General features: G+C 69.0%; 112 protein-coding genes, 2 tRNA genes and 2 riboswitches (1 of these 116 running past the window's edge). Of the genes, 62 read left to right on the top strand and 52 right to left on the bottom strand.

Going from position 1 to position 112,736, the window contains the following annotated elements; all coding sequences use genetic code 11:
* Positions 1-382 precede the first annotated feature (382 nt).
* The gene (locus tag PUT80_RS17785) at positions 383-577 is read left to right on the top strand and encodes a hypothetical protein (protein ID WP_037809354.1); all 195 of its coding nucleotides are present in this window, start codon (positions 383-385) and stop codon (positions 575-577) included.
* Here PUT80_RS17785 and PUT80_RS17790 read toward each other — a convergent pair whose 3' ends face one another.
* Positions 578-1,024 (bottom strand): nitroreductase family deazaflavin-dependent oxidoreductase, encoded by a 447-nt coding sequence (locus tag PUT80_RS17790; protein WP_238603890.1) that lies wholly within the window; start codon positions 1,022-1,024, stop codon positions 578-580.
* A 126-nt stretch (positions 1,025-1,150) separates the two neighbouring features.
* Here PUT80_RS17790 and PUT80_RS17795 point away from each other — a divergent pair, with 126 nt between their 5' ends.
* Complete coding sequence (locus PUT80_RS17795) at positions 1,151-1,831, top strand: TetR/AcrR family transcriptional regulator (RefSeq protein WP_238603889.1); 681 nt, start codon at positions 1,151-1,153, stop codon at positions 1,829-1,831.
* 46 nt (positions 1,832-1,877) lie between these two features.
* Positions 1,878-3,395 carry a 3-hydroxyacyl-CoA dehydrogenase gene (locus PUT80_RS17800; RefSeq protein ID WP_037808527.1) on the top strand — a complete coding sequence of 506 codons (1,518 nt, stop codon included), beginning with the start codon at positions 1,878-1,880 and terminating at the stop codon, positions 3,393-3,395.
* A gap of 413 nt (positions 3,396-3,808) precedes the next feature.
* Here PUT80_RS17800 and PUT80_RS17805 read toward each other — a convergent pair whose 3' ends face one another.
* The 4 genes from PUT80_RS17805 to PUT80_RS46290 form a co-directional block, all read right to left on the bottom strand.
* Entirely contained in the window at positions 3,809-4,783 is a 975-nt protein-coding gene (locus tag PUT80_RS17805; RefSeq protein WP_275292896.1) for a pyridoxal-phosphate dependent enzyme, read from the bottom strand.
* On the bottom strand, positions 4,780-5,631 hold the full coding sequence (gene folP / locus PUT80_RS17810; RefSeq protein ID WP_275292897.1) for a dihydropteroate synthase: 852 nt from the start codon (positions 5,629-5,631) through the stop codon (positions 4,780-4,782). Before folP ends, PUT80_RS17805 begins: the two co-directional genes overlap by 4 nt.
* A gap of 25 nt (positions 5,632-5,656) precedes the next feature.
* A riboswitch (ZMP/ZTP riboswitch) is annotated at positions 5,657-5,747 on the bottom strand.
* A 68-nt stretch (positions 5,748-5,815) separates the two neighbouring features.
* The gene (locus tag PUT80_RS17815; protein WP_275292898.1) at positions 5,816-8,959 is read right to left on the bottom strand and encodes a PQQ-dependent sugar dehydrogenase; all 3,144 of its coding nucleotides are present in this window, start codon (positions 8,957-8,959) and stop codon (positions 5,816-5,818) included.
* A gap of 92 nt (positions 8,960-9,051) precedes the next feature.
* Positions 9,052-9,369 carry a L,D-transpeptidase gene (locus tag PUT80_RS46290; RefSeq protein ID WP_199817306.1) on the bottom strand — a complete coding sequence of 106 codons (318 nt, stop codon included), beginning with the start codon at positions 9,367-9,369 and terminating at the stop codon, positions 9,052-9,054.
* Between PUT80_RS46290 and PUT80_RS46295 the strand changes: the two genes are divergently transcribed.
* Positions 9,362-9,880: a hypothetical protein gene (locus PUT80_RS46295; protein WP_199817307.1), complete on the top strand. Its 519-nt coding sequence runs from the start codon at positions 9,362-9,364 to the stop codon at positions 9,878-9,880. The genes PUT80_RS46290 and PUT80_RS46295 overlap by 8 nt on opposite strands.
* On the top strand, positions 9,877-10,395 hold the full coding sequence (locus PUT80_RS17825) for a hypothetical protein (protein WP_043834577.1): 519 nt from the start codon (positions 9,877-9,879) through the stop codon (positions 10,393-10,395). Before PUT80_RS46295 ends, PUT80_RS17825 begins: the two co-directional genes overlap by 4 nt.
* Here the strand turns inward: PUT80_RS17825 and PUT80_RS17830 are convergent.
* Both PUT80_RS17830 and PUT80_RS17835 read right to left on the bottom strand, forming a co-directional pair.
* Positions 10,379-11,272 (bottom strand): serine/threonine-protein kinase, encoded by an 894-nt coding sequence (locus PUT80_RS17830; RefSeq protein ID WP_037808537.1) that lies wholly within the window; start codon positions 11,270-11,272, stop codon positions 10,379-10,381. The two genes, PUT80_RS17825 and PUT80_RS17830, sit on opposite strands and share 17 nt — an antisense overlap.
* A 17-nt stretch (positions 11,273-11,289) precedes the next feature.
* Positions 11,290-13,032 carry an N-6 DNA methylase gene (locus PUT80_RS17835; protein WP_134727595.1) on the bottom strand — a complete coding sequence of 581 codons (1,743 nt, stop codon included), beginning with the start codon at positions 13,030-13,032 and terminating at the stop codon, positions 11,290-11,292.
* Positions 13,033-13,109: 77 nt separating this feature from the next.
* On the opposite strand from PUT80_RS17835, the gene PUT80_RS17840 reads away from it, so the two are divergent.
* A complete protein-coding gene (locus PUT80_RS17840) occupies positions 13,110-13,859 on the top strand; it encodes a protein phosphatase 2C domain-containing protein (protein ID WP_275292899.1) in 750 nt (249 codons plus the stop codon).
* A 63-nt stretch (positions 13,860-13,922) separates the two neighbouring features.
* Positions 13,923-14,007, top strand: a tRNA-Ser gene (locus PUT80_RS17845).
* A gap of 50 nt (positions 14,008-14,057) precedes the next feature.
* Here the strand turns inward: PUT80_RS17845 and PUT80_RS17850 are convergent.
* Positions 14,058-15,500, bottom strand: coding sequence for an MFS transporter (locus PUT80_RS17850; protein ID WP_275292900.1), 1,443 nt, complete (start codon positions 15,498-15,500; stop codon positions 14,058-14,060).
* Between the two features lie 128 nt (positions 15,501-15,628).
* Here PUT80_RS17850 and PUT80_RS17855 point away from each other — a divergent pair, with 128 nt between their 5' ends.
* From PUT80_RS17855 to PUT80_RS17880, 6 genes are all read left to right on the top strand, one after another.
* Entirely contained in the window at positions 15,629-16,387 is a 759-nt protein-coding gene (locus PUT80_RS17855) for a TetR/AcrR family transcriptional regulator (protein WP_275292901.1), read from the top strand.
* A gap of 42 nt (positions 16,388-16,429) precedes the next feature.
* The gene (locus PUT80_RS17860; RefSeq protein ID WP_037808544.1) at positions 16,430-16,807 is read left to right on the top strand and encodes a nuclear transport factor 2 family protein; all 378 of its coding nucleotides are present in this window, start codon (positions 16,430-16,432) and stop codon (positions 16,805-16,807) included.
* A 371-nt stretch (positions 16,808-17,178) separates the two neighbouring features.
* Complete coding sequence (locus tag PUT80_RS17865) at positions 17,179-17,439, top strand: hypothetical protein (RefSeq protein ID WP_009084635.1); 261 nt, start codon at positions 17,179-17,181, stop codon at positions 17,437-17,439.
* 5 nt (positions 17,440-17,444) lie between these two features.
* Positions 17,445-17,693 (top strand): hypothetical protein, encoded by a 249-nt coding sequence (locus tag PUT80_RS17870; RefSeq protein ID WP_043834588.1) that lies wholly within the window; start codon positions 17,445-17,447, stop codon positions 17,691-17,693.
* Between the two features lie 7 nt (positions 17,694-17,700).
* A complete protein-coding gene (locus tag PUT80_RS17875) occupies positions 17,701-20,451 on the top strand; it encodes an FtsK/SpoIIIE domain-containing protein (protein ID WP_275292902.1) in 2,751 nt (916 codons plus the stop codon).
* A complete protein-coding gene (locus PUT80_RS17880; RefSeq protein WP_037808549.1) occupies positions 20,448-20,819 on the top strand; it encodes a hypothetical protein in 372 nt (123 codons plus the stop codon). The genes PUT80_RS17875 and PUT80_RS17880 overlap by 4 nt, the downstream gene beginning before the upstream one ends.
* A gap of 382 nt (positions 20,820-21,201) precedes the next feature.
* Here the strand turns inward: PUT80_RS17880 and PUT80_RS17885 are convergent, their stop codons facing one another.
* Positions 21,202-23,703 (bottom strand): endonuclease/exonuclease/phosphatase family protein, encoded by a 2,502-nt coding sequence (locus tag PUT80_RS17885; RefSeq protein WP_343076890.1) that lies wholly within the window; start codon positions 23,701-23,703, stop codon positions 21,202-21,204.
* Positions 23,704-23,828: 125 nt separating this feature from the next.
* On the opposite strand from PUT80_RS17885, the gene PUT80_RS17890 reads away from it, so the two are divergent.
* A complete protein-coding gene (locus tag PUT80_RS17890) occupies positions 23,829-24,845 on the top strand; it encodes a CapA family protein (RefSeq protein ID WP_275292903.1) in 1,017 nt (338 codons plus the stop codon).
* Between the two features lie 377 nt (positions 24,846-25,222).
* Here the strand turns inward: PUT80_RS17890 and PUT80_RS17895 are convergent, their stop codons facing one another.
* Positions 25,223-25,930 (bottom strand): alpha/beta hydrolase, encoded by a 708-nt coding sequence (locus tag PUT80_RS17895; protein ID WP_275292904.1) that lies wholly within the window; start codon positions 25,928-25,930, stop codon positions 25,223-25,225.
* Positions 25,931-26,024: 94 nt separating this feature from the next.
* On the opposite strand from PUT80_RS17895, the gene PUT80_RS17900 reads away from it, so the two are divergent.
* On the top strand, positions 26,025-26,588 hold the full coding sequence (locus tag PUT80_RS17900) for a TetR/AcrR family transcriptional regulator (protein WP_275292905.1): 564 nt from the start codon (positions 26,025-26,027) through the stop codon (positions 26,586-26,588).
* 4 nt (positions 26,589-26,592) lie between these two features.
* Here the strand turns inward: PUT80_RS17900 and PUT80_RS17905 are convergent, their stop codons facing one another.
* Positions 26,593-27,519: a TauD/TfdA family dioxygenase gene (locus tag PUT80_RS17905; RefSeq protein WP_275292906.1), complete on the bottom strand. Its 927-nt coding sequence runs from the start codon at positions 27,517-27,519 to the stop codon at positions 26,593-26,595.
* 326 nt (positions 27,520-27,845) lie between these two features.
* Between PUT80_RS17905 and PUT80_RS17910 the strand changes: the two genes are divergently transcribed.
* Together PUT80_RS17910 and PUT80_RS17915 are read left to right on the top strand one after the other, a co-directional pair.
* A complete protein-coding gene (locus PUT80_RS17910) occupies positions 27,846-28,139 on the top strand; it encodes a hypothetical protein (protein ID WP_037808560.1) in 294 nt (97 codons plus the stop codon).
* Entirely contained in the window at positions 28,139-28,708 is a 570-nt protein-coding gene (locus tag PUT80_RS17915; RefSeq protein WP_037808561.1) for a hypothetical protein, read from the top strand. The genes PUT80_RS17910 and PUT80_RS17915 overlap by 1 nt, the downstream gene beginning before the upstream one ends.
* Before the next feature lie 154 nt (positions 28,709-28,862).
* Here the strand turns inward: PUT80_RS17915 and PUT80_RS17920 are convergent, their stop codons facing one another.
* The 4 genes from PUT80_RS17920 to PUT80_RS17935 all read right to left on the bottom strand — a co-directional run bounded on the left by PUT80_RS17920 (position 28,863) and on the right by PUT80_RS17935 (position 30,782).
* On the bottom strand, positions 28,863-29,498 hold the full coding sequence (locus tag PUT80_RS17920; protein WP_275292907.1) for an SAM-dependent methyltransferase: 636 nt from the start codon (positions 29,496-29,498) through the stop codon (positions 28,863-28,865).
* A 207-nt stretch (positions 29,499-29,705) separates the two neighbouring features.
* Positions 29,706-29,792 (bottom strand) — tRNA-Ser (locus PUT80_RS17925).
* A gap of 43 nt (positions 29,793-29,835) precedes the next feature.
* Entirely contained in the window at positions 29,836-30,276 is a 441-nt protein-coding gene (locus tag PUT80_RS17930; RefSeq protein ID WP_037808568.1) for a nucleoside deaminase, read from the bottom strand.
* Positions 30,277-30,299: 23 nt separating this feature from the next.
* The gene (locus PUT80_RS17935; protein WP_037354362.1) at positions 30,300-30,782 is read right to left on the bottom strand and encodes a tRNA adenosine deaminase-associated protein; all 483 of its coding nucleotides are present in this window, start codon (positions 30,780-30,782) and stop codon (positions 30,300-30,302) included.
* Positions 30,783-30,858: 76 nt separating this feature from the next.
* Between PUT80_RS17935 and PUT80_RS17940 the strand changes: the two genes are divergently transcribed.
* Positions 30,859-32,088 carry a M20 family metallopeptidase gene (locus PUT80_RS17940; RefSeq protein ID WP_275292908.1) on the top strand — a complete coding sequence of 410 codons (1,230 nt, stop codon included), beginning with the start codon at positions 30,859-30,861 and terminating at the stop codon, positions 32,086-32,088.
* Positions 32,089-32,460: 372 nt separating this feature from the next.
* Positions 32,461-33,363 carry a dihydrodipicolinate synthase family protein gene (locus PUT80_RS17945; protein ID WP_275292909.1) on the top strand — a complete coding sequence of 301 codons (903 nt, stop codon included), beginning with the start codon at positions 32,461-32,463 and terminating at the stop codon, positions 33,361-33,363.
* A 4-nt stretch (positions 33,364-33,367) separates the two neighbouring features.
* On the opposite strand, the gene PUT80_RS17950 is transcribed toward PUT80_RS17945, so the two are convergent.
* Entirely contained in the window at positions 33,368-34,333 is a 966-nt protein-coding gene (locus PUT80_RS17950) for an RNA polymerase subunit sigma-70 (RefSeq protein ID WP_275292910.1), read from the bottom strand.
* Between the two features lie 210 nt (positions 34,334-34,543).
* On the opposite strand from PUT80_RS17950, the gene lysA reads away from it, so the two are divergent.
* Positions 34,544-35,878, top strand: a complete 1,335-nt coding sequence (gene lysA, locus PUT80_RS17955) for a diaminopimelate decarboxylase (protein ID WP_275292911.1) — start codon at positions 34,544-34,546, stop codon at positions 35,876-35,878.
* On the opposite strand, the gene PUT80_RS17960 is transcribed toward lysA, so the two are convergent.
* Complete coding sequence (locus PUT80_RS17960) at positions 35,875-37,401, bottom strand: APC family permease (RefSeq protein WP_275292912.1); 1,527 nt, start codon at positions 37,399-37,401, stop codon at positions 35,875-35,877. The genes lysA and PUT80_RS17960 overlap by 4 nt on opposite strands.
* A 180-nt stretch (positions 37,402-37,581) precedes the next feature.
* Here PUT80_RS17960 and PUT80_RS17965 point away from each other — a divergent pair, with 180 nt between their 5' ends.
* Positions 37,582-38,079, top strand: a complete 498-nt coding sequence (locus PUT80_RS17965) for an Lrp/AsnC family transcriptional regulator (RefSeq protein ID WP_009084674.1) — start codon at positions 37,582-37,584, stop codon at positions 38,077-38,079.
* 1,294 nt (positions 38,080-39,373) lie between these two features.
* Here PUT80_RS17965 and PUT80_RS17970 read toward each other — a convergent pair.
* Both PUT80_RS17970 and PUT80_RS17975 read right to left on the bottom strand, forming a co-directional pair.
* Entirely contained in the window at positions 39,374-41,203 is a 1,830-nt protein-coding gene (locus PUT80_RS17970) for a LamG-like jellyroll fold domain-containing protein (protein WP_275292913.1), read from the bottom strand.
* Between the two features lie 124 nt (positions 41,204-41,327).
* A complete protein-coding gene (locus PUT80_RS17975; RefSeq protein WP_275292953.1) occupies positions 41,328-41,867 on the bottom strand; it encodes a DUF6328 family protein in 540 nt (179 codons plus the stop codon).
* A gap of 810 nt (positions 41,868-42,677) precedes the next feature.
* Between PUT80_RS17975 and PUT80_RS17980 the strand changes: the two genes are divergently transcribed.
* A complete protein-coding gene (locus PUT80_RS17980; protein ID WP_275292914.1) occupies positions 42,678-43,265 on the top strand; it encodes a superoxide dismutase in 588 nt (195 codons plus the stop codon).
* A gap of 14 nt (positions 43,266-43,279) precedes the next feature.
* On the opposite strand, the gene PUT80_RS17985 is transcribed toward PUT80_RS17980, so the two are convergent.
* Positions 43,280-43,681 carry a TIGR03667 family PPOX class F420-dependent oxidoreductase gene (locus tag PUT80_RS17985; RefSeq protein WP_037808590.1) on the bottom strand — a complete coding sequence of 134 codons (402 nt, stop codon included), beginning with the start codon at positions 43,679-43,681 and terminating at the stop codon, positions 43,280-43,282.
* Positions 43,682-43,862: 181 nt separating this feature from the next.
* Positions 43,863-46,355, bottom strand: a complete 2,493-nt coding sequence (locus PUT80_RS17990) for a DUF2339 domain-containing protein (protein ID WP_275292915.1) — start codon at positions 46,353-46,355, stop codon at positions 43,863-43,865.
* A gap of 95 nt (positions 46,356-46,450) precedes the next feature.
* Here PUT80_RS17990 and dusB point away from each other — a divergent pair, with 95 nt between their 5' ends.
* The gene (gene dusB / locus PUT80_RS17995) at positions 46,451-47,623 is read left to right on the top strand and encodes a tRNA dihydrouridine synthase DusB (protein ID WP_275292916.1); all 1,173 of its coding nucleotides are present in this window, start codon (positions 46,451-46,453) and stop codon (positions 47,621-47,623) included.
* 220 nt (positions 47,624-47,843) lie between these two features.
* On the opposite strand, the gene PUT80_RS18000 is transcribed toward dusB, so the two are convergent.
* The gene (locus PUT80_RS18000) at positions 47,844-48,263 is read right to left on the bottom strand and encodes an Hsp20/alpha crystallin family protein (RefSeq protein ID WP_275292917.1); all 420 of its coding nucleotides are present in this window, start codon (positions 48,261-48,263) and stop codon (positions 47,844-47,846) included.
* A gap of 165 nt (positions 48,264-48,428) precedes the next feature.
* Here PUT80_RS18000 and PUT80_RS18005 point away from each other — a divergent pair, with 165 nt between their 5' ends.
* The 4 genes from PUT80_RS18005 to PUT80_RS18020 all read left to right on the top strand — a co-directional run bounded on the left by PUT80_RS18005 (position 48,429) and on the right by PUT80_RS18020 (position 52,489).
* On the top strand, positions 48,429-49,262 hold the full coding sequence (locus PUT80_RS18005; RefSeq protein WP_134662108.1) for an alpha/beta hydrolase: 834 nt from the start codon (positions 48,429-48,431) through the stop codon (positions 49,260-49,262).
* 148 nt (positions 49,263-49,410) lie between these two features.
* Complete coding sequence (gene idi / locus PUT80_RS18010) at positions 49,411-49,974, top strand: isopentenyl-diphosphate Delta-isomerase (protein WP_275292918.1); 564 nt, start codon at positions 49,411-49,413, stop codon at positions 49,972-49,974.
* A gap of 114 nt (positions 49,975-50,088) precedes the next feature.
* Complete coding sequence (locus PUT80_RS18015) at positions 50,089-50,748, top strand: GGDEF domain-containing protein (RefSeq protein WP_051172550.1); 660 nt, start codon at positions 50,089-50,091, stop codon at positions 50,746-50,748.
* Positions 50,749-52,162: 1,414 nt separating this feature from the next.
* The gene (locus tag PUT80_RS18020; RefSeq protein ID WP_275292919.1) at positions 52,163-52,489 is read left to right on the top strand and encodes a hypothetical protein; all 327 of its coding nucleotides are present in this window, start codon (positions 52,163-52,165) and stop codon (positions 52,487-52,489) included.
* Between the two features lie 1,070 nt (positions 52,490-53,559).
* Here PUT80_RS18020 and PUT80_RS18025 read toward each other — a convergent pair.
* Positions 53,560-54,186 carry a hypothetical protein gene (locus PUT80_RS18025; protein WP_275292920.1) on the bottom strand — a complete coding sequence of 209 codons (627 nt, stop codon included), beginning with the start codon at positions 54,184-54,186 and terminating at the stop codon, positions 53,560-53,562.
* Between PUT80_RS18025 and PUT80_RS18030 the strand changes: the two genes are divergently transcribed.
* Together PUT80_RS18030 and phoU are read left to right on the top strand one after the other, a co-directional pair.
* Complete coding sequence (locus tag PUT80_RS18030; RefSeq protein WP_240691208.1) at positions 54,127-55,497, top strand: LCP family protein; 1,371 nt, start codon at positions 54,127-54,129, stop codon at positions 55,495-55,497. The genes PUT80_RS18025 and PUT80_RS18030 overlap by 60 nt on opposite strands.
* A gap of 84 nt (positions 55,498-55,581) precedes the next feature.
* Complete coding sequence (phoU, locus tag PUT80_RS18035; RefSeq protein ID WP_037808604.1) at positions 55,582-56,256, top strand: phosphate signaling complex protein PhoU; 675 nt, start codon at positions 55,582-55,584, stop codon at positions 56,254-56,256.
* 114 nt (positions 56,257-56,370) lie between these two features.
* Here the strand turns inward: phoU and pstB are convergent, their stop codons facing one another.
* The 6 genes from pstB to PUT80_RS18065 form a co-directional block, all read right to left on the bottom strand.
* Positions 56,371-57,147 (bottom strand): phosphate ABC transporter ATP-binding protein PstB, encoded by a 777-nt coding sequence (gene pstB, locus PUT80_RS18040; RefSeq protein WP_009084706.1) that lies wholly within the window; start codon positions 57,145-57,147, stop codon positions 56,371-56,373.
* 3 nt (positions 57,148-57,150) lie between these two features.
* Positions 57,151-58,065, bottom strand: a complete 915-nt coding sequence (gene pstA, locus PUT80_RS18045; RefSeq protein ID WP_037808607.1) for a phosphate ABC transporter permease PstA — start codon at positions 58,063-58,065, stop codon at positions 57,151-57,153.
* A 2-nt stretch (positions 58,066-58,067) separates the two neighbouring features.
* Positions 58,068-58,988: a phosphate ABC transporter permease subunit PstC gene (gene pstC / locus PUT80_RS18050; protein ID WP_275292954.1), complete on the bottom strand. Its 921-nt coding sequence runs from the start codon at positions 58,986-58,988 to the stop codon at positions 58,068-58,070.
* Positions 58,989-59,176: 188 nt separating this feature from the next.
* Positions 59,177-60,307 carry a phosphate ABC transporter substrate-binding protein PstS gene (pstS, locus tag PUT80_RS18055; protein WP_275292921.1) on the bottom strand — a complete coding sequence of 377 codons (1,131 nt, stop codon included), beginning with the start codon at positions 60,305-60,307 and terminating at the stop codon, positions 59,177-59,179.
* Between the two features lie 239 nt (positions 60,308-60,546).
* Positions 60,547-61,446: a mycothiol synthase gene (gene mshD, locus PUT80_RS18060; protein WP_275292922.1), complete on the bottom strand. Its 900-nt coding sequence runs from the start codon at positions 61,444-61,446 to the stop codon at positions 60,547-60,549.
* 22 nt (positions 61,447-61,468) lie between these two features.
* Positions 61,469-62,200, bottom strand: a complete 732-nt coding sequence (locus tag PUT80_RS18065; RefSeq protein ID WP_037809366.1) for a response regulator transcription factor — start codon at positions 62,198-62,200, stop codon at positions 61,469-61,471.
* Between the two features lie 174 nt (positions 62,201-62,374).
* On the opposite strand from PUT80_RS18065, the gene PUT80_RS18070 reads away from it, so the two are divergent.
* The 10 genes from PUT80_RS18070 to PUT80_RS18115 all read left to right on the top strand — a co-directional run bounded on the left by PUT80_RS18070 (position 62,375) and on the right by PUT80_RS18115 (position 69,937).
* Entirely contained in the window at positions 62,375-63,277 is a 903-nt protein-coding gene (locus tag PUT80_RS18070; RefSeq protein WP_158691452.1) for a DUF2993 domain-containing protein, read from the top strand.
* A 5-nt stretch (positions 63,278-63,282) separates the two neighbouring features.
* Entirely contained in the window at positions 63,283-63,717 is a 435-nt protein-coding gene (locus PUT80_RS18075) for a thioredoxin domain-containing protein (protein ID WP_275292923.1), read from the top strand.
* Positions 63,718-64,282: 565 nt separating this feature from the next.
* Positions 64,283-64,717, top strand: coding sequence for a DUF4395 domain-containing protein (locus PUT80_RS18080; protein WP_037808616.1), 435 nt, complete (start codon positions 64,283-64,285; stop codon positions 64,715-64,717).
* A 28-nt stretch (positions 64,718-64,745) separates the two neighbouring features.
* Positions 64,746-65,582, top strand: coding sequence for a sulfurtransferase (locus PUT80_RS18085; RefSeq protein WP_037808618.1), 837 nt, complete (start codon positions 64,746-64,748; stop codon positions 65,580-65,582).
* The gene (locus tag PUT80_RS18090; protein ID WP_037808620.1) at positions 65,582-65,887 is read left to right on the top strand and encodes a DUF1416 domain-containing protein; all 306 of its coding nucleotides are present in this window, start codon (positions 65,582-65,584) and stop codon (positions 65,885-65,887) included. Before PUT80_RS18085 ends, PUT80_RS18090 begins: the two co-directional genes overlap by 1 nt.
* A gap of 100 nt (positions 65,888-65,987) precedes the next feature.
* A complete protein-coding gene (locus PUT80_RS18095; RefSeq protein ID WP_275292924.1) occupies positions 65,988-67,322 on the top strand; it encodes an MFS transporter in 1,335 nt (444 codons plus the stop codon).
* A 129-nt stretch (positions 67,323-67,451) separates the two neighbouring features.
* Complete coding sequence (locus PUT80_RS18100) at positions 67,452-68,063, top strand: FABP family protein (RefSeq protein WP_037808622.1); 612 nt, start codon at positions 67,452-67,454, stop codon at positions 68,061-68,063.
* Between the two features lie 16 nt (positions 68,064-68,079).
* Positions 68,080-68,682 (top strand): allophanate hydrolase subunit 1, encoded by a 603-nt coding sequence (locus PUT80_RS18105; RefSeq protein WP_275292925.1) that lies wholly within the window; start codon positions 68,080-68,082, stop codon positions 68,680-68,682.
* A complete protein-coding gene (locus tag PUT80_RS18110) occupies positions 68,682-69,533 on the top strand; it encodes a biotin-dependent carboxyltransferase family protein (protein WP_275292926.1) in 852 nt (283 codons plus the stop codon). The genes PUT80_RS18105 and PUT80_RS18110 overlap by 1 nt, the downstream gene beginning before the upstream one ends.
* A gap of 2 nt (positions 69,534-69,535) precedes the next feature.
* A complete protein-coding gene (locus PUT80_RS18115) occupies positions 69,536-69,937 on the top strand; it encodes a hypothetical protein (RefSeq protein WP_037808627.1) in 402 nt (133 codons plus the stop codon).
* A gap of 45 nt (positions 69,938-69,982) precedes the next feature.
* On the opposite strand, the gene PUT80_RS18120 is transcribed toward PUT80_RS18115, so the two are convergent.
* Positions 69,983-70,828 carry an aminodeoxychorismate lyase gene (locus PUT80_RS18120; protein ID WP_037808628.1) on the bottom strand — a complete coding sequence of 282 codons (846 nt, stop codon included), beginning with the start codon at positions 70,826-70,828 and terminating at the stop codon, positions 69,983-69,985.
* 31 nt (positions 70,829-70,859) lie between these two features.
* Between PUT80_RS18120 and PUT80_RS18125 the strand changes: the two genes are divergently transcribed.
* The 3 genes from PUT80_RS18125 to PUT80_RS18135 are packed head-to-tail and all read left to right on the top strand — an operon-like array spanning position 70,860 to position 73,535.
* Positions 70,860-71,981 carry a folate-binding protein YgfZ gene (locus PUT80_RS18125; protein ID WP_037808630.1) on the top strand — a complete coding sequence of 374 codons (1,122 nt, stop codon included), beginning with the start codon at positions 70,860-70,862 and terminating at the stop codon, positions 71,979-71,981.
* Between the two features lie 49 nt (positions 71,982-72,030).
* Positions 72,031-72,594 (top strand): hypothetical protein, encoded by a 564-nt coding sequence (locus PUT80_RS18130; protein WP_037809370.1) that lies wholly within the window; start codon positions 72,031-72,033, stop codon positions 72,592-72,594.
* Positions 72,591-73,535, top strand: coding sequence for an asparaginase (locus PUT80_RS18135; RefSeq protein ID WP_134727620.1), 945 nt, complete (start codon positions 72,591-72,593; stop codon positions 73,533-73,535). Before PUT80_RS18130 ends, PUT80_RS18135 begins: the two co-directional genes overlap by 4 nt.
* Here the strand turns inward: PUT80_RS18135 and PUT80_RS18140 are convergent.
* Positions 73,516-74,412: a hypothetical protein gene (locus PUT80_RS18140; protein ID WP_238603863.1), complete on the bottom strand. Its 897-nt coding sequence runs from the start codon at positions 74,410-74,412 to the stop codon at positions 73,516-73,518. The two genes, PUT80_RS18135 and PUT80_RS18140, sit on opposite strands and share 20 nt — an antisense overlap.
* Positions 74,413-74,619: 207 nt before the next feature.
* On the opposite strand from PUT80_RS18140, the gene PUT80_RS18145 reads away from it, so the two are divergent.
* The 3 genes from PUT80_RS18145 to PUT80_RS18155 all read left to right on the top strand — a co-directional run bounded on the left by PUT80_RS18145 (position 74,620) and on the right by PUT80_RS18155 (position 76,675).
* Complete coding sequence (locus tag PUT80_RS18145) at positions 74,620-74,802, top strand: DUF3073 domain-containing protein (protein ID WP_037716129.1); 183 nt, start codon at positions 74,620-74,622, stop codon at positions 74,800-74,802.
* Between the two features lie 110 nt (positions 74,803-74,912).
* On the top strand, positions 74,913-75,773 hold the full coding sequence (locus PUT80_RS18150) for a 3-hydroxybutyryl-CoA dehydrogenase (protein ID WP_078870267.1): 861 nt from the start codon (positions 74,913-74,915) through the stop codon (positions 75,771-75,773).
* A gap of 68 nt (positions 75,774-75,841) precedes the next feature.
* The gene (locus tag PUT80_RS18155; protein ID WP_275292927.1) at positions 75,842-76,675 is read left to right on the top strand and encodes an alpha/beta hydrolase; all 834 of its coding nucleotides are present in this window, start codon (positions 75,842-75,844) and stop codon (positions 76,673-76,675) included.
* Here PUT80_RS18155 and PUT80_RS18160 read toward each other — a convergent pair.
* The 4 genes from PUT80_RS18160 to PUT80_RS18175 are packed head-to-tail and all read right to left on the bottom strand — an operon-like array spanning position 76,668 to position 80,761.
* Positions 76,668-77,453 carry an ECF transporter S component gene (locus PUT80_RS18160; protein WP_134727624.1) on the bottom strand — a complete coding sequence of 262 codons (786 nt, stop codon included), beginning with the start codon at positions 77,451-77,453 and terminating at the stop codon, positions 76,668-76,670. The genes PUT80_RS18155 and PUT80_RS18160 overlap by 8 nt on opposite strands.
* On the bottom strand, positions 77,450-79,048 hold the full coding sequence (locus PUT80_RS18165) for an ABC transporter ATP-binding protein (RefSeq protein ID WP_037808643.1): 1,599 nt from the start codon (positions 79,046-79,048) through the stop codon (positions 77,450-77,452). The genes PUT80_RS18160 and PUT80_RS18165 overlap by 4 nt, the downstream gene beginning before the upstream one ends.
* Positions 79,045-80,124 carry a CbiQ family ECF transporter T component gene (locus tag PUT80_RS18170; protein ID WP_106961381.1) on the bottom strand — a complete coding sequence of 360 codons (1,080 nt, stop codon included), beginning with the start codon at positions 80,122-80,124 and terminating at the stop codon, positions 79,045-79,047. Before PUT80_RS18170 ends, PUT80_RS18165 begins: the two co-directional genes overlap by 4 nt.
* On the bottom strand, positions 80,111-80,761 hold the full coding sequence (locus PUT80_RS18175) for a hypothetical protein (protein WP_037808649.1): 651 nt from the start codon (positions 80,759-80,761) through the stop codon (positions 80,111-80,113). The genes PUT80_RS18170 and PUT80_RS18175 overlap by 14 nt, the downstream gene beginning before the upstream one ends.
* A gap of 12 nt (positions 80,762-80,773) precedes the next feature.
* Positions 80,774-80,904: riboswitch (cobalamin riboswitch) on the bottom strand.
* Between the two features lie 47 nt (positions 80,905-80,951).
* Here PUT80_RS18175 and PUT80_RS18180 point away from each other — a divergent pair.
* Together PUT80_RS18180 and PUT80_RS18185 are read left to right on the top strand one after the other, a co-directional pair.
* Entirely contained in the window at positions 80,952-81,848 is an 897-nt protein-coding gene (locus tag PUT80_RS18180; protein WP_275292928.1) for a Gfo/Idh/MocA family oxidoreductase, read from the top strand.
* 182 nt (positions 81,849-82,030) lie between these two features.
* Positions 82,031-82,762 (top strand): GNAT family N-acetyltransferase, encoded by a 732-nt coding sequence (locus tag PUT80_RS18185; protein WP_275292929.1) that lies wholly within the window; start codon positions 82,031-82,033, stop codon positions 82,760-82,762.
* Here the strand turns inward: PUT80_RS18185 and arfB are convergent.
* The 4 genes from arfB to PUT80_RS18205 all read right to left on the bottom strand — a co-directional run bounded on the left by arfB (position 82,759) and on the right by PUT80_RS18205 (position 86,464).
* The gene (arfB, locus tag PUT80_RS18190; protein ID WP_238603856.1) at positions 82,759-83,187 is read right to left on the bottom strand and encodes an alternative ribosome rescue aminoacyl-tRNA hydrolase ArfB; all 429 of its coding nucleotides are present in this window, start codon (positions 83,185-83,187) and stop codon (positions 82,759-82,761) included. The two genes, PUT80_RS18185 and arfB, sit on opposite strands and share 4 nt — an antisense overlap.
* Before the next feature lie 33 nt (positions 83,188-83,220).
* A complete protein-coding gene (gene purM / locus PUT80_RS18195) occupies positions 83,221-84,291 on the bottom strand; it encodes a phosphoribosylformylglycinamidine cyclo-ligase (protein WP_037808659.1) in 1,071 nt (356 codons plus the stop codon).
* Between the two features lie 31 nt (positions 84,292-84,322).
* On the bottom strand, positions 84,323-85,861 hold the full coding sequence (gene purF / locus PUT80_RS18200) for an amidophosphoribosyltransferase (RefSeq protein WP_037808661.1): 1,539 nt from the start codon (positions 85,859-85,861) through the stop codon (positions 84,323-84,325).
* Between the two features lie 120 nt (positions 85,862-85,981).
* Complete coding sequence (locus PUT80_RS18205) at positions 85,982-86,464, bottom strand: MarR family transcriptional regulator (RefSeq protein WP_275292930.1); 483 nt, start codon at positions 86,462-86,464, stop codon at positions 85,982-85,984.
* 81 nt (positions 86,465-86,545) lie between these two features.
* Between PUT80_RS18205 and PUT80_RS18210 the strand changes: the two genes are divergently transcribed.
* Positions 86,546-86,839: a DUF1330 domain-containing protein gene (locus PUT80_RS18210; protein ID WP_134662128.1), complete on the top strand. Its 294-nt coding sequence runs from the start codon at positions 86,546-86,548 to the stop codon at positions 86,837-86,839.
* Between the two features lie 108 nt (positions 86,840-86,947).
* Here the strand turns inward: PUT80_RS18210 and PUT80_RS18215 are convergent, their stop codons facing one another.
* The 4 genes from PUT80_RS18215 to PUT80_RS18230 all read right to left on the bottom strand — a co-directional run bounded on the left by PUT80_RS18215 (position 86,948) and on the right by PUT80_RS18230 (position 89,480).
* On the bottom strand, positions 86,948-87,340 hold the full coding sequence (locus PUT80_RS18215; protein ID WP_037808664.1) for a hypothetical protein: 393 nt from the start codon (positions 87,338-87,340) through the stop codon (positions 86,948-86,950).
* Positions 87,327-87,566 carry a DUF397 domain-containing protein gene (locus tag PUT80_RS18220; RefSeq protein ID WP_020664000.1) on the bottom strand — a complete coding sequence of 80 codons (240 nt, stop codon included), beginning with the start codon at positions 87,564-87,566 and terminating at the stop codon, positions 87,327-87,329. Before PUT80_RS18220 ends, PUT80_RS18215 begins: the two co-directional genes overlap by 14 nt.
* A gap of 486 nt (positions 87,567-88,052) precedes the next feature.
* Positions 88,053-88,931 (bottom strand): helix-turn-helix transcriptional regulator, encoded by an 879-nt coding sequence (locus PUT80_RS18225; RefSeq protein WP_043834668.1) that lies wholly within the window; start codon positions 88,929-88,931, stop codon positions 88,053-88,055.
* Positions 88,932-89,099: 168 nt separating this feature from the next.
* Positions 89,100-89,480, bottom strand: coding sequence for a sterol carrier family protein (locus PUT80_RS18230; protein WP_238603854.1), 381 nt, complete (start codon positions 89,478-89,480; stop codon positions 89,100-89,102).
* A 59-nt stretch (positions 89,481-89,539) separates the two neighbouring features.
* On the opposite strand from PUT80_RS18230, the gene PUT80_RS18235 reads away from it, so the two are divergent.
* The gene (locus tag PUT80_RS18235) at positions 89,540-90,193 is read left to right on the top strand and encodes a type VII secretion system-associated protein (protein WP_037808668.1); all 654 of its coding nucleotides are present in this window, start codon (positions 89,540-89,542) and stop codon (positions 90,191-90,193) included.
* Between the two features lie 149 nt (positions 90,194-90,342).
* A complete protein-coding gene (locus PUT80_RS18240; protein ID WP_308196581.1) occupies positions 90,343-91,101 on the top strand; it encodes a lysozyme in 759 nt (252 codons plus the stop codon).
* A 46-nt stretch (positions 91,102-91,147) separates the two neighbouring features.
* Here PUT80_RS18240 and PUT80_RS18245 read toward each other — a convergent pair whose 3' ends face one another.
* Positions 91,148-91,282, bottom strand: coding sequence for a hypothetical protein (locus PUT80_RS18245; RefSeq protein ID WP_255443103.1), 135 nt, complete (start codon positions 91,280-91,282; stop codon positions 91,148-91,150).
* Here PUT80_RS18245 and PUT80_RS18250 point away from each other — a divergent pair.
* The 4 genes from PUT80_RS18250 (at position 91,275) to PUT80_RS18265 (ending at position 94,807) form a co-directional block, all read left to right on the top strand.
* Positions 91,275-92,165: a lysozyme gene (locus tag PUT80_RS18250; RefSeq protein ID WP_275292931.1), complete on the top strand. Its 891-nt coding sequence runs from the start codon at positions 91,275-91,277 to the stop codon at positions 92,163-92,165. The two genes, PUT80_RS18245 and PUT80_RS18250, sit on opposite strands and share 8 nt — an antisense overlap.
* Positions 92,166-92,354: 189 nt before the next feature.
* Positions 92,355-93,188: a hypothetical protein gene (locus PUT80_RS18255; protein WP_275292932.1), complete on the top strand. Its 834-nt coding sequence runs from the start codon at positions 92,355-92,357 to the stop codon at positions 93,186-93,188.
* A gap of 4 nt (positions 93,189-93,192) precedes the next feature.
* Positions 93,193-94,128 carry a pentapeptide repeat-containing protein gene (locus PUT80_RS18260; RefSeq protein WP_037808679.1) on the top strand — a complete coding sequence of 312 codons (936 nt, stop codon included), beginning with the start codon at positions 93,193-93,195 and terminating at the stop codon, positions 94,126-94,128.
* Positions 94,129-94,144: 16 nt separating this feature from the next.
* Positions 94,145-94,807 (top strand): nitroreductase, encoded by a 663-nt coding sequence (locus tag PUT80_RS18265; protein ID WP_037808682.1) that lies wholly within the window; start codon positions 94,145-94,147, stop codon positions 94,805-94,807.
* A 36-nt stretch (positions 94,808-94,843) separates the two neighbouring features.
* Here the strand turns inward: PUT80_RS18265 and purL are convergent, their stop codons facing one another.
* Positions 94,844-97,150: a phosphoribosylformylglycinamidine synthase subunit PurL gene (gene purL, locus PUT80_RS18270; RefSeq protein ID WP_037808684.1), complete on the bottom strand. Its 2,307-nt coding sequence runs from the start codon at positions 97,148-97,150 to the stop codon at positions 94,844-94,846.
* A 109-nt stretch (positions 97,151-97,259) separates the two neighbouring features.
* On the opposite strand from purL, the gene PUT80_RS18275 reads away from it, so the two are divergent.
* From PUT80_RS18275 to PUT80_RS18290, 4 genes are all read left to right on the top strand, one after another.
* The gene (locus PUT80_RS18275; protein WP_238603850.1) at positions 97,260-98,894 is read left to right on the top strand and encodes an ABC transporter ATP-binding protein; all 1,635 of its coding nucleotides are present in this window, start codon (positions 97,260-97,262) and stop codon (positions 98,892-98,894) included.
* Positions 98,891-100,633, top strand: coding sequence for an ABC transporter ATP-binding protein (locus PUT80_RS18280; protein WP_275292933.1), 1,743 nt, complete (start codon positions 98,891-98,893; stop codon positions 100,631-100,633). Before PUT80_RS18275 ends, PUT80_RS18280 begins: the two co-directional genes overlap by 4 nt.
* Positions 100,634-100,740: 107 nt before the next feature.
* Positions 100,741-102,090: a PQQ-binding-like beta-propeller repeat protein gene (locus tag PUT80_RS18285; RefSeq protein WP_275292934.1), complete on the top strand. Its 1,350-nt coding sequence runs from the start codon at positions 100,741-100,743 to the stop codon at positions 102,088-102,090.
* Positions 102,091-102,192: 102 nt separating this feature from the next.
* Entirely contained in the window at positions 102,193-102,612 is a 420-nt protein-coding gene (locus PUT80_RS18290; RefSeq protein ID WP_037808689.1) for a pyridoxamine 5'-phosphate oxidase family protein, read from the top strand.
* A gap of 50 nt (positions 102,613-102,662) precedes the next feature.
* On the opposite strand, the gene purQ is transcribed toward PUT80_RS18290, so the two are convergent.
* Positions 102,663-103,340: a phosphoribosylformylglycinamidine synthase subunit PurQ gene (gene purQ, locus PUT80_RS18295; protein ID WP_037808690.1), complete on the bottom strand. Its 678-nt coding sequence runs from the start codon at positions 103,338-103,340 to the stop codon at positions 102,663-102,665.
* Positions 103,337-103,576, bottom strand: a complete 240-nt coding sequence (gene purS, locus PUT80_RS18300; RefSeq protein ID WP_037808692.1) for a phosphoribosylformylglycinamidine synthase subunit PurS — start codon at positions 103,574-103,576, stop codon at positions 103,337-103,339. The genes purQ and purS overlap by 4 nt, the downstream gene beginning before the upstream one ends.
* Positions 103,577-104,019: 443 nt before the next feature.
* On the opposite strand from purS, the gene PUT80_RS18305 reads away from it, so the two are divergent.
* The gene (locus PUT80_RS18305) at positions 104,020-105,600 is read left to right on the top strand and encodes a GMC family oxidoreductase N-terminal domain-containing protein (protein WP_275292935.1); all 1,581 of its coding nucleotides are present in this window, start codon (positions 104,020-104,022) and stop codon (positions 105,598-105,600) included.
* Complete coding sequence (locus PUT80_RS18310) at positions 105,597-106,409, top strand: class I SAM-dependent methyltransferase (RefSeq protein WP_037808699.1); 813 nt, start codon at positions 105,597-105,599, stop codon at positions 106,407-106,409. The genes PUT80_RS18305 and PUT80_RS18310 overlap by 4 nt, the downstream gene beginning before the upstream one ends.
* On the opposite strand, the gene PUT80_RS18315 is transcribed toward PUT80_RS18310, so the two are convergent.
* Positions 106,406-107,590 (bottom strand): glycosyltransferase 87 family protein, encoded by a 1,185-nt coding sequence (locus PUT80_RS18315; protein ID WP_275292936.1) that lies wholly within the window; start codon positions 107,588-107,590, stop codon positions 106,406-106,408. The genes PUT80_RS18310 and PUT80_RS18315 overlap by 4 nt on opposite strands.
* 98 nt (positions 107,591-107,688) lie before the next feature.
* Between PUT80_RS18315 and PUT80_RS18320 the strand changes: the two genes are divergently transcribed.
* On the top strand, positions 107,689-108,024 hold the full coding sequence (locus PUT80_RS18320; protein WP_275292937.1) for a hypothetical protein: 336 nt from the start codon (positions 107,689-107,691) through the stop codon (positions 108,022-108,024).
* A gap of 4 nt (positions 108,025-108,028) precedes the next feature.
* Here the strand turns inward: PUT80_RS18320 and PUT80_RS18325 are convergent, their stop codons facing one another.
* The gene (locus tag PUT80_RS18325; protein WP_134727638.1) at positions 108,029-109,192 is read right to left on the bottom strand and encodes a lactate 2-monooxygenase; all 1,164 of its coding nucleotides are present in this window, start codon (positions 109,190-109,192) and stop codon (positions 108,029-108,031) included.
* Positions 109,193-109,201: 9 nt separating this feature from the next.
* Positions 109,202-110,698, bottom strand: coding sequence for an aldehyde dehydrogenase family protein (locus PUT80_RS18330; RefSeq protein WP_275292938.1), 1,497 nt, complete (start codon positions 110,696-110,698; stop codon positions 109,202-109,204).
* A 199-nt stretch (positions 110,699-110,897) separates the two neighbouring features.
* Between PUT80_RS18330 and PUT80_RS18335 the strand changes: the two genes are divergently transcribed.
* Positions 110,898-111,539, top strand: a complete 642-nt coding sequence (locus PUT80_RS18335; protein ID WP_037808710.1) for an MBL fold metallo-hydrolase — start codon at positions 110,898-110,900, stop codon at positions 111,537-111,539.
* On the opposite strand, the gene PUT80_RS18340 is transcribed toward PUT80_RS18335, so the two are convergent.
* A complete protein-coding gene (locus PUT80_RS18340; RefSeq protein ID WP_275292939.1) occupies positions 111,536-112,240 on the bottom strand; it encodes a DUF2334 domain-containing protein in 705 nt (234 codons plus the stop codon). The genes PUT80_RS18335 and PUT80_RS18340 overlap by 4 nt on opposite strands.
* Before the next feature lie 89 nt (positions 112,241-112,329).
* A protein-coding gene (locus PUT80_RS18345) for a methyltransferase domain-containing protein (protein WP_275292940.1) crosses the window boundary here: on the bottom strand, positions 112,330-112,736 show its 3' end. It continues 454 nt past the right edge of the window; 407 of the gene's 861 nt are visible here — the last part of the coding sequence; its start codon lies off the right edge, out of view — the gene reads right to left on this strand; the stop codon is at positions 112,330-112,332.

A 112,736-nucleotide genomic window follows, 5' to 3' on the forward strand; every position in this document is an offset into this window, starting at 1 on the left:
ACCCCGAAGTTTGATTGTGCTGACGGTTCGGGGGTGCTTGTCAAGGCGGGAAAGATGCCTTGACAAGCACCCCCGAACCGCAGATGAGCTTCGTATCGGGGTTGGGGGAGGGCTGGGCGCCTCGCTCGTTGGGTGCACCGGTGCGGTTTTTTGGGGTGGGTGCCTCGACCGTTGGGAGCACCGGCTGCGGTTTGGGCGGAGGTGGGGCTTGCGCCCCAATGTGGCATTGGGTGCGTCAGATGCACCCAATGTGGCGTTCGGTGCGTCAGATGCACCCAATGCCACATTGGGGGCGCATCCGGGGCCGGGGCTGGGCTGGGCGGGTCGCGAGGGGGAACCTTGAGACACTCCTCAAGAGGGTCCGTCTAGCTAGGAGATGCTCGTGAAGCGGTGGATCACGCTGGCGTGCGGTGTGGTGCTGGTGCTGGTCGGCGCGGTGTGGGTGCTGCAGGGCGTCGGGGTGCTGACCGGCAGTTTCATGACCGGCCAGAAGCTCTGGTTCCTGATCGGGCTGGTCGCGTTTCTCGTCGGCGTGGTTCTCGTCGCGGCCACCACGTTCCGGAAACGCGTGCGCTGATCACCGGGTGAAGATCTCGAACACCGGGTAGCCGGGGGCGATCTCCAGCAGCTTCTCTTCCGGCGCCTTCGCGTCCACGCCCTCGAAGAACGTGCCGACCTCGAATGCCCAGCGCTTGAGGTACGAGCGCAGGATGGCGGGCTTCTCCTCGTCGGACAGCTCGCGGTAGGTGAACGTCTCGGTGCGGCGGCCGACGGTCAGCTGGCCCTCGCCCGCGGCGCGCAGGTTCCGCACCCACTGGGTTTCGCCGCGTGCGGCCACCAGGTACTGCTTGCCCTCGAACGGCAGCAGGTTCACCGGCACCTCGCGCAGTTCGCCGGACTTGCGGCCGCGGACGCCCAGTACCCGGCTGCCCCAGACGCTGAGGCCGCGCTTGGTGAGCCAGCGGACGCAGCCGTTGAACGCCGCGGTCGCCTTGCCCGGTTCGAGGTAGCGGGTGCTGGTCATGGGGTCCTCCTCGGTTTGCGAGAGCGGTGCTCTCTGTTGTGAACAGTGAACACCCGCAGACCATCTCACGTCAAGAGCAGTGCTCTCGATTTTGCGCATCGCTCTCGTTCGAGGCACACTGATCGCATGACTGCCGCACCCCGGACCGCCCGCGAGCGGGTTCGTGCCGAGCTGACCCGTGAGATCAAGGACGAGGCCCGCCGTCAGCTGGCCGACGTCGGCGCGCACGGGCTTTCCCTGCGTGCGGTCTCCCGTGAGCTGGGGATGGTCTCGTCGGCGCTGTACCGGTACTTCCCGAGCCGCGATCACCTGCTCACCGCGCTGATCGTCGACGCGTACAACGCCGTCGGCGAGGCCGCCGAACAGGCCGACCCGCACACCGGCGACCCGCGCGAACGCTGGCGGGCCATCTGGCGCGCGACCCGCGACTGGGCCCGCGCGAACCCGCACGAATACGCGCTCATCTACGGGTCGCCGATCCCCGGTTACCAGGCTCCGCAGGACACCGTCGGCCCCGCCGGGCGAGTGGCCTTCGCGCTGGTCGCGGTGCTGCGCGACGCCCATCCGCACGAGCCGGCGGTCACCGCGCCGATGTCGGAGGAACTGCGCGCGCAGGCCGACCAGCTCAGCCGGACTCTGGACCTCGACGCGCCGGCCGAGGTCGTCATGCGCGCCATCGCCGCCTGGACCCAGCTGTTCGGCGCGCTCAATTTCGAGCTGTTCGGCCAGTACGTCGGCAGCGTCGACCCGGCGGACGCGTACTTCGAACACCTCGTCGGGCAGATGGCGGACTTCGTCGGTCTGTAGTCCGGGGTAAGTTCGCCGTGGCGCCAAAGCGAAAGGCAGGTTCGACGTGACGGGATGGGCCGGACGGGTCGGCAGGATCCGCGTGATCGGCACCGGGGTGATGGGACGCGGCATCGTCCAGCTCGCCGCGACCGGCGGGGTCACCGTGGAACTCGCGGACGTGCAGCCGGAAGCGGTCGCCGCGGCGATCGACCACGTCGGCGCGATGGTCGACCGGCTGGTCGCCAAGGAGAAGCTGAGCGAGGAGAAGGGCCGTGCGGCGAAGGAACGCCTCGTCCCGGTCGACGGCCCGCTTGCCCCCGCCGACGGGGTGGACCTGGTGATCGAAGCCGTCCGCGAAGACCTCGACACGAAGCAGACGCTCTTCGCCGGGCTCGAGAAGATCTGCGGCCCCGAAACGATCTTCGCGACCAACACCAGCTCGCTGTCGGTCACCCAAATCGCCGCCGGGCTCGCTGACCCGACGCGGATGATCGGCCTGCACTTCTTCAACCCGGTCCCGCTCATGCGCCTGGTCGAGGTCATCCCCGGCGCGCGCACCGCCGACTGGCTGCCCGGTGAAGCCCTCGAACTCGTCCGCGGCTGGGGCCACGAGCCGGTGCTGGCGAAGGACGCCCCCGGCTTCCTCGTCAACCACGCGGGCCGCGGCCTGAACACCGAGGCGCTGCAGATTCTTTCCGAATCCCTCGCCGCCCCCGCCGAGATCGACCGCATCGCACGCGACGTCCTCGGCCTCAAACTTGGCCCGTTCGAGCTGCTGGACCTCACCGGTTTGGACGTCTCGCACGCGGTGCTGGAAAGCATCTGGAGCGGCTTCCACTCCGAACCGCGCCTGCGCCCGTCGTGGCTCACCCGCCCGCGCGTCGCCGCCGGGCTCTTCGGCCGCAAAACCGGCGAAGGCTTCTACCGCTATGTCGACGGAAAACAAGAGGTCCCGCCGGAGCCCACCGCTCCGCCCGCCCCGACCATGCCGGTCTACGCCGCCGACGAACGCCTCGGCCGTCTCCTGTCCGCAGCGGGCGTCGACGTCGTCCCGGACGCCTATCCCGACACGGTTCTCCTGGTGACCCTGCGCGGAGAGTCCACTGTGGACGCTGCGCGGCAACTGGAACTGCCCGCCGCGCGCGTCGTCGGAATCGACGCCCTCGGCTACGAATCGCGCTTCACCATGTCCGTCCACCCCGGACTGGACCCGCACTACGGCCGCGCCGCCTGGGGTGCCCTGGCCGCTACCGGAACCCCGGTGACGGTCGTCCGCGACGGTGCCGCCCCCATCGCGCAACGCCTCCTGGCCTCGATCATCAACACGGCTTGCTACATCGCCGACCAGGGTCTCGCGGCCCCCGCCGACATCGACACCGCGGTGCGCCTTGGCCTGGGCTACCCCCGCGGCCCCCTGGCATGGGGCGATTTGGTCGGCCCGGAAAAGGTCCTGCGCATCCTGAACGGCCTCCTGCGCGGCACCGGGGATCCGCGCTACCGCCCGAGCAGCTGGCTGACCGAACGGGTGGCGCTGGGTCTGCCACTCGCCTCCACCGGCACCCGTCCGGCTGATCTGGCCTGAGTTTTTGTCGGTGGTGCGCAGTAGCTTTTCGGCATGACTGCCACCATCGATCTCACCCTGGACTGCACCAACGCACAACTCCTCGCGGGTTTCTGGAAAACGGCACTCAGCTATGTCGACGAACCTCCGCCGCCACAAGGGGACCAGGCCCCGGCTGGCGGCCCTGGATCAAAGCCGAGGCTGGACGCCTGGGGTCGGCGGGCGGGAGATTCTGGCGGAATTCGAGGGGCGCCATGTGGTGATGGCGGATCCGGAGGGGAGCGAGTTCTGCGTCGCGGCGGTCTCGGCTTAGGTTGTCGAGCTGCTTCGGCTTAGGTTGTGCCGCAACGAAATCTGCCGCAACGGGTCTTCCACATGCCACTATGCCGTCGCAGAATCCCTTCGCCGCCACGGAAACCGTCTCCGGAAAACCGTCAAGACCTGTGCTCGGGAGCCGCCCCGATCCAACGGCGGTAAGCGGCTTCATCGACGTTGCTCCCGCAGACGATCGTGACCACGTGCCGTCCAGCGAAGCGGTCGCGGTTTTCGAGGATCGCGGCCACGCCGAGCGCGGCTGAGGGTTCGACGACGAGTCCGGCGCGCTCGAACAGCAGCCGCATGCCAGTGATGATCGACGCCTCCTGAACCAGGACGGCGTCGTCGGCAACGAGAAGGAGGTCATTCAGCACCGCTGGAATAGGAAAGCGGCCCGCGACGCCGTCGGCGATGGTGTCGGTCGAGTCGGTTGAGACGACGCGCTGCTGGTGCCAGGAGCGCGTCATCGCCGGTGCGCCCAGTGGCTGGACGCAGATCACCTCGACCTCGGGCGCGCGCTCCTTGAGCACGTGCCCCACGCCGGTGGCCAGTGCCCCGCCGCCCAAAGCGATCAGTACGGCATCGAACGTGGGCAGGGTGTCCGCCAGTTCCAGGCCGATGGTTGCCGCGCCTTCGCAGGTCTCGAGGTCCAGGCTGTCTTCGACCAGCCGGATGCCGTCGCGCCGTGCGATGGCTGCTGCTCGTTCGCGTGCCGTTTCGATGTCGCCGTCCACCAGTTCCAGCCGGGCGTCCAGCGCGCGGATGCGCTCGAGCTTGGCGGCGGGTGCGAAGCGGGAGGCCACCACGGTCACGTCGAGTCCTCGGTCGCGGCCGGACCAGGCGAGGGCTTGGCCGAGGTTTCCCGCGCTCGCGCACACGACAGCGGAGGCGTGGTTGTCGGCGAGTGCGCTGGCGACGACTTCGGTGCCGCGCGCCTTGAAGCTCCGGACCGGGTTCGCCGTTTCGAGCTTGATGCTCACCGCGCAGCCGAGGTCGCGTTCCAGCGCTTCGCAACGGAACAGCGGAGAGTCGAGAAAAGCTGGATCGATCCGCTTGCGAGCAGCCCGGATCCGAGCAGTGTCGAGGCGCGTCATCGGCTGGCTCCTGCGTACTGGTCTAGAGCGGTGAGGACGGTGAGCGCGTCCCGCAGCGCTGCGACGTCGTGCGTCCGGATGAAATCGACGCTGTGGCTGGCGGCATAAAGCTCCGCGGCGAGGCTGGCCGGACCGATCTCCGACAGCTCGCGTCCGGTGATCGCGCGCAGGAACGACTTCCGGGACGGCGAAACCATGATCGGAACACCGAATCTGGTCCGGATCGCGCGGAGTGCCGCCAGGACAGCCAGCGACGGTTCCGGCGTGGCGCCGAGAAAGTAGCCGAGCCCGGGGTCGATGATCAGCCGTTCGCGGTCGATGCCCGCCGCTTCGAGCGCGGTCAGCCGCTGGTCGAAGAACTGCTCCAGCGCCGTCAGCACCGCCTGTGGATCGGTGCGCACCTTGGTCGCGGGCCCCCGCCGCTGCACCGAGTGCATGACGACGAGGCGGCATCCGGTACCAGCCAGCTCCGCGTACCGTTCAGGGTCCGGAAATCCCTGGATGTCATTGAGAAACGCGGCACCGCGAGCAGCGGCGAACAGGTGGGTCCGGGGTTGGAACGAGTCGACCGACACCGGGATGCCGTCGGTGACCAGGTGGTCCAGGACCAGGTCCAGCCGCCGGATCTCCTCGTCGGCGGTCACCGGCTCGGCACCCGGATGACTGGCAGCCGGACCGAGTTCGACGACGTCCGCACCCGCCGCCAGCAATCGGCGAGCGTGCGCGAGTGCGTTCGCCGGGGTCAGGAATCTGCCGCCGTCGGAGAACGAGTCCGCGCTGACGTTCACGATTCCCACCAGCCGCGGCCGGTGCCAGGACGCTTCCGAAAAAGCCAGAGCTTGAACCATCGCCGTGTCTCCCGGATCTCGATCCCACAAGAGCCCAGGCGTACGGCACGACGTCACGTGGACGAGGTCGCTCCCCGATGGTGATCCATCTTCACACGCCAGTCACGACCTGCGGACACAGTAACAAGAAACTCCGGTGCGGAGCTACCGCCGGCGAGGACACCGACGGCAGCCCCGAGCCGACTCACCACCGGTAATTCGTGGTCACTCCATACCGGTAAATCACATAACCGCCCTGGAAATCGCTTCGGGCCCCGCCGGTGATCGGGTATTCATCCGAGGTGGGCAACCCCAAATATCCCCACTCCCAGCCCAGCGCGGCCCACCGCTTGCGAATCTCCCCCTGCACCATATGCGCCCCGGTACGCGGGCTCCAGTAAATCGACCCGCCGCCGTTGAAGTGGTTGTACCGCGCGATCCCGTTAGGCGTACCGGTTTCATCGGTAGTCGGGTAACCGAGACCTCGCTCCCAGCCGAGAGCAGCCCACTTGTCCCGAATCGCCCCGCCGATCTGATGCGCCCCAGTGGACGGCGTCCAGTAGATCGACCCGCCCACCGTGAAGTGGTTGTACCGGCCGACCCGGTCTGGCGTCGCGGACTCGTCCGTGGTCGGGTAACCAAGACCCCGCTCCCAACCCAGCGAAGCCCACTTGTCCCGAATCGCCCCACCAATCTGGTGCGCACCGGTAGACGGCGTCCAGTAGATCGACCCACCCACTGTGAAGTGGTTGTACCGCCCCACTCCGTCCGGCGTCGCAGACTCATCCGTAGTCGGGTAGCCAAGCCCCCGCTCCCAACCCAACGAAGCCCACTTGTCCCGGATAGCCCCGCCGATCTGATGCGCACCGCCGGTAGGCGTCCAATAAATCGAGCCACTGGTGAAGTGGTTGTACCGCCCGACCCCGTCGGGAGTCCCGGACTCGTCGGTGGTCGGATACCCCACCCCGCGTTCCCAGCCGAGAGCGGCCCACTTGACCAGAATCTGTCCCTGTACCGAATGCGCCCCGGTGGACGGCGTCCAGAAAATAGCCGCGGCCTGGCTTCCCGGCGTGCCGATCAAATGGTTGTACCGGCCCACCCCGTCCGCGGTCCGGGTCTCGTCGGTCGTCGGCGGTCCGTACACCTGATGCCCGCCGATCGCGAGATACCGGGCCAGGATCTCCCCGCCGATCTCATGCACCCCGGTAGCCGCGGACCAGTACAACCGCCCATTCGCATACGGCCGATACCGCACCGGCCCGTCAACGACCTCAGGACCCGTCGGCGCGCCGATCGAACTCCGCAACTCCGGCTCAGCCGCATACCGCTGATCGATCGCCGTCAGGTAGTTGGCGGTCAGTGTCATATCACCAGCGCCGACAGTGATCGACCACGAAGAGGTAGCCGGACCGCCCTGCCAACCGGTGAACTTGGAGACCCCGTCGGTGCCAACCAACGCAGCAGTCACGTCAAAGGTCGCACCCTCAGTGACCATCGCACTGCTGACGCCGCCCTCGCTCGGGATGCTCAACGCGGCCGGCTGCGTGCCCACCAACGTCAACCGATGCTGGCGCGGGTAAGCGACATACGTCTTGCTCGCCTGCACCCCGGCGCTGTCCGTGACCGTCGCGGTGAATTCCATCCGCGAGTCCGTGTGATCGGTAAACGGAACCGTCAACGTCGGCCCCGTCGCACCGTCGCTGGGATGCACGTGGCAGGCGCCGAGATCCGGACAGTGCCGAATCAACGACGTCCACGTGACGGGAAGCTCGCCATCCTCTGCGTCAGTCGCCTTGGCGGACAACGAAACCTGCTCACCCACCGCAAAAGTCTTGTCCGGCGCGGACAAATCCAGCACCGGCGAGTGGTTGCCCGGGGCGACAGCGATCTTCACGGTCCCAACACCGCCAAGCGGATCCGAAACCGTCAACGTCGCGGTGAACGAAGCGCCATCCCCGTACTGATGGCTGGCCTGAACCCCGGTGCCGGTGCTGCCGTCGCCGAAGTCCCAGGAATAGGTGAGCGGATCGCCGTCAGCGTCGGTCGAATCGTTGGCGGCAAAGGAAACCGTGCGAGTATCCGGATCCGTCGAGGAAGTAGCCTTCGCCACCGGCAGAGCGTTGTTCGTCGAGTAGCTCAACCGCCGCAGTACGCCGGAGTTGAGGTCAGTGAAGACGATGTCCCCGTTGGGCGCAGCGGAAATCCGGGTAACCCCGCCGACATTCTGGAACGGCGCGGGACTCGTGGGCGCCTGCGTGAGCTTGCCCTGCGCGTCGTACCGCAGCGTCCAGATCTTCTGCCCCGCGTAGTCCCCGAAGAAGTACGCACCCTGGTAAGCGGCCGGATAAGTCGTGCCGCCATACACAATCCCGCCGGTGACACTGTTGCCCTGCGCCGGGCCGGTCCCGTGCTGGTAATCCCACAACGGCGGCGTGTTCACCGCCACGGCACAACGCGCGTCAGCCGAATAGCCCGGCGTCGGGTGGTTCCCCTCGTAGCAAGGCCAGGCGAGATTCGCGCCCGGCTGCACGACGTCCACCTCTTCCCACGTGTACCAGCCGACATCGCCGACCACCGGCAGCCCGCTCTTCGGGTCGAGACTGAACCGGAACGGGTTGCGGAATCCGCTCGCGAACACCTTGCTGCGAGCGGAATCCGGCGCGGCCGCGTTGTAGTACGGATTGCTCGGTACGCCCTTGCCGTCCGCGGTGAGGTGCAGAATCTTGCCGAACGGCGAATCGAGGTCTTGCGCGACGAAGGCGACCGGGTTGGTCTTGCCCGCGTCGCCGTTGTCTCCGACGGAGTACCAGAGCGTGCCGTCCGGCGCGGGGTAAACCGTGTCGAGGCCGTGGATGTAATACGGACTGCCGGGCAGGTCGAAAATCACCTTCTCGCCGGTCAGTCCGGACGGATGTCCCGCGCCGTCGAGCTGCACGGTGAACTTCGCGGCGCGCATCGTGTACTGACCGTTGCCGAGCGAGACCGAGCGGTTCAGGTACACCTGGTGCGAGGTGCTGTAGTCGGGCGCGAGCGCGATGCTCGTGAGGCCCATGTCGCCCTGCGTCTCGACCGGGAAGGTCGCGATCCGCGTCGGCGCGCCTCCGCCCGCGGCCGGGACCCAGTTGACGACGCCGGACTTGCCAAGCGCCAGCACGCTATCGTCGGGCAGCCAGGCGAAGTCGGTGAATTCGTACTGCCCGAGCCCGGTGGGCAGGTCCCGCAAAGCGAACCCCGGCGGCAGCGCCGGGGTATCGGCTGCTGCCGCCGGGGCTACGGCGGTGATCGCGGTGGGGACAGCGACGACCGCTAATGCGGCCACCACCAGGGAACGGAGCTTGCGCCAGGCCATTCGGGACCCCTTTCTCAGCGACCGGTAATCGCTCAGAAGGGGGACGAAGTTGCCTCTATCGGGTGATATTTATTCGACCGTGACGCGGTCGGTCAGGGCACGACCTGGACCACGTCGCCAATGTGCAGGGTGTTGAAGAACCGCAGCGACGACGTCGCCGACAGGTGGATGCAGCCGTGCGAGTACACCTTCAGGCTGCCGGTGTGGAAGGCGTCGCCCGGGTAGAAGAAGACCGAGTTCGGCATCGGCGCGTTGTCGAACTGCTTGCTCAGGTGCAGCTTTTCCTTGGACAGCACATGGAACGTGCCAGTCGGGGTCGCGTGCCCCTTGCGTCCGGGCAGCATCGAGACGGGGCCGTAGATCACCTTGCCGTCCTGCAGCAGCCAGGCGCGGTGCGCGGAAATGTCCACGCAGGCGCTGGTGCCCGAAGCGGCGGCGGCCGCGGCGCACGGGACGTCGGCGGTGCTCGGCTCCGGGTCGGCCTTCGGCTTGGGAGCGGGCTTCGGCGTCGGTTTCGGAGTCGGCTTCGCGCTGGTGCTCGCCGGGCTGCTGCTGGTCGCCGGGGCAGAACTGCTGGTCGGCGCACTGGAGGACGAGACGGGCACGCTCGCCGCCGCGGGCACCGCGCCGCCGCCGGCAGCCGATCCGGCCGTGCTGCCGGAGCACGCCACGAGCCCGAAAGCCGCGGCCAGCGCCGCCATCCCCACCAGAACCCTCTTCACGATCCGGTACCCCCGCGTTCGGTCGGGTCGCATTCGGCAGGACCCGTATCACCCGAATAGACGACCATCACCCCTTCGTGGTTGCTCGGCAATGGTCACGATCCGGCTTCTCCACCCCGGGGTTGAGCCGCGGATCCACCTGGCCCCAGCCCGTACGCCGACGAAACCCGCATCAATTCCGGCGAGGCTGGAAGCATGAACCTCGGCCCGCTCACCATCGTTCTCTATGCCGCGATCGCAGCGCTCGTCCTGTACCGGGTCGTCTACCGGCAGTGGCGCGGCACGCTCCTCAGCCGCAAGCGTCTGCTGACGCTGCCGTTCATCCTGACCGCGATCGGCGTGTTCTCCGCCGCCACCGCGTTGCAAAGCGCGACCGCGACGGAGTACGCGCTGCTGGCTGGCGACGTCGTGGTCCTCGGACTGCTTGGCGTCCTGCGAAGCTCCACTTCGGTCCTCAGTGCGCGCGAAGGCACGACGTTCGTGAAGGGCACTCCGCTCACTCTGGTGCTGTGGTTCGCGACCATCGGCGTACGCGTCGCCTTCTCCTTCATCGGAGCCGCGCTCGGTGTCAGCAACACCGTGACGTCCTCGACGATCATGCTCACGATCGGCGTCAGCATCGGCGTACAGAACGCCTTCACCTACTACCGCATTCAGAAGCGCGGTCTGCCGCTCTCGGAGCAGACGCCGACAAGCATCAGCGCTCGCCGCTAAGCCCCACCATGCGCGCGTACATCCTCGAAGGACTCAACACCGTCGCCGGATGCAGGAATCCCGGCAACGGCGGCAAGTCCCGCGCGAAAGGCACAAGATGCGCGTACAGCACCTCCGCCCCAGACGGCCGCACCGAAGGATCCTTCGCGAGCGTCGCAGCGAGAAGCGTATTCAACTCCCGAGGCACCCCGGGCACGACCGGCGCTGGTTCCTTCACCTGCTTGTCGAAGACCGCGTACGCCGTCGGCCCGGTGAAGACCGGACGGCCGGTGAGCATCTCGTGCAATACGCAGCCGAGCGCGTACAGGTCGCTTCGCGGCTCCGCGTGCCCACGCTGGATCTGCTCCGGAGCCATGTACGACGGCGTCCCCAACAGCTGCCCCGCGCGCGTGAAGCGAGCAGTGTCGGCTTCGCGCAACACAGCGAGCCCGAAGTCCATCACCTTCACACTGCCGTCCGGACAGAGCATCAGGTTGGCCGGCTTGAGGTCACGGTGACAGACCGCGCGAGCGTGCGCCGCCGCCAGGACCGCGGCCGCTTGCGCCGCGATCGCCGCCGCCCAGGACACCGGCAGCGGACCGTGTTCGGCGAGCAGATCGTCCAGCGTCACGCCTTCGACGAACTGCATGACCTGGAACAACCGGTCGTCATGGGCACCGAAGTCGTAGAGCGTGGGCGCGCCGGGATGGTCGAGCGTCGCGAGGATCCGCGCTTCCCGGGCGAAGCGTTCCTCCAGCTCTTCGTCGCCGCCAGGAAGCCGAAGCAGCTTGATCGCGACCTGCCTGCCGAGCCGCCGGTCGAGCCCGCGGTGCACTGAACCCATGCCGCCCCGCCCGAGCGGCAGATCGTCGACCTCGTAGCGGTCCGCGATCAGCATGGGCCCCCTCACAGCGCTCACCCGCCACCGGGCTTCAGCCGTCCTTCGGCGAGTGCGGCAAAGCCTAGCCGCACCAGGTCGCGGCCGATTTCCGCGGTTTGCCGCAGTGCCCGGTCGAAGTCGGCGAGCGCGCGGAAAGCGACGCCGTACGCACGCTGCGTTTCGAGCGGATGCCGCGGCACCTTCAGCCGCCGCGCGTCGATCCGGGTCGACGCGCTGTGCACCGGGAAGTCCGCGGCGCGCAGGCATCCGGCGAGGAACTGCGGGTCGAGCCGCTCCGGATCCACGCGATAACGGGAAAGCGCGGGCCCGAGCCGCACCGGCGCTCCACTGTGGACGATCACCGCGCCGGTGACCGACGCGACCACGTCCCCCTCCTGGGCGAGCACCGCCGCCGGATCCGGCGCGGCGTGCCCGGTCGGCGGGCCGCCGATGAGGACGTCGTCGGTGGTCAGCACGGGTTCGTCGCCGTCAGCGGTACGCGGCGGCGCGTGCGTGATCCGCAGCGCGCCCGCCTTCACCAGCTCGCCGACGGTCGTGTGCGCCGTTTCGCCGGACGCCGGTTCCAGCTTGGGCAGCTCAATCCCGATCTGCCCGAAAACCCGTTGCGCGGCAAGGAAAGCCTCGCCGGAATCGCTCTCACCGGGACGGCCGGACGGACTCAGGTCGACGTCGTCGTCGAGCACGTCGATGATGCGTTCGCCGGTGTCCGGATCGGCCAGGAAGTCCTGCCACACCTGCTCGACGTCGTCCGCGGTGGTGTCGGCGATCAGCACCGTCGCCGGCGCGCGCTGCTCCGGCTCCGGGCGCGTGAGCAGCCAGAGATCGGTGCCCGGCGCGAGCGTGCACACCGCGCGCAACGCGCCCGCCCGAAGCAGGTTGGCCCGGATGCGTTTCCCGCTCCGCCGCCCGGCCGCCGCTCCCGGCATCAGCACCGCGACCGCGCCACCGGGTTTCACGTGCGCGAGGCAGTGCTGCACCCACGCGAGCTCCGACTCGCCCCGCGGCGGCAACCCGTACTCCCAGCGCGCGTCGCCGACGAGTTCCTCGTGCCCCCAGCCGCGTTCGTTGAACGGCGGATCGCACAGCACGACGTCGGCTAGCCGGTCCGCGAAAGCGTCCGCGCGCAACGCGTCCGAGGCGTGCACCTCGGTGTCCGCGCCGTGCAGCCGCAGCCGGATGCCCGCGATCCGCGCGGTGTCCGGGTCGACGTCCTGTCCTCGCGCCCGGGTCGCCGCGGCGGCCAGCAACAGTGACCCGAACCCGCACGCCGGGTCGAGCACCGTGGCCCCCTTCGCGCCGGTCAGCCGCACCATCAGGTCGGCGTACGCAGTGGGCGTCGTGGAGAGCCGGCGGGCGTGTGCTTCGAAGAAACGGTCGCAGAGCTGCTCGAACGTCTCCGCCGCGCCTTCGCTCGCGGCGAGCTGCGAGATCAACGCCAGCAACCCCGGATCGTCCGGCCCCTCAGCGTCGTCCGCGAGGTACTCGCCGACCGCCGCCAACCGCGCGCCGAGATCGAGGTCGTCGCCGAGCGCACGCAGCCGTTGCCAAGCTTCGTCGATCGGCGCCAGCTCGAACGGACGACCGCGCCCGCGCAGCCACGCCTGCACCTCCGGAAGCGAAAACAACGGGCTGGACGCCGTGCCGCCCACCGGTTTGGGAAAATCGTCATGGCGCCGCCGCCAGTTGCTCACCGCCGCCCGGCGCACGCCCGCCAGGCGCGCGATGTCGGCCGCACTCACCGCCGCGTCGTCTGCCATATCGAGCACGATAGCCGACGACAGCGGTTTCCATCGTTTTGCTTGTTAACTCAGTCAACCAATGGTTTTATGGGGGCATGGCCACCGAGCAGACCCGGTTCATCCTGCGCTACTCCGCAGGCTCGGACCAAGGGCGACGACGCACCAACAACGAGGACTCCGTCTACGCCAGCGGGCGGATGCTCGTGGTGGCCGACGGGATCGGCGGCCAGCCGCACGGCGAGGTGGCCAGCTCGACCGCGGTCAGCGTGCTGGCCTCGATGGACGCGGAGCTGCGCACGCTCGACCTCACCGCGCACAACCTGTCGAACCTGCTCTCCGACGGCGTCCGCCGGGTCGCCGAGCAGCTCGCGCAGGTGGCCGAGGAAACCCCCGCGACGCACGGCATGGGCACCACGCTGACCACGCTGCTGTTCGACGGCACCCACTTCGCCGCGGCGCACGTCGGCGACTCTCGCGGCTACCTCCTGCGCGACGGCGAACTGCAGCGCATCACGCGCGACCACACCCTGGCACAGGCCCTGGTCGAAGACGGCACCATCAGCGCCGCCGACGCCGACCACCACCCGCGCGGCTCGATGCTGATGAAGGCGCTCCTGAGCACCGGCTCGGCCGAACCGGACGTCTGGGAATTCACCCCGCAAGCAGGCGACCGCTACCTGCTCTGCTCCGACGGCCTCACCGCGGGCGCCAGCGAACCGGCCATCCAGGACGTCCTCTCCGACGGCACCCCCGAGGAAATCGTCCCCCGCCTCATCACACTGGCCAACGAGGGCGGCGGCCCGGACAACATCACCATCGTGGTCGCCGACGTCGTGCCGGCCTGAGTCCGTCGCCGCAGGTCGGACCACCTGCGGAAGGCCGGAGGGCCATCCGGTATTCTTCCCCACGGAGGATTGGCCGAGCGGCCTAAGGCGCACGCTTGGAAAGCGTGTTGGGTTCACGCCCTCGCAGGTTCGAATCCTGTATCCTCCGCTGCAACACCACGAAGGTCCCGTCCGCACTGCGGCCGGGACCTTCGTCGTTCAGCGGGTGCGAGCGATCACCAAAGCCGCGCCGGCGGTCAGCGCCGCACACACCGCCGCCGCCACTCGGGTTTCCGTACTGAAGGCCGCGAAAGCCGCCTCGCGCAGTGCGTCGCCTGGCGGGAGCTTTGCCGCGGACTCCAAGGTTTTCCCGGAATCGGACGGCATCGCCGCGCGGTAGACGGCCGCGCCGAGGCTGCCCAGCAGGGCGATTCCCATCGCGCCGCCGAACTCCGCTGACGTCTCCGCCATCGCCGACGCCATCCCGGCTCGCTCCGGGGGCGCGGCGGACAGGATCACGTCCGTCACCACCGCCGCGACTCCGGCGATGCCGAGCGACACCACCGTGAGCGCCGCGATGAAGTACCCGATTCCGGGCGGCGGCAGCGTCAGCAGGACGAACCCCGCCGCGGCCACCAGCAGGCTGATCGTCATCACGCGCGGTTTGCCGATCCGGCCGGCCAAGGTGGCGGCCGCCCCGATCCCGACCGGCATCACGGCGAAGGTCGGCAGCGACCACAGCGCCGACTCCAGCGGGCTCATTCCCCGCACGACCTGGAGGTACTGCCAGGTGAACAGGTTGAACCCGACCAGCGCGAACGTCGCCAGCAGGTCGATCAGCAACGGCACCGCGAACGCACGCGACCGCACCAGCGCGAGGTCGATCAGCGGACGCGCAGCGGTGCGCTGGCGGCGTACGAAAGCCACGCCTACGGCGAGACCGGCGACGCAGCTCGCGATCGACAGCCAGTCGAAACCGTGCGCGGCGATTTGCTTGACGCCGTAAACGATTCCGAGCACGGAGACGATCGACAGCACCGCGCCGAGCAGGTCGAACCGACCCGTCGCGGGGGTGCGGTGTTCCGGCAGCAACAGCGGACCGAGCGCCAGCAGGAGAACCATCACCGGCACGTTGATCAGGAACACCGAACCCCAGAGGAAGTGCTGGAGCAGCAGGCCGCCGATGATCGGCCCCAGCACGGCGCCACCCGCGAACCCTGCCGTCCACAGTCCGACGGCGGTGGCGCGCTGCCGGTCGTCGTGGAACATGCCGCGGATCAACGCGAGCGTGGACGGCGCGAGCGTCGCACCGGCGATGCCAAGCAGCATCCGGGCGACGATGAGCGTGGTCGGCGTGGCGGCGAAGGCGGCGAGGACCGACGCGCCGCCGAACGCCGCCGCTCCGGCGAGCAGCAACCGGCGACGGCCGATCCGGTCGCCAAGCGTGCCCATCGTGATGAGCAGGCCGGCCAGCAGGAAGCCGTACGAGTCCATGATCCAGAGCAGCTGCGAACCGCTCGGCTCCAGATCGGCGGTCAGCGACGGCATGGCCACGAACATCACTGACATGTCCATCGACGCCAGCACACACGGCAGCAGCAGGACCGCCAGTCCGGCCCATTCCCGTGGACCGGCTTTCGCGGGGGTGGTTTCTTCGAGCATGCGTACAAAGTACGCATGCTCGCCGCCGCGCTTCAAAGTCTTTTATCCAGCACCTTTACCGCGCACCTGACCGACGGGCTAGACTTTCCGCACGCTCGGTCGACGTGTGACGAAAAGAGGTGCATCGAGTGAAGTGCGGGTCCTGCGGAAAGCCGCTCGCCGCTCCGGACCGGGGCCGCCCGCGGCAGTACTGCTCAAGGGCCTGCCAGGCGAAGGCGTACCGGGCGCGCAAGGCGGAGTCCGAGGACAACCACGGCCACATGACCGTCGACCGGATCGTCCGAGCGGGGATCGCGGTCGCGGACGCCGAGGGGCTCGAAGCCTTGTCGATGCGCCGGGTGGCGGCGGAACTCGGTGCCGGAACCATGGCGCTTTACCGACATGTCGCGTCCAAAGACGACCTGGTGGCGTTGATGGTCGAAGCGGCGCTCACTGAGGTCCCGCTGCCGGAAACCCCGCCGCGCGACTGGCGCGACGGGCTCGAGCGCGCCGCCTTCCTCGACTGGGACCTCTACCACCGGCACCCGTGGATCCTGGCGAAAGTGCTGGTGACGACCCGAACCCACGACAGCCCCGCCCTTTCCGCGGGCAGCGAGCACGCGTTCGCCTCCTTCGACGGCCTCGATCTCGACCCAGCCGACGCGTTCCGGTACATGTTCCTGTTCGCCTCGTACGTGCAAGGCGTGGCGCTCACCTACGTCAGCGACGTGGAGGCCGAACGCCGCGGCGCACCGGCGCACAACCCGAGCTTCGCCGACTACCCGCGGCTCGGCAGCGCGATGCGGTCGATGGCCGAGCCGTGGGACCTGGACGAACTGTTCGCGTCCGGGCTTTCCGGTGTCCTGGACGGGATCGCGGCCGATCTGGCGCGCCAGGGAATCCGCTGACGGCGCGCCGTCCCACCCCTCGGACGCTGGCAGACTTCGTTCATGGACCACAGCGCCGCGCAAGAGTTCGCCGACCACTGGGCAAAGGCTTGGAACGCCCACGATCTCGACGCCCTGATGACCCACTTCGCCGAGGACGTGACCTTCCGGTCCCCGGTCGCGGTCCAGGTGATCGGCGGCGACGGCGTGCTCCGCGGCAAAGCGGCGCTGCGCGCGTACTGGGCCGAAGGGCTCCGCCGGATTCCCGATCTCCGCTTCGAGGTCGTCGGCGTCTACGTCGGACTCGGCGCGCTCGTCATCAACTACCGCAACCAGAAGGGCGGACTGGTCAACGAGGTCCTGGTCTTCGACGGCCCGCTCGTCGTCGAGGGCTACGGCACTTACCTCGGCGACGACCCGAATCCGGCAGGCGCTCGCTGAACCGGGCGGCGGGCCGTCGCTGTCCGCAACCGCGGCAGGGGCTGGGATCGGCCGAACGGTCCTACCCGCTAGGCTTCGCCGCAGACTTCATCGCAGCCGTCCGGAGAGGTTTCCCGGTGTCACGAATACCGTTTTGACCTGGGCGTTGGCCGGCGCACCCATCCCGATAACCCGCAGGTCAGAAGGCTGAAACGCGGGTTTCGGGCCCCGCGTGCGCACCCGATGAGCCGACGCCCGACAGGCCCCGGACTGCCGACCGCGTCCGGGGCTTTGTCGATTCTCCCGTTCCCACTTACTTACCGAAGACACCTGATCACGCTAAGTTTGTATGTGGTCGTTTCAGCCCACGACGCACCGAGGAGCCCGCCCCCATGGCCGGAGTGGAAGAGATCCGCGCTGGTATCGCGCTCGCGAACGAGAAGGCGTCCGCGAGCATCGCCGCGCTGCAGCAGGCAGCGCAGGCACTCGAAGAAGCACAGCTGTCGCTGTCCCAAGCCACCCAGGGCAGCAGCCAGCACGAGGTGAACCAGGCGCACGGCCTGCTCGCCGAAGCGCTGCAAGGGATCACCGGCATGCAGAGCACCATCCAGGCCGGCATCTCGTCGGCCGACTCCTACTCGGCGCGGCTTTAACGCCGATGTCGGGGCTCGCCGAAATCCACCAGTTGCTCACCGCCGCGCGAGCGGGGGTCGGCGACGGACGGGCGCATGCCGAGCGGGCGCAAGCTCTGCTCGGCGACGCCCGGCGCGCACTCGTCGACGCGCAAGCCAAGGCAGATCCGTGGCTGCCGCAGCAGTTGGCGCAGGCCGACGAGGCACTCGAGCACCTCCTCACCCGTTTAGCCGCCGCCGACGAATTAGTGGGCGGCTACCAGTCACGCCTGTAGGGATGAGATGGCCAGCAAGTCAGCCGAGCAACGCAACCGTGTGCAAACCGCCCTCGACCGGGTCCGGCACCAGATCGGGCTCGTGCTCGGGGCCGCGGCGGGCGCGCGCGAAATGGCCGAGGCCGAGGTGGCGCGGCTGACGCTGGAACAGGAGATCGTCCGGGTCGGCATGGACCACGCCGATCCGGCGCAGCAGACGGAGTGGGCCAGGCATCCGGCGGCGCACGAGGTGTTCGCCGCGCTCGGCGGCACCCGCGCCGCCTTCTACACCGACTGGAGCGCCGGTCCCGGCGAACTGCGCGACCTCGTCGCCGCGCACGCGCCGGGCCCGGCCGGGCGGCCGCCGAGCGAATGGCTCGGCCGCGTCGGCACGAATCCCGGCGTCACCGCGCCCGGGCTGTGGCGGGTCGGTTCGGCCACCGCGGCCGGACGCGACATCTCGCGCACGTTCGACGTCGCCGTGCCGCTGCTGGACGAATCGCATCTGGCCATCACGTCCGCGCCGAAAACGCGGCCGGTGGTGGACGGGATCGTGCAGGGCCTGCTGATGCGCGTGCTGTCGGCGTTCGAGCCCGGCGCGGTGAAAATCCACCTGTGGGACGTCGGGCAGCTCACCGCGATCCTGCCGGACCTGTACCCGCTCAGCCGCACCAGCGCACTGTCGCTCTACGACCCGACGCGGCTGGAGGACCTGCTCGACGAGCTCGCCGGGCACATCCGCCGGATCCACGCCACCGGCATGCAGGCGGGCCACACCTCGTTGCGGGAGCTGCGAAAAGCCACCAACCAGCGGTTGGAGCCGTACCGGATCGCGGTGCTGTACGGCAACGGCGAAACCCTCGACGCAGAACGCGCGCGCGACCTCAAACGCGTGGCCAGCGGCGCGCTCGCGGCGGGGATCTGCCTGATCCTGGTGGACGTGCCCACCGCGGTGAGCGCGTCGATCGAAACGCTCAGCCTGCTGGACGAACGCCGCGCGGTCAGCAGCATGACCGGCAGCGACCTGGTCGTGGACCTGGATCCGTCGATGCCGTCCGGGCAGGTCATCCGCGCCGCGAACCGGATCGCCGAAGCACTGATCTCGAAGCAGGGCGGCCCACGATCGTTCGCCGATCTGATGCCCGCTGAGATCGGCCAGGAAAGCTCCGCGCGGGAACTGCGCGCGCCGATCGGGTTCCACGAGGGCGAAGCCGTCGAAGTCGTGATCGGCGACGCGAGCCCGCACGCGCTCATCGGCGGCCCGAGCGGTTCCGGGAAAACGAACTTCCTGTACGCGTTGCTGGGCAGTCTCGCCGCGCGCTACACGCCGGACGAACTGGCGTTGTACCTGCTGGACTTCAAGGAAGGTGTCTCGTTCGCCGGTCTCGCTCCCGGTCGTAAGGACTCCAGCTGGCTGCCGCACGCGAAACTGGTGGGCGTCAACGTCAACACCGACCGCGAATTCGGGTTGGCGCTGCTGCGTTTCCTCGCCGACGAACTGCGCCGCCGTTCCGCCGCGGCCAAGGAACACGAGGTCACGAACCTGGCCGACCTGCGAGAACAGGATCCGGGCGGACACTGGCCGCGGATCGTCGCGGTGATCGACGAGTTCCAGTACCTCTTCGCCGGACGCGACCAGGTCACCGCACAGGCCACGCAATTGCTCGAAGACATCGCCCGGCGCGGACGCTCGCAAGGCATCCACCTGGTGCTGGCGAGCCAAGACGTCGCCGGGATCGAAGCGTTTTGGGGCAAACCCGCGGTCTTCGAGCAGTGCACGCTGCGCATCGCGATGCCGAAGGCGCGCCGGGTCCTCGCGGAAACGAACACCGCGGCCGTATCCGCACCCAAGTGGCACGCGGTGATCAACCACGATTCCGGTGTCGCACACGGAAACCAGCTCGCACACGTGCCGGATGCGAGCAGTCGCAACGTTTTCGTGAACCTGCAGCAAAAGCTGTGGGAACTCTACGCTGGCCGATTCACCCGGCCACGCCTGTTCGACGGTGCGCATTCGCCGGTGCTGGAACAGTTCCCGGCTTATATGGAACTCAAGCCGAGCCCCCAGCCGCGAGCGATCCTCGGCCAGTCGATCGACGTCACCGAAGCCGCGTGCGGTGTCGAACTCCCCCGGGTACCCGGCCGGAACATCGCCGTACTAGGCGGCGCGACCGCGGAAGCGTTGTCCATTATGGACTCCGCCGCTCGATCGCTTTCCCGGCAAATGGAACTCGGGCAGGTCGAGTTTCTGTTGCATTGCCCCATCGTGGCGAGTTCCCCGGCAGTGTTGGACTTGAAGAGCCGGCTGGAAGTCGAGGGGCACATCGCGACGCTCACCGAAGACCTTTCCACCGAGCTGGAATCGATCGTCGAATCACTTTCCACGACGACGCCGCGCATCCTGCTGCTGTACGGAGTGGACGCCGCGTTGCCTTCGTTGGAGGCAAAGGCCGTCGGACAGTTGAAGAGCGGCCTCGACCATCTGCGCACGCTGCTGAAAAACGGCCCCGCGCATGGCGTGCACACCATCGGCTGGTGGCGCAGTACCGCGCGGCTCAAGGACACCCTCGGCTTCGGCGGCACGGACGACATCGGCACCTGGGCCGCACTGGACGTCCAGGGCAATGACCTGTCACCGTTCGCCGCGGGCCAGGTCGTGCATTGGTCGCCCCGACCGGGCCGAGCGTTGTTCTTCGACCGCACCACGCACGGGGCCCCGGAAGTCATCATCCCGTTCCAGCGCCCAGAAACCGAGCCGACCGCGGGAGGCACGCCGTGACCGAGGGAACCACCAGCCCCGCAATGCGGTACAAGGAAATCGTAGGCCTGGCCCGCGGTTCAGCGGACAGCCTGCGCGCGTGGGAGCTGGCGCGTGCGGACGAAATCGAACGCCAACTGGCAGACGCGCACGCGGCGGTGGCTGCCGCGCAGGATCGGGAGGAGAAAACCCGAGAGCGCGCCAACCGGTGGTGGAAGATGGCGCTGCACAACGTTTCGAGGCTGAGTTTTGTGGAGGCGCTGGACGACCCGCAGCCGGTGACTACTGCTCGGCCGCAGTATTTGGACCGGTATTTGGAAGAGGTCAAGCCGAGTTATCAGGAACTGGTACAGGCGGTGCTGGGGCTTGGCTGGCGAGCGAAGCGTTAAGCCGCAAGGGGTTGGTGCCCTTGGCTGGTGAAAGGCCGGGGGTGTTCAGCTTCGACTGAAACCCAATCGGCCAGTCCGTTCTCCGGGCCAGAGTCGGGACGGCTCGGCTAGCTTCAAACGGCGTGGGAGGCGCGCCACTCACGGTCCGGATCACCAGGTCGACCCCGAAGTCAGGAGGTCGGCTTGGAACCGCGTGCAGCCGCCCCAGGAGGTGTCGCACGCGAGGCCGGGTCACTCTGACGGTGAAGACCTTCGCGGCAAAGCGCCGCCCCAGGATCTTCCCAGGATCTTCCCAAGATCGCCGAAGCTCTCAATCCACCCAGCAAAAAAAAGCCGTGAGGGGAACCCTGACGGAACCAGGACTCCCCTCACAGCCAACTACCTACGCCGTCCGGTGGAACCACCGGTCAAGCTGGTCCAGCACATCATTCGCGAAATCCGCGAACGGATTCCCCGCCGAAGGCCGGAACCGCACCACCTGTGGGTCATGGTCGCTAGCCTGGTCAGCGAACTCCGCATTCACATGCACCACGTCATAATCCACCCCACGCGGCGCGGCCGACGCCAGAATATGGTCCAGCACCTGCGACTGGCCCTCGTACACGTAGCTGTACCGCTCAGCCGGCGGCAGCGTCGAGATCAGGTCCTTCAACAACCCACCCGACGTCAGCTTCGCCAGCGCGGGCGAGAACTGGTAGTCGTTCAGGTCGCCAGCCACCACGACGTTCGCCCGCGGGTCCGCGTTCAGCAGTTGCGAGACGAATCCCTGCAGCACCGTCGCCTGCTTCTGCCGCTGCACCTCGGAGCTGCGCGTCGGCGGCTGGTAGCGGCCGTGTGTCGGCTGGTCGCCGCCCTTGGAGTTGAAGTGGTTGGCCAGCACGAAAACCGTGCGTCCGCGGAACACGAACTCGCCCGCCAGCGGCTTGCGGCTGTCCTCCCACGCGTCGTTGCCCGGGTCGACCCGGCCCGGCGACTGCGTCAGGTGCGCCTTGCCGTGGTCGGAAACCACGCCTACCGAAGACGTCGGGCTGCCGCCCGGGCGATCCACAAAGGACACACGCGACGGGTTGAGCAGGAAGCCGACGCGGATGTTGCCGCCCGGTTGTCCGCCGTCCTCGTCGTTCACCGGGTCGATCTGCCGCCACTGGTACTGCGGGCCGCCGGCGGCGACGATCGCGTCGGTGAACTTCTTCAGCGTCGCGTCGGCGTCGACGGTTCCGTCGTCCGTCGCGCCGCTGTTGTCCTGGATTTCTTCCAGGGTAACGATGTCCGGCGTCGCGAGGTTGTCGACGATGCCGTGCGCGAGCTGCGCGTACTTGGTGTCCGAATCGGACGGTGCGAGGTTCTCGACGTTGTACGTCGCCACCGCGAGCTCGCCCGGACGCTGCTTACGCGTGGTTTCCTTCTGCAGCTTGTTGTCCTTGGCCGCACCCAGCTTCGACGCGAACAGCGTGTACCCGCCGAAGTTGCTGTACTCCACCGGGCCGGAGGTTACGCCGGTGAGCACGTCGCCGGTGTTGACCTTCGGCGTCGCCTGCTGCGCGGACGGAATGATCGACTGGACCTTCAGCACGCCGGTGTTGATCTTGTCGTAGCCGAGGTAAACCGTGCCGCCGCGCGGAGTCGGGTTCTGCTGCGGCTTCGTGGTCACGTAAAGCTCGCCGTACTTGTTGCTCGGGCCGACCACGCGTGCGTCGGAAACCTGGACGATCTCGCTTTCGTGCGATTCCCAGAAGTCCAGCGCGTACTTCGACGGTTCGAGCGGCAACGGTTCGATGTTGCCGCCCGCGTTGGGAGCCAGCACATCCGGCACCTGGTCCGGCGTCAGCACGGTCGGGGCGGGCAGCGGGTTGCCCGAAGAGCCGACCGTCCACTGTGCACTCGTCAGCTCGGTGAGCGACTGGTAGTTCGAGGTCGCGGGCGCGTCCGGGTAGTACTCCTTGACCTTGCCCTGCGCGGTGACCGCGTCGCCGACCGCCACCGCCGGGGTCGTCGATCCGGTGAACACGAACAGGCCCTCGCTGGTGCGCGGGTCGCTGTCGGGATGCGGGTCGGTGATCCAGAATCCGCGCGCCGAGCCGAAGCTCCGCACCGCGGTGACGATGCCGGTGACGTCCTCGACCTGCTTGTCCTTGAACGGCGAGATCCGCGTCGTGCCCTGGATGTCGTGGATCTTCGCCGGAACACCCGGTTCGCCCGGCTGCGTACCGGTGGTCTCGCCCTTGGTGTTGGTGGGCGTCGGGTCGCCGACGGCGAAATCCGCGCTGTTGTCGTCGGTGTCGGCGAGGGTCGCCGCCCGCGCGACCGAGGTCGTGTTCGACGCCGCGGCGGCCGGGTTTCCTTCGCGGACAACGGCATCGCCGAAGCCGACGAGGTCCTTGACGCGGCTGTCCGCCAGGCAATCCGCGGCGGTCTTGCAGGTCAGCGGCGCGCTGTCGGACACGAGCGCGACCGTCCCCGCGGTCGCGGACATCGCGATGCCCCCGGTCGCGTCAGGCGTCGGCAGCGCGACCGTGCCGCCGTTCCCCTTCCCCTCCGCGACGAGGTAGCGGCCCTTCGGCGCGACGGACCCGGCGAGCGGCGTGACCTGCCACTTGCTCGACGCGCTCGCCGAAGCGGGCAGGTACTGGACGCTGTACCCGTCGAGCGCGACGGGCGCGCCGCCGTGGTTGGCCAGCTCGATGAAGTCGTTGGTCAGCGTGGCGCCGGAATTGCCGCCACCGCCGTAGACCTCGGCGATCAGGGCGTCCGCGCTTGGCGCTGCCGAAGCGGGCGCGGCCAGTCCGCCCAGCGCGAGAGCAGCTGCGGAGACGGCAACCGCGCCTCTGGTCAGTCTTGCCCCACCGGCGCTGCGGCCCCCGGCGGGACGACGGGATATGGTCACCCTGAGTCCCCTCTGCATGTCAACGGTCGAGGCATCGTCCCCCGAACAAGCGAAGCAGAGGAAGACGAAAGGGCAACGATTCGTAACGAGCTGGAGGGATTTCCTCCTTTGGACGGGTTGACGCAATGATCACGCTCGTACTCGGCGGAGACGTCAACCTGCAGGGCCGCGCGAAGCCGGAAACGGCGTTCGACCCGTTGACCTCGCTGCTCACCGGCGCCGACGTGCGGTTCGTGAATCTCGAAGGACCGCTGTCCGGCTCGACCGGCATGGACATCCCGCACAAACCGAACTGGCGGCACTCGCCGCCGGAGATGGTCGCCGCGCTGACCGCCGCCGAGATCGACGTCGTGTCCGTCGCCAACAACGTCACCTACCCGCCGGCCGCGGCGATGGCGAGCCTCGCCGTGCTGGACCGCGCCGGAATCGCGCATTGCGGCGCGGGCTCGAACCTCGCCGAGGCGCACGCGCCGGCGGTCCTCGAACGACCCGGCGGCCGGATCGCGTTCCTCGCCTACACGTCGCTGTGCTGGCCCGTCGGGCAGGAAGCGACGGAGGACTCGGCGGGTGTCGCCGCGGCGGGCGCTTACACGTCGTACCAACCGGATCCGCGCGTCCTGGACGTCCCCGGCCGCCCGCCGATCGTGCACACCACGCCGGTCCGCCGCGACCTGGAGCTGCTGCTCGCCGACATCCGCCGCGCCCGCGCCGAGGCCGACCACGTCGTGGTGTCGATGCACTGGGGCCTCCCCGGCGACGAGCTGGCCGAATACCAGGTGACCTACGCGCACGCGATCATCGACGCCGGTGCCGACCTGGTCGTCGGACACGGACCGCACATCGTGCAGCCGGTCGAGGTGTATCGCGGCCGCCCGATCCTCTACAGCCTCGGCAACCTCGTCTTCGACTGGCCCGCCATGCGCGACCGGCACCGCGACGGCCTGCTCGCCGGGTGCGTCGTCGGCGAGCAGATGCGGGTCGAATTAGTGCCGATCCGCCGCGACGAAGACAACGAATGCGTACCGTTGACGGGAGACGACGCCGACGCGGCACTGCAGCGGTTCGTGGAGCTGTCCGCTCGCCGCGGCACCAAGGTGACAGTCAGTGACGGCTTCGCGACAGTCGAAGGACTTCGCGGCTAGACCGCTGGTCCCGCCGTCACCCGGACGGCGCATCTGCCTTAAATGCAGCTCAAGCCCGGGGTCGACTGGTACCGGGCGGGAGTACCTTACCGATGAGCGCGGAAACTGTGGCCCAGACCACTTTCGGGCCGCCCCGCCGCTCACGGGTAGCACCTCGCGGGGGAGGCGACACGGTCACGTGGGGGTTGACCGTCGTCGAGTGCGCAGGTGTCACCACCCGGGAAAACAGCCGCGGGCGCGGGACTTTCCGCTTCGCCCGCGACCGCGGCTCCACGGATTTGCCCCGGGGAAGCCTCGCGAGTGGCGAGGCGCCGCCTTGACCGCGCGGGGGAGCGCGGGAGGGGGAGGAAGGCGGCCCGCCTCGCCACTCGCGAGCATTAACCGCTGACGAGGGCCGTCGCGACGCCGTCGACCGCCCGCGCGCAACTCTCGCCGTGGGTGAGCGGCAGGTAGTGGCCCGCCCCCGGCACGATCTGCAGCGCCCCGTCCTGGCACGCAGCCAAAAACCGCCGCTCGCCGAGGCGGAAGTGGTCGTGGCGGCCGTTCAGCAGCAGTACCCGCCCCGGGTACCGGGCGAGGTCGGCGAGCGGGTCCATCCCGGCGGCCGCCTCCATCACGTCCGGGATGACTTCGGAAGCGATTCCCGCGGCGACGACCGGCTCGGCGACTTCCGCGGGGAGAACCCGGCGGAGGAGCCACGCGCTGAAGGAAGCGCCGTCGTCCGCGGTCGTCGCCAGCCCGCGGCGCGCGAACCGGAATCCGCCGCGCAGCACCGAACTCGGCTGGAGCGAACATCCGGCCCCCACCAGGGAAACGACCCGATCCGGATGCCGGGCCGCGGTCGCGATCGAGACGTAGCCGCCGAGCGAATGGCCCACCAGAACCGCGCGGCCGCCGACCTCGTCGATGGCCTCGGCGACCGCGTCGACCGCGCCGTCGAGAGTGAACTTCTCCCCGCGCCGCGTGCCGTGCCCAGGCAGGTCCGGCGCGGCGACTCGACCGCGGGCCAGGCGTTTCTGCTGCTGCCAGCACGCCCCGGACAACCGGATGCCGTGCACGAAAACCACCGGGAGCACGTCGCTCATGTCTCCGCCTTCCACCCAGGAATGCAACGGACCGTTGCATTGCACCGGTCTACCAAATGCAACGCACCGTTGCAAACCTGGTTAGGATCGAGCCATGGACCGGACCGCCACCCGCCCGCGCAAGGCGGACGCCATCTTCTCCGCGACCCTCGCGCTGCTGGCCGAACGCGGGTACGACGCACTGACGATCGAAGCGGTCGCCGCGCGGGCCGGGGTGCACAAAACGACGATCTACCGCACGTGGGCGACCAAGGACGAGGTCCTCGCGGACGCACTCGTGCAGGCCCCGGAACTCGCCTTCGCGATTCCCGACACCGGTTCCCTGCGCGGCGATCTCCTCGAACTGGCAAAGCAGATCCACCGCCTGCTGTCCGATCCGGCGAACCGGCGCGTCATCACGGCCGTCGTCTCCGCGCTGCCGGACCGGCCCGCCACCGCCGAGGCCGCCGGACGGTTCTTCGCCGACCGCCTCGGCCGCGAGCAGGCCGTCTTCGACCGGGCTCACGACCGAGGCGAACTCGCCGACGCAGCGGATTCGGAGATGATCATGGATCTGCTGGGCGGAAACCTCTGGTTCCACACTCTGATCCGGGCGAAATCCGCCAACGCCGCCTACCTCGAGCGACTTGTCGACACCGTGCTCACCGGGGTGTCGTGAGCGGTCAGTACGGCCGGTCCCCGACGATCGCGACGCGCTCGGCGATCCGGACGTGCGGGTGGTAGTCGTTGACCGCGTAGTGCTGGGTCGCGCGGTTGTCCCAGAACGCCACCGAATCCGGCTCCCAGCGGAACCGCACCTGGAACTCCGGCGTGTGCGCCTGGAGGAACAGATACCGCAGCAGCCGGTCGCTTTCGGCGCGGTCGAGGCCGGTGATGTGCGTGGTGAACGCCTGGTTCACGAACAACGTCCGCCGTCCGGTCTCCGGATGGGTCCGCACCACCGGGTGCTCGACCGGCGGGTACGCGTCCTGCCACTGGGCCAGCAGGTCCGGGTCGGTGAACCGGTCGAAACCGGGGACGAAATCGTGCACCGCGGTGAGGCCGTCGATCCGCTCGCGGACGTCGGCGGGCAGGTTGTCGTAGGCGGCGGCCATGTCGGCCCACATCGTGTCGCCGCCGATCGGCGGGACCTCGACCAGCCGCAACACCGAACCGAGCGCCGGATTCGGCCGCCAGGTGACGTCGGTGTGCCAGATGTTTTCGTACCCGGGCATCCCGGCGGTGCGAGTGAACCGCACGACCTGGTCGGAATCTCCGCGCGCGATGAACGGGTTGGTCTCCAGTTCGCCCCAGTTCGCGGCGAACGCGCGCTGCTGCTGCGACGTGATGCGCTGGTCGCGGAAGAACAGCACCTTCCACTCCAGCAACGCGCGGTTCAGCTCGGCACGCAACCGCGGCGACACGGGTGCGCCGAGGTCCACTCCGGAGATTTCCGCGCCGATCACCCGTCCGAGCGGACGCAGGGTGAAAAGCTCGTAGGGACGTTCTTCGACTCCGTCCGGAAGGCGGCGCAGCACGCGCGGCCCTTCGAGGATCCCGTCGTCCGGGGTGACGGACGAGCGCAGGCGGGCAGGCAGGTCTACAGACATGGGGGTACTCCCGGAAGAATAGGTGAATTTCGGCTACAGCAGCGGAAAATCGCCTACGCGGGAGGAGAGCCGAGACGACCGCGACGCCTCAGGAGAGCGGCCACGCCCTCGCCGTCCGACCGCGCCGGGGCACGGCCGGCTTGCGGCACTACCCGGTTCTCTGGCATGACTCCAATTCTGGCCGGGTTCGGTTGCGTGGGTCAAGGATCTCCACGATGTGGAATCGTCGCACGCCCGGCCGAGTGACCCGGGCGGCCTCGATGGGGTTAGATCTCTGGAGAGGGTGACGGGCCGCGGTTCGCGCTCTCCCGGAAGCGGAGGTCCCGATGGCAGGTTCGACGAGCGAGCGGCTCAACGCCGCCGCGGACGCGCTCGATCGAGCGGCTGCCGACGCGGACCGTGCCGCGGGCCGGTTCGCCGAAGCCCGTCTCGAATCGACGCCGTGGGGCATTTCCGCGCCCGCGCGGGAAATCGCCGCCCGGTGGGAGGCCGCGCTCGCCGCGCGGGACGTCGACGCGCGCATGCTCGGCGACGCGACGTCCGACCTCGCCGGCCAGCTGCGGATGGCCGCCCGCGGCCACCACCACCGCCCGACGATCGCGACGGCGCTGCTGAGTTGATGCCGTTCCTCCACCCGGCGCTGGAAAACGCGGCCGCCGGACTGGCTTCCTTGAGTGCCGCGGCCGCCGCGATCGGCGCACCGGACCCGGTCGCCGCGCTGCGCCAGATCGACTGTTCCCCGCAGACGATCCGCGAATCCGCGCGCACGCTGTCGGGCGGACGCGACGTGCTGGTGATGGCCCGGCTGGAGTTCGAACGCGGGGCGCACAGCGCGGAACGCAAATGGGGCGGCGAACCGGCCGCGCAGTTCCGGGGCAGTGCGGACGAACTGGACGCGCACTACCGGCAGGCCGCCGAGGCTGCCGCACGGACAGCGTCAGTCGGCCTGGATCTGGCGGATTTGCTTGACCGGCTGGCAGATCAGACGGCGGCGCGAGTCATGCTGATCGCCGAAGGAGTGACCCCAGCGGCCGTCGCGCTGCTGGCGGGCGACCGATCCGCGGAGCCGGCGGTGCGGGAGGCATGCGGGACCATCGCGGAAGCGGTCGCGCGCGGCGTCGCAACCATAGGAGAGGCAACGACTTTCCTCGACGCTTTCGGCACACCGGTGTTGCAGGAAGAGAATTAACGGGTCGCGGTCACGAATCCGCCGCGCGTACGGTGCAGCGGCTCGCGTCCATATTGGACGGAAAGTTCCGCGACCGTAACGGTTTCCGGCCGCCAGCCGTGCTCGGCGAGCCACTTCGGAGCGTCCCCCGCGAGACCGCCGCGCCAAAGCGCCGTCACCTCGCTGCCGAATTGACGCGCCCGCTCCAGCAGCCCGTCCTGATCACCGTCCGGCCGGTGTTCGAACGAAACCCGGCTGCCCGGCGCGGACAACTCGGTGACCGCCGTGAGCATCCGCTCCGCCTCGTCCCGGCTGAGGTAGACGAGCAGCCCTTCAGCGAGCCAGACGGTCGGCTGATCCGGGTCGAATCCGTTGTTTTCAAGGCAGCGACCCAGTCGTCGCGCAGATCCACCGGAACCGTCGTGCGCTGGCACCGAGGCCGCGCGCCTTTTTCGGACAGCACGGTTTCCTTGAACGCGAGCACGTCGGGCAGATCGACCTCGAACACGCGCGCCCCGTCGGGCCAGTCGAGCCGGAACGCGCGAGCGTCGAGACCGGCCGCGAGAAGCACCGTCTGGGTCCCGCCGGAAACGAAGTCGTCGAAGAACCGGGTGCGGATCGCGACCTGGTGCGCGAAGACCATCCCCAGCTCGTGGTGACGTTCCCGGCCCTCGAAGATCGCGCGGCCGGCGTGGAAGAACGCGCCCGCGTAGGGATCGTCGAACAGCCGATCCGGCCGCCCGCTCTCCAACGCCCGAAGCCCAGCAACCCCAACCGCGGTCTTGCCGACCGGCGGAAGCTCCTCGCTCATGCGTCCACGCTACTGCGGCATCGCCGCTTTGACGGCCGCGACCAGCTCCCGCACCTTCTTCCGGTCGGAGGAGCTGTACGAACCCCGGCCGGAGTGCCCATAAGGAAAGGCGACCACCACGGCGGGGGTCCGGGGGTTGGACCCCCAGAAACGAAGCGAGCGGGCTATGTCGACGCTTCCTGTCGACATAGCCCGCTCACTTGAGAGCGGTGGCGGTGGGATTTGAACCCACGGACGGGATTAACCGTCACACGATTTCGAGTCGTGCTCCTTCGGCCGCTCGGACACGCCACCGCCGAGAACAATACCGGACCCTCTTCGCGGCTTGCGGCGGGGTCTACTCGGCCCCCAGCCGGCGGTCCGCGAAGTACGCCTCGAGCAGGGCAGCGCAGTCGCTTTCGAGCACTCCGCCGTGGACTTCCGGCCGGTGGTTGAGGCGGCGGTCGCGCACGACGTCCCACAGCGACGACACCGCGCCCGTCTTGGGTTCCCAAGCCCCGAACACCAACCGCTCGACGCGGGCGAGCACGAGCGCGCCGGCGCACATCGTGCAGGGCTCCAGCGTGACCGCGAGCGTGCAGCCCTCCAGCCGCCAGCCGTCGCCGAACTCGCGGGCCGCCGCGCGCAGCGCGAGGATCTCCGCGTGCGCGGTGGGGTCAGCCAGCTCGACCCGCGCGTTGCGAGCCGCGGCCAGGGGGCGCCCGTCGGGGTCGAAGACGACCGCGCCGATGGGCACGTCGGCACCGGGGGCGCGAGCCGCGTCCAGCGCGGCCCGCACGGCTTCGGTGTCGTCCGGCCGTCTCAGAGCTGGTCCAGCAGTTTCGAGAACTCGGCCTCGAACCCGCACCGCTGGGCGATCATCTGGAGCTGTTCGTCCGGGTAGAGGTCGACCTCCCCGACGATCACTTCCAGTTCGCCGCCGGGCAGGCCGAGGTCGGCCAGGATCTCGAGGTCGCCCTCGGGCCAGACGGCGTCGTCGTCCTCGTCGGGCGGGTCGACGCGCAGGACGTCGAGGACGTCCGCCGCGATGTCGTAGTCGAGCGCCGCGGCGGCGTCCGACAGCAGCAGCGACGGACCCCTCGGGCTCGGCCGGACGATCACGAAGAACTCGTCGTCGACGGCCAGCAGGCCGAACGCCGCTCCGGTCGACCGGAGCTTGCCCAGCTCGGTGATCGCCGCATCCAGCTCTGTGAGCGCCGAGGAATCGAGCGCACTGCACCGCCACCGACCGTCTTCACGGACCACAGCTATCGCGAAGCCCGTGACCGGCTCTTGCACCGCCATGCGCACACCGTATTCCGCCTCGCTGGCGAACGCACGCACGGTGCGCCCGAAGCGTGCGAGGTGCCACTATCGAGCCATGACCGGACCCACCGACCTCCCCACCCTGCCCGGCAACCGGCACGCCGGGCTGCTCGACGCCGCGCGGCAGCTCCAGGACCGGACTGTCGAGCTTCGCCGCGCTGTGCACCGGCATCCCGAACAGGGCTTGCAGCTGCCGCGCACCCAGGCGGCAATCCGCGCCGCGCTGGCCGACCTGCCGATCGAACTCACCGACGGCCGCTCCACGACGTCGCTCACCGGCGTCCTGCGCGGCGCCCGTCCCGGCCCGGCCGTGCTGCTGCGGGCGGACATGGACGCGCTGCCGCTCACCGAGGACACCGGCTTGGAGTTCTCGTCCGAGATCGACGGTTCGATGCACGCCTGCGGACACGACACGCACGTCGCGATGCTCGCCTCCGCGGCGCGGCTGCTGTCCGAGCGGGTCGACGACCTGGCGGGCTCGATCGTGTTCATGTTCCAGCCCGGCGAGGAGGGCATGCACGGCGCGCGGCACATGATCCACGAGGGAGTGCTGGACGCGGCGGGCACGCGCGTCACGCGCGCCTTCGGCCTGCACACGATCGCCAACAGCCCGAGCGGCGTCCTGCAGGTGCGCGGCGGTCCGATGATGGCGTCGGCCGACACGTTCAGCGTCGAGGTCACCGGCCGCGGCGGCCACGGCTCGGCCCCGCACGACGCGATCGACCCCGTCCCCGCCGCGGCGGCGATGGTCAGCGCGCTCCAGACGATGGTCACGCGCCGGATCAGCGTCTTCGACCCGGCGGTGGTCTCGGTGACCCGCATCCAGGCCGGGACGACGACGAACATCATCCCGGAGACGGCGGTGCTCGAGGGGACCATTCGCACCCTGTCGGAGTCGACGCGGTCCTTCATCCGCGAGGAACTGCCGAAGGTGTGCGAGGCGGTCGGAGCGGCACACGGCTGCCGCGTATCGGCCGGCGTGGACCCGGGCTACCCGACGACGGTCAACGACCCGGCAGTGGCGGCCGAGGTGTTGTCGCTGGGTGCGGACGTGCTGGGCGAGGACAACGTCGAGGAGCTGACCACGCCGATCATGGGCGCGGAAGACTTCTCGTATGTCCTGCAACGGATTCCGGGCGCGTTCGCGTTCATCGGCGCCCGCGAGCCGGGAGCGGACCCGGCGACCACCGAGGACAACCACTCGAACCGGGTGAAGTTCCACGAACCGGCGATGGCCGCCGGGGTGGCCATGTACACGGCGTTCGCATTGGACGCCCTGCGCTGAGGGTTTCGGCACGCCCCTTTCGCTGGGGGCGTGCCGACTCAGGCTGCTTGCGCGAGGAAGACGAACTCGCGTTCTGTCGGGGCTTGCCGGAACGTGTACGTGATGCGAAATGAGGCGAGCGGCAGCCGCACGTCGGTGACCTCGACTCGTTGCTCCGCCGACCTGACCCCGGCACCTCGCGGGTGCGCAGCGGCACGTCCCAGGTCCCACGCGCGGTAATCCGGTCGTCGGCCAGCGGTACCTAGCTTTGCCAGGCCAGACCGCCCTTCAGCGCCGATCTAGGACGCATATCCCAAAGATCAGGACGATCGTCCTGGCTACTCGTGTTACCCTCCGACTGTCGAGACATCATATATCAGATCGGATCTGCTCGTGGCGTTCGAGAAACAGCGACAGCGGCTCGCCGGCGTGGTGGCGATCCCGGTGACTCCCTTTACCGCGGCCGGGGACGTGGACGCCGAGACGTACGAGCGGCTAGTCGAACGGCTCGTGCTGAGCGGCATCGAGGTCGTCACCCCGAACGGCAACACCGGCGAGTTCTACGCGCTCGAAGAGCAAGAAACGCGACAGTGTCTCGAAGTCACCACGAAGGCCGCGCGCGAGGCGAGCGTCCTCGCAGGCGTCGGCCATGACGTGCGTACAGCCGTGAAGGCCGCGAAGCACGCGCGCGCATCCGGAGCGGACATGGTGATGATCCATCAGCCCGTGCACCCGTACGTATCGCGCGCGGGCTGGATCGACTACCACCGCGCTATCGCGAACGAAGTGCCCGAACTCGGGGTTGTCCTGTACGTGCGCAACCCCGCCATCGAGGGTGCGGACCTGGCACAGCTCGCCGACGTCGCGCCGAACGTAATCGGCGTGAAGTACGCGGTGCCGGATCCGGTGCGCTTCCGCACTGTCGCGCGCGACGCGGGGTACGAGCGCTTCGTGTGGATCGCCGGTCTCGCCGAACTGTCCGCCCCTGGGTACTTCGCAGTCGGCGCGACGGGCTTCACCTCCGGCTTGGTGAACGTCGCGCCGCAGATCTCGTTCGACCTGTTCCGCCGTCTCCGCAACCACGACTTCGACGGCGCGATGGAAATCTGGGACCGCATCCGCCCGTTCGAGGAGATGCGCGCCGCGCACGGGAACGCCAACAACGTCAGCGTGGTCAAGGACGCCCTCTCGCAGCTCAGCCTGTGCCGCCCCGACGTACGGCCGCCGAGCAGGCTGCTGACCGCGGGCGAACGGGACCAGCTGTTCGGAATCCTGTCCGCGTGGGGGCTTTCGTAACGTCTCAGGCGAGCGCAGGCGGGAGGTCGAAAACCGGGAAGACTTCCGAGCCGAAGGTGGTCACCTCCGCGACACGGCCGCCGTCGAGCCGCAGCGTCACCAGGCCGAAGGCCCGGAACTCGCCGACTGTGCGCGCGTACGTGGCGAGCGCGGGCAGACCGTTCGCGCGGGTCTCGACAACACGGAACTCGGCAGCGTCGCCACCACGCAACGCCGGTGCCCAGCCCGCGAGCACGGTGTCCCGCCCCGCGTACCAAGTCGGTTCCGACCCCATGTGCCCGCCAGCGCCGGGAGCGTGACTGCAACGCACGTCTTCGCGCAACAGTTCAGCGAAGGCCACTTCGTCGTGCTCTACGAGCGCTTTGACGTACTTCGCGACAACAGCGCGTTCCTCATCGCTCCCGGACGCAGACGCCCACTCCGTACGTCGCGTAGGCAGGTGCTCCTGCAACTCGGCCCGCGCGCGCAGCACATTGCTGTTCACCGACGCAGGCGTCGTACCGAGCGCTGAAGCCGTCTCACGCGCGGACCAGCCGAGTACGTCGCGAAGCACCAACGCAGCCCGCTGTCGCGGCGAAAGATGCTGAATGGCGGCGAGGAACGCCAACTCCACCGTCTCAAGCGCGACGACGACAGTGTCCGGCTGAAGCGCACTGTCGGGCGCAGGCTGCAGCCAGGGAACTGCGACGTCGGGACGCGGCGCGAGGTCGGAGTCGTGCGCAACTGGCAGATCGAGCATCGGCAGCTCGCGCGGGTGCGCTTCGAGATGGTCGAGACACGCGTTGGTCGCGATCCGGTACAGCCACGCCCGCAGGCTCGCACGGCCCGCGTACGTCGAACGGCCGCGCCACGCGCGCAGCATAGTCTCCTGGACCAGGTCTTCCGCCTCGTCGAACGAGCCCAGCATCCGGTAGCAGTGCACCCGCAGCTCGTGCCGGTACAGCTCGGTCTCGCTCGCGAAGTCCGTCATCTGTTCAACCATGTCCGATAAGACGGCGGATCCCCCGAAAACTCAGCAAAGCCCAGCTCAACCGGGGTGTGGCGGAAGTTACTCGCGCGTTAAGAACGCGTCAGCACGGCCGCCCGGACCGTCAGGGGCCCGTTTCCGGGACGTTCCGGTCGGGGGTCGGCGCAGTGTGCTGGCGATGTTCGCCGCGATCGACATCGACCGGAGGTAACCGTGACGCTCAGCGAGCTGCTCCCGAGTCTCGGCTGCGAGGCCGCCGACCATCTGGAATCGGGACTCTGGCCGCAAGGCACGAAGCTCGGCGAAGGCGGTGAACTGCTCTTCGCCGGCGCGCCCGTCAGCCACCTGGCCGCGCGCTTCGGTACGCCCGCCTACCTCCTCGACGAGGAACAGGTGCGCGAAACAGCCCGCGCGTACCGCCGTGCGCTGCCGGAGGCCGACGTCGCCTTCGCGAGCAAGGCGCTCTGTACGCGAGCAGTGTTGCGTTGGGTCGCCGAAGAAGGACTGTCGCTCGACACCTGCTCCGCTGGAGAGATCGCCGTCGCGCGCGCTGTCGGTTTTCCCGCGGAGCGCATTCTGTTGCACGGCAACGCGAAGACCCCGGAGGACCTGAAAGCCGCGCTGCAGTACGGCGTCGGTCGCATCGTCCTCGATTCTCTCGACGAAGTCGAACAGCTCGGCGCGCTCGCGCATGGCGCACAACGCGTCCTTATCCGCGTCACGCCCGGCGTCAGCGGCGACACGCACGCCGCGATCACGACCGGCACCGAAGGACAGAAGTTCGGCTTCTCGCTACGCCCCGACGTACGCGACAACGTCGACCGCGCTGTCGCAGCAGTGCTTTCACAGCCAAGCCTGCAACTAACCGGACTGCACTGCCACATCGGCTCGCAAGTGTCCCGTGTGGACCGTTACGAGGAAGCCGCGCGACGGATGGTCGAAGTGCTCGTCCGTATCCGCGACATGTACGGAATCACGTTGCGCGACTTGGATCTCGGCGGCGGCCACGCGGTGCCGTACGCCGACCGCGAAGCGTCCTTCGACCTCGACGGGTACGCACGCCGTCTCCGCGTCGCACTGAGCTACGAATGCTCGTCACACGACTTCCCCTTGCCGCGCCTGACAATCGAGCCCGGCCGCGCGATCGTCGGGCCGGCCGGAATCACCGTCTACCGCGTGTGCGCTGTGAAGCGCGGCGCGCGCACCTTCGTCGCTGTCGACGGCGGCATGAGCGACAACCCCCGCCCCGCGCTGTACGGCGCGCGCTACACCGCGCGTCTCGTCGGCCGTCGCACGAAGGCCGCGCGTACGCCGATGACGGTGGTCGGACGACACTGCGAGTCCGGCGACGTACTGGCGGCCGTCTGTCTGCCCGACGACATCCACGTCGGCGATCTGTTGGCCGTGCCGTGCACCGGCGCGTACCACCACTCGCTGGCGTCGAACTACAACGTCGTCGGCCGCCCACCGCTCGTCGGCGTCCGCGACGGGCACGCCACGCTCCTCGTACGCCGCGAAACCGAAGAAGACCTGCTTCGCCGCTGCTAGCTTTCGATGGTCTGACCGCCGCGGGCAACGGCGCCGCGCGTCAGACGTCGCCCGGCGAAGAAGTCACGGCAGGCACGTTGCACGGCGAACATCAACGGGAAGCCCACGAGTATCGCCACGACACCGATCACCGCGACGCCGCCGATGCCGAACACAGTGGTCTCACCGGCGTCAGGCTTCGCGTACGCGATCGCCGCGAGCACCAGTACCGCCAGGAAGAACACGCCGCCTACGAAGGGCAGTAAGCCGCGAAGCAGGAAATTGCGCACGCTCGACCACAGTGTCCGGCGAAACACCCACACGCACGCGAGCGCCGTCACCGTGAACTCGATCGCGATCGTGAGCCCGACCGCGTCGACCGAGTCCGCGAGCACATTCCGGCTCCACAACGCCAGCAGCACGTACAAGGCGAGCGACACCAGCCCGAACGCCCAAGTGGTTACCGACGGCGTCTGGTACTTCGGATGCACGCGGCCGAACACCTTGGGCAGCGCGCCGTGGCTGGCCATCGACAGCGTGGTGCGCGCGGCCGGCATGATCGTCGCTTGGCTCGTGGCCGCGCCGCTGGTCAGCACCGACACGATCAGCAGCACCCCCATGACCTTGCCGAATCCGGACGTCCCGAACACCGCGCCGCCCAGCCCAGCGAGCACGTCCTCGGCGTTCGCCTCGTTGGCCAGCCCGATCCCGTGCTCGCCGACGCCCGCGAAGGCCAGCGCAGCGACGGTCACCAGCAGGTAGTTGAGCACCAGCAGCACGGTCGACAGAATCGCCGCCCGGCCCGGCGCGTGCCGCGGATCAGCCGATTCCTCGTTCACCGAAAGCGAACTTTCCCAGCCCCAGTAGATGAAGACCGCGAGCAGCACCGCCGACACCGCCGTCCCGACGCTCACTCCGCTCGGCCACAGCCAGTCCCACCGCGGCGTGGTCGCTTGCGGGCCCGCAGTGCCGCTGTAGACGCGCGTGAGCGCTACGACGGAAAAGATCACCAGGACGGCGAGTTCGATGCCGAGGAGGATCCACTGCGCCCGCGCGGACACCTCGATGCCGCGGTAGCAGAGCCAGCAGAGCGCGAGCAGCCACGCAGCCCCGATCGCGGTCGTCACCGCGCGGTTGTTCGCGAGGTCGTCTAGACCAAACAGCAGCAGCGTGTACCGGCCGGTCAGCGCGGATTGACTGGACATCACCAGCAACTGCTCCACCAGGACGACCCAGCCGGTCATCCAGCCGACGCGACTGCCGAACGCGCGGGTGGCCCAGGTGAAGTTGGTGCCGCAATCGGGTTCGGCCGCATTCAGTTCCCGGAAGGCAAAAGCGACGAACAGCACCGGCACGAACGACAGGAGCACGAACGCGGCGGCTTTGAACCCCGTTCCGGCGAGCACGATGAACCCGAGCGTCGCGGCGATCGAGTAGGCCGGGGCGGTCGAAGACATCCCGATCACCGTCGAGGACACCATGCCCAGCGCGTTCGAACGGAGCCCCTTGGCCGGCACCACAGGCGCGGCGACGGCTTCGGTCATTGGAATATTCCTCCTCAAGATCGGCGGTTCGCGACCGTACCCGCTGTTTGCCGGAGCCAGAACGGGGCCCGCATGTCCGCCATCTGGAGAAGAAAACGGGAAAGGGTCTCCTGCTCTCCGGCTCCTGCCGATACGCTGCGCGTCTGACGAATCACATGCCGAAACACAGGGAGGGACGGCATGGGTGACGAAAACCGTACGAAAATCGAGGAACCGCGTGCTCCGAGAGCGCTAGACGGGACCGACCGGACGCTCATCACGCTGTTACAGGAAGACGGCAGGGCGTCCTTCACCGCACTGGCCAAGGCGGTAGGTCTTTCGGAGGGCGCGGTGCGGCAGCGAGTACAACGGCTGCTGCGAGAGGAAATGGTGCAGATAGTCGCCGTGACCTCACCAGAACACGTCGACCTGACCCGAAGGGCGATGGTCGGCATCACGGTGGACGGAGACGCCCGCGAAGTGGCCCAGCAACTGGCCAAGGTCGCCGACGTACACCAGGTGGCCCTCTGCTCAGGCCGCTTCGACCTGCTGGCAGAACTGCTCTGCCGCGACGACGACCACCTCCTGTCCGTACTCGGCGACGAGGTACGGCCCATCGCGGGCGTCGTCTCGACGGAGCTGTTCGTGTACCTGAAGCTCGCGAAACAGGACTATTCGTGGGGACGGCTCACCGCCTGATCCACGGTTTCGCGGCTGGGTGCTGGGCTGGGTTTCGCGGCTGGGTCCGCGGTCGGGTTTCGCGGCTGGGTGCTGGCTAGGTTCATGGGCTGGCGTGCTCAGGCTGAGTTCTCGGTGGGGTTCTCGGTCTGAGGTGCCGCTCACGCCTCCGGCGCGGCGGCGACTGGGCCAGACGCCGACTGGGCCCTTGAGCTGGGCTTTTGACCTTGACTCGCGGGTTGGCGTATCCGGATCGGGTTGCTCGGGCGATGCCCTTGGGCTCCTTGGAGCCCTTGGGCCAGCGCGGTCGCCCCCGTCGGACCGGTTCAGGCTGGCCCCTGGACTGGACCGGCTGCTCCTTGGACTGGGCCACCTCGGTTCCGCGGCACGCTCCCCGTTCGCGGCGCGTGTCCCGGCCTCGCTTGGCCGATTCCGAAACTGACCAAGGCGGAACATCCAGGCGTTGGACACCGGAGTCCCGGTGCCAGCATCAGCGCTGGCCCCAGTTTCGGAATCCCGGCACGAACGTCAGTCCCGGCAACGAGCTCCACCCGAACCATCCGCCCTGGCACCCGGCTACGGCCGAAACGCCAGTCCGGCACGGTTCCACTGCTGGCCCAGCAACGGCGCTGGCCAGCACGGGCTTCCCCGTTCCAGCAACGACGCTGCCCAACGGGCGAAGCGGGCCTGACCAGTTCCGGCAACGCAGCCGGTCCCGACAACGGTCCGGCTCGACCACCGGTTCCAGCACCCGTGCTGATCCCGGCAACGAACTCCAACCACGCCACCAGCACCTGGCAACGAGTTCCGAGCCACCGATCAGCATCCACGCCGAACCCGGCACAAGTCACCGGCATCCGGGCCAACCAGGCAACGGAACTCCGACCCAGCATCGCCGCTGGTCCAGGAGCCCCAGCCCAGGCAACGGTCCAGCGCTGCCGCTGCCCCGCACACCGACGTTCCCTGCCCCAGTCCCCGGCAAGGGAACGCTCGCCCGCGGCATGCCTCGTCCCGCTCACCGGCACAGCACCGCCCTCGGCGAAATTCCCGGATCCAGCACCCACCCTGAACGAATTCCGACCGTTCCGATACTACTTCAAAATGACTATTACCCCGTCCCCCGATTAGACCGACTGGCGGAAGCCGTCAGTTTCGCCAATACCCCCGAACGGCCGCACTGGCAGAATGTGCCCACCGCGCAATCGGAATAACGCGTCAGAGATTCCCGATCGTCACACCGCCGGCAAGCCGGTCGCGGATCCAGTCCCCGGCCAGCACCCTCCGCAATTGCCGAGCAGCCAATCGGCACCGCTTATCAGCCCAGCAGAAATTCCCGCGGCGCCAGCGCCCGGTCGACCACGCGGGCCTCGCCGATCTCGCCGTAGAAGCTGCGCTCCACCTTGCCCCGGTACGACGACGCGCCGACCAGCCAGCTGCCGCCCGGGTTCGCGAGGCCGATCGCCGGAGTCTTGGGGTTGCGCAGCAGCGGGCAGCCGTCGACGTAGAGTGTGCTGCGCCGTCCGTCGTTGACGACCGCGACGTGCCACCACTTCGCCAACGGCAGCTCGTGGCCCCAGTTGGTCGAAATCCCGTTCTGGTTCAACGGGAACACCGCCCACTGCAGTTCTGCACCGTCCGAGACGCTGAACGTCGCGGCCGATTCGTTGGGGTCGTCGCCGGACTTCCCGGCCGCGCCGCCGTTGCCGAGGCGCGCGAAGATGCCGCACCAGCCGTGGGTGCCGTCGCGGAAGTCTTCGGGCAGCCGGATGAACGCTTCGACGGTGTAGCCGCGTTGGAAGGTCAGGTTGTTCATCGGCGCACTGTCGACGGTCTGGAGGTACGCGCCGCGGCCAGGGTTGCGCGCGCCGTCGAAGCGAAGGCTCGCCCGCGACGGTTGGCGGGGCGAGAAATCCGCCGAGTAAGTCAACGCGTCAGGCCCGCTGCCCGGCACGGTCGCGCGGCGCAGATCGTTCCCGCGGCCGGTGAGGTCCTTGATCAGCGCGTTGTCCGGAACCGGAGCCCCCGCACGGCCGCCCTCGAACCGCCAGTACGCGACGGTACCCGGCACAAGCTGCGGTTTCACCGGACGGGCCGGCGGCACTGGAACGGGCGCGAAACCGGCGAACCGCTTGTCGAAGTCGATGTCGATGCTGAAGTAGTCGACGTCTGTGCTGCGCTCGGCCTCGATGCGCTCGAGTTCGGTGAGGTCGCGCCGATCGTCGAGCCACGGCGAGAAGGTGCGGACGTCGATCACCCCGCGGGCGACGTCGAACTGGTACAGCCGGATCATGCCGCTGCCGCCGTAGTAGCGGTCCTGGTAGTTCGTGAGGTGCAGGTGCACGTCGTGGCCGGCGGCGTTGCGCTTCACCATCCGGCTCGGCGGCCAGTAGTGACCGTTGAGGGTCAGGAAGATCTGGTCGCTTTCGTTGACGAACTCGTCCCAGACCTGCTTGCCGAAGTCCGACAGGAACGCCTTGCCCTGCTCGTCGGAGTTGACCAGCTCGTGGATCGTCAGGATCGCGGGCATCTTCGGGTGCTGCGCGAGAACCTGCTTAGCCCACGCGAACCCGCCCGATGACGGACGCCAGTCCATAGCAAGCACCAGCCATTCCCGGCCGGCGGCCCGGAACACGTGGTAGGTGTTGTAGCCGTCCTTTGAGGAGCCGCGGAACGTCGGCGAATTCCGCTGCCGCTGCGGCCCGAACGCGTCGAGGTAGGGCGTCCGCCCGCGCTGGTCGTCGGTGGAGCCGTCGATGTCGTGGTTGCCCGCGAGAGTGCTGTACGGAAACCGGAACCGGTCGAGCACCTGGAACGACCGGCTGATGCCAGCGAACTCCCGGGCCTGCCCGTTCTGCGTGAGATCGCCGAGGTGCGCGAGGAAGACAACGTTGTCGTCGTGCCCGTGGCGCAGCAGGTACGACAACGAGGCGTCCACCGGCGTCGAGTCGCCCCGGTCCTCGTCAAACAGGTACTGGGTGTCCGGCATGACCGCGATCGTGAACCGCGGGCTGTCACCGTCCGGCCGCCGAGCGACACTGGGATCAGCCGCGGCGATCCCGTTCAGGCCAGGAAGCGCGGACACCGCCGCACCAGCGCCGAGAATTCCGGCACCGCGCAGGAAGTTCCGCCGTGAAGAGTCAGTCACGAGCAGGAAGCTACGGGCCGGTCCCGACCGCTACGGCAACAATTGCCGACGGCTCGATGAACAGCTCCATGTCCCCGGCGTTTCTGTCCTGCGCAGGACAAACGGAAGGCTGCGCTGGTTCCGCTCAGTGACCGTCGCGTCGCCTTTGGTCGCCGACGAGCATGCCCGGCACCGCGAACCACAGCAGCCCGAACAGCAAGATCGCCATCCCGCCGACGAGCCCCATCGCAACCGGTCCGAAAGAGACCTTCGCGATCAGCGCGACAGTCACCGTGATCGCCGCGGCAAGACACCCGAACCCAACAAGCACGACCCGGTTGCCGACCCGCAGGATCTGCTCCCGCCGCCCAGTCCGGAACAGCATCCGGTGCCACGCCGCAGGCGCGATCAGCAACGCCGTCGCCGCGACAGTCAGCAACACCGCGAGCAGGTGCAGCGTCTTCTCGAACCCGCTGGCGTCGTGAAACCGACCCGTGAAGACCACCGACAACAGGAACCCGAACAGGATCTGCACGCCCGCCTGCGCGACCCGCAGCTCCTGCAGCAGCTCGCCGACGTTCCGCTGCAACATCTGGTTCCGCGTCTCGCCGGTGTGCTCGACGTCGTCGCCGACGTCCGCCGATCCCTCGACGTCCGCTGTCCCGGTGGCCTGCGCCGGACCGATCGCCTTCGCCAGTCCGCCGGGTTGCGCCGACTCGCTGGGTTGCGGCGATCCGGCGACCTGCGCCGATTCACCAGCCTGAGCGCGCCCGCTGGATTGCACCGGTCCGCCGCTGCCCGCCAGCCCGCCGCCGGTCGGTCCACCGCCGTCCGATCCACTGCCAGCCAGTCCACCGTCGCCTGATCCGCCGCCAGCCGACCCGCCGCTGCCAGCCTGCCCGCTGGCGTCCGCCGGTCGACCGCTCTCCGACGCCCCACTGGTCTCGGCCGGTCCGCTGGCACCCGCCGACTCGTGGTCGTCCGGGCGACGGCCGTCAAACCCCATGGCGCTGTTCGGGTCGTCAGGCATGTCAGGCTCCACCGGTGCTCGCCAAAGCACCGCCGGGCAAGTCCGACGCTGCCACGCTGCCAAGTACCCACCGCGTCAAGGCCCGAAAACTCACCACGCCAGCCGGACGACCTTCACGTCCACCGCAACGACCTCCCAACTCCACCGGCTCGCTAGCCGCTCTCGTACGCGGAGCGTGCCTCGAACCGCACCAGCGCGCCTCAGAGCCTCACCGCGACGAGCATCAGCACCAGGCTTGACCTCACCGCGGTGCATCCAGACAGCACTCCGCACCCGGCCTGGCCCACGCCTGACCTGCACTCGCCCGGTCCGGACAGAGTCTGAATCCGGCTGATCCCGACGCTGTCCCACCCGGCAACCCCACGCACCTCACGCCCGAGGAAAGCCGTCCCGAGATCCGGGCAACCTCCACACGTTCGAGTGGAGAACATGGCACGGCACGCGCCGACTGGTTAGAGAAGTTTCATGCGTTTCATCCCTAAACTCCTTTCCGCGGCCTTCGCCGCTGGTCTCTCCGTCACAAGCCTCTCGGCCACCTCCGCCGCAGCCACTCCAGCTACGGACTCTCCTCTGCACTTCACCGCTGCCCACGGCACATTCGCGGCGTACGTACCGGGCAGCCATGCCGTCACCTACCGTCCGGATCTCGTGCCCGTCGGCGCCAAGGCGCACGTCTCCGCCCTGTCCGCCGGTCGCGTCGGCACCACCACCGTGCTGGTGATCAGCGGCCTCCTGCCGCAGCACGAATACGGTGCACACGCGCACGTCAACTCTTGCGGCGCCACCGGTGACGCCGCGGGCGGACACTTCCAGTACGTGCCGGACCCGGTGAAGCCTTCGGTGGATCCGGCCTACGCCAACCCGCGCAACGAGATCTGGCTCGACTTCAGCACCAACCGCTCAGGCATCGGTCATGCAACCTCCGTTGTGGACTGGACATTCGACGGACGACGGGCGAAGTCCGTGGTGATCCACGAAACCCACACCCACACCAACCCCGGGCACGCCGGCACCGCGGGTGGACGGCTGGCCTGCCTCGACGTCGACTTCTGAAACAGGAGCTGCCCTCAGAACCCCCAGGACTTCTCCGGCACGATCCGGATCCGCACGGAGTAGTCGGCGTCGAAGGCAGCTGGATCGGCGAATCCGATGCCGGCGTAATGCCGCTGGTACTTCGCCAGGTAGCCAGGTGCTTCGGAGGCTTTGGCCTCGTCGACCTGCGCACGTCCGTTGACGACGATGATGCTCCCGCCGTGTTCGTCGCTGTTCAGGTGGAAACTCACCTCCGGATTGGCGGCGAGATGCCGGAGTTTGGCCGTGCCGGGCCGACTGAAGACCACGATGTCCTCGCCGTCGAGCACGAACCAGACCGGCCGCGGCGCGGGGCGTCCGCTGGGAGTCACCGTGGTGAGCCAGGCGACGGATTCACCTGCGCGTTCAATGAGTTTCGGGTCGTGGGTGTAGGTCATGGTCGGATACCTCCTCGGTAGGTTTCCCAGGTAACCACGAGCCACCGACAGTTCTGCCCCGCCGACCTTCGCGAGCCGTCTCAAGCCGCTTCCCGACACGGCTCAGTTTTGTTGCTGCACAAGGAAAAACCCCGATCCGAGGTCAATCTCGTTTCCCCGGATCGGGGGACTTCTCGCAAGTTCAGCGCGACGCGACAACCCGCGCGTACCGGGCGCCCGCCACAAGCAGGATCACACCGGCGCCGAGGAACGCGCCCACGCGAGCCAACCCGTCCAGCGTGGCAAGGTCGAATAACACGAGCTTCGCGACGGCAGCGGCCACCAGCACCAGCCCGGTAATCCGCAACGCGACCACCTTGATCCCGCGCAGGAGAAGGACGAACGCCACCACCGTCCAGGAAACCGTGACGAGCGTGTGGCCAACCAGGAATCCGCCACGACCAGGGGCTACGAGCATGGACGCGGTGAGCACCAGTCCGGCAGCGCCGTAGAGCGCGCACAATCCGGCAGGCAGCCAAGGCGCAAGACTGGCCGACTTCACCACGTTGAGCTGAATTGCCGCCCACGGCAAGGCAATCGCCGCAGCGAGCAGAAGGACAGCCGAGACCAGCGCGGTCAGGAGAAGATCTCGCGGATGCCAATTCGGGAGGATCAGCAGCGCCGGTGTCACGTCCGACCCGAGCGCGAACAGCCCGCCGATCACCGCGAAGACGAGAGAACCGCCTAGCGCGAAACGGTTTCGAGTGAACTTCGCCGCGAACGCGAGCACAACTGCCTCGCCAAGCAGGACAGCTCCGCCATCGAACTGCGTGACGGTCGCCTGCATCGCGGCGACAAGACCAGCGATCCCTGCGACAGTACCGGAATTCCCTCGAACGATGATCCAGGTCGCGATGAGCACGACCGCCGTTCCGCCCGCGAGAAGCACAGATTCCGGCCGGTGCAGCATCAGCGCGGCGACCAGGATCGGCAGCGGGGAAACAGCCAGGACGGACAGCGAGTAAGGCTCATTGTCGTTGCGCCGCAACGAGACCAGCGCTGCCGCCGCGCTGACCACGCCGGCGGCGATAACTGCCCACACCGGCAACGTGCGCAGTCCGGTACCGATCAACGCCGTTGTCAAGGGAGGAATGGCCGCAGTAAACGAAAGGGGCCACCATGACCGTCGAAGCTGGACAGGGACGGTCGCGATCTGGATCATGAGAAGGAACGTCACGAGTTCATCGGTGAAGCCCCGGGTGATCAGGGGCGCACACACTCCGCATCCTCCCACCACGGCAATCGCCAAGAGAGAGGAATCCCATTTGACCGCAAGCACAAGTCCGCCCACCGCGATCGCCAAGCCGACCGCGAGTCCGGCGGGAACCGGCAGGAAATCGTACAAGGAGGTGGCAGCGACAGTGTCGAGGTAGAGCGTCGCGATCCCAGTGGCGACAAGGGCGAATGCTCCCGTGCGCGCCGCCGGCTTGCGGTGCAGCCAAGCGCCCGCGCCGACCAGGATCCCACCGAACGCAGCGCCGACCGCCACTCGCGGCAACGGAGCGAGCCAGCCGCGCTGGATGGCCAAGATCAGCAGCAGAACGACCCCGAGCAACGTCACGGCACCGCCAACCCACGCCAGAAGGCGCGAACCCGCGCCTTCGCGGCCGAGTCGCTCACGAAGCGTCGGAGGCGGGATGTAGGGCGGCTGTCCGTATGGCAGCTGGCCATACGGCGGCTGTTGGGCGGTTGCCTGCGGGTGTCCTTGGGCGGACTGGTCGGCGGTGGGCTGTCCGTGGCCCGGGTGGGCGGCGGAGTGTCCGGCTCCGGCATCGCCAGCGGCGGGTTGCCCGGTCCCGGGGTGCGGCGTCGACGGGTGGGTCGCGCTGGACATCGGCTGGGCGGAATACGGGGCTGCGTAAGGGTTGTACGGGTAGTAGCCCGGGCGCGGGTAGTACGGCACCCCGTGCGCGGCCGAGTAGGCCGGGTACGCGTACGGGCCCTGCGCAGCTTGGTAGCCCGGGGCGGGCGAGTGGCCAGGGGCAGCGGGATAGCTGTGGCCAGGCGCAGGAGGTTGGCCAGGTCCGGCGGGGTGTCCCGACACGGCAGCATTGCCAGGTTCGGCAAACGGGCTCGACTCGGCAGGGCGACCTGACGCGGACGGCTCGCCCGGCGCGGCAGTCTGGTCCGACGCGGCGGCGGCCTGATGCGGTGTGGCGGCGGTCTGGTCCGGCGCAGTAGCGGTTTGGCGCGGCCCGGCGGGTTGGCCCGGCGCAGTGGCGACCTGATCCGGCGCAGTGGCGGTCTGGTCCGGTGCGGCGGAAGAGACTGCCTTGTCGGCATGGCCCGGCGCGGCCGCCTGGTCAGAGCCGACGGCTGCTGCGGCCGCCTGGTCGGAGCCGACGGCTGGCATGGCCGGGTAGCCGGAGCTGACAGGCTGAGTACTGCCAGGCGGGTAGTCCGCCGGTGACGCCTCCGCAGTCCGCGCTGCCGGCTCGGCGTCGCCGCCCGGTTGGCCCGTCGTCGGCTGGGAGTCCGCGGGCGCGTCCTGAGCGGGCGCCTCGTCGGGCTGGTCGGTGGCCGGCTCGGGCTGGGGGCGTACCGCGCGGAGTTCCGCGCCTACGTGGGTCAGGCGGCGGCCGAGGTCGTCCAGTTCGCCGGCCAGGCGGTGGAGCGTTGCAGCTTCCGTGGTCATACCGGACAGCCTGGGCGAAACGGCACGATGATCGGATCCGTAGCACTACTCAAAGGCTGGACACGAGATGGTCTCGCGGCCACCGACCTGCCCGGATGCGTGTGCCGTACGTCACGGGCGACAATGGAAGAGTGACTGCCACGTTGAGCGCGCCCACGTTGAAGATCGGCCCCTACCAGGTCGATCCTCCCGTCGTGCTCGCTCCGATGGCGGGGATCACCAACGTGGCGTTCCGGCAGCTCTGCCAGGAGTACGGCGCTGGCATCTACGTGTGCGAGATGATCACCGCCCGCGCGGTCGTCGAGCGGCACCCCGGCACGATGCACATGATGACCTTCGGCGAGAACGAAAAGCCGAGGTCCATGCAGCTGTACGGGGTCGACCCGAAGACGATGGCCGAGGCGGTCCGGATCATCGTCGGCGAGGGGCTCGCGGACCACGTGGATTCGAACTTCGGCTGTCCCGTCGCGAAGGTGACGCGGAAGGGCGGCGGCGCGGCGTTGCCGTTCAAGCGACGGCTGTTCGCGGACATCGTGCGCGAGTCGGCGAAGGCGGCGGCTGAGGGCGGTGTTCCGTTCACCGTGAAGTTCCGCGTCGGCATCGACGATGACCACCAGACCTTCCTCGACGCCGGGCGCATCGCCGAAGCCGAGGGTGCGGCTGCTGTCAGCTTGCACGCGCGCACGGCCGCGCAGCGCTACTCCGGTCAGGCCGACTGGTCGAAGATCGCGGCGCTGAAAGAGGCGGTCACCAGCATCCCGGTGCTGGGCAACGGCGACATCTTCAGCGCGGACGACGCACTCCGCATGGTCGCCGAGACCGGCTGCGACGGGGTGGTCGTCGGGCGCGGCTGCCTCGGCCGGCCGTGGCTGTTCGGCGAGCTGGAAGCCGCCTTCCAAGGTCGGGAGATTCCGGAGGGGCCGAACCTCGGAGAAGTCGCGCGCGTCCTGCGGCGGCACACGGAACTGCTGATCGAGCACGACGGCCCGGACAAGGCCATGCGCGACATCCGCAAGCACATGGCCTGGTACCTGATGGGCTTCCCGGTCGGCTCCGAACTCCGCCGCGGCTTCGCGATGGTGACGAGCTTGAACCAGCTCGACGACCTGATCGCGCAGCTGGACCACGACGCTCCGTTCCCGACCGCCGCGACCGGACCGCGCGGGCGGCAGGGCTCGCCGGGCAAGGTGACGCTCCCGCACGGCTGGCTCGACGACCCGGACGACGATTGCGTCCCCGAGGCCGAAGACATGCACTCCGGCGGCTGATCACGGCCGGGCCAGGGCGACGCCGAGCTTCATCGACATCTACCCGACGAGCGCTTGGAGCTCGATCACGGGTGTGCGCGCTCGGCGCGGAGTACTTCGTGCACGCAAACGGCAGCCAGCTGAGTCGAAAACTCACAGCTGACCTGCGCAGATAGCAACTGTCCCCAGGTTATCCACAACCCACTGTGGACAACCTGGGGACAACTTGGGTACAGCCGACTCAGGCGTTGATCTCCTGCGGCGCACCGCCGACAGTGATCTTGCGCGGCTGAGCCTTCTCGGCGACCGGAATGCGCAGCGTCAGCACGCCGTCGACGTAGTCCGCGGCGATCCGCGTGGTGTCGAGCGTGTCGCCGAGGAACAGCTGGCGCGAGAACTTGCCGCGCGGCCGCTCGGACACCTGGACCTGTGCGTCCTCGACCGCGACCGGCGTGCGCTCGGCGCGGACGGTGAGCACGTTGCGCTCGACGCTCACGTCGATGGAGTCGCGGGTGATCCCCGGGAGGTCGAACTGGATGACGTACTCGTCGCCGGCGCGGTAGGCGTCCATCGGGACGGAGCGCGGCGCGGTGCCCTGACCGCCGAAGAACTGCTGGGTCAGACGGTCGAACTGGGCGAACGGGTCGGTGCGGATCAGCATTGTCGAATCCCCTTTCGGACAACTGCGGCCAGCTGCTGGGGCGCTGACCAAGCCTTGCAAAGTTGCCAACGTGCGACTCAACTTATTTGTTCCCGTGTAGCTCACATCACAGAGCTGGCGCGAGACCGGCCAAAACTGTCGGTGCCGGTCCGTAGAGTGCGTCTCGTGATCGACCAGCTGACCATCCCGACCGACGCGGGATCCTTCGACGCCATCGCCGCCGGCCCTGAAGACGGCCGCCCGGTACTGCTGCTGCACGGCTTTCCCCAGGCCGCCGTGGAGTGGGAGCACCAGGTGGCGACACTCGGCGTGCTCGGCTACCGCGCGATCGCGCCGGATCAACGCGGGTATTCGCCGGACGTGCGGCCCGAGCGCCCGGAGGAATACGGCATCACGACGCTGGTGTCCGATGTCGTCGCCATGGCCGACACGCTCGGCTGGAGCAAGTTCGACCTGGTCGGCCACGACTGGGGCGGCGCGGTCGCTTGGTGGACGGCCGACGAGCACCCAGAGCGCCTGCGCAGCGTCACCGTGGTGTCCACGCCGCACCCGGGCGCGCTCGCCGAGGCGATGCGGACGGACGAGGATCAGCACCTGCGGTCGGCCTACATGACGGAATGGCGCCAGACGCCCGCGACCGAGCGCCGCATGCTGGCCGACAACGCCAAGGCGCTGCGCGACATCTTCGACCGGCGCATCCCGCCGAGCAAGATCGACGAGTACGTGCAGCGGCTGTCCGAGCCAGGCGCGCTCACCGCGGCGCTGAACTGGTATCGAGCAGGCCGTCCGGGCGGGAAGATCGGCAAGGTCTCGGTGCCGGCGATGTACGTGTGGTCCACAGAGGACGTCGCCTTCGGTTCCACCGCCGCGCTCGACACGGCGAATTGGTGCACCGGGCCGTACCGGTTCGAGATGCTGGAGGAGGTGTCGCACTGGGTAGCGGAGGAAGCGCCGGAGGCATTGACCTCGCTGATCGTCGAGCATCTCGGCAGCCGGTGACACCGGGTTTCGCCTGCGTCGCCGTTCGGTTGGGTGTCCGATGGGCGGGAGATTCGAGCGGTCCGTGAAGGCCTGACACTCGAATCGGGCGAAACGGCCACCCGGCTCGCGGTATCGGCCGGTTCGTGCGTGGTGTTCAGTATCCGGAGTGGACACCAGCACTGAAGCCGAAACCGAACGCGTCGTCTTCGTGACCGAGGACGGCGTGCCGACCGGGGAGACCGGGCCGAAGCTCGCCAGTCACCACGCGGAGACGCGGCTGCACCTCGCGTTCTCCTGCTACGTCCTGCGCCGTTCGGACAACGCCCTGCTGATCACCCAGCGAGCGCTGCACAAGAAGGTGTGGCCTGGCGTGTGGACCAACAGCGTGTGCGGTCACCCGGCACCCGCCGAAGCGCTGGAGAGCGCCGTACGCCGGCGGGCTTCGTACGAGCTCGGACTCTCCGAACTCGACGACCTCGAGTGCGTGCTGCCCACGTACCGCTACCGCACGCCGCCCTTCCAGGGGATCGTGGAGAACGAGTTCTGTCCGGTGTTCGCCGCCTGGACGGACGTCGATCCGCGGCCGAATCCGGAAGAAGTAGGCGGCTGGCGGTGGATTTCCTGGGCCGATTACACACAGTGGATCACGGATCCGACGACTGACGCGAGTTACTGGGCACGTGATCAATTCGCGCAGCTCAAGGACAAAAAGCCCTTCTCCGCGCTCTGAGCGAAGAACTGCGCTGCGTGACATCAGCGGAAGTCCGTCGTCCACTTGAGCGAAATTCACCTTCGAACGTACCGATGACTCAAGCCACCGCTCCTTTACGACGAAAACGATGGAGTGGCGGAGGTCAGAGTGTCGGCGGACGACGAGCTCGGAACGGGGGAGACCGCGCCCGACTTGCTCACGTTGCACGAGTCCATCGCGGACCTGTTCGCGACGCGCGGCGACTGGCGGCGGGCCTACCGGCACCTGCGCTCCGCGCTCGACATCGCGCGGGCGGGCAGCCTGCGCGACCCGCTCACCTCGAGCTACAACCGCCGGTACCTCGACCAGCGACTGCCTGAACTGCCCGCGGCGGTGGCCGTCGCCCTGGTCGACCTCGACCGGTTCAAGTCCGTGAACGATACGTACGGTCACCTTCTCGGCGACCGCGTCCTCTGCCGGGTCGCCGATCTCCTGCAAGAGGGACTGCCCGCCGATGCGTTCTGCGCACGGTACGGCGGCGAGGAATTCGCTCTTGTCCTGCCGGGAATCGATCACCGGGGCGCCGTCCGGGTCGCCGACGCCGCGCGCCGTCGGGTCGCCCGTCACCCCTGGTCAGAACTCCGGCCAGGCCTGCGGGTTACGATCAGCGTCGGCCTCGCACACGGCACCGAATCCGGGCCGCGTCAGCTCCATCGAGCCGACAATCTCCTTTACGCCGCGAAGCGGGCAGGACGCAACAAGGTCGCTTTCCACGACCGCGAGACCGCGCAGGTAATTACGCACTCTGAGTAACGCACGTCTGCGATTACTCCATTCACTGAACCCGATCTTCACCTGTTCGTCCGCTTCAGTGCGCCTTAGGGCGACGCATGGTGAAGAAATTCGCGGGAGGGTGTCGTCACGAACGGCGGGTATCCGTACGATAACGAAAAGCTCCCCCGGTACGACGAGTCCTGGGAGACCCGGCGAAGCCGCCGGGTGTTCAAAGGTAAGCCGCCCCAGCCTGGCGCCTGACGTGCGAGAGGAGACCGAGTGCCCGACGAGCGCAACACCCCCGGCACCGGTCGCCATTCCGACACCACGGCTCGCCCCCGCGGCGGACGTCGCCGTTCGATGGACACTCACGGCGGCATCAGCGTGTCCGACGTGGTCGCGCGGCACACCGGCGAACGACCCGCCTTCACCGAGGACCCCGGAACACGGCATGCGGAGCCGGTGAGCCGGCTCGCGGAACCGGGCACCCGCCGCGCAGAACCCGGCCGTCGCCGCGCGGACGCCGAGCGCCCTGAGCCGGGGCGTCGCCGAGCGGAGCCGGACGCCGGTTCTCCGGGGACGAACGGCCGCGCTGGGTTGCCCGCCGATCCGGGTCGACGGCGGGCGAATGGGCACGCCAACGGGGTCGGCAGCAGGCATGCTGGGCCGGGAGACGGCTCGGATCTGGGTGGCCTGGCGAATGGGCAGGTCAATGGGGTTGGCGGGCGGCACGGCGAACCTGCGGAAGGCGACGCTGCGCCAGCCGGTGGACGAGCGAACGGGCACGTCAACGGGGGCGGCAACCGCCACGGTGAGGCGGTTGGCGGAGAAACCGGCTCGATCGGCAGGCGGGCCAAGCGACACAGCGAGCCCGCGGACGACGCGCCGGTTGACGGACGCGCGAACGGGCACGCCAACGGAATCGGTGGGCGGCACGGTGAGCCTGCCGACGACGCCGCATCAGCTGGTGGATGGGCCAACGGGGTCGGGAGCCGGCATAGCGAACCGGCGGATGGCGACGTCGCATCAACTGGCGGGCGGAGGAACGGGCACGCCAACGGAGCAGGCAGTCGGCACGGCGAACCAGCGGACGGCGACATCCCATCAACTGGCGGGCGGGCGAACGGGCACGCCAACGGAGCAGGACCTGCGGATGGCGACGTCGCGCTAACTGGCGGATGGGCGAACGGACACGCCGGCGAAGTCGGCAGCAGGCACGGCGAGTCTGTCGGGAACGACGCTGATTCGGTCGGCAGGCGCGCGAACGGCCGAGGCAGCCGACGTGGCGGGGCGGCAGAAGACGATGCCGGATCGGCTGGCGGGAATGGGCGGGTCAATGGTCTCGGCGGTGTCGGCAATCGGCACAGCCGAGAGGTAGCTGACGGTCCCGAGCGCACCGGAGTTAGCGGACCGGCGGATGACGTACCCGCGCTGGGGAGCCCGAACGGGGGCGGTGACCGGCGCAGTGGCGACGCTGGTCTTTCTGGCGGACGTCGAGGCGGTTCGGACGTCGACAGCGGTGCCGGGCCTGCGCGAGTGGGTGGGCGGGCGCTTTTTGGCGGAGCGGTACCGGACGGCGTCGGCGACCCGGATGGTTCTGGCAGGCGGCGGGAGCAGGTCGAGTCGGGGGAAGGGCTTGGCGAAAGTGGCTACCCGGCACCTGGTGGTCGGCGGGCTCGACCAGTCGACGGCCGCGGGGAGACCCGGCATGCCGCGCCGGATTCTGAGCTTGGTGATTCTCGGACTGGTCGTCGCGGTGGCCAGGAGGCCGAGGACGTAGCTGGCCGTCGCGGGGGGCCCGGCGGGTCTCCGGCGATGGGGGCTGGTGGGCCTGAAGCTTCGGCGGTGGAATCGCACGGTTGGGCGGGCGAACCGCGGGTGCGTCGTGCGGTCGAGTTTGGGCAGGGGCCGGTAGGCGGGCAGCCTGGGAGTGCCGAGGGTGTCTCTCCGGAACTGGAGGCGCGGCCGCGGCGTCGGCGGGCGGACGGGCTTCCGCCTCGGCCTCGGCAAGGGGGCGGCGTTCCGGTTTCGCCGGAGCCGCCTGGGCCTCGGCGTCCGCACGGTGCGGAGAGCGCTCCTGGGCGGGCTGAAGCGGACGGGCTGCGCGGGCCGGACTCGCCTGGGCTGGAATTGGACGGGCCTGATTCCGCTGGGCCTGCAGCGCAGCGGAGGTCCGTCGAGCAAGGGCGGCGGATAACTGATTCGGCGGCGCTTCCGATCGAACCCGACGGGCAGCGAGCGCCGGGGCAGGACTCTGGCGGGCATCGGGTGCCTGGGCCGGAATCGGGCGGGCCGCGAAGGCCTGGTCCGCCGAGGCGACGGGCGGCTGGGCCTGAAGCCGCCGGACTGCCGATGGCTGGGCCTGAGGCGGCGCTGCCGATCGAGCCTGACGGGCCGCGCGCGACTGGGCAGGATTCCGGTGGGCACCGCGTGCCGGGGCCGAACACGCCTCGTCGACGGGTGGCGGGTCCTGGACCGGCTGGGCGGCGACCCGACCTCGACGGAGTGCCTGGCGGGGCGGAACCCGAGGACGAACTTGAGCGGACGCAGCTAAGTCCGGCGCTTGAGCCGGATCGGGTGCGGGGCAAGCAGGCTGAGCCTGGGCGCAACGGACAGGCTCCGCGGCGTGGGCGAGGTGGCGCGCCCGACGGGCCGGGGTTGGTTGCGGCTCAGGGGCTTGAGCAGACCCAGCTCAGCCCTGCGCTGGACGGTGACGACGCCGGTTCCGGACGTTCGCGTCGGCCGGAACGTCCGCGGCGCGGGCCTGCGCCGGATGGTGGTCGGAACGCAGCGCAGGGCCTTGAGCGGACTCAGCTCAGCCCCGCGCTGGACGGCGGCCGCGTCGCAGCGCTAGAGGGCGGCCGGAACGCAGCACAGGGCCCGGAACGAACTCAGCTCAACCCTGCGCTGGATGGTGCCCGCGGTGCGGCGCAAGGCCCGGAACGAACCCAGCTCAACCCGGCCCGCGACGGTCGCGGCGCAGGAGTACAAGGCCCTCAGCAAGAGGGCGTCCGAAACAAAACCCAAGACCCCGAACGAACCCAACTCAGCCCAGCCCTCGACGGTGACCTGGACAACGAACGTCCGCAGCGCGGCCGCCCCCGTCGCAGGCCCGGGCCGAATGGTCGGCCGCAGGGTGGTCCGGAGGCCGAGCGGACTCAGCTCAGCCCAGCCGTAGACGGAAAGCAGCCGCTCGCAGCGGATCGGACGCAGTTCACCCCGGTAAAGGGGATCGGGCTCGGCACCGTAGCGGCCGAGGACGCCGAGCAGACGCAGCTCAGTCCGGCGGCGAAACCCGCCGTTGATCCGGAGCGTACTCAGCTGAGTCAGGCCGTCGAGGGGCCGAATGGCAAGCGGCCTCGGCGGACCCCGGCTCGGCCGGCCGCGGCGGTTCGGGCGGAGATGGATCCGCTCACCATGACCGACGAGATGGAGGCGATCGACGAGGCGACTCAGTACCGTCGCAAGATCGATCACAGTCTCGCTCGGTTCTCCGCCGCGCATGATGACGCCGCCGCTGAGGAAGCGAAGCGTCGGGAGCGGCGGGAGCGGCTCACTACCCGGTCGATGGCTTTGTTCGAGCAGACTCGGACTGCGTTGCAGCGGGTGGTATTGCTCGACAAGGAAGAGGAAGAAGAGCAGCCTGCCGAAAAGCCGGAGCAGACTCGGCTGCAGGAGAAGAAACAGCGGCATACCGCGCGCAACGTCCGGATCGGGCGGATTGCGTTGATCGTGGTTGTCGCGCTCATCTTCATTGGCACGGGCGTCGCGTGGGGTGCGGTTACCTGGTTTGACGCCAAATTCGCTCAGGTGTCCGCGCTGGACGAAAACTCCTCAGACATCCAGAACGCCGACGCGCAGGCCAACGACGAGAACTTCCTCATGGTCGGCTCCGATTCCCGCGACGGCGCATCGTCTGAAGAAAATGTCGGGGACGCGTCCAATATCCCGGGCGCGCGGTCGGACACGGTGATGGTGGCGCACGTTCCCGCGGACCGGAAGCGGGTCGTGGTCGTTTCGTTCCCGCGAGACCTGGAAATCGACCGGCCGGATTGCAACCGGTGGGATCCGGCGAAATCGCAGACTACCGACGAGGTCGTGCGCGAGCAGAAGATCGCCAAGCTCAACACTGCCTACGCGGTCGGCGGCCCGCAATGCATGACGAAGGTGATCCAGAAAATCACCGGGCTGCGGATCAACCACTTCGTCGGCATCGATTTCAACGGGTTCAAGGAAATGGTCGACGCGGTGCACGGGGTGACCGTGCACAACGAGAAACCGATCGTCGACACCACGCTCGGCAAGGTGCTGCTCGAAACCGGCGACGTGACCATTACCGGCGACCAGGCACTGAGTTACGTGCGCGCCCGGCACGTCGTCGGCGACCCGACCTCCGACTACGGCCGGATCAAGCGGCAGCAGGCGTTCATCGGGGCGCTGCTGAAGAAGGTCATGTCTTCGGATGTCGTGCTGGATCCCGGGAAACTGTCCGGCTTCATCACCGCGTTCGCGCACGCCACGTTCGGTGACAACCTCGGCGTGCAGCAGATGATGACGCTCGCGCAATCGATGCGCGGGCTCGACCCGGCCAACATCAACTTCCTGACCGTGCCCACCGTCGGCCTGCCGAACAAGCGCGGCAACGAAGTTCTGGTCCAGGAAAAGACCAAGAGCCTCTTCGACGCGTTGCGCGACAACACTCCGCTGCCGGGCAACCAGCCCGCCGGAACCGCGGCCAGCGCGCCGCCCGCGAACGCCGGTTCCGGCAAAACCGCCAACACCGGCTGAGCACTCCGGATTCGTTAGACGGGGTTCATACGCGGTTCACCCAGCGATGCGGTATTCGGACAGTCCACGTCGTAGGGTGTGGTCATGCGTGAGGCCTACCATGTCGAACTCGATCAGCTCGCCGAAAACCTGGCCGCGATGTCGGTCCAGGTTGCCGACGCCATGGAGCGGGCCACCAAAGCACTGCTGGAGGTCGACCTCGGCCTCGCCGAGCAGGTGATCAGCGACGACGCGAAGGTCGACGACGCGCGCGCCGAATGCGAGGAGCAGGCGTACGCACTGCTGGCGCTGCAGGCCCCGGTCGCGACCGATCTGCGCACCGTGCTCGCCGCCATCCACGCGGCGGAAAGCCTGGAGCGCATGGGAGATCTCGCCCTGCACGTCGCCAAGGCCGCCCGCCGCCGCCACCCGGATCCGGTGCTGCCGGAGGCGGTCAAGCCCTACTTCGCCGAGATGGGCCGGGCCGCGGTGAAGCTCGCCCGCCAGGTCGAGGCGATCATCAAGACCAAGGACGTGTCCGCGGCCAAGGATCTCGAGGCCGAGGACGACCAGGTCGACGACCTGCACCGGCACCTGTTCACCGTGCTGATGGACCGCGAATGGCCGCACGGTGTCGCCTCAGCGGTCGACGTCACGCTGCTCGGCCGCTTCTACGAGCGCTACGCCGACCACGCGGTGTCCGTCGCCAAGCGGATGATTTTCGTGGTCACCGGCCGGATGCCCGGCTACGGCACCGACGACGAAGACCTGACCATCTGAAACAGCGCAGCGAAACCGCCGCCCGGCCGTACAAGCGGGGCGGCGGTTTTTTAGTGCGCGGAAAACAAAACGGCCGCCCTGGCCGGAAAACCAGGGCGGCCGTCCACAGTGGAATCAGCCGAAGCGGCCCGAGATGTAGTCCTCGGTGGCCTTCTCGTCCGGGTTGGAGAAGATCTTCTCCGTGTCGTTCAGCTCGATCAGCCGGCCGGGCTGGCCGACGCCGGCCAGGTTGAAGAACGCGGTCTGGTCCGAAACCCGCGCCGCCTGCTGCATGTTGTGCGTCACGATGACGATCGTGTAGTCCTTCTTCAGCTCGCCGATCAGGTCCTCGATCGCGAGCGTCGAGATCGGGTCCAGCGCCGAACAAGGCTCGTCCATCAGCAGCACGTCCGGCTGCACCGCGATCGCCCGCGCGATGCAGAGCCGCTGCTGCTGACCGCCGGAAAGGCCGCCGCCCGGCTTGTTCAGCCGGTCCTTGACCTCGTTCCACAGGTTCGCGCCGCGCAGCGCGCGCTCGGCGACCTCGTCGAGCTGCTTGCGGCTCTTCACCCCGCCGAGGCGGAGCCCGGCCACCACATTGTCCTTAATGGACATCGTGGGGAACGGGTTCGGCCGCTGGAACACCATGCCGATGGTGCGGCGCACCTGCACCGGGTCCACCGCCGACGCGTAGATGTCCTCCCCGTCCAGCAGCACCTGGCCGTCGACGCGCGCGCCGGGAATGACCTCGTGCATCCGGTTCAGCGTGCGCAGCACGGTCGACTTGCCACAACCCGACGGTCCGATGAACGCGGTCACGTTCCGCGGCGGAACGTTCAGCGTGACGCTGTCCACCGCGTGGAACTTGCCGTAGTAGATGTCCAGGTCTTTGACGTCGATTCGCTTGGCCATGACTCACTTCTTCTTCGGGGCGACGATGCGGGAAAGGACCGTGGCGAGCAGGTTGATCACGGCGATGATGAGCACCAGGGTCAGCGCGGCTCCCCAGATCCGGTCGAAGCCGACGCTGCCGGGGTCCATCGAGTTGGTGGCGCGTTCGTTGTTCATCACCAACGGAAGCGACGCCTGCTCCCCGCTGAAGATGTTCCAGTTGACGTAGGACGTGTACCCGACGAGCACCAGCAGCGGCGCGGTTTCGCCCATCACGCGGGCGAGCGCCATCATGATGCCGCCGAGAATGCCCGACAGCGCGGTCGGAAGCACGATCTTCATGATCGTCTTCCACTTCGGCACGCCCAGCGCGTAAGAGGCCTCGCGCAGGTCGTCCGGCACGATCCGCAGCATTTCCTCCGCGGAGCGCACGACCACCGGGATCATCAGCAGCACCAAGGCGAGCGACACCGCGAACCCGCTGCGCGGCAGGCCGAGCGTGGTGACCCACAGCGCGTAAATGAACAGCGCGGCCACAATGGACGGAACACCGGAGAGGATGTCCACCATGAACGTGGTGGCCTTGGCCAGCTTGCCGCGGCCGTACTCGACGAGGTAAATCGCGACCAGCAGGCCGATCGGCACCGAGATGACCGCGCACACCAGGCCCTGAAGCAGGGTGCCGATGATCGCGTGCAGCACGCCGCCGCCGACCTCGTCGCCGAGCACCGAACCGAAGTCCTGGCCCCACCAGTTGGTGTACGGGATCCGCTTGATCCCGTTGGCGATCACCGTGTACAGCACCCACACCAGCGGGATCACGGCGATCAGGAACGACAGCCACACCAGCACGGTGGCCACGCCGTTCTTGACCTTGCGGACCGCGCTCACCTGCTGGAAAGCCGGTGTCGTCGCGGGTCGTTCGAGGGTGGTCGACACGGTCACTCCCCCTTCTTGCCGACGATCGAGCGGGCGGCGAAGTTGACCAGGAACGTCAGCACGAACAGCACCAGGCCGGCCGCGATGTAGGCGCCGGCCGAGGTCGGGTTGTTGAACTCGCTGTAGTTCTGGGCGATCTTCGACGCGAACGTCGCGCCGCCGTCGAAGAGGCTCCAGTCGAAGTTGCGCCCCTGCGGAACCAGCAGAATCACTGCCAGCGCAATGGTTTCGCCGAGAGCACGGCCGAGACCGAGCATCGACGCGCCGACGAAACCGGCTTTGCCGAACGGCAGCACCGTGGTGCGAATGACCTCCCAGCGCGTGGCCCCGAGCGCGAGCGCGCCCTCGACCTGCGCGGTCGGCGTGCGCTCGAAAACCTCGCGGGTCAGCGACGTGATGATCGGCAGGATCATCACCGCCAGCACGATTCCGGCGGTGAAAATGGTGCCGCGCACGTTCGGGGCGATGTTGCCCGGCGCGAAAATCGGAATCCACGAGAAAGTGCTGTTGACCCACTCGGAAAACGGCTCGATCGCGGGCGCGAACACGAGAATGCCCCACAGGCCGAAAATGATCGACGGCACCGCGGCGAGCAGATCCACGACGTAGGCGAACGGCCGGGCCAGCTTCGCGGGCGCGTACTGGGTGAGGAACAGCGCGATGCCCAGCGAGATCGGCATCGCGATGATCAGCGCCACCAGCGAGGTGGCCACGGTGACCTCGGCGAGGTCGGCGATGCCGAACGCCATGTTCGCCGGGTCGTTCGTCGACCACCCGTGGTTGAACAGGAAGTTGACCTTGTCCGCCTTCAACGCCGGAATCGCCTGGACGACCAGGAAAATCCCGATCAAGGCGATCAGGGCGACGACGAAGATCCCGGCCCCGGTGGTCAGGTTCTGGAAGATGCGGTCACCGGCTCGCACCTTCGTCGGCTTCTTCCGCGCGGGCGGCGCTTCCGGCGCCGGCGCGGGTGGCTTGTCCGAAATCGGATCCTCCGGGAACGCTCGGGCGGACGACGAACGCCCACCGGGGTCGCCGGTGGGCGTTCGCGTCGAGGATTGGTCGCTCATCGACAGTCTCTAGTCAGCCTTCGTACCAGCTAGGCAGTCGCTCAGGAAATTTCCTTGACGGCCTTCAGCACCTTGTCCTGAAGGCTCTGCGGGATCGGCACGTAGCCCTTGGCCGACAGCGGCTGCTGGCCCTCGGTGGCGGCCACCGTCAGGAACGCCTTGACGGCCTTCGCGACGTCCGGGTTCGAGTACTTCGAGCACACGATCTCGTACGTGGTCAGCAGCAGCGGGTAGGCGCCCGGCACGTTGCTGGAGTAGATGCCGTTGAGGTCCATCGCCAGGTCGTTGGTGCCCGGGTGGAAGAACTTGGCGGCGTCCAGCGACTTGGCCACGTTCTGCGCGTTCAGCTCGACGCCGCCGGAGCCGCTGTCGATCTTGGCCGGGGTGACGCCGTCCTTGGCGAACGCGCTCTCCACGTAGGTGATCGAGCCGTCGGCGCCCTTGACGGTGCTCGCGACACCGTTCGAGCCCTGCGCACCGTTGCCGACGCCGCCGTTGAACTTCTTGCCCGCGCCCTGGGTCCAGACGTCCTTGGCAGCCGCGCCGAGGTACTTCTGGAAGTTGTCGGTGGTGCCCGACTCCTCCGAGCGGGAGACGACCTGGATCGGCTTGTCCGGCAGGTTCAGGCTCTCGTTGCCCTTGATCGCCTTGATGGCCGGGTCGTTCCAGTTCTTGATGCCACCGTTGAAGATCTTGGCGATGACCTGCGGGGTCAGCGTCAGGTTGTCCACGCCGGACAGGTGGTAGCCGACCGCGATCGGGCCGACGACCAGCGGGATGTTCAGCGCGGGCGAACCGCAGCGCTTGGTGGCGGCCGCGAGGTCGGCGTCCTTGATCGGCGAGTCCGAACCGCCGAAGTCGACCTGGTTGGCGTTGAACTGCTTGACGCCCGCGCCGGAGCCGGTGCCGTTGTAGTTCACCTTCTGGCCGTTGCACTTCTTGTTGTAGGCCTGGTTGAACACCTCGATGGCGTTCTTCTGGGCCGTCGAGCCCTCAGCGGAAAGCGGGCTCTTGCCCCCGCAGTCGACCTGGGCGGTTCCGGTGGCGGCGGGAGCGGCGGAGTTCGAGCCCGAGCCGCTGCTCGACGCCGAAGGGTCGGAGCCACAAGCGGCGAGGACGAGCGCGGCGCTCGCCACGATGCCGACGGCACCCAGGGGCCGCATGATCTTCACTGCATTTCCTCCACTCGGAGATGTGCCTTTTTGAATCCGGTCGGGATTGGCGGCGAGTGAGCCGCACCGGAACCGGACACTAGGCAGCCTCGATGGACGGGCGTCCTTGGTTGCATGAACGGGAGGTGAACAAGTCACCGTTTGTGAGCAGGACTACTACCCCGAACGGGTGCCGTGGCCTGGTCGTGACCTGCTAGTACGCAGAAAGTAACACGGGTCACCGCTCGCGTCGATTGTGATCACTCACCGTACTGAACGTCGGTCTCGAAACGCTGGAACCCCAGCTTGTTGTACACAGCCAATGCCGCGGCGTTGTCGCCCTCGACGTAGAGGATCACCCTCGGTAGTCCGCGGGAGCGCAGGTAGCGCAGTCCGGCCAAGGTCAGCGCCTTGCCGAGGCCACTACCCTGAGTAGCAGGATCGACGCCGACCACGTAGACCTCCCCGACCGGGTCTCCGTCGAACCGGCCGGGCATCGGGTCGTGCACCTTCGTCCAGTGGAAGCCGGCGACCTCGCCGTTCTCGTTCTCCGCGAGGAAGAAGCCCGCCGGGTCGAACCAGGCCTGGAGTTCCTCGGCACGCACCTCGGCGGCGGTCAGCGCGCCCTGTTCCGGATGCCAGTCGAACGCGCGCGCGTTGACCGCGACCATCGCGTCCTCGTCCTGCCCGGGAACGAAGGTGCGCAACCGGTAACCGTTGCGCAGCACCGGTTCCGGCCAGTCCGCATCGGCAACGTCGACGTGCAGAATCAGCAACTCGCGCTGCCTGCCGAGGCCGAGTTTCGCCGCGATCGCCGCCGCACCAGGGTGATCGCCGTGCGCCCACACGCGCAAACCCTTGTCGGCGCGCTCGACTACCGCCTGCGCGAGCGCGGTGCCGACGCCACGACGCCGGAAATCCGGGTGCACGAAAAGCTCCGCGACCTGATGGCCGTGGGAATCGCCTTCGGTGTCAAGGTGGACGTATCCCGCGGGCACGCCGTCGAAGCGGGCGAGGAGATGCAGCCCGCCTTCGAATTCGCGCGGCAACGGTCCGGCCGGGTCGACCTCGGGACGTCCGTCAGTCGCTTTGACCGCGAGCAGCACTTCGCGCACCGCGTCGTCGGGATCGGTCGTCCAGTCGCCAAGGTCGATAGCCACAAACCGACCTTACCGGCGAATGTCAGCGGGAGGTCAGCTCCGAAGCGTCGGCCGGAACCGCGACAACCGGCTTCGCACCCTTCGCCGGCCGCTCGAACTTGTAGCCGACGTTTCGCACGGTGCCGATCATCTGCTCGTGCTCGGGACCGAGCTTCGCGCGAAGCCGCCGTACGTGGACATCGACCGTGCGCGTGCCGCCGAAGAAGTCGTAACCCCACACTTCCTGCAGCAGCTGCGCGCGAGTGAACACGCGACCAGCGTGCTGGGCGAGGTACTTAAGGAGCTCGAACTCCTTGTACGTCAGCTCAAGCGTGCGACGACGCAGCTTCGCCGTGTACGTCGCTTCGTCAATGACAAGGTCGCCTACGCGCAGTTCGGCGTCTGCCTGCAGGCCGATGCCATCGCGAGTGGTGGCCAGCCGCAGTCGTGCGTCGACCTCCGCGGGACCAGCGGTGGGCAGCAGGATGTCGTCCGTGCGCCATTCGGCGTTGACCGCGACCAGACCGCCTTCGCCGACCACCGCGATGACCGGCGTGCCCGATTCGTCCTCCGCGCCCTTGAGCAGACGGCACAGGCTCTTCGCGGACGCGAGGTCGCTGCGCGCGTCGAGAAGGATGACGTCCCGGTGACCCGCGTCGAGAAGGGCCGTCACTTCCGGCTCGCGTACGCGTACGGTGTGCGGCAGCAGGTCCAGCGCAGGTAGTACGGAGGTAGCGTCGAGTTCCCCCGTCAGCACCAGCAGGTCCAAGCTCATGATCCGCACCGCCTTCAGATTCGTCGCCTCGAACGTGGCGTCGGTCGGTGCTAAGTGAGAATAGCGGGTGAACACCCCGGCACCTAGCTCGTGCTGGATCGATCACACCTGGTCTAACGGCCGGAGCGTGACCCGCACCACGACGAAATCCACCCGAACAGGAGAACCGAGGCGATGGCGAGCAGGCCCGTGACCCGGGACGACCGACCGGCCCCTAACCCCGGCGGCGGCCGCCGCGGCAGGCGCGTGCGGCGGTGGCTCATCGTGCTGGGAGTGCTGGTGCTCCTGCTGGTCGGTGCGGATTTCGGAGCGGCGGCCTTCGCCGAGCACACGATCTCGCAGAAGGCCCGCGCACAGCTCGGGCTGAGCGACGATCCGTCGGTCACCATCCACGGCTTCCCGTTCACCGTGCAGGCGCTCTCCGGTGACTACAGTCACATCACCGTTTCCGCGGACGGCGTGCCGGTCGGCAGCGAACTGCGCGACCTGCGCGTGAGCGCCGAACTCGAGGACGTCATCGCGCCGCTCTCGGACCTCACGTCCGGCAACACCAAGGCGGTGAAGATCGGCAAGCTCACCGGCGCGGTGACGATCAAGGCGTCCGACCTCGCCCGGGTCTCGCCGCTGAACAAGATCCAGAACCTGAAGATCGAGCAGTCGACCCAGGCGTACGTGAAGTACGGCGACACCGAGCAGGGCAAGCAGCCGGACCCGACGCCGACCAACGCCGACGGCGAACCGGCCGACGGCACCAGCGCGGGCGTGCGGATCTCCGGCGACGTGCAGGTGGCCGGGCAGAAGGTGGAGATCTTCTGCTTCGCGCTCATCCAGCTCAAGGAGAAGACGATCTCGATCGTGCCTTACCGGTTGCAGTTCGGGAATGACCAGAGCACCACGATCGTTCCGGAAGCTGTGCAGAAAGCTCTGCTGCCGAACTTCCGGGCCAGCATTTCGACGACCCGGCTGCCGCTGTCGGTCACCCCGACCGCGGTCCGCGTGGACAGCGGTTCGGTGACCATCAAGGGCGAAGCGCACGACGTGAACTTCGCCGACCTGTCCACCAACCACGGAGGCTGATCCCGGTGACCGGAGTGTGGGTGCTGCTGGCGACGCTGGTCGTCGCGACGGCCGCTGGCCTGGTCCTGCGCGCCCGCAACGGCCGGATCCGCGCGGCCAAACCGGCGGCGCAGACCCGGACGCTCCCCGCTCCGGTCTCCGAGGCCCTTGATCCGCAATCCGCCGTCACCCTGGTGCAGATCTCCACCACGTTCTGCACCCCGTGCCGGCACACGCGAGCGATTCTCTCGACGCTCGCGGAGAAGACCGACGGCCTGCACCACGTCGACCTGGACGTCACCGAACGTCCCGAGGTCGCGCAGGCATTGTCGGTGCTCAGCACGCCGACCACGCTCGCGCTGGACCCGGAAGGCCGGGAACTGCTGCGCGTGGGCGGCGTGCCCAAGGGCCCGGAGCTGCTGGAAGCGCTCCGCCCGCACCTCGCCGCCGCTACGCGCTGACCTCCGCCTGGCTGCCGCGCCGCGCTCCCGCATCGCTGAACCGACCCCAATGTGGCATTGGGTGCATCTGACGCACCCAATGTGGCGTTCGGCCCGTCCAGCGCAACCAATGCGGCGTTCGGTGCGTCCGGCGCACCCAATGCGGCGTTCGGTGCGTCCCACGCACCCAAAGCGGCGTTCGGCCCGTCCAGCGCAACCAATGCGGCGTTCGGTGCGTCCAGCGCACCCAATGCGGCGTTCGGTGCATCTGACGCACCCAATGCCACATTGGGGAAGCGCCCGACCTCGCGGTCCGCGGCGGTTGATTCTCAGGATCCGGACCTCGTCCCAAGGAATGAACATGGTTCCGGGAGCGAGCGAGCCTGGGTACCCTCCCCCTGTGGACGAGCTGCCCATCACCCTCCTGACGCAGCGCCGCGCGGTCGATTTCTGCCGCGTGCGCAGCAGCTTGTGTCTGCCGTTTTCCGGTCGGCGCTGAAGCACGTCTCGCGCCGTCTCGCAGCTCTGCCCGTCTTCGCCGCGTGCGCTCGCACGCCCTTCCCCTCGCACTGAGCAGGAGGAACCCATGTCCGCCGGACCGGCCGTAGACCCGCGAGGTCCCAGGTTCGCCGCGATCGTGACCACGGTGGTGCTCGCCGTCGTGCTGATCACGCAGTGGTGGCCGTTGCTCGCACTGCAGACCGTGGTCTTCGCGATCGGTGCGTTCGTCGGGCTCAAGCCCGCGCCGTACTCGGTGCTGTACCGGCTCGCGATCGCGCCGCGGCTCGGGCCGCCGACCGAACGCGAGGACGCCGCTCCGCTGCGGTTCGCGCAGGCGGTCGGGTTCGTGTTCGCGCTCGTCGGCACGATCGGCTTCGCGGCCGGAGTGACGCCGCTCGGCGTCGTCGCGACCGCGTTCGCGCTCTTCGCCGCGTTCCTCAACGCGGCGTTCAACTACTGCCTCGGGTGCCAGATGTACCTGCTGATCAAGCGTTTCAGCCCCGCGCGGGCGTCCTCGTAAACCCAACCAAGAAAGAGAGCCAGCTTCCATGAGCCGAGAAGACGTCCTGGTCACCACCCAGTGGGCCGAGGAAAACCTGGACACCCCGGGCGTGGTGTTCGCCGAGGTCGACGAGGACACGACCGCCTACGACAACGGGCACATCCGCGGCGCGGTGAAGCTCGACTGGCGCAACGACCTCCAGGACGGCGTCCGCCGCGACTTCGTCAACAAGGAGGGCTTCGAGAAGCTCCTGTCGGAGAAGGGCATCTCGAACGACGACCGCGTGATCCTCTACGGCGGCAACAACAACTGGTTCGCCGCCTACGCGTACTGGTACTTCAAGCTCTACGGCCACGAGAACGTGCAGCTGCTCGACGGCGGCCGCAAGAAGTGGGAGCTCGACGGCCGCGAGCTGAACTCCGACGAGGTCAAGCGCGAGGCCACCAACTACAAGGCCAAGGACCAGGACCTGTCGCTGCGCGCGTTCCGCGACGAGGTCGTCCAGTCGATCGGCTCCAAGAACTACATCGACGTGCGCTCGCCGGACGAGTTCTCCGGCAAGCTGCTCGCCCCGGCGCACCTGCCGCAGGAGCAGTCGCAGGTGCCGGGCCACATCCCGGGCGCGCTGAACGTGCCGTGGGCGAAGGTCGCCAACGAGGACGGCACCTTCAAGTCCGAGCAGGAGATCAAGGACCTCTACGCCGAGGCAGGCTACGACGAGGGCAAGCCGACCATCGCGTACTGCCGCATCGGCGAGCGTTCGTCGATCGCCTGGTTCGCCCTGCACGAGCTGCTCGGCCAGGAAGACGTGAAGAACTACGACGGTTCGTGGACGGAATACGGTTCGCTGGTCGGCGTTCCGGTCGAGTTGGGAGCTAAGTGATGGCAGACGGCTGCAGCGCACCGGCACAGGTCGCGACCCCGGCGGACTTCGACACCAACGGCCAGGTTGTCCTGGCGGGCAAGGTCACCGGCACCGAGGGACCGGTCGGCGGCGCGTTCGTCCGGCTGCTCGACGGCGGCGGCGACTTCGCCGGCGAGGTCGTGTCCTCGGCGGACGGCGACTTCCGGTTTTACGCGGCCGAGGGTTCCTGGACGGTGCGCGCACTGCACCGCACGGGCAACGGCGAGGCCAACGTCACCGCGGAAGGCCCTGGTCTGCACCAGCTGGCCATTTCGGTTGCCTGACAACGCTTTTCCGCAGGAGGGCCCCTCGGTTTCCGAGGGGCCCTTCCTCGTGTCCGGGACGCTTGACCTCAAGTCGGCTTGAGGACCCAAGCTCGCGGGCGTGTCCGAAACGAAAACCATTACGCGGAGCCCGCTGCTGGCCGCCGCCGTGTTCCTCGGCAGCTTCATGGCGTTGCTCGACGCGAGCGTGGTGAGTGTCGCGCTGCCGACCATTCAGCGCGAGCTGCACGCTGAATTCACTGACCTGCAATGGATTGTGGACGGGTACACCGTCGCGCTCGCCGCGTTGATGCTTACCGGCGGCACGCTCGGCGACCGGTACGGCCGCAAGCGGATCTACCTCGGCGGGCTCGCCGTGTTCACGCTCGCCTCGCTGGGCTGCGGCCTCGCCCCGACGCTCGCGCTTCTCATCGCCGCGCGCGTCGTGCAAGGCGCGGCGGCCGCGGCGGTCATCCCGGGCGGCATCGCACTTCTCGCGCACGCGTATCCAGAGCCGCGCGAACGGGCCCGGATGCTGGGGGCGTGGGGCGGAGTGGCCGGATGCGCGCTGGTCATCGGCCCGCTTATCGGCGGACCGATCACCGACGCGCTCGGCTGGCCCACGATCTTCCTGATCAACCTGCCGATCGGGATCGTCGCAGTGCTCGCCGGTCGCCGGGGTCTCGACGAATCGTTGGATCCGGCGCACGGCGCGCTGGATCTGCTCGGACAACTGCTCGGCGCGTTGTGGATCGGGGCGTTCACCTACGCCGTGATCGCGTCCGATGCAGTGGTCGCCATGGTCGGCGCGCTGGGACTGGTCGCGTTCATCGTCGTGGAACTGCGCGCCCCGCATCCGATGCTGCCGATCCGGCTGTTCGGCAAGTTCCGGTTCGCCGCTTCGATCTTCACCTCGTTCGTCCTCGGTTTCGCCTGCTACCCGCTGCCGGTGCTGATCGCCGTGTACCTGCAGCAGGCGTGGGGCAGCACCGCCTCGACCACCGGGGTGCAGATGCTGCCGTACGTCGTCGCCAACGCCGTTCTCGCGTTCTTCTCCGGACGGCTCGCCGGCCGGTTCACCGCGGAGCGCGTGCTGCCGATCGGTCTCGCCATCACCGCGGCGGGAAGTTTCACCTTCCTGCTGGTAGCCCCGACGAGTCCGTATTGGCTGCTCAGCGTCCCGCTGACGCTGTCCGGCGTCGGGCTCGGCCTGAGCATCACCCCGACCAACGTCGTCGGCCTCGCCGGGCTTCCGGTGCAGCGCACGGGCACCGCGGCCGGCACGGTGAACGCCGCGCGACAGGTCGGGATGGCGCTCGGCGTGGCCGCGCTCGGGGCGCTTCTCGATCACGGGAGCACGCTCACGACCGGGTTGTGGACCGCGATGGCGGTGGCTGGCTCGGCGCTGCTGGCGGTGACCGTCCTCACCGCCGCGACCCTGCGCAGCGCTAGATGAGCCGGGGCGGACTATTGTCCTCGCTGTGGAGACCTTGTTTACGACCCTGTTGATCATCGCGGGCATCGCCACCGTGTGGTTCGCGGTCTACGTCGTCTACCGGCTGTACGCCGACCAGCGCTGATCAGCATGACGAGTGGCGACGAAGCCATCGCAGCAGCCGAGGAGCGGGCCGCCAGCACGCGCGACCGCAACCTGCCGTTGTGGGACGACCTGCCGATCCCGAACGACACGGCGAACCTGCGCGAGGGCCCGAACCTGAACGACGCGTGCCTCGCTCTGCTGCCGCTCGTCGGCGTCTGGCGCGGCGAGGGCGAGATCGACTACCCGACGATCGACGGGCCGATCAAGTTCGCCCAGCAGCTGACCGTCTCCCACGACGGCCGCCCGTTCCTGTTCCACGAGGCTCGCTCGTGGCTGCTGAACGAGGACGGCAGCGTGCTGCGGCCGGCCGCCCGCGAAACCGGGTTCTGGCGGCCGCAGGAGGACGACACCATCGAGCTGCTGCTCACGCACAGCTCCGGCATCGTCGAGCTGTACTACGGCAAACCGCGCAGCCAGACGTCCTGGGAGCTCGGCACCGACGCGGTCATCCGCACCGCGACGGCCAAGGAGGTCACCGGTGCGCAGCGGCTGTATGGCCTGGTGAACGGCGACCTCGGGTACGTCGAGGAGCGCGCGATGGTCGGCCAGGAAATGCAGCCGCACGCCTCCGCGCTGCTGCGCCGCGTGGTGGGCTGAGGCTCCGGGAGACGCCGTGCGCTGGCGGCGGTACGGCGAACACGCCGCCCTGCTCGACTGCGCCTCGCTCGAGGAGATGAGCGCGGCCCGGGCGACCCTCACCGAAGCCGCGCTCGACGGCGTCGAGGAGATCGTGCCCGGGGCCCGCACCCTGCTCGTGGTCGCGTCCACGAGTGCCCTGGAAGCCGCGCGTTCCTTGCTGGCTTCGGCCGATCTGGACCATCCGCCTGCCGGGGACGGTCGCGAAGTCGTTTTGGACGTGCAGTACTCCGGCGAGGACCTCTCCCTGGTCGCTGAGGACGCGGGCCTCAGCGTGGACGAGGCCATCGCTCTCCACACCAGCGCGGTCTACACGGTCGCGTTCACGGGTTTCGCGCCCGGTTTCGGTTATCTCGCCGGGCTTCCCGCTGAACTCCAGCAGCCGCGGCTCAGCTCGCCACGCACCCGCGTCCCCGCCGGTTCGGTGGCTATCGCCGACGAGTACACCGGCGTCTATCCCCGGGAATCCCCTGGTGGCTGGCGGCTGATCGGGCACACCGAGGCGACGCTTTTCGATCCGTCCGCCGAGCAACCGGCGCTGTTCACGCCCGGTCTCCGGGTGCGGTTCCGGAGCGTGTGATGCGCGCGCTGGAGATCGTCTCGCCCGGTTCGCTGGCTTTGGTGCAAGACCTCGGCCGTCCCGGTTACGCACATCTGGGCGTCCCACCGTCGGGTGCTCTTGACGTCGCCGCGCTACGGCTCGGCAACCGGCTGGTCGGCAATCCCGAGGACGCCGCCGGGATCGAAACCCTGCTGGGCGGGCTCACCGTCCGGGCGACCGCTTCGTGCACCGCCGCGGTGACCGGACCGCCGGTCGAGGTGTCCGTGGACGGACGGGAAACCGGGTCGCACACGCCGATTCCGTTGCGGCCAGGCCAAGAACTGACGATCGGCCGACCTGCTACCGGTCTGCGCTGCTACCTGACGGTGTCCGGCGGCATCGCGGTGGCGCCGTTGTTGGGAAGTCGGTCGACTGATGTCCTATCTGGACTCGGCCCGTCGCCGTTGGAAGCTGGCACTACGGTCCCGCTCGGCCCTGTCACCGGTGTCCCGTCCGGTGCGGACGTGGTCGCCGCCTCGCCCGCGCCGCCCCACTTGACCGTGCGAGTTTTGCTTGGCCCGCGCGACGACTGGTTCGCCGAAGCGGCGAGCGCACTCAACGCACAGTGGACGGTTACCGAGGAATCCAACCGAGTGGGGGTCCGCCTGGACGGGCCGCCGCTACGTCGAGTGTCCACTTCGGAGCTGCCGAGCGAGGGCGTGCTGACCGGCGCGATTCAGGTCCCGCCGAACGGATTACCGCTGGTCTTCCTCGCCGATCACCCGACCACGGGCGGTTATCCGGTGATCGCGGTCGTGAGACGGGAGTCACTCGGAGCACTCGCTCAAGCACGCCCCGGAACCTCGGTGCGGTTCCAAGCGTCCTTGTGAGCGTGGAACGGGTAACGATCACCGGCGGCGCGGGTTTCCTGGAGCTGAACACCGGAGGACGGGCGGAGCTGCCGCAGTCGCTGCGCATCGCGCTCGCGACCGGTCAGGTGCGCCTCCCGCTGGCGGAAACCCTCCGCGAACTGCTGGCGTTGCTCGTCGACGGCCAGTACCGGGTCAGCGGCCCGCAACGCTTCGAGGCGGTGGATCTGATCCCGGCAAACGACTGGCCGGCCGACGACGATGCCCGGGTCACGTACTACCGCACGGCAATCCGCGCGGGACACCGACCGGTGGCGGTGGTTTTGTCCGGTACGCGGCCATTGCTGGTGGACGGGCACCACAAGATCAGCGCATATCGAGCGGAGGGGGTCACGCCGTCCGTGGTGCTGATCAGCGGGTCGTGAATGGCTGTGCCAGCTAGGCACCGGCACAGCCGCTCACCAGCGCTCTCAGTACTCGCTCTCGTAAGCCGCCACCAGCTCCCCGTGCAGCGCCGTCGAATCCGGCAACACCGTCCCGTTCAGCGTGTGCACCCGGGTCACCTTCCGCACCGACGACGTGAGGAACACGCCGTCCCCTCGCAGCAAGTCCTCCACCGACAGCGGCTCCACCTTCACCGACCAGCCCGCCTTCTCCGCGCCGCGGAACAACGCGTACTGCGTCGTTCCTGGCAGGATGCCAACAGTGGACGGCGGGGTGTAGAGCGTCCGCTCCTTCGCCAGGACGACCGTCGACGTCGGGCCTTCGAGCACCGAATCGTCGGTAGCGGTGAAGATCACATCTTGGGCTCCGCGACGGGTCGCCTCGCGCAGGGCGGCCATGTTCATCGCGTAGGAAACCGTTTTCGCGCCGAGCAAAAGCCACGGGGCGCGCTCGGCTAGTTCGGGGCCGAAACCGCGTTCCAGGGTCACTACCGAAACGCCTTCGGTGCGCGCCCGCAGGACCTTCTCCTCGACCTCCAGGCCCATCGCGAACGCTGTCGGCTTGCCTTCCGGATCGCCGTCGACACCCCGCGTGTACACGAGTTTCAGTGCGATCTCCGGGCCGCCCTGCCACGCGTCGACGACTGCCTGCGCGGCTCGGGCGAAGCCTTCGAGGTCCGGTGCAGGCAGGTCCAGCATCGCCGCGGAACGGGCGAGCCGGTCGAGGTGCGGACGCATTTCCCGCGGCTTTTTCACTGCCACGAGGATCGTTTCGAACACCCCGTCTCCGCGCAGCAGGCCGAGGTCGTCCACCCGGAGGTGAGCGGCTTCGGGGTCGGCCAGTGAACCGTCGAGGAAGGCGAGAACGCGCATCCCCTCAAGGTACTCACTTACCCTTAGGGCTATGCCGTACAGCTCGCCGCTGCTCGAAATCCCCCGCGCGGTCGCCGCGCCCGAGGGCCACCCGGAAGCCGGAGTTCCGTGGCACTGGGGCGATCCGTTCGCCGAGCAGCGCACCGCCGCCCGAGGAGTAGTCGTCATCGACCGCTCGCACCGAGAAATCCTCGCTGTCACCGGCGAGGAACGCTTGTCCTGGCTGCATTTGGTGATCTCGCAACACGTCACCGAACTCGCCGCGAACACCGGCACCGAAGCGCTCGTCCTCGACAGCCAGGGCCACGTCGACACCCATTTCGTGCTCGCGCACGCCGGCGAGACGGTGTACCTCGACAGCGACCCCGGCCCACTCGTCACGAGCGCGTTGCCCAAGGGCGGCAAGCAAACCCTGCGCGAGTACCTCGAAGCGATGAAATTCTGGTCCAAGGTCGAGATTCGCGACGTGACCGAAGAACTCGCCGTTCTTTCCGTGCTCGGCCCGGAGACCGACAGCGTGCTCGGCATCGAGCTCGGCACCGAGCCGTATTCGGTGGCCGCGTTGCCCGAAGGCGGTTTCGCCCGCCGGATGCCGTGGCCGACGCGAGCGGGCGCGGATCTCGTGGTGCCGCGCGCTCAGCTCACTCAATGGTGGCAACGGCTCACCGACGCGGGCGCGCGTCCTGCTGGCTCCTGGACGTTCGACGCGCTGCGCGTGGAATCGCGGCATCCGCGGCTCGGTGTCGACACCGACGAACGGACGATCCCGCACGAGGTCGGCTGGATCGGCTCGGCCGCGCACGTCGCGAAGGGCTGCTACCGCGGCCAGGAAACCGTCTCGAAGGTGCACAACGTCGGCCGCCCGCCGCGGTATCTCGCGCTGCTGCACCTCGACGGTTCGCCGGAGATCACGCCGGAGACCGGCGACCCGGTGAAGCTCGGCGAGCGCGTCGTCGGCCGGATCGGCACGGTCGCGCAGCACCACGAACTCGGGCCGATCGCGCTGGCGCTGGTCAAACGCTCGGTGCCGGGCGGGGCGGAGCTGCTGGCAGGCGACGAGGACCGAGTGGTCCAGGCCACTGTCGATCCGGACTCGGTGCCGGGCGAGCACGCGGCGCCCGGACGGGAAGCAGCGCAGAGACTGCGGGGCTGAAGTGAACTCGACGGTAGCGTCGTCGCCGAATGTGGAGCAGGATGTGCCCGTGATCGAAGTGCGTCCCGGCGGGCGGCGACGGATCGACCGCGTCCTCGGCCCGGGATATCTCACCGGATTAGGCGACTTGCCGCTCCCGGTGCTGCGCGAGCGGCGCGACGAGGCCGCGCAGGAAGAGACAGACCTGTCCTACCTGCGCCGGCTCCTGCACGCCCGCATCGACATCGTGCGCGCCGAACAGGAGCGTCGCTCGTCCGGCGGGGAAAGCATCGTCGACCGGCTCGCGTCCATCCTCGCCGACAACGCGCTCGGCCCGGCCGCCGGTTCCGGCAGGCACCAGCAGCTCGAACCGTCCCGCGCGGGCGAGCACCGCAGGCACGCGGAGGCGCTGATCGGCGACACCGGGCTCACCGACGTCGGCTCGCTGTCGGACGACAAGCTCGCCGCCGCGCTGGACACGTACGCGGCCGAGGAAGCCTCCGTGTCCTCCTTCCGCCGCCAGGTCCAGGGCGTGATGGACACGCTCAACGCCGAGATCGCCGGGCGCTACAGCAGCGGAGCGGCCACTGTGGACCAGTTGCTGGACAGCGAACTGGGGCGCGTCGAGGAATGACCGGCCAGCCGATTCTCGTCGAGGTCGTCCGGAACGGTTTCGTCGAGAGCGTTCACCACGGATGTCTCGTCGTCACCGCGCCCGACGGCACCGTCCGGTTCTCCGCGGGCGACGTGACCAGCCCGTTCTTCCCCCGGTCGGCGAACAAGCCACTGCAGGGCGTCGGGATGCTCCGCGCCGGTCTCGGCTACGACGGCGCGGACCTGGCGCTGGGCTGCGCCTCGCATTCCGGCGAAACCGGACATGTCGAGCGCGTCGCCGCGATGCTGTCCGGCGCCGGGCTCGATCCGGCGGCGCTGGCCTGCCCGGCCGAGCTGCCGATCGGCGAGGACGCCCGGCGCGCGGCCGACGAGCCGCGGAAGATCACCATGAACTGCTCCGGCAAGCACGCCGCGATGCTCGCCACCTGCGTCGCGAACGGCTGGCCGACCGAGGGCTACCAGCTGCCGGACCATCCGTTGCAGGTCCAGCTCGCGAAGACGGTCGAGGAGCTGACCGGCGAAGCCATCGCCGCGGTCGGCGTCGACGGCTGCAGCGCGCCGCTGTTCGCGTTCTCGCCGACCGGCCTCGCGCGGTCGTTCGGCCGGCTCGCGCAGGCCGAACCGGGTACCGACGAACGCCGAGTCGCGGACGCGATGCGTGCGCACCCGTGGCTGGTCGCGGGCACCGGGCGGGAGGACACCCGGCTGATGCAGGCCGTGCCTGGGCTGCTGTCGAAGAGCGGCGCGGAAGGTGTCCTGGCGTTCACGCTGGGCGACGGCACCGCGTGCGCGATCAAGATCGCGGACGGCAACAAGCGGGCGTTGGCGCCGCTGGCCATGGCCGTGCTCGCGCGCCTGGGCATCGAGACCCCGGACGAGCTGTCCGATCTGGCTCACCCGCCGGTGCTCGGCGGCGGCACACCTCAGGGCGAGCTGCGGGTCAGTTGGAGTGTTCCTTAGCCGCGAGGTCGCCCCAGAACTCGCGCAGCTGCGAAAACAGCTCGGCCAGCTCCTCGACGTTCCCGGTGCGCAGCGCGTCGAGGATGTCGTGGACCTCCTCCGCGGTGGAGTCGGCGTCGAGCAGCGAGTCGGCGAACAGTTGCACGAGACCGCCGTAGTCCAGTTCGACGACCGAGTCCGGGTCGAAGCTCTCCAGCCACTGCCGGGTCTGCGACAGCACCCGGCCGGGGCCGGAGTCGCCGAAGGTCGTCTCGATCAGCTCGCCCGCCTCGGACGCCCGGCGGAGCGCGGCGGACATCGGGGTGCGCCAGGACGCCTCCCGCACCGGGTCGTCCGGGCCGCTGCCGAGCACGAGCTTGCGTTCGTCCGGATCGACCAGCGAGAACCAGGGCAGCGGGACGGTCCAGGTGGTGGTGAGGGTGTGCGCGGCGGTGGCGGTGAGGTCGGTCATCGCGGCCTTGGTCTGCGCGCGGGCCTTGTCCGCGGTGACGCCGCCCGCGTCGAGGACCGCGATCCGCAACGCGGGCTCGGCGTCGGCGAGGAAGGTGCTCAACGCCGCGGCGGAGCGGGCGCGCAGTTCGAGCGGGCACGCGAACGGGCCCTCGGCGGTGTGGCCGGCGGGGACGTCGGCCGGGTCGAGCACGAGCACGTCGGTGACGAGGCTCGGCGCGGGCCGTCCGTCGCGCAGCTGCGCGGGCAGCAGCCGAACCGGCGCGGCCGCCTGTGACTTGAGCCACATCCGCTGTTCGCGTTCGCCGATCCCGATCCGGCTGAGCCCGCCTGCGGAAACGGCCTCGACCAGCTGTTGCGCGGGGGGATCGCCCAGCGCGCGCAGAGGTTCGTACACCCGCAGATAGGCCACGAAGGGTCGGAGCACCCGAGCATCGTGGCACGCCGACCAGCACCGATCGGCATCGACGTGCCGGTAACCGGCGTCCGGCGGACACTGTCGCGACGAGCACACCGTGCCACGTCGCATCCAACCCCCGGGACACGGTACGGTGTCAGCAGGAAAGAACTGTCGAGACGATGCGGGGCCGCCGATTCCCCCGGCCGCCCCGCCCCTGTGCGAGGGGGTCGAGCCATGGGGCGCGGCCGGGCTAAGGCCAAGCAGACGAAGGTGGCGCGCGAGCTCAAATACAGCTCCCACGAAACCGACTTCGATGCTTTGCAGCGCGAGCTGTCGAGTAGTTCCTCGGACAACCACGAGGACGACAAGCGGTACGAGGACCCGTACGACGACGGGTACGACGAGTACCGCCGTTGACGCAGGCACACGACACGCGAGGGCGGAATCGGACCAAGGTCCGAGACGCCCTCGTGCGTTGTGTGCTGCCCGTTTTCTCGGCACGCCGATGAGGTGAAGGAGTGGGACGGGTGAGCGACATCGCACGAGTAGGTGTGGTCGGGGCCGGGCTCATGGGCTCCGGCATCGCCGAGGTGCACGCCAGGTCCGGGTTGGACGTGCTGGTCACCGAGGTGAACCAGCCGGCCCTCGACGCGGGCAAGGCGCGCATCGAGAAGTCGCTGCAGCGCGGCGTCCGCAACGGCAAGCTGGCCGCCGAGGACGCCGAGGCGGCGCTCGGGCGGCTGCGCTTCACCACGGACATCGCCGAGTTCGCCGACCGCGATCTCGTCGTCGAGGCCATCCTGGAACAGGAGCAGGCCAAGGTCGACGTGTTCCGGGCACTGGACAAGATCGTCGAGCGCGAGGACGCGGTGTTCGCGTCCAACACGTCGTCGATCCCGATCATGAAGCTCGGCATGGCCACCGGCCGTCCGCAGCAGGTCGTCGGCATCCACTTCTTCAACCCGGTGCCGGTGCTGCCGCTGGTCGAACTGGTCCCGTCGCTGCTGACCAGCGAGGAGACCGCTCGCCGGGCCGAGGAGCACGCCACCGGCGCGCTGGGCAAGACGGTGATCCGGTCGCAGGACCGGGCCGGGTTCATCGTGAACTCGCTGCTCGTGCCGTATCTGCTGTCGGCGATCCGGATGATCGAATCGGGCTTCGCCTCGGCCGAGGACATCGACCGCGGCATGGAGCTGGGCACGGCGCACCCGATGGGTCCGCTGCGGCTGTCCGACCTGATCGGCCTCGACACCATCAAGGCCATTGCGGACTCGATGTACGCGGAGTTCAAGGAGCCGCTGTACTCGTCGCCGCCGCTGCTGCTGCGCATGGTCGACGCCGGGCTGCTCGGCAAGAAAACCGGCCGCGGGTTCTACTCGTACTCCTGACTTTAGTTGCGGGCCTGATCACCTTTTCCCCGCTGTGCGCGGCCGGGCGGATCGCTTGACTGTGCGGCATGACTTCGACGTTCGTCTTCGCCGCCGGTGCCAACGGCGTGTCCGCCGCGCCGCCGGAACTCGTGCTGCGCGGGTATCGCGGGGTGGGGGTGCCGCAGCCCGAACAGCAGTTCCGGCTGTCGTACCAGGCACCGCAGGATCTCGGCGCGTTCGCCACCGAACCGTCGGCGCTGGTCGGCCTGACCGTGGCCGACCAGGTCGCGACCACTGTGGACGTCGTCCGCCGGGCCGCGAAGCTGGGTCCGGTCGTGCTGGTCGGGTCGAGCATCGGTGGTGCGCTGGTCACGCTCGTCGCCGAAGAGGTTCCGGAGCTGGTGTCGGCGCTGGTCTACGACGCCGCGTTCTGCTGCGTCGAACTGCCGACGCCGGAGGAATACCTGGCCACGCCTGAAGCCGCGACGTCGCAGATCGGGGCGATGCTCGGGTTCATCGCAGCCGACCCGGCGGTGATCGGCGCGATGCGCTTCAACTGGCGGTCTTCCGCGGCGGAGGCATTGACGGCGGCGAAGGCAGCGCTCTGCGCGGACGCCACCGACGGTGAGTTCTACGCCCTGCTCAACGCGATGGCTCCGGACGACATCATCGGCCGCGGCGCCACCGACTCGCGCGGCACGCCGGAGCGGTGGGGGCGCGTTCCGCGGCTTTACGTCCGGCACCTCCAAGACCACCTGGTGCCGCTCGCCCTCCAGGACCGGATGATCACCGAGGCCGACGCGCGCACTCCCGGCAATCAGTTCGAGGTCCACGACATCGACACCTCGCACTTCCCGAACGCGGCCGGGATGGCTCAGCTCGTCGAGGTCTTGGACAAGGTCGGCCAGTCGCTCAGCTGAACGCCGCTCGTCGCGCGGCCCGGCGCAGCACGGTCAGGATCGCCGGGCCCAGCACGAGGATCGCGACCAGGTTCGTGAGCGCGCGGCCGGTGTCCCAGCCCAACGTGGACGTCAGCACGGTGAACACCAGGAACCGGTGCAGGTTCTCGCCGAGCGGTCCGCCCGGGACGAAGTCCAGCGCGGTGTGGCTCGCCAGGAAAGGCCAGGTGAACAGGCTCATCGCGAGGCCGTAGAAGTACGCGGCGACCACTCCGTAGAGCGCCAGCAGCGCGATCTCCCACCGGCCCTTCACCCGGCGCGGCAGCAGCCCCGCACCCAGCCCGACCAGCGACGACGCCAGCATCTGGAACGGCAGCCACGGCCCGACGCCGCCGGTGAGCAGCGCGGACGCGAACAGCGACGTCGAACCGAGGACGAATCCGAAGCCCGGCCCGAACACCCGCCCGGCCAGCACGAGCAGGAAGAAGACCAGCTCGATTCCGCCGGTGCCCGCGCCGAGCGGACGCAGCGCGGCGTTCACCGCGGACAGCACGCCGAGCAGCGCGAGCGCCTTCGCGTCGAGTCCGCCGCTGGACAGTTCCGCCAGCACGATCAGGATCAGCACCGGCAGCGTCACGAGGAAGACGAACGGCGCGTCAGTCACGTGCGCGGAGGTGCCGACGGTGCTGCGGGCCAGCAGCGGCCAGCAGAACATCGCCAGTCCGACCACGACGGCCGCCGTCAGCACCAGCGCCGTGCGGTGCCGGATGCGGACGGCTGGGCCCAGGAAATCGGTCACGCCAGCGCCTTCGCCACCGCGTCCACGGTCAGCCACGGCTCCGGCGCGAGGATCTTCGCCACCTGCGGCGCGAAGGCGGGCGAGGCCACGACGACGTCCGCGGTCGGGCCGTCCGCGACCACTTCGCCCTCGGCGAGGACCACGACGCGGTGTGCGGCGGAGGCGACGAACTCGACGTCGTGGGTGGCCAGCAGCACCGCGTGTCCCTCGGCGGCCAGGTCGGCGAGGATGGTCGCGAAGTGCCGTTTCGCCGGGTAGTCCAGGCCGCGGGTCGGCTCGTCCAGCAGCACGACCGGCGGGGCGGCGGCGAGCTGAACGGCCAGGACCAGGGCGAGTCGCTGGCCTTCGGAGAGGTCGCGCGGGTTGGTGTCGTCTTCGATGCCCGGAACGAGACGGTCGAGGAGCTTCCGGGCGGTGCCTGCGGTGACCTCCGATTCGACGTCGGCTTGGCGGCATTCCGCTCCGACCGAATCGAGATACAGCAGGTCAGACGGGGTTTGCGGGACCAGCCCGACGCGCGTGCGGGCGGCCCGCGAGCGGAGGGTCTTCGGGTCCGCGCCGAGGACGTCGACCGTGCCGTCGGAGCGGGGTCCGCTGCCCTGCAACGCCCACAGCAGCGAGGACTTGCCGGAGCCGTTCCGGCCCATCAGCGCGACGACCTCGCCGCGGTCCAGCCGCAGGTCAACGCCCCGCACCGCGTTCACGTTGCCGTACCGGACCCGCACGCCCCGCGCGGTGAGGACCGCTTCGCCCGAGCTTTGTGCCGCCGCAGCAGGGCGACGCTCGGCCAGGCGTTCCCTCAGCGGGCGGGCGAGCCGACGCGCGTCGCGAACCGACAGCGGCAGCGGCGACCAGCCCGCGAGCCGGCCCAGTTCGACGATCGGCGGCGCGACATCAGTATCGGCGAACACCTCCGCGGGCTGCCCGGAGACGACGGTGCCGTCGCCGGGTAGGTAGAGCAGGCGGTCGGCGTACTGCGCGACGCGTTCCATCCGGTGCTCGGCGACGACGACCGTCGTGCCCAGGTCGTGCACCAGACGCGTGATCGCGGCCAGGACTTCCTCGGCCGCGGTCGGGTCGAGCGCTGACGTCGGTTCGTCCAGCACCAGCACGCTCGGGTGCGCCGTGAGCACCGCGCCGATCGCGACGCGTTGCTGCTGCCCGCCGGAGAGCGTCCGAAGTGGACGGTCGCGGAGTTCAGCGATGCCCAGCAGATCAAGGGTTTCCTCGACGCGTTTGCGCATCACGTCCGGCGCGACAGCGAGCTGCTCCATCGCGTACGCGAGTTCTTCCTCGACGGTGTCGGTGACGAAACCGGCCAGCGGATCCTGTCCGACCACGCCGACGACCGACGCCAGTTCGCGCGGCGGATGCGTCGCGGTGTCGAGCCCGCCGACCTTGACCCGGCCGGCCAGCGTGCCGCCGGTGAAATGCGGGACCAAGCCGTTGACCGCACCGAGCAAGGTCGACTTGCCGACCCCGGTACGGCCGGCGACGAGGCAGAGTTCGCCCTCCTCGATCGTGAGGTCGACGTCCCGGAGCACCGGCCGGTCCGCCCCGTCGTACGTGACGCTGACGTGCGAAAACTCGATCATCGGGCGACCTCCGACACCAGCGCCGGACGCGGCGCGAACCAAGCGGGCAGCACACTGATCAGCACCGCGACGGCCGGCAGCAGCGGCAGCTCCGGCCAGGTCAGCGGGCTGGCCGGGGTGGTGAGCGAAACCGGGTCGGCGAGCAGCACGAGCACCGCGGTCGCGACGCCGCACAGCGCGACCAGCGTTTCCGGCAGCCGCCACGGATCGGGCCGGTAGGTCGTGCGGCGGATCTGCCGTCCGCCGAGGACGAATCCGGCAGCGGCCAGCACCAGACCGGCGATGAGCATCGGCACGCCAAGCCACGACGCGGACCCGTCGAGCACGCCGTAAACCCCGACCGCGACACCCACCAAACCGGCCAGCACGCAGGTCGCGATCAGCATCCGGACGCGCGGGGAGAGGTAGCCGCGCCGCCCGTAGCCGCGCGAATCCATGGCCGCCGCGAGTTGCAGCGACCGGTCCATGGCGTCAGCGAGCACCGGCACGAAAATCCCCTTCACGAACCGGAAGCCGCGCGTCTTCCCGGAGCGCAGCCGCCGCGCGCGACGCACCCGCTGCACGCTCTCGACCAGCTGCGGGGCCACCGACAGCGCGACGGTCACCGCCGTTCCCACCTCATACAGCGCCCCGGGTACCGCCTTGAGCAGGCGTTTCGGGTTCGCCAACGCGTTCGCGGCGCCGACGCAGAGCACGATCGTCGCCAGCCGGAGCCCGTCGTAAAGCCCGCCGAGCAGCTCCTCGGCCGAGGTGGGGCCGAGGAGCTGAATGCCGGCCGCGACGCTCGGCAACGGGATGGTCGGCAGCGTGAACAGGATGTGGCCGCCGTCCTCGCCGCCGATCAGGATCCGGAACAGCACGCGCGATGCCAGGATCACCGCGGCGATCCAGGCGTACATCCGGAACGCCAGCGCCCACGGCGCGTCGCCGCGGCGGAGCACCACGACGAACCCGGCCACCGCGATCACCAGAGCGAGCAGCACCGGATTCGTAGTCCGGCTCGCGGCGACGGCGAGCGCGAGCGCCCACACCCACCACGCGCCGGGATGGAGCGCTCGCGGACTACTGCCCAGCACGCCTGCGGCGCACCGCGACGACCGTCCCGGCCACCACGAGCAGCACGACGACCACGATGCCGATCACCAGTCCCCACGAGAACCCGCTGTCCGAAGTGGACGCCGGAGCCTGCGCGGGCGCATTGGCCTTGCGCACCGGTTCGGTGCGCGGCGGCGGATACTCGGTGTAGGACTTGCCGATCGCGAACGACCAGCCCTCGAATGCTCCGGCGGGCGGCTTCCAGCTCTGCGCACCGACCTGCGCCGACTGCCATTTGCCGCCGTTGGTGGCGGTCCAGAAGCTCCACGACGCCTTCTCCGGCGGCATGCCGGTGCAGGTCTGATCCGCGGGCTTGCTCTCGATCTTGCACATCACGGCCAGGCCGTACTTGCCCGCGCCGGTGATTTCGAAGCCGGCGTTTTGCAGTGCGGTGACGCCGTTTTCCTGCTTGCCCGGCGCGCACCGGATGAGGGTTTCCCCGCCAAGCCCCTGGAAATCGACGATCACCGTGACGCCGTTGTCGTCCTGGCAGTAGCCGTCGGTGCCCTTGCCGGGCGTGGTGGCCGAGGCGGAAGAAGCACCGCCGAGACCGGTAGCGACGAGAAGAGCGCAGCCGGCGAGGACTCGCCCCCAGTGCCGCGCGTGCACGAACCGCATGTCAGATGTACCTCGCATCGATCGGACCACGACGGGCGATCCGGCTCGCGGTCCCTCGCGGGGCCGCTCACGGTTGCGGGCCAGCGCCGGATTCTCACCGGCTTCCCCCGTTCGTGGCGAAGAACTTGTCGACGTTAACGCACCGCAGGCCGCGCCGGAAGCGACCGCGGACACACCTACACTTCCGGGCGTGGGACAGGACCAGCTGCGCGTCGGCCTCGTAGGAACCGGACCGTGGGCCACCACGGTGCACGCCCCCGGGCTCGCGGACCATCCGGGGACCGTGCTCAGTGCGGTGTGGAGCCGAAGGCCGGAGGCCGCCACCGCGCTGGCGCAGGCCTACGACGCCGTGCCCACCAGCGATCTGGACGAGCTGTTCGAGCAGGTCGACGCGCTCGCGTTCGCCGTGCCGCCGACCGTGCAGGCCGAGCTGGCGACCCGGGCCGCGGAGGCGGGCAAGCACCTGATCCTGGAGAAACCGATCGCCCCCGACCTGGCCACGGCGCAGCGTCTCGCGGACGCCGTGACGTCCGCTGGCGTCGCTTCGCTGGTGATGCTGACGCTGCGGTTCGCGCAGCAAACGCGCGATTGGCTGGACGGCGTCACTGCCGCCGGCGGCTGGCGAGGCGGCAGCGTGCACTGGCTGTCGGGCGCACTGCTCAGCGGCAAATACGCGACCTCGGCCTGGCGACAGGATCCGGCCGGCGGCGCGCTCGCCGACATCGGCCCGCACGCGTTCGACCTGCTCGACGCCGCCCTCGGCCCGATCACCAACGTCCTCGCCGCACACCGCGGTCCCGAAGACCTGTGGCAACTGCTGCTCGAACACGAGGGCGGCATCACGAGCACCGCAACGCTCAGCCTGCGCCTGCCGGTCCAGCCGACGGTGGTCGAGTATTCGGTCTTCGGCGAACACGGCCTCCGCACGCTGGGCCGCACCGGCACGGCGAACGACGCGTACACCGCGCTGCTGGACGACTTCGCCGCGATGGTGTCGTGCGGAACGACCACGCATCCCTGCGATGTCCGCCGGGGCGTGCACCTGGCCCAGATCGTGGACCAGGCCCGCGCCGCGCTGAACCGTTAATTCGCTTGCCGGGTCTGAGACGATGAACGGGAAGTTCGTTTCGGACGAAGGAATGCCTATGTGCTCCGCCACGGCCCGCCCCGGCCGCCTGGCCTGAGCTGTTCGGCCTGCGCGCCCGGCGTGGGGTTGCCAGTTGTTGTGCTGCCCGCGCATTCCTTCTTCGCGAAAGGCTTCCACCAGAGATGTCCGCCCTTCAGGCATACGTCCGCGCGACCGCACCGATCGGCCGCGAAACCGAGCGAATCGGCCCGTTCCTGGCGACTTTCGCCAAGGACAGCTCTCATCCGATGGCGAACTACGCCATCCCCGACGACGGCGCGAACCCTTCGTCCGCCGAGATCGCTCTCCTGATTTCCGCTTACCGGCAACGAAATCTCCTGCCCCGGCTGGAGTTCTTCACCGACGCCGCTCCCCACGCCGAGGCAGCGCTCGTCGCCGCCGGATTCACGCTTGAACGACGCGTGCCGGTGATGACCTGCGACACCGAAGACCTCGTCGATTGTGTTGCGCCAGAACACATTCAGCTGCGCGAACCGTCGTCCGACGACGAGTTCCGCCGCCTGCGGTCCGTGCAGAACGTCGCTTTCGGCGAGTCGCCCGACGTGTCGGACGCCGATGTCGAACGCAACCGCGACTACCTGACCGTCCTGGCCGAACACGGCGAAACCGTTGTGGGCGGCGGAATCGCACTGGACATCGTCTCCGGCGCAACGGAAATCGTCGGCATCGCCGTAGCCGCAGAACACCGAGGCCAAGGCATCGCGGCGGCGATCACCGCGCACCTCACGCGCTTAACCCACGAACGCGGTGCACGGACAGCATTCCTCACGCCGGGCGATGTGGGGATCGGGACGGTGTACCGGCGCGCTGGGTACCAGGTCGCGGGTGAGTGCGTGCACCTGTCGCTGAGCTAGTCGTCGTACCGCCCGCCGCGGCCGCGTTTTACGTCGCTGCGGCGTTTCTTCGCGGCCAGACGGCGTTCCTTCGAGCCTCGCGACGGCTTGGTGGGACGTCGTTTGGCCGGCGGCGGCGCGGACGCCTTCGCCAGCACATCGGCGAGCCGCTCCCGGGCCGCGTCGCGGTTCATCAGCTGGGAGCGGTATTCGCTGGCCGCGATGGTGAGCACTCCGCCGACCAGGCGGGTGCCGAGGCGGGCCGTGATGCGTTCCTTCAGCGCGGGCGGGATCACGGCGGAGCCCGCGACGTCGAACGACAGCTCGACGCGCGAGTCCGTCGTGTTCACGCCTTGTCCGCCCGGTCCCGAGGATCGGGAGAAGCGCTCTCGCAGTTCGGCGCCCGGGATCACGAACCGGGCGCCGACGCGTACGTCCTCCGCCATGTCCTCAGTGTCTCAAGACGAGGCAAGCGGCTTTCAGAACCGCGGGTGGTCGCCGGACAGCACCGCGCGCGGGCCGTCCGGGTCTTCGGCGGGCTGGATGTCGCCGAGGATCCACGCGGGCACGTGCCGCGCGGTGAGCACCGCCAGCGCCCGGTCGACGTCCTCGGCGGACACGATCGCGACCATGCCGACGCCCATGTTGAACGTCTTCTCCAGCTCCGCGCGCTCGACCTTGCCGCGCTGCCCGATCAGCGCGAACACCGGAGCGGGCGTCCACGTGCCGCGTTCGAGCTTGGCGACGAGGCCGCGCGGCATCACGCGCGCGAGGTTGGCCTCGAGGCCGCCGCCGGTGATGTGCGCGAACGTGCGCACCTCGGTCTCGGCGACCAGCGCGAGGCAGTCCTTCGCGTAGATCTTGGTGGGCTCGAGCAGCTCCTCGCCGAGGGTGCGGCCGAACTCCTCGACGTGCCCGTCCAGCGGCATCCGCGCGATGTCCAGCAGCACGTGCCGGGCCAGCGAGTAGCCGTTGGAGTGCAGGCCGGACGAGCCCATCGCGATGACGACGTCACCGGGGCGGACCTTCTCCGGCGAGAGCAGCGCGGACGCCTCGACCGCGCCGACGCCGGTGGCCGACAGGTCGTAGTCGTGCTCGCCCATCAGCCCGGGGTGCTCGGCCGTCTCGCCGCCGAGCAGCGCGCAGCCCGCCTGGACACAGCCCTCGGCGATGCCGCCGACCAGCGCCGCGATCTTCTCCGGCACGACCTTGCCGACCGCGATGTAGTCCTGGAGGAACAGCGGCTCGGCCCCGGTGACGACCAGGTCGTCGACGACCATCGCGACCAGGTCGATGCCGACCGTGTCGTGCTTGTCGAGCGCCTGCGCGACCGCGATCTTGGTGCCGACGCCGTCGGTCGACGACGCGAGGATCGGCTCTTTCCACTTGTCGAGCTTGAGCGAGAAGAGCCCGGCGAAGCCGCCGACCCCGCCGCGCACCTCGGGCCTCGTCGCCCGCTCAGCGTGTGGCTTGAGCAGCTCGACGGCCTGGTCACCGGCGTCGATGCTGACCCCGGCGGCTGCGTACGTGGCGCTCGTGGACTCGCTCACGGAAGCGGACTCCCTACTGGACATGCTTGGTTCACGGACGCCGGACGGCGTCTTCGGCACCGTACCCGGCGGCGCTGACGGGAGTCGCCGCGCCACCGGCGGCGTCCATGCTCTCGAGCAGGTGCTTGCCGATGAGCGCGTCCTCGGGCAGCGGAATCGGGTACTCGCCGGAGAAGCAGGCCGTGCACAGCCGCGACTTCGGCTGCTCCGACGCCGCGACCAGGCCGTCCAGCGAAATGTAGCCGAGCGAATCGGCTCCGATCGAACGGCGGATGCCGTCGAGGTCGACGCCGTTGGCGACGAGTTCGGCCCGCGACGCGAAGTCGATGCCGTAGAAGCACGGCCAGCGCACCGGCGGCGACGCGATCCGCACGTGCACCTCGAGCGCGCCCGCCTCGCGCAGCATCCGCACGAGCGCGCGCTGGGTGTTGCCGCGGACGATCGAGTCGTCCACCACGACCAGGCGCTTGCCGCGGATGACGTCGCGCAGCGGGTTCAGCTTCAGCCGGATGCCGAGCTGCCGGATGGTTTGCGACGGCTGGATGAAGGTGCGCCCGACGTAGGCGTTCTTGACCAGACCGGTGCCGTACGGCAGGCCGGAGCCCTGCGCGTACCCGATCGCGGCCGGGGTGCCGGACTCCGGCACCGGCATCACGAGGTCGGCGTCGACCGGATGCTCGGCGGCCAGCTTGCGGCCGATCTCGACGCGCGTGGCGTGCACGCTGCGGCCGGCGATCGACGTGTCCGGACGGGCGAGGTAGACGTACTCGAAGACGCAGCCCTTGGGCTCCGGGTTCGCGAACCGCGACGAACGCAGCCCCTCGGCGTCGATGGCGATCAGCTCGCCCGGCTCGACCTCGCGCACGAACGACGCGCCGCAGATGTCGAGCGCGGCGGTCTCGCTCGCCACGACCCAGCCGCGCTCCAGCCGACCGAGCACCAGCGGGTGCACGCCGTGCGGGTCGCGGGCCGCGTACAGGGTGTTCTCGTCGGCGAAGACCAGGCAGAACGCGCCCTTGAGGGTCGGCAGCAGGTCCAGCGCGGCGGCCTCGATGCCCTTGTCCGCGGCGTTCGCGGCGAGCAGCCCGCAGACGAGGTCGGAGTCGCTGGAGGACCCGGTGAGCCCGGCGTGCGGCTTCAGCCCCGCGGCGACCGTGCGATCGCGCAGTTCGGCGGTGTTGACCAGGTTGCCGTTGTGCGCGAAGGACAGGCCGCTGCCGGTGTCGGTGGTGCGGAAGATCGGCTGGGCGTTCTCCCAGATCGTGGCCCCGGTCGTGGAGTACCGGCAGTGCCCGACGGCGATGTGCCCCTGTAGGGACTGCAGGACCTGCTCGTCGAAGACCTGGCTGACGAGCCCGAGGTCTTTGAAGACGACGATCTGCGAGCCGTCCGAGACGGAGATGCCCGCTGCCTCCTGCCCGCGGTGCTGCAGGGCGTAGAGGCCGTAGTAGGTGAGCTTGGCGACTTCTTCCCCGGGAGCCCAGACGCCGAAGACGCCGCACTCCTCACGGGGTTCCGGTTCGGGTTGATCTTCGGGTCGATCAGTACTGGCGGAGGGGTCGGAAACCACCGGGAAGCTCCCAGGAAGACGTGGGCGGGCCGAGTCCAAGTGTAAGGGGTGGATGAGGTGGGGGGCCGGTCCGCGGCGTGGTTCTGCCCACTACGGGGGAGGATTTCCGGAGCGGTGCTCTCAGTTCAGGCCACTGGTCTTGGGCTGGAGTGGGCGCTTCGCCCCTTCTCGACTCCGGCTTTCGAGCTCTGCCAGGTGGGCCAGCGCCGGAAGCGCCGCCGTCAGGGCCTCGACCTCGTCGTCGGCGAGTTCGTCGATCAACCGCGCGTACGCGTCGACGCCCGCCTGACGGCGCGTTTGGACGTACGCCTCGCCAGCCTTGGTCAGCGACACCAGCGTGACCCGCTTGTCGGACGCGTCGCGCCTCCGCTCGACCAGCCCGGACTCCTCCATCGCGCGGACCAGGACGGTCATCGCGGGCTGGGTGACGCCCTCGGCCACGGCCAGATCGGTGATCCGTCGCGGGCCGCACCGGTGCAGGGTGGCCAGGGTGGCGGCGGACGTGACGCTGAGGTCGCGCGGAAGGCGTCTCGCGGCCCTGGTGGCCAGCTCGTAGAGGGCCGACCCGATCGCAGCGCCGCGAGTCGCGTCTTGACGGCTCATGCGGGAAGCATAGACTATTTATATTAATCCTTTATGCATCCCCGCCGGCCGGACGCGTCCGGCCGAACACAGGAGGTTTCCGTGGCCAAGGGCTACTGGGTCAGCGTCTACCGCGTCATTTCCGACCCGGAGAGGCTGGCCGCTTACAACAAGCTGGCCGCCGCCGCGGTCCAGGCCGCGGGCGGTCGGGTCCTCTCCCGCGGCGGCAGCCGAGTCGTCGTCCACGAGTCCGGAATCCCGGAGCGCGTCGTGCTGATCGAGTTCGACAGCTTCGAAGAAGCCGTGGCGGCCTATGAGAGCGAGGCGTACCGGGAAGCGCTGGCAACCCTCGGCGACGCCGTCGAGCGCGACTTCCGGATCATCGAAGGCGTCTGACCGACCAGCACGGGCCAGAAATGAGCCAGGCCCCGCACGAAGTGGATTGGGCCACTTCGTACGGGGCCTGAAATCAGGGGCACCGATGGGGACAGCGCGGAGGGTGGATCAGCGGGCGGCCAGCCACTTCGAGCGGCCGCCTCGGCCCGGGACCCAGCAGCCGTTCGCGGAGGCTGCCGCGGCGGGGGCCGGCTGGCGCTCGGGGAGGGCCAGTACTTCGCCCAGCACCTGGCTTGCTTCGCCGCGCGAGCGCCACAGGGTGGACGCCGGGGCGAAGATGTTCTGCTCGCTGCCAGGGAGGCGCGTGGCCTCGACGTCGTCTTCGGCGTTCAGCCGGACGACGTCCACCACATTGTCGTGCACTCGCACTCCGACCACGGCCTGCACTTCGCCCGCTCCGTCCGTCGGGTGGACGAACTGGTAGCCGCGGGCGATGAGTCGCTGCAGGCCCTGCTCGATGTCGAAGGCGGAGCCCACGACGGCGGCCTCAGCCGAGGACATCGTCGAATTCGCCGTCCTTCGCGCCGGCGAGGAAGGCGGCCATCTCCGCGCGCGTGTAGACGAGCGCCGGGCCCTCCGGGAAACGGGAGTTCCGCATCGCGATCTCGCCCGAGGTCAGCGGGGCTACTTCGACGCAGTTGCCCACCGCACCGCTGTAGCTCGCCTTGCGCCACTGGGCGCCGGTCAGACGGTCGGCCGGAATACCGTTCTCGAACCGCTCAGCCATGATGCCACCTTCCGGGAAGGACGATGAAAAGCTCAGGAATCTGCATGTGCATCTGCCTGTGACTTCGACGCTAGCACGCGCGCATGCAGCGGTAAATGCACGTGCAGAATTTTCTGCAAATTTCTCACTGCGTGACGACACGGTTCAGTAGAAGTTCCCAGACAGGTGATTCGAGCACTACCCGAACGGGCTAATTATTACCCCGGGTCACGATATTGGCGGCCTGATAACGCACCGCGTTCGTGACTCGCCGCCGCCGGGTGCAGCGGGTGAATACGGAACACTTACCGTGACGGCCGGAGCAGCGATAGGAAGCGTGCGACCGGGTCAGTGGAAGGCAGTTTCCGGACTTATGCACGCTCGGTGAGGAGAATGGGGCGGGGGCGTTCTCTATTCGACTACCCCTGCCTCGGATGGGCGGGACGGAATTCTCGGCAGAGAGAATTTCGCCGAGGCGATCCCCCGGCGTGAGGAAGAGCAGGGTGCTTAGATCTCGGCCTTGCGCTTGGCGATGCGGGCCCGGCTGCGTTCCGGGGTCTCCGCGTCGACGGCCAGCAGGTCCAATGCGCGGCCGTACTTCTCGATCTCGTCGCGCTTGTCGAGGTAGTGCGCGCCGGTCAGGTACTCGACGTAGACGATGTTCGGCAGTTCCGCCTCGGCGAAGCGCAGCAGCGAGAACGCGTGCTCGGCCGACAAACCGCTTCGGCAGTACGGCAGGATCTGCACCGACACGTGCGGCAGCGTGGTGACCTCGAGCAGGTACTCCAGCTGCTGCCGGAACACCTTCGGTCCGCCGATCGGCCGGTACAGCACCGATTCGTCGAGCACCGCCCAGATGCGCGGCGCGTCCGGGCGGGCCAGCATCTTCTGCCGCCGCATGCGCAGGGCCACCAGCTGGTCGACGCGTTCGTCGGCCATTTCCGGGCGGCCGTGGCTGAAGATCGCTCGCGCGTAGGGCTCGATCTGCAGCAGGCCCGACACGAACAGCGGCTCCCAGATCTGGATCCGGGACGCCGCTTCCTCAAGGCCGACGAGATCGGTGAACCAGCCGGGCACCGTCTCCCCGAACTTGCGCCACCAGCCCGCTTCGTTCGACTGCTTGACCATGTCGAGGAACGCTTTGCGCTCCTCTTCGTCGGAGACGCCGTACATGGTGAGCAGGTCGGCGACGTCGCGTTCCTTGAAGCCGACGCGGCCGAGTTCCAGCCGCGAGATCTTGGATTCCGAATCGCGGATGTTGTAGCCCGCCTGCTGACGCGTGATCCCGGCTTCCTCGCGCAAGCGGCGAAGCTGCGAGCCGAGGATCATCCGGCGCGCTGTCGGGCCGAGGCTCTGCTCGCCGGCGGACACGCCTACCGCGTTCATGACCAGGGCCCTTCCATCGCCGCTCGTTCGTCACGGGAATCGAAATCCGACTACCCAAAGTACACGCAAGGCACTGCCCCGGACAGCGTGGCACAGGCCTCGGCTCAGGGGATTCTACGGAGTGTGTGCCTCAGAAGACACTCCTGAGAGAACAATTGCCGCGGAAAATCAGATTCGCACGACCGGGAGCCAGTGCGCGAGGTCCGCGCGGCTGCCCGAGGCCGTCACCCGGGCGGCGCCGAGCGCGTCGTCCCAGTCCAGGAGGCCGGTGGCCAGTTCGAGCCACGTCCGCGGGTCGGTCTCGACGACGTTGGGCGGCGTGCCGCGGGTGTGCCTCGGGCCCTCGATGCACTGCACCGCGGCGTACGGCGGCACCCGGACCTCGACCGTGTGCCCCGGCGCGTCCTGCGCGAGCGTCCGCAGGGTCGCGCGCACCGCGGCGGCGAGCTCGGCGCGGGCCGGATCCGGCCCGGAACCACGCAACCAGTCCGAAACGGCCAGCACCGCCGCTCGTAACTGAGCGGGATCGACCGAACGCGAAGAGGCCATGCGACAACAGTAGAGTGGCCGCGGACGGACTTTCAGGCACCCGGCACCGAGGGACGGCGATGGCGCAGCGGGACGAGGCAGATCGGATGGTTTCCCGGACCCCGGCGGGCAAACGCGCGCGCCGGAACGCGTACCCCCGCCGCGGGCCGCAGGGAAAACCCGAGATCACTCCCGAGATGCGGGCCAACGCGCGGACGAACCCGAACAGCTGGCTGTATGTCATCGACGAGGCCTTCGACGCCCGCGGTCCGGTGCCGTCGTGGGCGGTCGTCGGCGCGTATCCGGTGAACGGGACGGGAGAGGTCGTCGAGGACTTCCACCCCAACGACCGGTACCGGCCCTCGCCGAAGGCGCTCGGTTTTCCCGAGCCGCGCAACGAACTCGAGCGGCTGCTGCAAATGGTCCGGACCGAACACCGGCCCGCCGAGGACCTGCCGCGCGTCATCCTCGATTCGACGCTGCTGGTCTACGCCCTGTCCCCGGTGCAGCGCACGGTGATCGGCTTCCACAACGCCGACGGACGGGTCATGGTCCCGGCGTACACGTCGAAGTCGCTGGTGCCGCGCGAATGGCCGCACGCCCGCGCGGTGCTCGGCCGCGACATCGTCGGGCTGCTCGCCGGACATCCGCTCGCGGTCAACCCGCACGACCTGATCACCGCCGTCGTGCCGGCCGAGCACCTGATGAAGGCGCTGGCCGAAGAACGGCGCTGACCTGGGCAGACCACACTGCCGAGTGATCATGATTCGCCGAAACCCGCTCGCCCGGGCATCGTGACGCAGTAGGAGTACACGCGTCCGGTGAGGAGCCCTGGGTGAAGCGTCATCTGCTGCTGCGCTGGAGCGCGGTTCTCTTCGCCGGGATCACCGGCACGTCCCTGTGCGAAACGGCGCAGGCGGCACCGAGCTACGCCGGGGCCGCGGACAACTACGCCGGTTCGCAAATCGCGAAGCACGAAGGCGTTCTGGGAGCGCCGAACATCTCGTACACGACACAAGACCAGTACCTCGGCCACGACGTCAGCGGACACCAGGGCCCGGTCGACTGGCCCGCCGCGGCGGGAGCGGGCGCGAAGTTCGTGTACGTGAAAGCGACCGAGGGCACCGGGTTCGTCAGCGGGCAGTTCGCCCAGCAGTACAACGGTTCCTACCAAGCCGGCATCGTCCGCGGCGCCTACCACTTCGCGCGCCCGGACGTGTCCGACGGCGCCGCGCAGGCCAACTACTTCCTCGCGCACGGCGGCGGCTGGTCGGCCGACGGCAAGACGCTGCCCGGCGCACTCGACATGGAATACAACCCCTACGGCGAAACGTGTTACGGCAAGGACGCCAACGGGATGGTCGCGTGGGTCCGCGCGTTCTCCGACACCTATCGCGCCCGCACCGGACGGCTGCCGACGATCTATACGTCGACCAGCTGGTGGAAACGCTGCACCGGAAACAACCCTTCTTTCGGAGGGAATCCGCTCTGGATCGCGCGCTACAACTCCTTCATCGGCGAACTCCCCGCGGGCTGGGGACAGCACGCCATCTGGCAGTTCTCGAACAGCGGCGCCCTGCCCGGCGACCAGAACTGGCTCAACGGAACCCAGTCAGCCCTGCGCAATCTGGCATTCGGGTGAACGTTCGTGACGCGGTCACGAATTAGTCATCACCGCTCGATGAAAATCACCCACTCGCCCATTCATCTTCACGGAACTTGATGACAAACGACGATTCGTCCTCAAGAATCTCCCCCGTGGCGGCTACCTGCACATAGCCGCCCTCCGCGAGGGTATCTGTGAAGGGATCGACGATGTCCACTTCCCGAAGAGGGCGGCGCGGCGCGCTGCTTTCCGCTCTGACCGTCCCGGTTGTCGCGCTCCTGCTCGGCGCTTCGACCGAGGCGACCGCCGCCCCGGCGGCTTCCCCGCTTTCCGCGCGGGAGATCAACTCCGTCAACGCCGACATCCAGGCGAACAACCACACCATGGGGTCGCAGATCCGGCGCGTCGAGGGGGATCACTCCACTCCCGAGACGAAAGCCGCCGCACAGCAACCGCAACCCGCCGCCGCGTTGCCGAACCAGGTGGCGGCCACCGTCGCGGGCATGGACGTCGCCAGCTACCAGGGCAACGTCAACTGGGCCAACTGGTGGGGCCAGGGCAAGCGATTCGTCTGGACCAAGGCGACCGAGAGCACGAACTACACGAACCCGTACTTCGCCCAGCAGTACAACGGTTCCTACAACCAGGGCTTCATCCGCGGCGCCTACCACTTCGCCACCCCGAACACCTCGAGCGGAGCGGCACAGGCGACCTACTTCGTCGCGCACGGCGGCGGCTGGTCAGGGGACGGCAAGACGCTGCCCGGCGCGCTGGACATGGAGTACAACCCCTACGGCGCGACCTGTTACGGGCTGAGCAAGGCGTCGATGACGGCGTGGATCAAGGACTTCCACGACACCTATCACGCGAAAACGGGCCGCTGGCCGGTGATCTACACGTCGACGAACTGGTGGAACCAGTGCGTCAGCGGCGATTTCTCCAGCACTGCGCCGCTGTGGGTCGCGCGGTACGCGTCCTCGGCCGGAACGCTTCCGTACAACTGGGGCTACTACACCGTGTGGCAGTACACCTCGAGCCCGCTGGACCAGGACACGTTCAACGGCGCCTACGACCGGCTGCAGGCACTCGCCAACGGCTGACCTGAGGGCGCGCACGGACGCGGCTCCCGGTTCTCCCCTCCTCCTGCCGGGCGGGGCGGCCGGGAGCCGCTTTTGTGCGAGCTTTGCCCGCCTTGCACAATGCAGACCTGGGGCGGAGACGGAACCGCCTGGGCCGGCGGGGCGTCAGACCGCGGCGCGAGTCGGTGCAGCAGGAAGGCGGAACCGGACATGACTTACCCACCGCAGCCCGGACAGGGCGGGGACCCCTACGGCCAGGGCTGGCAGCAGCCCGGCTCGGGCGGGGTGCCGCAGCAGCCGGGGTGGGACCCCAACCAGGCCCAGCAGCCGGGCGGATACCCGAACCCCCAGCAGCAGCCCGCCTGGGACCCGAACGCCCAGCAGCAGGGTTGGGACCCGAACGCTCAGCAGCAGTACCCGGGGTACCAGCAGCAGCCCTACGGCGGCACCCAGCAGTTCCCGCAGCAGGGCTGGGACCAGGGGCAATACCCGGGCGGACCGGGCGGCGAGCCGCCGAAGAACAACAAGACCGGCCTGTGGATCGGCATCGCCGTCGCGGTCGTCGTGGTGGTCGCGCTCGGCATCACCGGGTTCGTCGCGCCGGGGTTCTTCCTCAGCAAGGACGACAAGGGCACCACACAGGCGCAGCCGCCCGCCCCGGCCCCGTCGCAGTCGTCGGAGGCTCCGCTGCCGAGCGACTCGTCGTCGCCGTCCACGGATTCGAGCGACGACCCCGATTCGGGCGGCGCGTCGGGCGAGGCGAAGCAGGTCATCGACGACTTCCTCGCGAAGCTCAACGCCAAGGACGCGGCGGGCGCGACCGCGATGGCCTGCCAGGGCACCGAGAGCATGTCGAAGCGCAGCATCGACGAGACCACCAGCGGCGACCCGCAGCTCACGCTGAGCAAGGTCACCGCGGGCAGCGCCACGACGAGCGCCCGGATCACCGGCAAGCTGTCGGGCAAGGACGCCAGCGGCACGATGGTCATCATGAACCGCAGTGGCGGCTACTGTGTGGGGCTGTACCTGATCCTCGCGTTCTGACCCGGTGCGCTCGCCGCTGCTGTGGACGTTGATCGCGTCCGTGGCACTGCTGTGCGGGGTCGGTGGCTGGTTGCTCGCCGACCCCGCGACAAGCCGTAGTGAAGCGTTGAAAACCGCCGGTCTCGCCGGTGGCGCGGTCGTGGCGTTGTACGCGTTGTGGCTCAACGATCGCCGCCGCCGCGTCGAGGAGGCGCGACAGGCGATCGAGCAGCAGCGGCACGACGTCGACCGCGAGCGGATCTCCGACGAGCGGTTCGCCAAGTCGGTCGAATTGCTGGGGCACGAGGCCGATCAGGTGCGGGTCGGCGCGTTGCACGCGCTGGCCGGGCTGGCGCGGACGCGGCCGGAGTATCGGCAGACCGTGCTGGACGTGCTGTGTTCTTATCTGCGGCGGCCGTTCATGCACGGCCGCTATGACAATGATGAAGTTACGCCCGAGCAGGAACGCGAGCTGCAGGTGCGGCTCACCGCGCAACGGCTGATCCGGGATCTGCTGCCACCGTCCGATGTGGACGGACCGGGTCCGGACCTCGATCTGACCGGCGCGGTCCTGGAGTATTTCGACCTTTCCCGCCGCCGGATCGGTGGCCTGCTGCTGCGGCACGCTTCGCTGTACAGCAGCACGAACCTCAGCGGCTCTGTCTTCACTGGGCAGGCTTATTTCACCGCGGCGGGCACGGGTCCCGGCCGCCTGGTGGGCGTTTTCCGTTGCCGCAACGCGACTTTTCTCGACCGGGCCTGGTTCTCCGGTACCGAATTCTCGGAACGGGCCAATTTCTCCCACACCACGTTCGCCGGTCCGACCACCTTCAAGGGCGCGACCTTCGCGAAGGAAGTCCTTTTCGACGGGGCGGCGTTCTCCGGTCCGGTGGAGGCAGCGCTGCCGGACGGCTGGAAGCTGGATCCGCAGAATGGCGGCTATGTCGCGGTGCCGATCTGAGTAGCATCAAGAAACCGTGGACGTCTACGAAGCGGTGCGTTCCCGGCGGTCTGTCCGCGGCTTTCTCGGCAAGCCGGTACCCGGCGAAGTCCTGACCCGAGTCCTCGCCACGGCCCTGCGCGCCCCTTCTGGGGGAAATCTGCAGCCGTGGCGGATTTACGTCCTGACCGGCGCGAAGCTGGCCGAGCTGAAATACCTGGTCGGGCAGCGCATCGCGGACGGCGACACCGGCGATCCGCCCCAGGTGCTGCCCTATCCGCAAGTGTTGCCCGAGCGGTACGCGCGGCGGATCGAGGAGCTGGGCGCGCTGCGCTACGGCGCGGTCGGGGTCGCGCGGGAGGATTACGCGGGCCGGGAGCGGGTCCGGGTCCGGAATTGGGACTGCTTCGGTGCTCCAGTCGCGCTTTTCTGCTACCTGAACGAGCAGATGCTTCCGCCGCAATGGCTGGACGCGGGGATGTTCCTGCAGACCGTGATGCTGCTGCTGCGCAAGGAAGGGCTCGACAGCTGCGCGCAGATCGCGTGGGGCCGGTACCACCGGAGCGTCACGGAGATCGCGGAGCCGCCGCCCGGATACGTCCTCGGCTGCGGCATGTCGATCGGGTACGCGGATCCCGACGAGCCCCGGCCGGCGATTCCGCGGGCAGAGCTGGCGGAGGTGGTCACCTTCCGCTCGTGAGTGCCGGCGCCGGTCCGCACCGGCACTCACGAGGGCTCAGTCGAACAGCGCCGGAAGGGTCTTCTCCCAGGTCTCGCGCAGTTCTTCAAGGGAGAACTCGGTGACGCCCTGGATCTCCAGCGTTCCGGAATCCGGGTCGACGACACCGGTCTTGCGCCACGGCAGGCCGCGCGCGGTGCACATTTCGGTGAACCGCAGCTCTTCCGTGCGCGGGACCGCCACCAGCACGCGGCCGGACGACTCGGAGAACAGCTGCACGAACGGGTCCTGGTCGCGGTCGAGGAACACCCGGGCCCCGCACTGTCCAATGAGGACAGTCTCGGTGAGCGCCTGTGCCAGACCGCCGTCGGCGAGGTCGTGCGCGGCGGAGATCATGCCGTCGCGCGAACCGGCGACCAGGACGTCGGCCAGCAGCTTTTCGCGGGCCAGGTCCACCCGGGGCGGAACGCCGCCGAGGTGCCCGTGCAGTTCGCGGGCCCAGGCCGAACCGTCCAGCTCGTCGTGGGTGTCGCCGAGCAGCAGCAGCGTCTCGCCCGCTTCCGCGCCGATGCCGGTGGGGATGCGGCGGGTGACGTCGTCGATCACGCCGAGCACCGCGATCACCGGGGTCGGCAGGATCGCCGTGTCGCCGGTCTGGTTGAAGAAGCTGACGTTGCCGCCGGTGACCGGGATGCCCAGCTCGACGCACGCGTCGGCGAGACCGTGCACGGCCTGCTCGAACTGCCACATCACGCCCGGGTCGGTCGGGGCGCCGAAGTTGAGGCAGTCGGACACCGCGACCGGGGTCGCGCCGCCGGTGGCGACGTTCCGGTACGCCTCGGCCAGCGCGAGCTGCGCGCCGCGGTACGGGTCGAGGTAGACGAACTTCGCGTTGCAGTCGGTGGCCACCGAGACGCCGCGGTTGCTCTCCTCGTCGATCCGGATCATGCCGGAGTCGGACGGCTGGGACAGCACCGAATTGCCGCGCACGTAGCGGTCGTACTGCGCGGTCACCCATTCCTTCGACGCCTGGTTCGGCGACGCGATGAGCTTCAGGAAGTCCGCGCGCAGTTCCTCGGGCGTCGACGGGCGCGGGAGCTTCGCGGAGGTGTCGGCGACGAGGCCGTCCTGGAACGCCGGGCGCTCGATCGGGCGGTCGTACACCGGGCCCTGGTGCGCGACGGTGTGCGCGGGCACGTCGACCACGATCTCGTCGTTCCAGGTGATGACGAGGTGCTCGCCGTCGGTGACCTCGCCGATGTCGGTGGCGATGACGTCCCACTTGGCGCAGACCGCCATGAACGCCTCGACGTTCTCCGGCGCGACGACCGCGCACATGCGCTCCTGCGATTCGCTGGAGAGCACCTCGGCGGGCGTCATCCCGGTGGCGCGCAACGGAACCCGGTCGAGGTAGATGTGCATGCCGCCGTCACCGGCCGCGGCCAGCTCGGACGTCGCGCACGACAGCCCGGCCCCGCCGAGGTCCTGGATGCCGACGACCAGCTTCTCGCGGAACAGGTCGAGACAGCACTCGATGAGCACCTTCTCGGTGAACGGGTCGCCAACCTGCACGCTGGGCAGCTTCCGCCGGCCGGACGCGGATTCGTCGCCGGAGAAGGTGTCGCTGGCGAGCACGGACACGCCGCCGATGCCGTCGAGACCGGTGCGCGCGCCGAACAGGATGATCTTGTTGCCCGAACCGGAGGCGAACGCCAGGTGCAGGTCCTCGGTGCGCATCGCCCCGACGCACAGCGCGTTGACCAGCGGGTTCCCCGCGTAGGAGGGGTCGAAGACCAGCTCGCCGCCGATGTTCGGCAGGCCGAGGCAGTTGCCGTAGCCGCCGACGCCCGCGACCACGCCGGGGAGCACGCGCTTGGTGTCCGGCGCGTCGGCCGGGCCGAAGCGCAGCGCGTCCTGCACCGCGAGCGGCCGCGCGCCCATCGCCATGATGTCGCGCACGATGCCGCCGACGCCGGTGGCCGCGCCCTGGTACGGCTCCACATAGGACGGATGGTTGTGGCTTTCCACCTTGAAGGTGACCGCCCAGCCGTCGCCGATGTCGACCACGCCCGCGTTCTCGCCGATGCCGGCCAGCATCTTGGCCTTCATCTCGTCGGTGGCGGTTTCGCCGAAGTAGCGCAGATGCTTCTTCGAGGACTTGTAGGAGCAGTGCTCGCTCCACATCACCGAGTACATCGCGAGCTCGGCGTCGGTGGGCCGGCGGCCGAGGATTTCCCGGATCCGCGCGTACTCGTCTTCGGCGAGGCCGAGTTCGACGTACGGCTGGCTCGTTTCCGGGGTCGCCGCGGCCACTGCGGTGGTGTCAACTGTGCTGGTCACGGTATCCGTGTCAGGGTTCGCCACGGCCTTAAGACTACGTGTCGGCCGGGTCACACCCACAGCCGCCCGGCCTGCTCGCGCGGGGCATAAATGAGTCGCGCCGGAGCCTCCCGGCGGCTTAGCGTCAATGATCGTGCTTTCCGCCACGTACCGCTTCCCCGACATCCGGCTCCCGGAACGTCCGACGCCGGTCCGGTATCTGCTGGCGGTCCTGCGCGCACGGCCGGGGCTCGTCCTCGCCGCGATCGTCACCGGGGCCGGCTGGTCGCTGCCGAGCGCCCTGCTGCCGCTGGTGATCGGCCGGGGCGTCGGGGCGATCGCCGACGGCGACTCGTCCGCGCTGTGGCGCTGGGCGCTGCTCGCGGGCGTGCTCGGCGTGACGCAGGCGCTGCTCGGCACCGGGCTGCACTTCGCGTCGTACGGCATGTGGATCCACGGGGCGGGCTCCACCCAGCGCCTGGTCACCGACCACACGACCCGGCTCGGCGCGTCCCTGCGCGACGCCACCACCACCGGCAACGTCGTCGCGGTCACGTCGTCGGACATGAACTGGGTCGGCAACGCGTTCGAGGTCATCGGCCGCACGTTCGGTTCGATCGTGGCGTTCGTGGTCATCGGGATCGCGATGCTCGGCACCTCGCCGGTGCTGGGCACGGTCGCGCTGGTCGGCGTCCCGCTCGCGGTGCTCGGCATCGGTCCGCTGCTCGCGCCGCTGCAGAAGCGGAAAACCGCGCAGCGGGAGAACCTGAGCGAGGTGAACGCACTCGGCGCGGACATCGTGTCCGGGCTGCGGATCCTGCGCGGCGTCGGCGGCGAACGGCGATTCCTCGCCCGGTTCCGCGACGCGAGCCAGCTGGTGCGGCGCTCCGGCGTCGAGGTCGGGCGCAGCGAATCCTGGCTGGCAGGCGCGGAGGTCCTGCTGCCGGGGCTGGTCACGGTGGCGATCACCTGGCTGGGCGCGCGGCTCGCGCTCGACGGCACGATCAGCGTCGGCGAACTGGTGGCGTTCTACGGTCTCTCGGCGTTCCTGGTAGTGCCGGTCGCCACGGCGACCGAACAGGTCAGCTCGCTCAGCTCGGGCCTGGTCGCGGCGCGCAAGGTGTGCGGGCTGCTGGCCCTGCGGCCGAAGCTCGCCGAGCCGGTGTCGCCGCTGCCGCTGCCGGACGGTCCGCTGGAGCTGGTGGACACCGCCAGCGGCATCCGGATCGCGCCGGGCAAGCTGACCGTGGTCGATCTTGGTGCCGAGGCGGAGGCGATCGCCGCGCGGATGAGCCGGTTCGCCGACGCGGACGAGGGCGAACAGGTGCTGGTCAGCGGGGTGCCCGCGGATCGCGTCGCGCTCGCCGAACTGCGCAGGCGCGTGGTGTACGCGCACAACCAGGACCTGTGGTTTTCCGGGGTGCTGCGCGATCAGCTGACCCCGGAGCACCCGCGCGGGGTCGACATCTTCGCGGCGCTGCACGCGGCGGACGCCGAGGACATCATCGAGGCCCTGCCGCGTGGCGTTGACGAGCTGATCGGCGAACGCGGCCGCGAGGTGTCCGGCGGGCAACGACAGCGGCTGAGCCTGGCCCGCGCGCTGGCGATCGACCCTGACGTGCTGCTGCTCGACGAGCCGACGTCGGCGGTCGACGCGCACACCGAAGCCCGGATCACCCAGCGCGCCAAGGAATTGCGGACCGGCAGGACCACGGTGGTGTTCAGCCAGAGTCCACTGTGGAGGAACGTGGCCGACGAGGTCGTGCACGGAAAGGCAGTGACGGTATGACGACGCGGCTCCCGCTGGCGTCGAAACGCGAAGTGCGGCGCTGGGCGAAACGCGTGGCGGTCGAGCACCGGCGCGAGTTTTCCGTGATGCTCGGGCTGTTCTGCCTGGCCACCGTGGTCGGGCTGGCCGGGCCGCAACTGCTCGGCAGGCTCGTGGACGGCGTCGTCGAGCACGGCACGACGCTGCGGGTCGATCTGCTGGCCGTCGCGTTCGTGGCGGTGCTCGTGCTGCAGGCGTGGGCGAGGAAGGCGGCGCGGCTGCGCGGCCGGATGTTCGGCGAACGGGTGCTCGCGCAGACCCGCGAACGGTTCGTCACGAACGCGCTCGGCCTTCCGCTGGGCACCGTCGAGGCGGCCGGCACCGGCGACCTGCTCAGCCGGGCGACCAGCGACATCAACCGGCTGGACGTCGCGGTGCGGTTCGCCGCGCCGGAAATCCTGATCGCCGCGGTGACGGTGCTGTTCACCACCATCGCGATGATCGTGACGTCGCCGCTGCTCGCGCTGGCCCTGCTGGTGGCGATCCCGATCCTGGTGCCGGTGAACATCTGGTACCAGCGGAAGATCCCGAGCGCGTTCGCGTGGATGCTCGACCGCTGGGGCGACCTGCAATCGACCACCCACGAGACCGTGGAGGGCGCGCGGACCTCGGAGGCGCTCAGCCTCACCGAACGGCGGGTCCGCGCCGGGTACCACGCACTCGACCAGGCGACGCTCGGCGAACGCCGGATGCGGGCGCTGCAGATGCGCTGGCTGCCGTCGCTCGAAATCAGCTACGTGCTGCCGATCGCGGCGCTCCTGCTGCTGGGCTTGTTCGCCTACAGCCAGGGCTGGGCCGGGCTCGGCACGATCACGACGATGCTGGCGTACGCGCAGGCGATGACCGCTCCGCTCAGCGAGGCGCTGTTCTGGCTGGAGGATTTGCAGGTCGCGATAGCCGCGACGCGCCGGATCATCGGCGTGCAGCCAGCCGAATCGGCGGACAAGGTCGCCGACGTGCCGCGCGGGCGCGACATCGAGGTGCGCGAAGTCCGGTTCGGCTACACCTCAGACCGCGAGGTGCTGCACGGCATCAGCCTGAGCGTTCCGCGAGGGGAACGGCTGGCGATCGTCGGACCGTCCGGTGCGGGCAAGTCGACGCTGGGCAGGCTGCTGGCCGGGATCTCGGCCCCGACGGCGGGTTCGATCCGGGTCGGCGGCACCGAGGTGTCGACGCTCGCGGACGACGTGCTGCGCGGCGAGGTGCTGCTGCTGACGCAGGAACACCACACGTTTTCCGGGACGCTGCGGGAAAACCTGGCCCTGCCTGCCCGGCGCGGCGGCGAGGACTGGACCGACGAGGAACTGCTGGACGCGCTCGCATCCGCCGGCGCCGAGGAGTGGGCGGCCGGACTGCCGGACGGGCTGGACACCAAGCTCGGCTCGGGCGCGTACGCGGTTCCGGCCGGTCTCGCGCAGCAACTGGCGCTGGCCAGGGTCGTCCTGGCCGACCCGCACACGCTGGTACTGGACGAGGCGACGTCGCTGCTGGACACCGGTTCGGCGCGCGAGCTGGAACGGTCGCTGAACGCGGTGCTCGAAGGCCGCACGGTGATCGCGATCGCGCACCGGCTGCACACGGCCGCGGCGGCGGACCGGGTCGCGGTGGTCGAGGGCGGCACCATCACCGAACTCGGCCCGCACCAGGACCTGATCGCGGCGGGCGGCCCGTACTCGCGACTGGTCGCGGCGGCAAGCTGAAGCGCGATTCCCGGTCGACAAATCCGAAGCGGTGAAAACTGTGGCGGAACTTTGGGGGAATCAGATTTCCCCAAATACACTACGCGCATCTAAGGGGGGAGCGGGTAGTGACTGACAAAAAGGGTGGCCGGCGGGCCTTCCTCGGAATCTCGGCATTTCTGGCAGCCGTGGTCATCGCGGCGATCGCGGTACCGCTCGCGCTCAACAGGGGCACGGTGTCCGGTCACGCGATCGCGGTGTCCCAGCCAGGTCCGTGGCAGCTGGGAGCGGACCGGGTCCCGCCGTACGACATCGGCATCGATTCCTGGGTCGTGGGCGACGATCTGGTGCTGGTGAACGACACCTATGCGGTCGCGTACGCACGGAGCGACGGAAAGGAACGTTGGCGGATCCCCTCCCCCGCCGGCCATTTCTGCGGGGCGAGCACCTCTGTCGTCGACAATCACATCGCCGTCGGTTATGGGGATCTCTGTTCGAGCGCGGCTGTACTGGATGTCAACGCGGGAAAGCTGCTGTGGCAGCGGGCGATGCCCATCACCTCGTCGGGGAGCCCGTCGCAGGCGAAACTCGACGAGCACGCAGTGCTGGAGATCGTCGGCGGTTCGGTCGTGGTCGTGCACTACCAGCAACTGCTCGGGCTGGACGCGGCCACCGGCGCCGTCCGCTGGTCCGAGGTCACGCCACCGACCGACGAGAAGGTGTACTCGAACTGCATCCCGTCGGACGGGCTGCCGCGGAGCGCGGACTTCGTGCTGCTGTCCCACTGCAGCGCCAAGGACGCCGGCGACAGCTTGTACGTCGCCGTTGCCGTCGATCCCGCGACCGGGAAAACCAAGCAGCACAACGAGTTCGTGAAGAGCAAGTCCTACCTCACGATGGCGTGGGTGAGCGCGTCGCCGCTGGTCGCCTACGTCAGCGACGCATCGAAAGGGATGTACGCAACTCTCGACGACTCGCTCGAACCGGTTTCCACCATCGATGCCGGAGACGCGTTGAACGGCTTCATGGGCGACGACGGATTCGGCTACAGCCTGAGCGGGGCCTCCAATGGCACGTCACATCGACGTTCGCGAGCACTCGTCACGGGCACCACGATGATCGCGCTGACCAGCCCGCAGAAGCCCAACCGCCTCGCCGCGTTCGACCTCCGCACCGGCGCCAAACGCTGGGAAGTCCCGGCACCCGGCGGCGGCATTGTCGCGGCGCCGCTCGCGGTGGACAACGGGCAGGTGATCGCCGTGGTCTCCGCCGGCCAGGACGGTCCTGATCAGCACATCGTCAAGTTCTCCCTGGACACCGGAGCTGTGACACCCGTGCGCACGGTCTCGCTCACGGGTCCCGGCAATCGCAGCTTGGCACCGTGGTTCTGCCGCTTGTTCTGGGCAGACGGGGTCGTTTACGGAGTCCGCGCGATCTACACCGCGCAGTCCACGGCACTGGTCTTCCGGCTCGGCTGAGCACGGCCGTCCCGGCCCGAGCCCCGAGACCGGAATGTCCGCCAGGCGTCCGGCGTTGGCCTCAAGCGGATCCTGATCTTCCTAGCCTGGGGGTGACGCCGGATGGCGGTCATGACGGTGGACGAACGAGAGAAGTTCCTCGCGGAGCAGCGAGTGGGCGTGCTGTCGATCGGCCGGGAAGGCGCGGCCCCGCTCGCCGTGCCGGTTTGGTACGACTACGAGCCCGGCGGCGAACTGCTGATCTGGATGGACCGCGGGTCGGCGAAGGACCGGGCGATCGAGGCGGCGGGCAAGCTGAGCCTCACGGTGCAGCAGGAAACCCAGCCGTACAAGTACGTGACGGTGTCCGGTCCGGTCGTGGACCGGTCCTCGGCTCCGACGGAGGAGCAGGCGCTCGCCATCGCCTCGCGGTACGCGCCCGAGGCTGAGGCGCGGAAGTTCGTCGAGGGCTCGCTGACGGAGAACTCGGTGCTGGTGCGGGTGCGCACCGAGCGCTGGCTCTCCAGCGACCACAGCAAGTAACGCGAAAGGGGCCCCGGGAAGTTTCCCGGGGCCCCTTTTCGGTGCTTGGCTCAGGCCTTCACGAGCGCGTCGACCGCGCTGTAGAACATGCCGAGACCGTCGTCGGACGGACCGGTGAGCGCGTCGATCGCGTGCTCCGGGTGCGGCATGAGACCGACCACGCGGCCGTTCTCGCTGGTGACGCCCGCGATGTCGTTGCGGGAGCCGTTCGGGTTGCCGCCGACGTAGCGGAACGCGACCCGGCCCTCCGCCTCCAGCATGTCCACAGTGGACTGGTCGGCGACGTAGCAGCCGTCGTTGTTCTTGAGCGGGATCAGGATCTCCGCGCCCGCCTCGTAGCGCGTGGTCCACGCGGTGGCGTTGTTGTCCACGCGCAGCCACTGGTCGCGGCACACGAAGTGCAGGCCGACGTTGCGGATCATCGCGCCGGGAAGCAGGCCGGCCTCGCACAGGATCTGGAAGCCGTTGCAGATGCCGAGCACCGGCATGCCCTTGTGCGCGGCGTCGATGACCGAGGACATCACCGGCGCGTAGCGGGCGATCACGCCGGCGCGCAGGTAGTCGCCGTAGGAGAAGCCGCCGGGGACGACAACCGCGTCGACGCCCTTGAGGTCGTCGTCGGCGTGCCAGAGCGAAACCGCCTCGGCGTCGGCGTAGCGGACCGCGCGGGCGGCGTCGCCGTCGTCGAGCGTGCCGGGGAAGGTGATGACGCCGATGCGGGCGCTCACGCCTCCACCCGCCGGATGGTCCACTGCTCGATCACCGGGTTGGCGAGGAAGCCCTCGGCCATCTTGGCCAGCGTCTCGTCATCGACGTCGTCGTCGACCTCGAGTTCGAAGTGCCGCCCCTGGCGCACGTCGGCGACCCCGGAGAAGCCGAGCCGCGGCAGCGCACGCGCCACCGCCTGGCCCTGCGGGTCGAGGATCTCGGGTTTGGGCATGACGTCGACAACGACTCGAGCCACGGCTGGCTGCTCCTTATTTCTGCAGGTCGTGGGTGCACTGGAAGCGTACTTCACTGGCCTGCTCGGCAGACAGACCGGTATCGAGGGGGAGACGTGAACCACCCGCCGCAAGGAACGCCGGAGCAACTGGCCCCAGTCGGTCGCCAACTCAAAGCTGGTGTGCGCGCGACACCAAATCGGGTGGCGAACCGGCTCCGCTGGCCAGCCTGTCGACGGATCCGAAGCCGCGGCCCCCGGTGAAGAACGGCACGGACGCCGCGACACCAAGGTGGACGACGTGACCGGAGAGGGCCGGGTGGAGACCGACGACGACGCGGCGGACGGCGCGTGCGTCACCGTCTTCGATGCCACTTCTGACTGATCGGTTTTCCGGCGACTTGCGCGTAGCGTGACCTGCGCCATGATGTGTCGTTGACAGGGTGTCAACACCACCGGGAGGCAGCGTGCCAGAGCAGGACTCCTTCGACTACGTGATCGTCGGCGCGGGCAGCGCGGGCTGCGTGCTGGCGAACCGGCTGAGCGAGGACCCGTCCGCGCGGGTGCTGCTGCTCGAGGCCGGCGGCGAGGACACCGCGGACGAGGTCCGGATCCCGGCGGCGTTCGCGTCGCTGTTCAAGACGAAGTGGGACTGGAACTACGAGACCGTCGAGCAGAAGCACACCGGCAAGAAGGAGTACTGGCCGCGCGGCCGGATGCTCGGCGGCTGCTCGTCGATCAACGCGATGATCTACATCCGCGGCAACCGCGCCGACTACGACGGCTGGCGCGATGCGCACGGAGCCACCGGCTGGGGCTGGGACGACGTGCTGCCGTACTTCAAGCGCGCCGAGGGCAACCAGCGCCTCGGCGGCCCGCTGCACGGCACGGACGGCCCGCTGCACGTCGAGGACCGGCGGTTCACCCACGAGCTGTCGCACGCGTGGGTGGACAGCGCGGTCGCGTGGGGGCTCAAGCACACCGACGACTTCAACGGCGAGTCGCAGGAGGGGGCCGGGCTCTACCAGGTCACCTGCAAGCGCGGCCGCCGCTGGTCCACCGCGGACGCTTACCTGCGGCCCGCGTTGTCGCGGCCGAACCTGACCGTGCGGACGAACGCGCAGGTCACGCGGGTGGTTTTCGAGGGCACCCGAGCGGTCGGGGTGTCCTATCTCGACAAGGGCGTGCCGACGACGGTCCGGGCGGACGCCGAAGTGCTGCTGTCCGGCGGGGCGATCAACTCGCCGCAGTTGCTGATGCTGTCCGGCGTCGGTCCGGCCGAACATCTGCGCGAACTGGGCATCGACGTGGTCGCCGCGCTGCCCGGCGTCGGCGACAACCTGCACGACCACCCGGCGGTCGGCGTGATCTGGTCGACGAAGGGCACGACCGACATCGCGGACTCCGCGACACCCGCCGGACTGGTGCGCTACCAGCTGACCAAACGCGGCCCGCTCGCGTCGAACATCGGCGAGGCGGGCGCGTTCTACTCGACCCGTGACGGGCTGGCCGCGCCGGACATGCAGATCCACGTGGCCCCGACGTTGTTCTACGACAACGGAATGCGCGAGCCCATGTGTCCGGGCTTCACGTCGGCGGCCACGCTGGTCGACGTCGCGAGCCGCGGGCGGCTGCGGCTGAAGTCGGCGAATCCGTTGTGGAAGCCGGAAATCGACCCGGCTTACTACGCGGAGTCGATCGATCTGGAATCGGTGAAGTCCGCTTTGCGGTCCCTGATCGAGATCGGACGGTCGGGTCCGCTGGCGAAGTTCCTGGACCGGCCGTTCCTGCCGGCGACGCATGAGCTGTCGGACGAGGCGTTGACCGAGCACGTCCGGCAGAACACGCAGACGCTGTACCACCCGGTCGGCACGTGCGCGATGGGCAGCGGCGAGCACGCGGTGGTCGACCCGGATCTCAAGGTGCGCGGGGTTACGGGGCTGCGGGTGGTAGACGCTTCGGTGATGCCCGTGGTGCCGCGCGGGAACACGAACGCACCGACGATCATGGTGGCGGAAAAGGCGGCTGATCTGATTCGGGCTCGATGACCGCTCTGTCAACCTGGCGGGATCTCCTTGCCGCCTGGGCGATTCCGGACACCGTGCACCCTCCGGAATCGCCGTGGGTCCTGCCGCGCGAGGTGTTCCTGCGGCGAGCCGATCAGCAGATCGCCGCACCGATCGGGGCGACCTATCAGCTGGCCGCCGAAGCGTTGCAGGAGCCAGGCACGGTGCTCGACATCGGCGCGGCGGCCGGGGCGGCGAGCCTGCCCCTGGTCGGCCGGTCGAACGTCACCGCGGTGACGGCGTTGGACACCGACGACGAGCTGCTCGCGGCGTTCGCCGAGCGGGCCGCAGGGGTGGAGCATCGGCTGTTGTCCGGCCGGTGGCCCGATCTTGCCGACGAAGCCGGTGTGGCGGACGTTGTCGTGTGCGGGAACGTGGTTTACAACGTCCCCGACCTGGCTCCGTTCGCCGCGGCACTCACCGCGGCGGCGAGGCGGCGGGTGGTGGTCGAGACGGCCGCGCGGCATCCGTTGACTGAGCTTAATCCCTTGTGGCAACGGTTTCACGGCATCGAGCGACCGGCTGGACCGACGGCCGGGGACTGTCTCGCGGCGCTCGCGGAAGTGGGGATCGAGCCGGAAGTCGTGGAATGGCGGCGGCCGCCGGAGCCTGAGTACGCGGAGTTCGCGTCCACAGTGGACGTCGTACGGCGGCGGTTGTGCTTGCCTGCCGACGCTGCCGGCGAGGTCGAGCGAGCCCTGCTGGAGATGGGGATAGATCCGGAGATGCCACCAGATCTCGGGTCGTCCGGCCGGGACCTGGTGACGCTGGTTTGGCCCGGTTCCGCCTAACCGACCCGTTCGAGTTCGGGAACCCGCGCGAACTGCACCGCGAACAGTTGCCAGGCAAGGAAACCCAAGCCGAGAAGGACATAGGCGTCGCCGACTAAGTGCTGCCACGGTTCCCACGCGAGTTCCCGCATCCCGCTGGAGGGCACGAAAGTGTGCGGCGCGGCGATGAAAACCGACGCGCCCGCGGCCAACGCGGCGGCGGCCCGAAGCGTGCGGACGCGGGCGGCCAGGATGAGCGTCGCGGGCACCACCCAAACCCAGTGGTGCGACCAGGAAATCGGGGACAGGACGAGCACCGCCGCCGCGTTGACGACGAAGCCGAGCGAACTGTCGACGCGCCGCATGACAAGTACGGCGGCGACCAGGACGAACGCGGACAACGCCAGCCACAGCAGGTCGTGGGCCGGCGGCAGCAGGGCGAGGCGGTTGAGGGCGCCTTGGATGGTCTGGTTGGTCGCGTAGGGCGAGCCGCTGAAGCCGTCGGCACCGGTGAGGCCGCCGCCAAAGAAGTACTCGACGGACGCGCGCGGGGCGATCAGGAAGCCGAGCAAGGTCGCTCCGGCACCGGTGAGCAGTGCGTTGCGGGCGGCGCGGAAATCCTTGGCGAGCAGGAAGAAAAGGAGGAAACCAGCGGGCGTCACCTTGATCGCGGCGGCCAGGCCGACGAGGATTCCGCGCGGCCAGCGTGGGTTGGGCGCCAGGCAATCCACGGCGACCAGGGCCATCAGGACGAGGTTGATCTGTCCAAAGCCGATGGTGGAGCGCACGGGCTCGAAGGCAAGCGCCGCAACGGTGAGCGCGGACGCGGCGACGGCCGTGGATTGGCGGTTCCAGTCGCGCCACAGGCGGCGGACCGTGGTGTACAGGACGACCCAGAGCGACGCGGCGGAGAGGACGTCGAGCAGAACCGACGCGATCGAGAGCGGCGGGAGCGCCAGGGCCGAGAAGAGCATCGCGGCGAACGGCGGGTAGATGAACGGCAGCATCGACCCGGCTGTGGTGGTCGGGAGCGGGCCGTAAAGGTCGCCGCCTTGCACGGCCGCGTCCGCACCGAAGCGGTAGACCTGCAGGTCAACCGGGTTGACGCTGCTGATGACGGCCGCGATGCCCGCGACGACGGCTACCGCGCCGAGTGCGGACAACCAGGCGAGGATCCGCCCGGACTTTCCTTGAAACCACATACGGGCGGCGATTGTAGCTGCCTGCTCGACAGGCGGGCGGGCTGTTCCGGATGACTGTTTTCCCGGAATTGTCGGACCCCGTCGTTACAGTCGGGCCCATGAGCACTTCCCTCTACTACACCGCGAGCCGAGCGACCGCGCTCACCGCTTCCGAGACCGCCGCTGTCGAAGGCGTCGTCACCACACGCCAGTCGTCTTTCCCTTACCCGGACGAGGAATCCCTCTTCCTGTATGAGGAAGGCGAGCCGGACGCGATCGTGGCCGGGTCCACCAAGATGCCGCTCGATCTCGACCGGGTCATGCCGATCCTCGAACACGTGCTGGGCTCGGTGACCGAGTTGCGCCGCACCCTTCCGGACGCGCAGTGGCACGTACACCTCGACGATTTCGACATCCCGTGGGACGAGAGCGAGGGGTACTTCCTGCCCGCGTAAACGTCTAGCCGACTCGCCGCAGGGCTTCGCGGGTGAGGTCGGCCAGGGTCGGATAGCCGTCCACAGCCATGATCAAGTCAGCTTCAGCGAGCAAGGTACGCAGCACATGGACAACGCCGTCCTCACCAGCCAACGACAACCCCCAGGCGTACGGGCGGCCGACGCCTACCGCCGTCGCGCCCAAGGCCAGCGCCTTGACCACGTCGGCTCCGGAACGCACGCCGGAGTCGAACAGCACCGGCGTGCCGCCGGAGGCATCGACCACTTCGGCAAGGCAGTCCAGTGCCGGGAGACCGCCGTTGGCCTGCCGTCCGCCGTGGTTGGAGCAGTAGATCCCGTCGACCCCGCCGTCGATGGCGCGGCGGGCGTCGTCGGGATGCTGGATGCCTTTCACCAGCAGCGGAAGCTTGGTCAGCGAGCGCAGCCAGGGCAGGTCTTCCCAGGTCAACGGGTTGCCGAAAAGCTGGGCCCACAGTCCGACGGCGGCCGCCGGGTCGTCCTCCGGAGCCTTGCCGAGCCGTTTCCGGAACACCGGGTCGGTGAAGTAGTTGGCCAGGCAATGCCCGCGCAGCTGCGGGAAGTTCGCCGTCGACAGGTCACGCGGCCGCCAGCCGGTCACCCAGGTGTCGAGCGTGACCACGATGCCGCGGAAGCCCGCCGCCTCGGCGCGTTGCACGAGCGAGGCGGCGACGTCACGGTCAGTCGGCGTGTACAGCTGGAAGAAGCCCGGGGTGTCGCCCAGTTCCGGGACGAGCGTTTCCATCGGGTCGACGCTCAGTGTCGAAGCGACCATCGGCACGCCCGTTCGGGCGCTGGCCCGCGCGGTCGCGAGGTCGCCGTGGCCGTCCTGCGCGCACAGGCCGATCACGCCGACCGGCGCGAGGAACAGCGGCGACGGCAGCTTCATCCCGTACAGGTCCACCGACAGGTCGCGTTCCTTCGCGCCCACGAACATCCGCGGGACCAGGCCCCAGCGCTCGAATGCCTCGACGTTCCCGCGCTGGGTCCGCTCGTCGCCGGCCCCACCGGCCACATAGGACAGTACGGACGGCGGAAGCGCCTGAGCCGCACGCGTTTCCAGTTCCGCGTACGACATCGGCAGGTCCGGAACGCGGCCGGACAATCCGGCGAAGTAGATCTCGTGCTGGAAATCGCCGAAGCCGGGCAACAGTGCTCCTTAACGCTTGCCGTGCAGGACGGTCACCAGCTTGGCGACCAGCGCGTCCGTGGATTCCTTGCGGGAGAAGGACGTGAGCGTGAGCGGCGCGGTGAACCGCTGCCGGGCCACTGCCTTCGGGCGGGCGAACTCGCGCAGCCCTTCCGGGCCGTGGATCCGGCCGAACCCCGAATCGCCGACGCCGCCGAAGGGCAGCGACGCGATGCCGGCGAACGACAGCGGCGCGTTCACCGCGGTCATCCCCGCGCGCAGCCGCGACGCCAGCTCAGCCCCGCGCGCCCGCGAGAACACCGTGGAACCGAGGCCGTACTTGGTCGCGTTGGCCTTCTCCACCGCTTCGTCCATGTCGCGGACCCTGGCGATGGTGACCGTCGGGCCGAACGTCTCCTCGCGCACCGCCTCGGAGTCCTCCGGAACGTCGACCAGCACGGTCGGCTGCACGTAGCGGTCGCCGACGCTCTCCACGCCGCCGACCAGCGCCTTCCCGCCGCGCTTCAGCGCGTCCTCGATGTGACCGCGGATCACCGAGAGCTGCGAGGGCATGGTGATCGGCCCGTACTGCGCGTCCTCGTCCGAGCCGGCGCGCACGTTCTTCGCCTTCTCCACCACCTTGGCGACGAACTCGTCGGCCACGCGTTCGTGCACGTAGACGCGCTCGACACCGATGCACGTCTGACCGGAGTTGGAGAACGCGCCCCACACGGTGGCGTCAGCCGCCGCTTCGAGATCCGCATCCGTGTCGACCAGCAGCGCGTCCTTGCCGCCTGCCTCGATCACCACCGGGGTCAGCGTGTTCGCGGCAGCGGCCATGATCTTCTTCCCGGTGGCCGCGGAGCCGGTGAACGCGATCTTGTCCACGCCGGAGCCGACCAGCGCGGCCCCTGTCTCGCCGAAGCCGGTCACCAGCTGCAGCACCGGCTGCTCCGGCACGATCTCAGCGAACGCGTCCACCAGCCACTTACCCACACCGGGGGTGTACTCGCTCGGCTTGAAAACCACCGCGTTGCCCGCGGCCAACGCGTACGCGATCGAGCCGAGCGGGGTGAACACCGGGTAGTTCCAGGGCCCGATCACGCCGACGACGCCGAGCGGGAGGTACTCGACGGTCGCGGCCTGGTTGGCCATCAGGAGGCCGGACGAGCGGCGGTGCTTGCCGAGCACCTTGCGGGCGTTCTTCGCCGCCCACGCGATGTGCTCGATCGCCAGCACGCTCTCGAGCTGGGCGTCCGCGATCGGCTTGCCGGTCTCGTCGCGCACGACCTGGCACAACTGCGGCAGCCGCCGGGTGAGCACGCCCTTCCAGCGCTGCAGCCGCTCCGCGCGCCCGGCGAAGCCGAGACCGTCCCACCAGCGCGCAGCCGCCCTCGCCCGCTCGACAGCGGCGCTGACCTGCTCGGCCGTGTGCACCGGGTAGGTGCCGACGACCTCGTCGGTGGCCGGGCTGAGCGAATCGAACGTCTCGCCGACGGGCGTCGGCTTCGGCTGGACCGCGGTCATCGGCGTCTCCCCGTCTCGGTGAACCCCCAGGCTACGAGGTTGCTGACACTCTGCCAACAGTTGCCCGGGCTTCCCGCCAGCATGGCATCCCGGAACTGGCGCGGAAAGTCCTCCGACCGGGAGTCCTCGCTGGACGCCCTCGCGGACCAGGCCACGAGCGTAGGGTTGAACCGACCGATCTTGGTAAGGAGAAAACCTGATGCGGATCGTCCATTTCGGACATTCCTGCGTACTGCTCGAGACCGCCGCGGAGCGGATTCTGCTCGATCCTGGCACGTTCTCCACCGGCTTCGAGAACGAGCGCGAACTGTCCGCGGTGCTGATCACCCACCAGCACTTCGACCACCTCGACGTCGAACGGCTGCCCGGCCTGCTCAAGGCGAACCCGGGCGCGAAGCTGATCGTCGACCCGGGCTCGGCCGAGGCCGTCGAGAAGCTGCACCTGGAGTTCGAGGTCGCCAAGCCCGGCGACGCGTTCGAGATCGGCGGCACCTCGGTGTCGGTCACCGGCGGCGAGCACGCGGTGATCCACGCCGACATCCCGGTGATCCCGAACATCGGCTACCTGGTCGACCACGGCGCGTTCTACCACCCGGGCGACTCGCTCTTCGTACCCGAGCAGAAGGTCGACGTGCTCGGTCTGCCCACCGGGGCGCCGTGGCTGAAGGCCGGCGAAGCGGTGGACTTCCTGCGTGCGGTCGCGCCGCGCCGTTCGGTGCCGATCCACGAGGCGGTGCTGGCCAACGCGGCGGCGAACATGCACTACGGGCTGTTCCAAAACCTCGCCCCGGAAGGCACCGAGGTGAAGGCGCTGGAACGAGGCGTCGCGACGGAAGTCTAGGTCGACGCGGGAGCGGTGTGGCGCAGGGAGCCGTAGGTGCTCCCGAAGGCCCGGTTTTCGAGGGCCACGTCCACCGCGTCCAGCAACGCCTGCCGCAAGCCGGGGCGGCTGAGGTCAGCGGCGTCAATGCCAAGCCGCACCAGCCCGCCTCGGCGCGCGGCCCGCGCGGAGGCGAGTACGAGCGCGAAGCAGCGGACAGTCTCCGTACGGTGCGACTGACTCGTGAAGTCCTGCACCCGCGCGCGCCGGGTCTCGCCGGTCACCAGGTCCCGTACAGCGTTCTGGTCGGCGCACAGCGTGAAGCCGTGCTCCCGCAACGCCTGCACAGTGCCCGCCGACGCCAGCCAACGCGGCGGCGCGAAGCCTTCAACAGTCACGCCGGTCGCGTCGAGGGCAGCCTTCGCAGCGATGAGCCGGAGCCGCGCTTCGTGCGCGGGGAGCACGGCGAACTCGGCCTTACGCCCCAGGTGCACGGCGCGATGCGTCGGCGGGATGCGGTGGTCGTAGCCGTTAAGCAGCACCGAGTCACCCGCCGCGGCGCGCGTACGGACCCAAGCCGTCACGGGCCCGTCCTCGGTGCGCGCGACATGCAGGATCGACAGCGGGACATGCCGACGTTCGAGTTCGGCCGCCAGATGCGCACAACGGTGCAGCGTGCGCGTGGTGACCCCGGACAGCGAGACCAGCAGGCGAGCATCCACGCCACCATTGCGCCGCAGCCGTGTGGCGACCGCCTGACCGCTCCGTGAACTGCGAGTGAGACTTACACGGCGGACAGTCACCGCTGGGTTTATGCGCCTTTGCGGCAGTGCCAGATGAGCATCGACGCTACGCCCTTCGCCGCCGCGGCCAACGCGTCCGGCACCAGGCCGTTCAACGACCACGGCCAGAGATCCCACGGCCCACCACCAGGTACCTGGCGCGGTTCGGTTAGTGCGGGCGTCGGCTCCGCACAGCTCACCGGCGCGAGACCAGCGGCGAAGAATGCACGCAAGTAATCACCGACGCGATGATGACTCGTCCGCACCCGAGCCGGATCGCCGTCGGCCGTGCGCACGGACGGGATCGACCCGCGCTGGACCTGCTCGGGATGCACGTCGGAAAGGACGAGATGCCCGCCCGGAGCGAGGACGCGAGCGAACTCCGCTATCACCGGTGCCAGGTCCGGTACGTGCGACAACGCGAGACCGCAGAGCA

Source organism: Amycolatopsis sp. La24, from assembly GCF_029087445.1.
GTDB classification, from domain to species: domain Bacteria; phylum Actinomycetota; class Actinomycetes; order Mycobacteriales; family Pseudonocardiaceae; genus Amycolatopsis; species Amycolatopsis nivea.

What these genes read in the sequence shown, in the direction of transcription:
- PUT80_RS17790 (WP_238603890.1), bottom strand. Translation starts at nt 1,024, where the DNA reads ATGACCAGCACCCGCTACCTCGAACCGGGCAAGGCGACCGCGGCGTTC.
- PUT80_RS17795 (WP_238603889.1), top strand. Translation starts at nt 1,151, where the DNA reads ATGACTGCCGCACCCCGGACCGCCCGCGAGCGGGTTCGTGCCGAGCTG.
- PUT80_RS17805 (WP_275292896.1), bottom strand. Translation starts at nt 4,783, where the DNA reads ATGACGCGCCTCGACACTGCTCGGATCCGGGCTGCTCGCAAGCGGATC.
- folP (WP_275292897.1), bottom strand. Translation starts at nt 5,631, where the DNA reads ATGGTTCAAGCTCTGGCTTTTTCGGAAGCGTCCTGGCACCGGCCGCGG.
- PUT80_RS17815 (WP_275292898.1), bottom strand. Translation starts at nt 8,959, where the DNA reads ATGGCCTGGCGCAAGCTCCGTTCCCTGGTGGTGGCCGCATTAGCGGTC.
- PUT80_RS46295 (WP_199817307.1), top strand. Translation starts at nt 9,362, where the DNA reads ATGTCCACGCAGGCGCTGGTGCCCGAAGCGGCGGCGGCCGCGGCGCAC.
- PUT80_RS17825 (WP_043834577.1), top strand. Translation starts at nt 9,877, where the DNA reads ATGAACCTCGGCCCGCTCACCATCGTTCTCTATGCCGCGATCGCAGCG.
- PUT80_RS17830 (WP_037808537.1), bottom strand. Translation starts at nt 11,272, where the DNA reads ATGCTGATCGCGGACCGCTACGAGGTCGACGATCTGCCGCTCGGGCGG.
- PUT80_RS17835 (WP_134727595.1), bottom strand. Translation starts at nt 13,032, where the DNA reads ATGGCAGACGACGCGGCGGTGAGTGCGGCCGACATCGCGCGCCTGGCG.
- PUT80_RS17840 (WP_275292899.1), top strand. Translation starts at nt 13,110, where the DNA reads ATGGCCACCGAGCAGACCCGGTTCATCCTGCGCTACTCCGCAGGCTCG.
- PUT80_RS17850 (WP_275292900.1), bottom strand. Translation starts at nt 15,500, where the DNA reads ATGCTCGAAGAAACCACCCCCGCGAAAGCCGGTCCACGGGAATGGGCC.
- PUT80_RS17860 (WP_037808544.1), top strand. Translation starts at nt 16,430, where the DNA reads ATGGACCACAGCGCCGCGCAAGAGTTCGCCGACCACTGGGCAAAGGCT.
- PUT80_RS17865 (WP_009084635.1), top strand. Translation starts at nt 17,179, where the DNA reads ATGGCCGGAGTGGAAGAGATCCGCGCTGGTATCGCGCTCGCGAACGAG.
- PUT80_RS17870 (WP_043834588.1), top strand. Translation starts at nt 17,445, where the DNA reads ATGTCGGGGCTCGCCGAAATCCACCAGTTGCTCACCGCCGCGCGAGCG.
- PUT80_RS17875 (WP_275292902.1), top strand. Translation starts at nt 17,701, where the DNA reads ATGGCCAGCAAGTCAGCCGAGCAACGCAACCGTGTGCAAACCGCCCTC.
- PUT80_RS17890 (WP_275292903.1), top strand. Translation starts at nt 23,829, where the DNA reads ATGATCACGCTCGTACTCGGCGGAGACGTCAACCTGCAGGGCCGCGCG.
- PUT80_RS17895 (WP_275292904.1), bottom strand. Translation starts at nt 25,930, where the DNA reads ATGAGCGACGTGCTCCCGGTGGTTTTCGTGCACGGCATCCGGTTGTCC.
- PUT80_RS17900 (WP_275292905.1), top strand. Translation starts at nt 26,025, where the DNA reads ATGGACCGGACCGCCACCCGCCCGCGCAAGGCGGACGCCATCTTCTCC.
- PUT80_RS17905 (WP_275292906.1), bottom strand. Translation starts at nt 27,519, where the DNA reads ATGTCTGTAGACCTGCCTGCCCGCCTGCGCTCGTCCGTCACCCCGGAC.
- PUT80_RS17910 (WP_037808560.1), top strand. Translation starts at nt 27,846, where the DNA reads ATGGCAGGTTCGACGAGCGAGCGGCTCAACGCCGCCGCGGACGCGCTC.
- PUT80_RS17915 (WP_037808561.1), top strand. Translation starts at nt 28,139, where the DNA reads ATGCCGTTCCTCCACCCGGCGCTGGAAAACGCGGCCGCCGGACTGGCT.
- PUT80_RS17920 (WP_275292907.1), bottom strand. Translation starts at nt 29,498, where the DNA reads ATGAGCGAGGAGCTTCCGCCGGTCGGCAAGACCGCGGTTGGGGTTGCT.
- PUT80_RS17935 (WP_037354362.1), bottom strand. Translation starts at nt 30,782, where the DNA reads ATGGCGGTGCAAGAGCCGGTCACGGGCTTCGCGATAGCTGTGGTCCGT.
- PUT80_RS17940 (WP_275292908.1), top strand. Translation starts at nt 30,859, where the DNA reads ATGACCGGACCCACCGACCTCCCCACCCTGCCCGGCAACCGGCACGCC.
- PUT80_RS17950 (WP_275292910.1), bottom strand. Translation starts at nt 34,333, where the DNA reads ATGACGGACTTCGCGAGCGAGACCGAGCTGTACCGGCACGAGCTGCGG.
- PUT80_RS17960 (WP_275292912.1), bottom strand. Translation starts at nt 37,401, where the DNA reads ATGACCGAAGCCGTCGCCGCGCCTGTGGTGCCGGCCAAGGGGCTCCGT.
- PUT80_RS17965 (WP_009084674.1), top strand. Translation starts at nt 37,582, where the DNA reads ATGGGTGACGAAAACCGTACGAAAATCGAGGAACCGCGTGCTCCGAGA.
- PUT80_RS17980 (WP_275292914.1), top strand. Translation starts at nt 42,678, where the DNA reads ATGCGTTTCATCCCTAAACTCCTTTCCGCGGCCTTCGCCGCTGGTCTC.
- PUT80_RS17985 (WP_037808590.1), bottom strand. Translation starts at nt 43,681, where the DNA reads ATGACCTACACCCACGACCCGAAACTCATTGAACGCGCAGGTGAATCC.
- PUT80_RS17990 (WP_275292915.1), bottom strand. Translation starts at nt 46,355, where the DNA reads ATGACCACGGAAGCTGCAACGCTCCACCGCCTGGCCGGCGAACTGGAC.
- dusB (WP_275292916.1), top strand. Translation starts at nt 46,451, where the DNA reads ATGCGTGTGCCGTACGTCACGGGCGACAATGGAAGAGTGACTGCCACG.
- PUT80_RS18000 (WP_275292917.1), bottom strand. Translation starts at nt 48,263, where the DNA reads ATGCTGATCCGCACCGACCCGTTCGCCCAGTTCGACCGTCTGACCCAG.
- PUT80_RS18030 (WP_240691208.1), top strand. Translation starts at nt 54,127, where the DNA reads ATGACCGACGAGATGGAGGCGATCGACGAGGCGACTCAGTACCGTCGC.
- phoU (WP_037808604.1), top strand. Translation starts at nt 55,582, where the DNA reads ATGCGTGAGGCCTACCATGTCGAACTCGATCAGCTCGCCGAAAACCTG.
- pstB (WP_009084706.1), bottom strand. Translation starts at nt 57,147, where the DNA reads ATGGCCAAGCGAATCGACGTCAAAGACCTGGACATCTACTACGGCAAG.
- PUT80_RS18065 (WP_037809366.1), bottom strand. Translation starts at nt 62,200, where the DNA reads ATGAGCTTGGACCTGCTGGTGCTGACGGGGGAACTCGACGCTACCTCC.
- PUT80_RS18070 (WP_158691452.1), top strand. Translation starts at nt 62,375, where the DNA reads ATGGCGAGCAGGCCCGTGACCCGGGACGACCGACCGGCCCCTAACCCC.
- PUT80_RS18080 (WP_037808616.1), top strand. Translation starts at nt 64,283, where the DNA reads ATGTCCGCCGGACCGGCCGTAGACCCGCGAGGTCCCAGGTTCGCCGCG.
- PUT80_RS18085 (WP_037808618.1), top strand. Translation starts at nt 64,746, where the DNA reads ATGAGCCGAGAAGACGTCCTGGTCACCACCCAGTGGGCCGAGGAAAAC.
- PUT80_RS18090 (WP_037808620.1), top strand. Translation starts at nt 65,582, where the DNA reads ATGGCAGACGGCTGCAGCGCACCGGCACAGGTCGCGACCCCGGCGGAC.
- PUT80_RS18100 (WP_037808622.1), top strand. Translation starts at nt 67,452, where the DNA reads ATGACGAGTGGCGACGAAGCCATCGCAGCAGCCGAGGAGCGGGCCGCC.
- PUT80_RS18110 (WP_275292926.1), top strand. Translation starts at nt 68,682, where the DNA reads ATGCGCGCGCTGGAGATCGTCTCGCCCGGTTCGCTGGCTTTGGTGCAA.
- PUT80_RS18120 (WP_037808628.1), bottom strand. Translation starts at nt 70,828, where the DNA reads ATGCGCGTTCTCGCCTTCCTCGACGGTTCACTGGCCGACCCCGAAGCC.
- PUT80_RS18125 (WP_037808630.1), top strand. Translation starts at nt 70,860, where the DNA reads ATGCCGTACAGCTCGCCGCTGCTCGAAATCCCCCGCGCGGTCGCCGCG.
- PUT80_RS18135 (WP_134727620.1), top strand. Translation starts at nt 72,591, where the DNA reads ATGACCGGCCAGCCGATTCTCGTCGAGGTCGTCCGGAACGGTTTCGTC.
- PUT80_RS18145 (WP_037716129.1), top strand. Translation starts at nt 74,620, where the DNA reads ATGGGGCGCGGCCGGGCTAAGGCCAAGCAGACGAAGGTGGCGCGCGAG.
- PUT80_RS18155 (WP_275292927.1), top strand. Translation starts at nt 75,842, where the DNA reads ATGACTTCGACGTTCGTCTTCGCCGCCGGTGCCAACGGCGTGTCCGCC.
- PUT80_RS18165 (WP_037808643.1), bottom strand. Translation starts at nt 79,048, where the DNA reads ATGATCGAGTTTTCGCACGTCAGCGTCACGTACGACGGGGCGGACCGG.
- PUT80_RS18175 (WP_037808649.1), bottom strand. Translation starts at nt 80,761, where the DNA reads ATGCGGTTCGTGCACGCGCGGCACTGGGGGCGAGTCCTCGCCGGCTGC.
- PUT80_RS18185 (WP_275292929.1), top strand. Translation starts at nt 82,031, where the DNA reads ATGTCCGCCCTTCAGGCATACGTCCGCGCGACCGCACCGATCGGCCGC.
- arfB (WP_238603856.1), bottom strand. Translation starts at nt 83,187, where the DNA reads ATGGCGGAGGACGTACGCGTCGGCGCCCGGTTCGTGATCCCGGGCGCC.
- PUT80_RS18205 (WP_275292930.1), bottom strand. Translation starts at nt 86,464, where the DNA reads ATGAGCCGTCAAGACGCGACTCGCGGCGCTGCGATCGGGTCGGCCCTC.
- PUT80_RS18215 (WP_037808664.1), bottom strand. Translation starts at nt 87,340, where the DNA reads ATGTCCTCGGCTGAGGCCGCCGTCGTGGGCTCCGCCTTCGACATCGAG.
- PUT80_RS18220 (WP_020664000.1), bottom strand. Translation starts at nt 87,566, where the DNA reads ATGGCTGAGCGGTTCGAGAACGGTATTCCGGCCGACCGTCTGACCGGC.
- PUT80_RS18225 (WP_043834668.1), bottom strand. Translation starts at nt 88,931, where the DNA reads ATGAACGCGGTAGGCGTGTCCGCCGGCGAGCAGAGCCTCGGCCCGACA.
- PUT80_RS18230 (WP_238603854.1), bottom strand. Translation starts at nt 89,480, where the DNA reads ATGGCCTCTTCGCGTTCGGTCGATCCCGCTCAGTTACGAGCGGCGGTG.
- PUT80_RS18235 (WP_037808668.1), top strand. Translation starts at nt 89,540, where the DNA reads ATGGCGCAGCGGGACGAGGCAGATCGGATGGTTTCCCGGACCCCGGCG.
- PUT80_RS18250 (WP_275292931.1), top strand. Translation starts at nt 91,275, where the DNA reads ATGTCCACTTCCCGAAGAGGGCGGCGCGGCGCGCTGCTTTCCGCTCTG.
- PUT80_RS18255 (WP_275292932.1), top strand. Translation starts at nt 92,355, where the DNA reads ATGACTTACCCACCGCAGCCCGGACAGGGCGGGGACCCCTACGGCCAG.
- PUT80_RS18280 (WP_275292933.1), top strand. Translation starts at nt 98,891, where the DNA reads ATGACGACGCGGCTCCCGCTGGCGTCGAAACGCGAAGTGCGGCGCTGG.
- PUT80_RS18290 (WP_037808689.1), top strand. Translation starts at nt 102,193, where the DNA reads ATGGCGGTCATGACGGTGGACGAACGAGAGAAGTTCCTCGCGGAGCAG.
- PUT80_RS18310 (WP_037808699.1), top strand. Translation starts at nt 105,597, where the DNA reads ATGACCGCTCTGTCAACCTGGCGGGATCTCCTTGCCGCCTGGGCGATT.
- PUT80_RS18315 (WP_275292936.1), bottom strand. Translation starts at nt 107,590, where the DNA reads ATGTGGTTTCAAGGAAAGTCCGGGCGGATCCTCGCCTGGTTGTCCGCA.
- PUT80_RS18320 (WP_275292937.1), top strand. Translation starts at nt 107,689, where the DNA reads ATGAGCACTTCCCTCTACTACACCGCGAGCCGAGCGACCGCGCTCACC.
- PUT80_RS18330 (WP_275292938.1), bottom strand. Translation starts at nt 110,698, where the DNA reads ATGACCGCGGTCCAGCCGAAGCCGACGCCCGTCGGCGAGACGTTCGAT.
- PUT80_RS18335 (WP_037808710.1), top strand. Translation starts at nt 110,898, where the DNA reads ATGCGGATCGTCCATTTCGGACATTCCTGCGTACTGCTCGAGACCGCC.